Here is a 107,332-nt window from a genome sequence, read left to right as displayed (position 1 = left end):
CCGCATCACGTGCGCCGATCGGCGCACGTGATGCGGGCCTCCCGTCCGCTACCCTCGCGACGTGAAGCGTCTCTCCCCCGGCCAGCGCTGGGTCATCGGTCTCGGCGCGTTCGCGCTCGTCTGTCTCGTCGTCGGCATCATCGCGATCGCCGTCGGCGCCGGTTGGGGGATCCTCCTCGTCGTCGCCGGGCTGCTCCACCTCGGCCTCACCGGAGTCACCGGAGCACTCGTGTGGACGTCGACCCCGACGATCGGTCCGAAGCCGATCCGACGCTCCGCAGCGTGGCCCGGCACCACGCACCGGGTGTTCTCGTACGGCACGCTGCGGCAGCCGCTCGTGCAGGAGTCGCTGTTCGGCGAACACGTCCCCACCACCCCGGACACGCTGCCCGGCTGGCGACTCGACTGGGTGACGATCACCGACCCCGAGGTCATCCGGGCGAGTGGCTCGGACCGCCACCCGATCCTCCGCCGGGGCGCAGCGGGCGACGTCGTCGACGGCGTGGCCCTGACCCTGGGCCACGAGTGGCACCTGCGTGCCGTCGACGCCTACGAGGTGTCGGACTACCAGCGCATCCGGGTCGAGCTCACCTCGGGTCTGTCGGCCTGGGTCTACGTGGCGGCCGACGAGGTCTGAGCCGCTGCCGAGACTCGTTCGCGTGTGCGCGAGACTCGGGCTGAGCGACACTCCTCAGGGCGCAGCGTCCGAGAACTGTCGCTCAGCGCGAGACTCGGGTGCCGTCCGCCGCCGCCAAGCGCGCGAGGCCCTCGTCGATCGACACCGACGGGGACCACTGCAGGTCGGCTCGGGTGCGGCGCTGGTCGAACCAGTGCGCCGTCGACAGCTGCTCGGCGAGGAACCGCGTCATCGGCGGCTCGTCCTGCCCCGGACGCACCCGCCACACGGCCTCGACGAGCGACCCCGCCGCCCGCGCGACGGCAGCCGGCACGTGCCACCGCGGTGCTGCGACCCCCGAGGCCGCGCAGATCCCGGCGAGCAGGTCCGCGACGGGCCGGGGTTCGCCGTTCGTGACGACGTAGGCGTTGCCGTGCACGTCGTCGTCGGCCGCGTGCTCGAGCGCCGCGACCATGGCCGACGCGGCGTTGTCGACGTACAGGGTGTCGATCAGGGCGGCACCGGAGTCGAGCAGCGGCAGGCGCCCGGCCCGTGCCCGCTCGACGATCCGGCCGATCAGCTGCGTGTCCCCCGGCCCCCACACCAGGTGCGGCCGGACGGCGACGACGGCGAACCCAGGAGCGTCGGCGTCGAGCGCGAGGAGTTCGGCCGCGGCCTTCGTGCGGGCGTAGTAGCCACGAGCACGATCGGGTTCGGCGACACCGGCTCCGGCGCCGACGAGCGACGATCCGGTATGCGCGACCGACGGCGACGAGACGAACACGAACCGCCGGGCGCCGGCACGGCGTGCGGCGTCGACGAGTGCTCGGGTGCCGTCGACGTTCACACGGACGAAGTCGGCCGGGTCACCCGCCAGGGAGACCTTCGCGGCGAGGTGCACGACGGCGTCGACCCCGTCGACCGCGCGTGCCACCGCGGCGGCATCGGTCATCGAACCGGCGACGTCCTGCACGCCCGCGACCCCGGACGGCCGTCGCTGGAACGTGCGGACCTCGTGTCCGGCGTCCCGCACGGCTGCGGCGGTCGCCTGTCCGAGGAACCCGCTGGCGCCGGTGACCAGGACCGTCACGGGCGGGCCATCCGTCCACCCGACAGCACCGCGGTCGCCCAGCGGGACAGCCGGGCGCGGTCGACCTTCGAGTTGTGCCGGATGTCGGTCGGCAGCACGGGCACGGTCAGCACCGCTGCGAGCGGGACCCCGGCCGCGGCCCGGACCGACGCGGCCAACGCCGGCGGAGCCAGGGCGGGCCGTCGGGCACGTCGCCCTCCGGTGGTCTCGACGACGGCCACGACCTGCTGCGTCCCGCGCGGGCCGATCCCCGCCACGCCGGCACGGCCGACCCCGGGAACGCCCTCGATGCGCTGCTCCGGTCCGACCGGGGTGACGACACCGTCGGGGGTGGTGAGCACGTGCTGCATCCGCCCCTCGACCCAGAGGCGCCCGGAGGCGTCCAGGTGTCCGACGTCACCGGTGCGGTGTCCGCGCGGGTCCTGGACGCCGAGCCGCGCGACGCGGTTCGTCCGCCAGAGCCGGTCGTAGTGGTCGCGCACGTGCGGTGCCACGACGACGATCTCGCCCGTGACGCCCGCCGCGTCGGTCAGCGCACCGGTCGCAGCACCCGCGGTGTCGAGCGGCGCGATCCGCACCCGCACGTTCGCCGCCGGGAGTCCGACGCAGATGCCCTCGTCGTCCGAGGCCGCTGCCGAACGGACGCCGTCCAGGTCGACGTCGGTCATGAGCAGCCCCTCGGTCATGCCGTAGGGGGTGTGCGCACTCGCGTTCGGCATCAGCTCGGTCGCCGCGGTCAGCAGCGCGGCCGACACCGGGGCGCCCGCCGACAGGAACAACCGGACGCGCGCGAGTGCCGCACGGTCGGCGTCGGTCAGCACCGATGCCGTCGCCACGACGTTCGCCAGCGCCGCCGGCGACAGGAACACGACGGTCGCGTCGGCAGCGGCCACCGAGGCCGCGACGGCGCGCGCCGTCAGGGTCCGGGGCGCGGTGACGTCCATGTCCGGCGCCACCGACCGGGCCCCGAGGGCCGGGCCGAGCAGCGCGAAGGGTGCGAAGCCCGCGACGAGGCCGGTGCCGACACCGATGTCGTACTGGGTCGCCAGGACGTCGCGGACGGCACCGAGCTGTCCGTGCGTGTAGACGACGCCCTTCGCCGGGCCGGTCGAACCGGACGTGAACAGGATCGCGGCCGGAGCATCGGACGCCGGCACCGTGGGCAGCACGGAACCGTGCGCGAGCCGACGGGCACCCCGCCGGGCGACGTCGACGAGCGTGTGCTCGACGCGCAGCGCACGCCGTGCGGGTGCGGGCAGCGGGACGGTCGCGATGCGCCGACCCGGCCAGCCGAGTGCACGAGCGGCTCCGAGGCCGGGCAGCGCGCCGATGATCCAGTCGGGCCGGGCTCCGCGGACCGCACGGGTCAGACCGCGCAGCCCCAGTCCGGCATCGGCCACCACGACGACCGCGCCGATCCGCACGCAGGCGTACAGGACGGCCGTCAGGTCGGCTCCCGGGGTGACGAGCAGCGAGACACGGTCACCGCTCCGGACACCGAGGTCGTCCAGCCCGGCGGCGATCTCGTCCACCCGACGGGCGAGCAGGCGCCACGTGATCGTCCGGGGGCCGCCGGCCGCGGCCATCTCGACGAGGGCGGGTTCGTCGCTGTCGCGCAGGTCCTCGAGCGCGGCGCCGAGCGGGCGGCTCACGTCGGTCGACTGGTCGACGTCGACCGGGAGGCCCTTCTCGGCTGGAGCGGGCACGTGTCCGCCCGGCAGACGGTCGCCGATCCAGTCGAACACCGCGCCCGCCACGTCGGCGTCGTCGGGCAGCAGGTGGCCAGCACCCTCGAAGCGGTGGACGTCGGCGTGTGGCAGCCGCTCGGACAGGTCGTCGAGGTAGCGCTCCAGGAACACCGGGTCGCGCGGACCCCACAGCAGCAGCGCCGGGACCTCGAGCGCAGCGACCCCGGCGGCGATCCGGTCGAGCTCGGGCGCACTCCGGTGCCGGGCGTCGACGGGGATGTCCGCCACGAAGCCGCCGATGCCGCCACGACGCGCGGCACCGCGGTAGGGGGCACGGTAGCCGTCGGCCACGGCACGGTCGAGCTTCGGGTGCGCGATGCCGAGCGTCGTCTCGAGGAACGCAGGCGTCACGACGGTCGCACGGCCGAGCAGCCCCGGCCCCAGGGCGAGCCGCAGCGGCGCCGGGATCGGGGCGTCGTCGGGCTGGTGCACGGCGGTGTTGCACGTCATCACGGCAGCCAGGACGTCGGGGTGGTCGACCGCCCAGCCGAGCGACACCACTCCGCCCCAGTCGTGGCCGAGGGTGACGACCGGGCCGGTCAGCCCGAGTTCTTCGGTCAGGGCACCGAGGTCCGCGACGCGCTGCGGCAGCCCCCGTTCCACCCCGGTGCGCTCCGAGAAGCCCATGTCGAGCTGGTCGACGGCGACCACGCGCCAGGCCGGGCCACCGGCCTGGGCGACCTCGAGCGAGGTGCGGAGCACCGACCGCCACAGGTACGACCACGTGGGGTTGCCGTGCACGCAGAGGATGGTGCCGACCGGTTCCACGCCGAGCGCGGCCAGGGACCCGGCCGTGTCGAGGAGGTGCCAGGTGCGCGCGGCGCGATCCGTGCCTCCTGACCGGCTCTCGGACCATTCCGGCACCGTGACCAGGCGCGACCAGGCCGGGTCGAGTCCGGGCAGGGAGGGCGGCTGCGTCGCCGGAGCCGTGCTCGCGGCGACGCGGGGCAGCCGGGACCTCACCAGTGGAGTTCCATCATCGCCGTGTTGATGCCGGAACCGACGCCGCCCAGGAACACGCGGTCACCGCGGCGGATGCCGCCGGACTCGACCTCGTCGGCCAGGGTGATCGGGATCGACGCCGGGCCGACGTTGCCGAAGCGCTGGTAGGTGGTGGGGACCTTGTCGCGCGGGATGCCGATGGCCTCGACGAACGCGTTGGTGTGCACGTCGGAGACCTGGTGCAGGACGTAGCGGTCCATGTCGGCCCAGTCGAAGTGGGCGCGGGCCTCGGTCCAGGCCGCGACGACGAGCTCCATGCCGCCCTTGAGCAGCATCTTGGCGTCCGTGAACATGCCGTCCACGCTGCCGACGCACAGGTCGTACCACTGGGTCGCCGCGCGGGTGACGCCGCCGACGATCCGGTGTCCCTCGGGGTGCAGGTCCGCCGGGCCCAGCACGGCGGCCGCGGCACCGGACCCGAGGGTCAGGCTCGCGAACTCGCTCATGAAGTCCTTGCGGTTCCGGCCGCCCTGGTTCAGGCGGTCGATGGTGTTCAGCTGCACCTGGTCGGCGTCCTCGCCGTCGACGACGAGCGCGTACTTGATCTGACCGGAGTCGATCATGCCCGCGGCGACGCTCATGGCGTTGACGAACCCCAGGCAGGCGTTCGCGATGTCGAAGTTGATCGCGGACGACGGCAGACCGAGCCCGTGGTGCAGGCGCACGGCGACCGACGGCTCGAGGTGCGGACGGGTCACCGAGGTGTTGATCAGCAGGCCGATCTCGTCCGGGCGCACCCCCGCCTCTGCCATGGCACGACGGCCGGCGTCGATGGCGGCGTCCTGGAAGGTCTGGCCCTCGCCCCAGTTGCGGCGCTCGATCACACCGGCGACCCGCTCGAGCAGTCCCATCGGCAGGCGGAGGCGGCGGAGCACGCCGCGCAGCCGCGCTTCGATGTCCGCAGAGGTCGTCACGCGTTCGGCGGTCGTCGTCGCCACGGAGAGCAACGAGACGTTGTGGTGCTTCGCCGTGGCGTTGCCGGGCTGCTCGGGTTCACTGCTCGGCGCCCGGTCACTGCTCGCTGCCCGGTCGACCGGCCGTTCCGTCATGATCGTCACCGACACATACTTCCTCATTTCACCTGTGTGTGCAGTCCGGCTCGGCTGGACGCGCGGTGTCAGGCGTCCTTCGGGAGCTTCCGGATCTTGCTGCGACGGCGTCGACGGTCCGGCACCATCGAGCGCATCTCCTCGAGCTTGCCGAAGCAGAGCAGCCGGTCACTGGCCTGCAGCTCGACGCCACTGCGCGGGTTCGGGATGACGGTCGCGCCCCGGTGCAGGGTCAGCACGGTGATGTCCCGGTCCCACAGTCCGGACTCCTTGATCGTCTTCCCGACCAGGTCGGCGTTGGTGTGGACGAGCAGCTCGGCGACGCCGTAGCCGGTCGAGACACTGAGCCGCTGGCGCACGTCGATCTCGGGGAAGGCGACCTGGTTGCCGATGAAGTCGATGATCGCGCCCGCGACGTCGAGGCCCGTCGCGCGCTCGATCCCCTCGAGCCCCGGTGACGAGTTGACCTCCATCACGAGCGGACCGTCGTTGCCCTCGAGCATGTCGACACCGGCGACCTTGAGCCCCATGATCTGCGCCGACCGGACCGCGACCGCCTCGTACTCCGGCGACAGCGTGACCTTCTCGACCGTGCCGCCACGGTGCACGTTGGAGCGGAACTCGTCCCCCGACGCCGTCCTGCGCATCGCGGCCACCACCCGGTCGCCGACGACGAGCGCGCGGATGTCACGGCCACGGCTCTCCGAGATGAACGACTGGATCAGGACGTTCTGCTTCGTCGAGTGCAGGGTCTCGACGATCGACTCGGCGACCTTCTCCTCCGGCGCCAGGATCACGCCGATCCCCTGCGTGCCCTCGAGCAGCTTGATCACGACCGGAGCCCCGCCGACGCGTTCGATCGCGCCGCGGACGTCGGCCCGGCTGTTCACGAACGTCGTCGCCGGCATGCCGATGTGGTGGCGGGACAGGATCTGGTTCGCCCGGAGCTTGTCGCGGGAGTTCGTGATGCCCGTCGCGGTGTTCGGCGTGTACACGTCCATCTGCTCGAACTGTCGCACCACCGCGGTGCCGTAGTAGGTGATCGAGTTGCCGATCCGGGGCAGCACCGCGTCGTAGTCGGACAGGAGCTTGCCGCGGTACAGCAGGTCCGGGTCCTCGCCGGACAGGTCGATCGCGAACCGCAGGGTGTTCAGGACCTTGACGTCGTGGCCGCGGTCGAGCGCCGCAGCACGGAGGCGCTGGGTCGAGTACGCCTGCGGGGCGCGGGACAGGATGGCGAGTTTCATCGAGGGGTTCTCCGCGGGGTGGGATCGACGGCGACGGTCCATCCAAGCACGCCCGCGCCGCGATGCCGCCGACCGCCTTGGAGAGCGAGCGCGTTGTACTCTTTTGACGCACGTGCGGTACGCTGGATTGACTGATCGGACGGTGTGCGATGACGAAGAACCAGCACGGTCTCCGGGCGACCCGGAGCAACCGGACCCCTCGACTCGCAGGGTCCGGACGGTCGACGTCGCGGCGACCCGCGTCGTCCGAGTGGCGTGTCCGATCGCGCAGACCGTCCTCGACCGAGGCGGTCGCGCCACCGACCACGACCTCCACCGGTCCGGCCGACGACCTCAGGGATCGCCTCGTGGCCGCACTCCTGCGGCACGTCGACCTGATCGACCTCGCCGAGGTCGAGCGGGTGAACGGATCGATGGACGCCGTAGCGGAGCGGATGCTCGCCAGCATCCCCGGCGCCGATGTGCTCGACGACCGCGTCGGACCGTTCTACGACACTGCCGGCCTGCGGAAGTGGTTCCAGATGAGCCGCCAGACCCTCGACGCGCAGGCCAAGGTCGGCGACGTGCTCTGCGTGCTGTCGGCCGACGGCTTCCGGCTCTACCCGTCGTTCCAGTTCGATGCACGGGGCATCCTGCTGCCACGGTTGCGCGATGTCCTGGCCGGCCTGGACCCCGACCGGGTCGACCCCTGGGGCGATGCCGTGTGGTTGAACGCGCCGGCGGACGAACTCGACGGACTCACGCCGGCCCAGGCGCTCCGGACGGACCGCGCGGACGAAGCGGTCCGTCTCGCCGCACTCGCCGGAGCGTTCCGACTCGGATGACCGCCGTCGCACGCACCGACGTCGTCCAGACCGCGCCACAGGCCGGTCTCGACCTGACCGGCTTCCCCGACGGGGGCAGACTCCCCGCCGAGGTGTTCCGCGCGCACCTCGCCGAGTTCGCGCCCTGGTACTTCGCCAGCCACCCCCACGGCCGCTTCAACCTCCGGGAACCGAACGGCACGTGCTGCTTCGCAGCCGCGGCCTCGACCGCTGTCCGAGAGTTCTTCGGCCCGAAGGTCCGCCGCAACGAAGTGAGCGCTGCCGACGCTGCCGTCCTCCGCGTCTCGACGATCACCCCGCCGTCCGATGCGAGCTCCGCCCACGTCAGCGGCGCGGGCGCTGCACGCTTCGGGGTCACGAGCGAACTCACGACAATGGGCGACTACGCCGTGACGCAGGCATGGGCCGAGCTGTTCAAGGACCGGGTCGATGCACTCCGCTACGACTCGAGGTTCGACCCGGGGGGCGAGGCGTGGGCACTGTTCGGGACCGCGGGGCCGGCACCGTCGCTCGGCGGCGCGACCGCGGTCATCGACGGAGCACGTGCGGCCGAGGCAGCCGGCGTTTCGGTGCTGCCCGGGCCGCCGCGGAAGAGCGCCGTCCGGATGGTGCCGAACCCGCCCGCCTGACCGGCACAGTCGCGCATGGGACAGGATGGGCACATGGCCCGTGCTCCGAAGTCCCCCGACGGCGGGCTCGTCGTCGCCGGCTGGCGCGAGTGGGCCGGCCTGCCGGACCTCGGGCTGCCGTGGATCAAGGTCAAGCTCGACACCGGTGCGCGCAGCTCGGCACTGCACGCGTTCGACCTCGAAGAACTCCCGGGCGACCGGGTGCGGTTCTCGGTGCACCCGTGGCAGGACACCGATGCCGACGCCGTCACGATCGAGTGCGCCGTGCACGACCGGCGCATCATCCGCAGCTCGACCGGGCACACCCAGGAGCGCATCGTCGTGCTCACCACGATCACCCTGGCCGGGCGCGCCGTCGTGTCCGAGGTCACCCTGAGCAACCGCGACCAGATGGGGTTCCGGATGCTCGTCGGGCGCGAGGCCCTGCGACAGGGCTTCCTCGTCGACCCTGCGAGGTCCTTCATGGCTGGTCGGGCGCCGAAGGAGATCCGGCGCCGCAACCGCGGGCGAGCCTGAGCGCTGCTCGCCACGCGGCACGGGCCGTGGGCGCGACCGGTCGACCGCCTGGAGGCGCGGTGCGGGGCCGCCACGGGCCTCCCGTCCGCCTCGGCGACCGCCCAGGGCGCGGGCTGGGTCAGCGACCGAGGTGACGGCCGAGGAAGGCGAGTTGCTGCGGTGCCAGGCGGCGCCAGTAGCCGTGCGTGTGGGCGCCGGGCTCGAAGCCCCCGGCGGGCGGCGTCGCGAAACCGTCGACGTAGGCGTGCGCCGCCGGAGCGAACCCGTCACCGTTGCCGCAGTCGACACGGACGGCGACCCCGTCGAGCGCGCGCTGCCGACCGAGGACCGTGTTCGCACGGAAGTCGGCCGCGTCGTCGAAGGCTCCGCGGGCGGTGTCCGCTGCTGACGTCCAGAGCGCCGGACTGATCGCCGACACGGCGCGGACGCGGGACGCACCGAGCACCCCGCCGAGCCGGAGGGCGCCGAACCCGCCCATCGAGTACCCGGTCAGCGCGAGCCGGTCGGTGTCGAACCCGCGCCGCGCGATCCGGGGCAGGAACTCGTCGACGACCATCGCCGCGGGGTCGTCCCCGTCGGAACGGTGGTGCCAGTAGCGGTTGCCGCCGTCGATCGAGGCGATCGCGAACGGAGCGCCGCCACCCGTGATGTGCGCCGCGAGGAACCGGTCCCAGCCGAGCTCCCGCCCGAAGAACGCCGCGTGGTCGTCGCCGTAGCCGTGCAACGCGACGGCCACCGGCAGCGGGGTGTCCGACGCCGGAGCGGCGATGGTCCACCCGACGGTCCGCCCCTTCCGCGCGGTCGACATGAAGGTGCCGGAGACCGAGGGGACCGGGTCGACGTCGGGGATCGTACCGTCGGCACCGTTGAGCCCGAGCACGCGGTACATCGTCGACCGACCCGGCAGCAGGTCGAGGTTCACCGCCTCGGCGGCTGCACCCGCGGCGACGATGCCGGCTCCCCCGATCAGCAGCGACCGACGGGTGATCGTCGACGCACGCGAACGGGTCATCCGAGGGGCACCGTTCCGTCAGAGGTCACGCGCTGCATCACGAGGGTCGAGGAGAGTCGCTGCACACCGAGCAAGGTACCCAGCGCAGCGTCGGAGAACCCCGGGGCGCTGACGAGCGGTCAGGATGCCGCGACGAGCGCCGCGGCGACCGCACGCGCCGTCGCCGTGCCGACCGACGGATCGCGCAGGCGCATCGCGAGGTACCCGGAGACGACGAGCAGCAGCTGGTCGGCCAGGGCCCCGGCGCGCTCGCCGACGACGGGCGCGGCACATTCGGTCAGCCGGGTCCGGAGCGCCCCGGTCTCGCGGTCGAGCACCTCGTGCACCTCGGCTGGGGCGTCCGCGTACTCGGCAGCGGTCCCGAGGAACGCGCACCAGCGCGAGCCGGCGGCGGTCGACCGGTACTCGTCGAGCGCGTCGAACACCGCGAGCAGGCGGCCGCGGTCGTCCGGAGCAGCCTCGACCGCGCGGTCCCACGTGGCGAGCCAGTCGTCGTGCCGGCGATCGAGGGCCGCGGCGACCAGGGCTTCCTTGCTCGCGTACCCGCGGTAGAGCGTGGCGCTCGAGATCCCGGCGCGGTCGAGCACGGCGTCGATCGGGGTGGCGGCGATTCCCCGCGTGAAGAAGAGCTCCTCGGCCGCGTCGAGCAGCCGCTGCTCGGTTCCTGGACGCATCGCCATGCAAGCACCCTAGGCTCTCAAAAGTGAAACGATCGTTTTCGTTACGACAGTGGGTGTTCCTCGGCAGCGGGCTGGCCCTGATCGCCGCGACGTACGGGCTGGTCCGCCTGGCGTTCGGGCTCTTCCTGCCCGACGTCCAACGCGACCTCGGCCTGCGCCCGGACGCCGCCGGGTGGGTCTCCTCGGGGGCCTCTGCGATGTACTGCGTCGGCGCGGTGGTCGGGTTCCTGGTCGCCGCACGCGTCCCCCGGGTGCTCGTCGCCGCAGCCGCCGGAGTCGCCGGGGTCGGTGCGCTCGCGATGGCGGCGGCGCCGGGGCCGTGGTCCTTCGGGATCGCCGCGGTGGTCGCCTCGACCGGGGCCGGGCTCGCCTCACCGGCCCTCGTGCAGCTCGTGTCGCGCGCGGTACCGGGGCCCGTGCAGGGAACTGCGCAGGCGGTCGTCAACTCGGGGACCGGTCCGGGGCTGGTCGCCGCGGGGGCGCTCGCACTCGTGCTCCTGCCCGACTGGCGGACGGCCTGGGCGTGGTCCGGGGTCTTCGCACTCGTCGTCGGCGTCGTGCTGCTGGTGGTGTCCCGTCGGAGCGGGTCCGGCGGTGGCCGACCAGCCGCACCGGGGACGGCGTGGTTCGCGGCGCACCGACGGGTCATCGCGCTCGCGCTGCTCTTCGGTGCCGGATCGGCGGTCGTGTGGACCTACGGCCGCTCCGCGCTGGTCGACGCGGGCGCGCCCGTCGTGGTGTCGGTGTCGGCGTGGATCGCGCTCGGGGTCGGCGGTGCTGCGGTCGCCGTGACAGCTCGGTGGACGAGCGGACTCCGCGCGCGGACGCTCTGGGCGGTGACCGCGGGCGCCGTGGGGGTGGCCGTCGTCACACTCGGTGTCGCGCCGCAGTCCACGGCGGTGGCGATGCTGGCGTGTGCGGTGTTCGGCTGGGGCTACACGGCGGCGACCGGCGCGTTGATCGCCTGGACGACCGAACTCGACGCTGCGCGGTCGTCGGCCGGGACGTCGGCGCTCTTCGTCGCGCTCGTGCTCGGTCAGGCCGTGGGAGCGGAGGCGTCGGGCGCACTCGTCGGCACGGCGGGCTCCGCGGCGACGTTCATGGTCGGGGCGCTCGTCACGGCGGCGAGCGCCGTGCTCGCCGTGGTCGGGAAGCGGAGCGGGCCGGGGAGCGGTGCCCGCGTCACAGCAGCGGACGCAGCTCGATCTTCCGGTTGCACGCCTGCGACGCCTCGTGCGCCACACGGAGCGCCGTCGCGGCATCCGGCAGCTCCATGACCCAGAAGCCCGCGACGAACTCGGCGCTGTCGGCCACCAGTCCGGGCGTGGTGTCCGAACCGCCGCCACGGGCGTCGACGACCGTGCCGTCGGCGGGGGCGGACACCCCGGCGGCGAACACGACGGCGGTGCCCAGGCGTTCGTTCAGGGCATCGACCGCAGTGGCCTCGGCCTGGGTGGCGGACTCCGTGCGACCGGCGGCGTCGGCCTGCCCGTCGTCGATGACGTTGACGAGGAACTGCATGGTGACTCCCCTGCTCGTTGGCGGGAGGATACTCCCCGACCACCCGGTTCCGTGACGCTCCGTGACGAGCGACGGGACCGCGAGCCCCGGGACGTGCCTACGCTCCCTCCGACGGCGACCCGGCCGCCCACGACCACGGAGTACCCGATGCCCCACGACACCATCGCTCGTCGAGTCGACGAGTTCAACGACGGCTTCACCGCGCAGATCGGCCCCGAGCTCAGCGCCGTGTTCGATCGGGAACAGGCCGACCTGCGTGCCGACGGCGTCCCCGACGGTGTCCTCGCCGTCGGGGACGACGCCCCGGACGCTCCACTGCTGGACGCGACGGGCGCCGCCACGTCACTGGGCGCCGCGCGTGGTGACACGCCGACCGTGATCGTGTTCTACCGCGGCGCCTGGTGCCCGTACTGCAACCTCACGCTCCGCACCTACCAGCAGGAGTTGCTCCCCGCGCTGCAGGGACGCGGGGCCCGACTCGTCGCCGTCTCGCCGCAGACCCCCGAGGGCACCGAGCAGTCGATCGCGAACGGCGAGCTGGCATTCCCGGTCCTGTCCGACCCGGAGAACGTGCTCGCCGGTCGGTTCGGCGTCGTCACGGCGCCGAGCACTGAGGCACGAGCAGCCCACACGGAGCTCGGGTTCGACGTCGCCGACAGCAACGCCGACGGAACCGCCGCGATCCCGTTCCCGTCGGTCTTCGTCATCGACGAGCACGGTGTCGTCCGGTTCGTGGACGTGCACGTCGACTACACGACGCGCACCGAGGTCACGACGGTCCTCGCGGCCCTCGACGGCCTGGACGGGGGCGGCACCCGCTAGCGTTTGCTGCATGGGGACGACAGCGGAGTGGTCACGGCTGCCCGTGGGGCGCCGCGAGCACCGCCAGGACGCCGTGCTCGCCCTGGTGCTCGCCGCCGGCCTGACGATCACCACCGTCCTGTACGGGGCGTCCGGCATCTACGGCGACGACCAGGCGGCCTGGTGGGTCTCGGCCCTGATGATCGTCGCGAACGCGGTCCCGATCGCGTTCCGTCGCCGGTTCCCGATGTCCGCTGCAGTGTTGTCCGCGCTGGCGTTCGCGGCCACGCAGCTCCTGCACGTGCCCGAGGTGTTCCTGGTCAACTTCACCCTGTTCATCTCGCTGTACTCCGTCGGTGCATGGTGCGCCGACCGGGTGCGGGCCGAGGTGGTCCGGTGGGTCGTCATCGGCGGGATGTTCGCGTGGCTGTTCCTCGCGATCTCGTTCGGCTGGGCGGTACCGAACGCACTGCCCAACGACGACGGCGCCCTCATCCCGCCGTACATCGCGTACTCGCTGCTGAACATCGTGATCAACGTCATCTACTTCGGCGCCGCCTGGTACGCGGGCAACCGGGCCTGGGCCTCGGCCGTCGCCCGACACCAGCTCGACGAGCGCACCGCGGAGCTGGCAGCCGAACGGGAGCGCAGTGCTGCCCAGGCCGTGACGATCGAGCGGGTCCGGATCGCCCGCGAACTGCACGACGTCGTCGCGCACCACGTGTCCCTGATGGGCGTGCAGGCCGGCGCTGCCCGACGGGTCATCGACCGTGATCCCGCGCAGGCGACGGCATCGCTCGGCGTGGTGGAGGAGAGCGCGCGCACGGCTGTCGAGGAACTCCGGCGGATGCTCGGCACCCTGCGGTCGGCGGACGAACCGGGCACCGGTGACCGCGGTGTCGGGGACGCTCCGAGCACCGAGGGCATCGCACGCATCGTCGAGCTCGCCGAGTCCGCTCGGGTCGCCGGTCACCCGACCGAGTACGTGGTCGTGGGCAACGAGCGTCCCGTGCCGCCGACGGTCGCCGCCGTCGCGTACCGGATCGTGCAGGAGGCCGTGACGAACGTCCTGAAGCACGCTGGGCCCACCGCCCGCGCCGACGTCCGGCTCAGGTACCTCGACGACGGGCTCGAGGTCGAGGTCACCGACGACGGGCACGGCGACCGTGCTGCGCGGAACCCGTCGGGCAGCGGCCTCGGGCACATCGGCATGCGGGAGCGGGTCGCAGCCGTGGACGGACGGATCGAGATCGGGCCACGCGCCCGGGGAGGCTACCTGGTGCGGGCATGGCTGCCGACGACGTGAACGAGACGAACGACCCGAACGGCGCGACCGACCTGACGATCGTGCTCGCAGACGATCAGGAGCTGGTGCGGGCCGGGTTCCGCGTGATCCTGGAGTCCGAGCCGGGGTTCCGGGTGATCGGCGAGGCCCCCGACGGCGCCCGTGCGGTCGAGGCCGTCCGGGCCCTGCGCCCCGACGTGGTCTGCCTCGACGTGCAGATGCCCGGCGTCGACGGACTCGAGGCCGCTCGGCGGATCGCAGCGTTGCCGGACCCGCCGGCGGTGCTCATCCTGACGACGTTCGACAGCGACGACGCACTGTTCCAGGCACTCGAGGCGGGTGCCAGCGGCTTCCTGCTGAAGAACGCCTCCCCCGAACGGCTGATCGACGCCGTCCGGACCGTCGCCGCCGGGGACGCCCTGCTCGCGCCCGACGTCACGCGCCGGGTGATCAGCCGTGCGACCGCCGCACCGGTGGCGAGCGCGCGGACCGCGGACGGCGCGCTGGCAGCCGCCGGACTCACCGAGCGCGAGACCGAAGTGCTCCGGCTGCTCGCCCGGGGCCTCAGCAACGCCGAGATCGCCGCCGAGCTGTACGTCGGTGACGCCACCGTGAAGACCCACGTGTCGAACGTGCTGCAGAAGCTCGCGCTGCGCGACCGCATCCAGGCGGTCGTCTGGGCGTTCGAGCACGGCGTCGCCGGCTGACCGAGGCCGACCGATCCGGCACCGGCAGGACAAGTCCGCACGGTGCCGCGCTCGCACCACGCCCGCACCGTGCGCCCTCGCTCACCCCGTGCGGCGTTGACCGCACCGTGCCCCGCCACGACGACGCACCGAGCAACCAGAGCCCCACCGGCCGAACAACCCAGCACCGTGCCCGCCGCCCGCCGGCCGAACAACCCAGCACCGTGCCCGCCGCCCACCCGCCCCCTCCCCCGCGCGGTGGAGCCGACCACCCGCCCAAGTCCCGCCGGATGGCGGAGGCGCCCCGTGCCTCCCGGCCAATAGCGTCGACGCAGGCGGCGCAGGCCGTCGCGAGAGGGGTACGACATGCTCACCATCGAAGGGGTGACCAAGCACTTCGGCGACCGCCGGGTGCTCGACGACGTGGGGTTCACGGTCGGCAACGGCCGCCTCACCGGGTTCGTCGGCGGCAACGGCGCCGGCAAGACGACCACCATGCGCATCATGCTCGGCGTGCTGCAGGCCGACGCGGGATCCGTCTCGATCGACGGCACCGCGGTCCGGCCCGCCGACCGCCGCCGTTTCGGCTACATGCCCGAGGAACGCGGGCTGTACCCGAAGATGCCGGTGGCCGAGCAGATCACCTACATGGCCCGGTTGCACGGCGTCGACAAGCGCGCGGCGACCACGCGGACCACCGAGCTGCTCGAACGGCTCGAGCTGACCGGCCACGCCGACGACGCCGTCGAGAAGCTGTCGCTCGGCAACCAGCAGCGGGTGCAGATCGCCGCGGCCCTGGCTCACGACCCCGAGGTGCTGGTGCTCGACGAGCCGTTCTCGGGCCTCGACCCGATGGCCGTCGACACGGTGCTGGGCGTCCTGCGCGAGACCGCGGCGCGCGGGGTCCCGGTGCTGTTCTCGAGCCACCAGCTCGACGTCGTCGAACGGCTCTGCGACGACGTCGTCGTGATCGCGGGCGGCACCATCCGCGCCGCCGGCCCGCAGGACGAACTCCGCAAGCAGGCGGGGCCCGCCGCCTGGGAGCTGCTGGTCGACGGCGACGTCGCCTGGCTCCGCGACGAGCCCGGTGTGACGGTCCGCGAGTTCGACGGCGGCTACGCCGTCTTCGAGGCCGACCCGTCCACCGCCCAACACGTCCTGCAGCGGGCCGTCCAGCAGGGCACCGTCGGGTCGTTCGCCCCGCGGGTCCCGCGGCTCAGCGAGGTCTTCCGGGAGGTCATCCGATGAACGACTCCTTCGTGCAGGCCGTGCGGCTCGTCTCCGCACGCGAGATCCAGGCACGCATCCGCAGCAAGGCCTTCGTGGTCTCCGCCCTCATCCTGATCGGCATGGTCGTCGCGTCCATCGTGGTCGGCGGCATCGTCGGCAAGGCCACCGCCGACGACACCACGCCGGTCGCCGTGGTCGACGGTGTCTCGCTGCCCACCACCGCGGGCCTCGACGTCACGGACTCCACCTCGGTGGCGGACGCCGAACGGCTCGTGCAGAACGGCGACGTCGACGCGGCGATCGTGCCGTCCGACGACCCGCTCGGCTACAAGGTCGTCGGCCTCGACGAGGCCCCGACCGACGTCGTCTCCGCGCTGAGCGTCACACCGCGGATCGAACTGCTCGACCCGGACGCGCTGCCCGGCGGACTCGTCTACCTCATCGCCATCGCGTTCGGCGTCGTGTACTTCGCCTCGGCCGTGACCTTCGGCCAGTCCATCGCGCAGAGCGTGGTCGAGGAGAAGTCGACCAGGGTCGTGGAGATCCTGATGTCCGCGATCTCGGCCAGGGCGCTGCTCGCCGGCAAGGTCCTCGGCAACAGCGTGATGGCGTTCGCGCAGATCGTCGCCGTGGCGATCGCCGCGATCGTCACCCTGGCGGTGACCGGACAGGACAACATGTTCTCGATGCTCGGCCCGAGCATCCTGTGGTTCGTCGGGTTCTTCGCCGTCGGCTTCGTGCTCATCGCGTCGCTCTTCGCCGCGGCGGCCGTGCTGGTGTCGCGTCAGGAGGACGTCGGCAGCGTCACCACGCCGGTGATGATGCTCGTGATGATCCCGTACATCCTGATCATCGTCGCGTACAACAACCCGACGGTGCTCGGCATCATGTCGTACGTGCCGTTCAGTGCACCGATCGGCATGCCGATGCGGATCTTCCTCGGCACGGCCGAGTGGTGGGAGCCGATCCTGTCGCTCCTGATCGTGGTCGCCGCGGTGGTCGTGGTCGTCCTGGTGGGCGCCCGCGTCTACGAGAACGCGCTGCTGCGGACGGGCAGTCGCGTGAAGCTGACGGAGGCGCTGCGCGGCTGACGCCGCCGGCCCGGCAGATCGGACGGGAGGCCCGGATCACGTGAGCAGATCGGCTCACGTGATCCGGGCCTCCCGTCGTCAGTCCGCGCGCACCGAGAAAACGTCGCCCGGCTGGCACCCGAGCTCCTGGCAGAGCCGGGTGAGCGTGGAGAACCGGATCGCGCGTGCCCGGTTGTTCTTCAGCACCGACAGGTTCACCACGGTCACCCCGACCCGGTCGGCGAGCTCGGTCAGCGTCATGCCCCGAGCGGCGAGCAGCTCGTCGAGGTGGCAGACGACCGCGTGACCGTCCTCCTGTTCCGGGGGCATCAGACCAGCCCGGACTGGTCGCGCACCATCCGCTGCGAGGCGGTCAGGGCGAACCGGAAGCAGATGACGACGAGCAGGCCGAGGTACACCGGCACGAACTGGTGGTCGACGTCGGGCGTCGGCAGGCGCCCGTCCCAGCCGAGCCCCGACACCACCCAGTTCCACCCCATCCGGCGGACGAACTGGGGCACGAACCCGGCCACCAGCACCGCAGCCGCGAGCCAGTCGAGGATGCGGGTCGTCGACCGGTCGAACAGCCCGCCGCGCGAGATCTTCCACGCCACCGCGGCGACGAGGGCGATGAGCGCACTGACGAACAGGACCTCGAGCGCGTCACCGACCCGGATGTACCCGATCGCCCCGGCCGGCACGTCCGCGATCGGGGCCCGGAGCACGAGGTGTTCGGCGGTGACGGTCGCACCACCGGGCGGCTGCGGGACCTCGCTCGTCGCGGTCATCCGGACGGGCACCGACACCGTCCCGGAGCTGACCGAGCGGACGAGCAGGTCGACGTACCGCCAGACGACGAGCGCGATGCCGATCACGCAGCAGGCGACGTAGGCGAGGTAGGAGTTCCGCCCGCGGGGCGGTTCGTACACGGGTGCGGTCATGGCGTCTTCCCCTGTCGATCATCGATACCATCGAATTTCGATACAACGATAAACGATGGGTCGGATCGGTGCAAGCCCCCGCCCGGCTCCGACCTACAGCAGGCCGAAGACCGCCTGCGCGCCGAGGCTCGTGCCCGCCACGAGCCCCCAGAGCGCGATGCCGAGCAGCATCGGACGGAACCCGGCACGTCGCAGCGCCGCGAAGTCCGTCGAGCAGCCGATCGCCGCGAGCGCCACCGTGATGAGGAACGACGCCGCGGTCGCGAACCCCGGTGCGGCATCAGCCGGCAGCACCCCGACGGTCCGGAGCAGCACCACCACGAGGAACCCGATCAGGAACCACGGGACCAACCGGAACACGCGGAACCCGCTGCGCGACCCCGTGTCGAGCGCGAGCTGCTCGCGGGAAGTGCGTCGGGCCTCCAGTCCGGCCAGCCCGATGACGATCGGGATGATCATCAGGGTCCGCACCAGCTTCACGACGACCGCCGTGTCGGTCGCCTGGCGACCGTAGACCGTCGCGGTGGCGACGACGGACGACGTGTCGTTCACCGCAGTGCCCGCGAACACGCCGAAGGCGTGCTGGCTGAGGCCGAGGGCGTGGCCGAGCAGGGGGAAGGCGAACACCGCGGCGATGTTGCAGAGGAAGATCGTCGACATCGCGTAGGCGACGTCCGCGCTGACCGCACCGATGACGGGCGTGACGGCCGCGATCGCGGACGCACCGCAGATGCCGGTCCCCACGCCGATCAGGGTACGGAGGGCGCTCGACACCCGGAGCAGACGGCCGATCCCCCAGGCGGCACCGAGGCACACCACGAGGGTCGTCAGCATGACCGGCAGGGTCTCGCCGCCGATGCGCAGGACCTCGCCGATCGACAGCTGCGCGCCGAGCAGGACCACCGCGAACTGCAGCACACGACTCGACGAGAACTTCACGCCGGGAGCGAGCACGGCGAGGGTGCCGCCGGTGCGCCGACGGACGAGCCAACCGAGCACCGCGCCGATCAGGACGGCGGGGACGGGTCCGCCCACGACCGGGACGACCGATCCGATCAGGGTCGCGACGAGGCCGATCGCGACGGCGACGGCGACACCGGGTGCGGCGGTGCGGGCGAACTGCATGGGAACAGCATCTCGTGCTCGCGGCCGTCGTGCGGTCCAGCCGGGCAGGATGGTGCGGTGGAGTACTCGGGCGAGCGGTGGGTGCAGCGGCTGCGCGACGGGGAGACCCCGAAGCGGTGGCCGTTCCTCGTCGGCCTCGCGATCGTCACGGTGGCCGGCGGGATCGGGGTGTACTTCTCGGCGACCCACCTCGACGGCATCCTGCACTCGGACGCCCGACGCCCGTTCGCCGTGCCGTTGTTCTCGGTGCTGCTGCTCGGGTTCGGGCCCGTGGCCGCGGTGCTGTCCTGGTTGCGCGGGCGGCGCGACCGCCTGGTGCTGGACCGGATCCGCCGGAACGGGACCACGACGCGCTTCCACCTGCCCGTCCTCCGCTCGGGCCCGTACGCCGCCGACGACTTCCCGGACCCGAGGCCGGAGCTGTGGACGGTCGACGCGGCGGGCCTCCACGCGTGGTCACCCGAGCGCGACGATCCCGTGTTCGACCTGGTGTGGGACGACGTCAGGACGATCGAGCTGGCCTCGACGGACGTCCGCGGACAACGCACCGACACCGGGATCTGGATCGTCACCGAGGCGGTGGGCCGGTTCGTGCTGCTGCCGCGCGCAGTCATCGGGCGGCCGTTCGGCGCGAGCGTGACGAAGATCCACATCCTGATGCAGGTGCTCCGGTCGCTGCGGCGGGAGTTCGATCCGCACCACGACACCGGGCGCTCCGGTCGAGCCCCGGCCGATCGATGACGACACCCGACGAGCAGTGGGTGCAGCGGCTGCGTGACGGCGAGATGCCGAAGCGGTGGCCGGTCCTGCTCGTGGCCGCGGTGACGACGGCCTCGGGGCTCGGCGTGCTCGTCGCCGAGTTCGCGTCGCCGGACTTCCTGCGCGGTCTCGACAGCGCCCGCACACAGGCCAACTTCGTCCTGTGGCCGCTGTTCGTCGCCGGGTTCGGCCTACTGCTGGCGGTGGTGACCTGGAGCGCCGGTCGGACCGATCGCCGCACCCTGGCACGGATCCGGGAACGCCGCGCGCCCCGGTTCCACCTGCCGGTCTCCGCATCGGGGTTGCGGGCGACCGACGACCTGCCGGGCCCCCGACCCGAGATCTGGACCGTCGACGCGTCCGGTCTGCACGCGTGGGCGCCGTCGCGGGCGGAGCCGGTGTTCGACCTGCCCTGGACCCACATCCGGAGGTTCTCCGTCGCCACGAAGGACGCACGCGGACAACGGGTCGACTTCGGCGTCTGGATCAGCACGACGGTCGGCGAGGACGTCGTGGTGGAGCCACGACCAGCGCTCGGACGCGGGTTCGAGGGCGGTCCGGACGAGCTCGCGACGATCGTGCGGGTCCTCCGCGCACTGCGACGCGAGCTCGACCCGCGGGGCGTTGCCGCCGATCAGCCCTGAGCGGGCGGCACCTCGCCGGTCATGTCGACGCGCTCGGTGCCGTCGTTCCAGATGTACGTCGCGGTGGTGCGACCGGAGGCGTCAGCGTTCGCCTCGTTCGCCTTCGCGTACGTGTAGGTGACCTTGATCGAGGCGTCGGCCAACCGCTCGATGGCCGGCTCGAACGCGTACTGCTCGGAGGTCGCGGTGCCGAGGTACCGGCCCTGGTGGAAGAGCAGGATCGCGTACGGCGAGCCAGCGGTGCCGAACTCGGGCGCGACGACGGACCAGGACAGTGAGGCGCAGGCGTCGTAGCCGGTGTAGTCGGCGTTCGCGGCGTCCCACTTGGTGTCCTCGAGGCCGGCGGGCGACGGCAGCGCAGCGATCCCGGCGGCTGCTGCCTCGGAGCCGGTCTCGGGACCACAGGTCGGGGTGGGCGTCGGTGTCTGGCTCGGCGTGCTCGTCGGCGTCGGGGTGGCTGCCGTGTCCGTCGGCGCCGCGGTCACGGTCTCGGTGACGGTCGGGGTCGCGTCGCCACCGTCCCCGCCACCGGAGCAGCCGGTCAGCAGGGCGACCACGGCGGCGCCGGTCAGGATCAGGGCAGTCTTCGAGGTACGCACCACTCCACGGTGCACCGGCGGCGGTGTCGGCGCTCGCATCGTTACCGGCCCGTAGTCTGCTGGCATGCGGGGAGAGGGCATCGGGGCATCGGTGGGGACGGTCGACGTCATGGACGACGTGCTCCCCGGCCCGCACGGACCGGTCCCGATCCGGCGCTACCGACCGAAGGCCCCGGCAGCCGCTCCGACCCTGGTCTGGCTGCACGGGGGCGGGTTCTTCCGGGGCGACCTGGACCTGCCCGAGTCGGACGCCGTGGCCCGGGCACTCAGCGCCCGCGGCATCCCGGTGGTCACCGTCGACTACCGCCTCGGTCCGCTGCCCGGCATGCCCTGGATCGGGCGGACGGGCCCCCGAGCACGCCGACGTGCACCGCATGCACGCGACGAGGTCGTGGCGGTGCTCCACTCGCTCGCAGAAGAGGGTCCGGCCGGTCTGGTGCTGGGTGGCGCGAGCGCTGGAGCGTGTCTCGCCACCACCGTGATCCCGTCCGGCCCCGCGCTGGCCGGCACCGTGCTCGCGTACGGGTTCTTCCACACGCGGATCCCCCGCGACCCAGCGGTGCAGCGTCTCGTGCGCGGGCACCGGCGGATCACGCACGCTCCGCTGTTGCTCGACGCCGCGAACCGCACCTACGCCGGGCCGCTCGGCGCCGGAGCGTTCCCGGCACCGGAGGGCCTCAGCACGTTCCCGCGGACTCTGATGCTCGACGCCGAGCGGGACACGATGCGCGCATCCGGCGACCGGTTCGCACGGCAACTCGGTGCCGCGGGGGTCGATCTCGAACGGCACGTCCTGCCCGACAGCCGGCACGCGTTCCTCAACCGACCGGGCAGCATCGACTTCACGGCTGCCGTCGACCTGATCGCTTCGTGGATGGTCCGTCGGCCCGTATGAACGTTCGAGCGTGTGCGACCGTCGGACATTCCGGTGACGCCACGACGAACCGGACGTATTCTGCTGTCGGAAGCAACGGCGGTTCCGAACACCCTTCGCCACGTTCACCGTCGTGGCGTCCCGCCTCTGTGACGAAGAGTCCTACTGTGACCGAACACCTCATCGAGTACGTCGCCCGTGACCGCACGGGCATCACCGCCGTCGTGACGACCACCAGCGTCATCGACGTCGACACCGTGATCCAGCACATCCGCTCCGGCCACACCGGCTACTACGTGGCTGCCGACTCCTGGAAGCGCACACCGGTCCGGAGCATGTCGTTCATCGGCGGCACCTACCTGTTCGCGAACTGGGACGGCTCGAAGCGGAACATGCTGCACGACCTGGCGTTCCGGTCGCCGACGCGCGCGGTCCCGACCGCGCCGCCGTCCGAGTCCCGCTTCGCGCGGTTCCTCGACGCCGTGTTCGGCCGCCGGCTCCCACTGCGCTGAACTGCCGGTACCGCCGCTGCCCCTGCCCGTTCGCGGGCCCGTGAGAGCATGACGGGCATGCAGAAGGGGGAGCAGATGCTCGCGAAGGACGTGTCCGACAAGCGGTTCCGACCGACGAAGTGGCGGGAGGGCTACGACCAGGGCGAGGTCGATGCGTTCCTCGACCGGATCCAGACCACCCTCGCCGGGTACGAGCAGGGGCGGCCGGTGGATCCGCTCACACCGGAGCAGGTGTCCGCCGCCCGGTTCCAGCCCACGAAGTTCCGCGAGGGCTACGACCAGGACCAGGTCGACGACTTCCTCGACGAGGTCGTCGTCGCCCTCCGCCAACACGCGGTGCGCTGAGACCGACACCGACGCAGAACGACATCCCCGTCGTCGTGCGACAACGGGGATGTCGTTCCGGGTCGATCCCGGCAGTCGATCCAGCCCTCAGACCTGCGCGCCCTCCAGCGTCGCCGCGAGCGGGTCGAAGCCCTCGGGCAGCGACGCGATCGGCGCGACGGTCGACTCGACCTCGATGAACGAGCGGGCGGCGATGGACTCCTCGACCGCGACCATGGTGTCGAGCACGTGGTAGCCGACCTCGCCGGTCGCGATGTGCGAGCCGCCGCCACGGATGGCCCGCGCCATGTCGAGCACGCCGAGGCCTCGTCCGACGGTGGGCTCCTCGTCGAGCAGCACGTCCCACTCCTGCGAGAAGGGGAACGTCGCGTCCGCGGTCAGCGGTCGCGCGACCCGGATCGGGTGCCCGCCACCGAACGTGTTCGGGTCGGGCAGGACGATCGTGCCCTCGGTCCCGTTGACCTCGAACACGCCGTGCCGGAACAGCGGGGTGTCGAACGACAGCAGCGACTGTGCGTTGCCGCCCTGCTCGAACGAGGTCAGGACGGAGACGTGGGTCGGCACCTCGACGGGGAACGAGTCGCCCGCGTTCGGTCCGACGACCAGCTGCCGCGTCGACCGCGACTGAGAACCCGTCGCGACGACGGAGTCGATCGGTCCGAGCAGGTGCACGAGCGCCGTGAAGTAGTACGGGCCGATGTCGAACAGCGGGCCCGCGCCCTTGGCGTAGAGGAACGACGCGTTCGGGTGGAACACGTCCGGCCCCTGCCACTGCATGCTCGTGACCGCGGTGAGCGGGGTACCGATCGCACCGGCCTCGATCGCACGCTTGGCGGTCTGCCACCCCGGACCGAGCACGGTGTCCGGCGCGATGCCGAGCTTCAGCCCGAGGGAGTCGGCGAGTTCGACGAGCGACGCGGCCGAGGCACGGTCCACGCCGATCGGCTTCTCGCTCCACACGTGCTTGCCGGCACGCAGTGCGTCCATCGAGACGGCGACGTGCGTGGCGGGGAGCGTCAGGTTGATGACGATCTCGACGTCGGGATCGGCGAGCACGGATGCGCCGTCGCCCGAGGCCGCAACACCCCACTTCGAAGCCGACGCCGCGGCGCGCTCCGTGTCGATGTCGCCGATCCGGACGACCTCGACGTCGGGGAACGTCGTGAGGTTCGCCAGGTACTGCTCGCTGATCATGCCGGCGCCGATGAAGCCGATGCCGACGCGTCCGGTGCGGGTCATGCGGACACCTCCGATGCGGACGACGAACCGGCCGGCGCGAGCTGCGCCGCGAGCCACTCGTACGACTGCTGCACACCGTCGAAGACGTCCCCGTCGAACCCGTCGAACTCGATCACGGCGTACTCGAGCGCCGTCGCCGCACGGAGGGCCTCGGCGAGCCGGACGTCGCCCTGGCCGGCCGGGGTCTGGTCGGTGGGGATCGTCGCGGTGGAGATGTCGTCGCGCATCGGACCGTCCTTGACGTGCACGGCGACGATGCGGTCGCCGAGCTCCTCGATGAACGCGACGACGTCGATGCCCGCAGCCGATGCCCAGTACAGGTCGAGCTCGAGCACCACGGCCGGGTCGAGCAGCGACGCGAGCACCTGCAGCGCGGGCTGCCCGTCGATCTGCGGCCGGAGCTCGTGGTCGTGGTTGTGGTATCCGACGCGCAGACCGTGCTCGGCGGCCTCGACGGCGGCGGCGTTCAGTCGTGCGGCGACACGCTCGACGCCCTCGCGGGTCGTCCACGCGTCTGGCCCGACGAACGGGTCGATGACGATCTCGAGGCCGAGTTCCTTCGCCGCGGCGAAGGTGTCGGCATGCGACGGAGCGGTCATCACGGTGCCGTCGGGCAGCGGGATGGTCTCCTCGACCAGGAACGCGTGGCCGGTCTTCGCGGTGATGCCGTGGGCGTCGAACGCGGACTTGAGCTGCGCTGCTCGGTCCACGAACGCGAACGCTTCGACGGTGTCGAAGCCGATCTCGGCCAGGCGGTGGACGCCGCCGTCGAGGTCGGGCTCCAGCGCGGCGTTCACCGTGTAGAGCTGCAGGGAGATGGCGGGAGCCATGTCGGGTCCTTTCCGGGGGTGGTACAGGTGACTGCCTGGAGGCGCGACTCGCGTTGCGGACGCGAGTCGCGCCTCCAGGCCGCTGGTTTGGTGCGGTGCCTACCGGACCGACTTGATCGGCAGGATGACGAGGGCGCCGAGGATGACGGCGACGCCGGCACCCCAGAGCATGAGCGTGTAGTTCTGACCACCGCCGATGCCGAGCAGGAACAGGCCGACGGCCGGAGCGAGCGACTGCGGCAGCGCGTTCGCGATGTTGATGACGCCGAGGTCCTTGCCGGGGCGTTCCGGGTCGGGCAGCACGTCGACGATCAGGGCGGTGTCGATGGCAGCGTAGATGCCGAAGGCGAAGCCGAGGACGATCTCGGCGAAGTAGAAGCCGCCGACGGTGTCGACGTGGGCCAGGATCACGAGGCCGACCGCGGTCAGCGCAGTGGAGCCCCAGACGAACACCTTGCGGCGCTGGACGCGGTCCGACACCCAGCCGGAGACGGCGGCGCTGACGAGCAGGGCGACCGTGTACAGCAGGACACCGAACGCGACGACCCCGACGGCCTCGGCCTGCGGCAGACCGATGCGGTCCTGCATGTAGAGCAGGCGGTACGTCGTGAACATGAACGTGCCGAAGGTGATGAGGAAGCGACCCCACCAGGCGAGTCCGAAGTCCGGGTGCTTGATCGGGTTGGTCCAGAACGAGCTGATCAGGTTGATCCAGCTGAACGGCTTGACCGGCGTCGTCGGCAGGTCGTCGCGGGCCACGAAGCAGTAGACGAGGATCGCGATGATCGCCAGGACGCCCGGGGCGATGAAGAGGACCGGCAGGTTCCCGACCAGGTAAACGGCCAGGTACAGGCCGGCGAGGATGGCGATGTTCTGCGCGAGGGCGATGACGCTCGAGGCCTTGCCGCGCTGGAACTCCGGCACGTTGTCGGCGAAGCTCGCGGTCAGCGTCGCGAGGACGGCGTTCGCCGTGACCTGCGCGAGGACCCAGGCCAGCGTGAGCTGCAGGACGTTCGGCGAGAAGGCGAGCCAGGCGAGCGAACCGACGAAGACGATGACGCCGCCGAGCATCCACGGGCGTCGGCGTCCCCACCGGCTGCGCGTGCGGTCGGAGATCGCGCCGAACAGCGGGTTGGCGAACAGCGCGCCGAGGGCGCCGAACGGCAGGACGGAGCCGACCACGGTCTCGGGGCTCGAGGGGTTGAGCTCGGTCGCCTTGATCGACATGCTCACGAAGACCGGCGTGAGCAGGGCGACGAACAGGCCGAACTGGGCGAAGCTGAGGCCCCAGAGGTAGCCGCGGCCCACACGCATCGTGCTGACGGACTGCGTGATCCCCTCGACCGAGAACGCTCGGGGCGCCGCGGCGTCCGAGGCGGTGGCACCGGCGGCTGCGGTGACCGCTGGTGATGCGGTCCCGGCGATGCCGCGGGTGGGTTCTTCCTTCGACGTCGGTGTCGACATGACTCCTCCTCGAGTCATAGGGGGCTTCGGGGCCCTCGAATACCTAGTGCTGCTAGGTGATCGGGACTGTAGCACCGGAAACCTCCGACCGGAAGTTTTTGTCCCGATTGTTGCGCCGGTACATTGGCACGCGTGACCTCCAACGATGGAATCGGCACCAGGGGCCCCTACGCCAAGGGCGTGCAGCGTCGGCGGGAGATCCTCGACCAGACGCTCGACGTCGTCGCCTCGCGCGGGATCGACGGCACCTCGCTGCGCGCCATCGGCGATGCGATCGGGGTCTCGCACGCGGCACTGAAGCACTACTTCTCATCACGCGAAGCGCTGCTGGTCGAGGTCCTGCGGGAGCGCGATGCCGCCTCGGACCGGGCACTCGGCGACACGGCCGGGGTCTTCACCCGACTGGCCTTCGTCGCCGACCGGAACGTCAGCGAGCCGGCACTCGTGACGCTCTACACGACCCTCCTCGGGGCGTCGGTGGAGTCCGGCAACGAGACGGCGCGGGAGTTCTTCGCCGCACGGTTCGACGAGGCACGGGGGAACCTGGTCGCCCAGCTGCACGACGAGCTCGTGGCGTCGGGGCGGCACTCGGACGCCGACCTCGAGCAGGTGGCGTCGCTCATCATCGCGGCGTTCGACGGGCTGCAGGTGCAGTGGCTGCTGGACCGGAACGTGGACATCGCGGGGACGCTGCGGTTGCTGGAGCGGGTGTTGTAGGGGGCTTTCGGGCGGTCGCGGGTCGACTCGGAACGACACCGGGTCGACTCTGAACGACACCGGGTCGACTCGGAACGACGTCCCCGTCGTCGTGCGACAACGAGGACGTCGTTCCGAGTCGACGAACGACCCCTACTCCTCGCCGTCCTCTTCCGGGTTGAAGTGCGAGTCGTCCCCGACGTGCCCAGCGGCGAGGCCGTCCGGGTCGTTGGGGATGGTGTTGTCGTCGCCGAGCCCGCCCGGCTTCTCGATGCCCTCGGAGTCGTTCACGGGGGCCTTGGCGTCGTCGTCGTGCGTGTTGCTGCTGTCGGTCATGGTCTGCTCCAGTGCAGTGGTCGAACCGAGGGCGACGCCCCCGGCAGGTGCTGACCTCGGACGCTACGTGCCGCTGCTCGGAATCCACCCACCAGCCGCGTGCCCCGATCGGTCGACAGCGGAGTCGCCGCTCGGTAGATTGTTCAACAACCCGCGACGACAGGGAGTCCCCGTGACGACGATCGACCTGAACAGCGACCTCGGCGAGGGGTTCGGCGCCTGGACGATGGGCGACGACGCCGCGATGCTCGACGTCGTGTCGAGCGCCAACATCGCCTGCGGATTCCACGCCGGCGACCCGACGATCATGCTCGCCACCGCCCGCGCTGCGGCCGAGCGCGGGGTCGCCGTCGGTGCGCACGTCGCCTACCGCGACCTCGCCGGCTTCGGCCGCCGTCCGGTGCACGTCACGCCGGACGAACTCCACGCCGACGTCGTGCACCAGCTCGGTGCGATGACCGCCACCGCCCGGGTCGCCGGCACCGCCGTCACCTACGTCAAGCCCCACGGCACCCTGTACAACACGGCGTGCGCCGACCCGGTCCAGGCCGAGGCCGTGGTCCGGGCGATCGCCGACGTCGACAGCTCGCTCGCGGTGCTCGCGCTGCCGGGTTCCGAACTCCTGCTCGCTGCCGAACGCCACGGGCTGCGCGCGGTCGCGGAGTCCTTCGCCGACCGCGCCTACGAACCCGACGGCTCCCTGGTATCCCGCAGCACGCCGGGTTCGGTGCTGCACGATCCGGACGAGGTCGCGGCTCGCGTCCTCCGTATGGTCACCGACGGGGTCGCGACCGCCGTCGACGGCTCCGAGCTGCGGGTCAGTGCCGACTCGGTCTGCGTCCACGGCGACTCCCCCGGTGCCGTCGCGATGGCCCGCGCGATCCGATCACTGCTGACCGAGCACGGCGTCGCGATCGCGCCGTTCGCACCGTGACCGTCCTCGACCTCCGGCCCGCTGGGCGCACCGCCTTGCTCGCCACCTTCGACTCCCTGCCGCAGGTCGTCGCGTTCCGCGCCGGGCTGACCGCGGCTCGACTGCCCGGCCTCACCGAGGTCGTGTCCGGCGCGCGGACACTGCTGCTCCGCTACGACCCGGCGACGACCGACGCCGCGAGACTCCGCAGTGCACTCGAACGGGTCGTCCCGTCCGCCGACGCCGATGCGGCGAGCGCCACGGACCCGCTCGTCATCCCGGTGGTCTACGACGGCGAGGACCTCGACCAGGTCGTCGCCCTGACGGGCATGCGCCGCGACCGCGTGATCGCGTGGCACACCGGCCAGCTCTGGACGAGCGCGTTCTGCGGCTTCGCCCCGGGCTTCAGCTACCTCACCGGCACCGAGCCGTCACTCGACCTGCCTCGCCGGAGCACGTCGCGCACCGCCGTGCCGAGCGGTGCCGTCGCACTGGCGGGCGAGTTCAGTGCCGTCTACCCCCGCGCCTCCCCTGGCGGCTGGCAGCTCATCGGCCGCACCGACGTGCCGATGTGGTCGCTCGACCGGGAACCGCCGGCGCTGGCACCCGCTGGCACACGGGTCCGGTTCGTCGACGCGGGTGTGGCATGAGCGCGCTGACCGTCCTGCAGGTCGGCTACGGCGCGGCAACGCAGGACCTGGGCCGCCCCGGCTTCAGTGACATGGGCCTCGGCGCGGCGGGCGCCGCCGACCGCGGGTCCGCAGCGCTGGCCAACCGGCTGGTCGGCAACCGTCCCGATGCGGCCGTCCTGGAGGCCCTGCTCGGCTCCGTCACGCTGCGGACCGACGCGTACGTGGCCGTCGCCACCGCCGGGGCCGCCTGCCCGGTCGAGATCGAGCGAGCGGACGGCCGGGTCCGCGGTGCGGCCTCGCACGAGGTCCTGATGCTCGCACCGGGTGACACGCTCCGGATCGGTACGGCCACCGCCGGGCTGCGCTCCTACATCGCGGTCCTCGGCGGGTTCGCGGTCGAGCCCGTACTGGGCAGTCGCTCGTGGGACTCGCTCGCACGCCTCGGGCCTCCGCCGTCGTCGCCGGGTGACGTCCTGCCGATCGGCGACGCGCGCGCTTCGTGGCCGATCGTCGACGCCGTGCCGCAACCCGACGAGCACTGGCCGGACGACCCGGTCGTCCTCGACGTCACCGCGGGCCCCCGCGACGACTGGTTCACGCCGGACTGGCGCGACACCCTGACCCGTCAGGACTTCACCGTCGGGTCGGACAGCGACCGCGTGGGGGTCCGCACCACGGCTCCGCAGCCACTCGTCCGCGCCGTGACGCACGAGCTGCCGAGCGAAGGGGTGGAGACCGGTTCGCTGCAGGTCCCGCCGGAGGGCTTCCCGGTGCTGTTCCTCGCCGACCACCCGGTGACCGGTGGCTACCCCGTCGTGGCGGTCCTCACGCCGGAGTCGGTCGACCGTGCCGCGCAGCTCCGCCCGGGCGACACCATCCGCTTCCGGTTCGTCCACTGACGACCGGCTCGCTGACCGATCCGGAACAGGTCGGCGCCGCTGCGGGTTGAGTCGGACACTGCCGACGAAAGGTGCACCACATGTCGATCACCGTCCTGCTCGAGGTCCAGTTCCGGAGCGACGTCCCCGCCGACACCGTCGAGGCGGCGATCCGCGAGACGCTCGCGCAGACCCGCGCGTTCGACGGCTGCGAGTCCCTCGAGGTGCTGGTCGACGACGCCGACCCGACGCGCATGGTCGTCGTCGAGTCCTGGACGAGCGGGGCCACCCACGACGCCTACGAGGCATGGCGGGCGACCCCGGACGGTGCCGCAGCGATCGGACCGATCGTCGCCGCTCCGCCCGTCGCGCGGACGTTCGCACGGACGATCGCGATCAGCTGACCTGCTGTGGGTCAGCCCGTGTACTCGTAGGTGCTGACCCAGTCGATGTCGAGGTGCCCGGCGGCACCCCAGTTGCCGACCTGGAACATGTACCGGTGCGCGGTCTTCGGCACGTTCGACGTGACCGTCTTGATGACCTTGCCGTCGAGCAGGTACTGCACCGACTTGCCGGGGATCCACTCGACCGAGTAGACGTGCCAGCTACGCCAGGTCACCCCGGTGCTCATGCTCGTCGAGTTCGCTTCCTGTCCGGCGACCATCGAGTGGTGGTGGAGCATCGGCGACCCCTCGAAGTTCGCCTCCGGGTAGTCGATCTCGCCGTCCGACCAGACGTTCGACGACGGCCACAGCATGAACGCTGCACCGTTCCCGTCGCCGCCGGTGGCCTTCGCTCGGACGCTGAACTTGCCGCCCACGTGCGACCACGCGCCGTTCGGGGTCCCGAAGGTCCCCGCGGCTCCGTGCTTGCCGTCGAGCGTGACGTCCATGTAGCCGTTGCGGGCACTGACCTGCGAGCCCGAGTAGTACGTGCTGCCCGTCCCGTCCGGGTAGGGCTGCCACGAGTTCGCGTAGGTCTTCGCGAACTGGCCGTTCGCCGAGGCCGTCGTGCTGAAGTTCTCGACGAAGGTCTGCTTGAACTTGCCGACGTTGCCGACCGGGGCGGTGACCCCCGCGTAGGCAACGGTTCCCGCTCCGAGCGGTGCCGCCACGACGACGGCTCCGATGAGTGCGGCGATGAGTGCTGTCCGCCTGATCCTGCGGTGCTGCATGTGTCACTCCCTGGTGTGACTGGTGGCACCCGTTCCCCTCGGGCACCCAGCCGGATCTCGGCTGCGCACCGAGGGTAGGTGCATTCTGCAACCGATGCAGGGGGTTGACAGCAGCACGCCGGACCGGCGACCATGCCCCTCGTTCGAGGGTCAGCGTGCGGCGTGCTCGCGTGCTTCCATGGCGTCCCAGGCGAAGCTCGCGAGCCAGTGCGTGGAGTAGTACTCCTCGCCGACGCTGGCGGCCAGACCCGAGGCCAGCAGCCGGTCCGCCGCCTCGTCGAGCAGGCTCGCGAGCCCGTCGTCGTCGAGCTCACCGGCGCGCAGGGCGTCCGCGATGCGCCGGGCCGATCCCGCTCGCGACAGGTCGAGCCCGAACAGGTGCACCTGCTGCGGGTCGTTCTCGTCACGGACCGCCGTCGACTGCAGGATCGCGTCGCCCGACCGCACCTGGGCGAAGAAGCCGTCCGACCACGTCGCGAACTCGGCCGGGGTCAGCACGGCCCGCATCAGGTCGGCCTCGGCCAGACCGGCGGACAGGAAGTCGTGTCCGCTGCGCTCCCAGGCGAACGGCCACCCGGCGTCCTCGCCGAACCACTCGCGCGCCGCCTGCTCCACCGTCGCGGCGAGCTCGTCGCGGCCGAGCGACCGTGCGGCCTCGAGCACGAGCAGCAGCCCGAACGCCGAGTTCGAGTGCACCCCGTGCCGCACCGGGTGGGCAGCGCCGTCGACCCAGCGGGTGACGAGGTCCTCGAGCACGTCGACGACGGGCGCGAACCCGGGGGCGAGCTGCCGGATGGCCGGCACCTCGGACGCGGAGACCTCGGCGGCGAGCTTCGCGAGCCAGGCCCACCCGTAGGGGCGCTCGTAGTGCGGCGTCGTGTGGAAGTAGGCGGCTTCCGTGGCCAGGTGATCCGCACTCAGGTGGGCCTGCAGGATCGTGGTGAGCCGGGCCTCCAGGTCGGCCGGCAGGCTGTGCGCGACCAGACGCGCTGCGAGCCAGTGCATGTGCACGGACGAGTGCCAGTCGTACGACGTGGCGAAGGCGGGGTGCAGCTCGACCGGCAGCGCCCGGTCGTCCGGGCCGGACGTCGTGTGGTGCGCCGCGTACGGGTACTCGCGGGTGGTGTTCTCGGCGACGACGGACGCGAAGCGGTCGGCCCACGCGGCGCGGGTCAGGTCGAGCGGGGCAGCATCAGAAAGCGACAAGGTACATGACTCCCATGTTGACGACGAGCAGGATGGCGGCGGTCGGGATCTGCGCCTTGATCGGACCGTACTTGTCCCGCATCTCGAGCAGGGCAGCCGGCACCAGGTTGAAGTTCGCGGCCATCGGCGTGACGAGCGTGCCGCAGAACCCGGCGAGCATGCCGATGGCGAAGATCGCGGCGGGGTTGCCGTCGAAGCCCTGCACCAGGACGGGCCAGCCGATCGCGGCCGTCATGATCGGGAAGGCGGCGAACGCGTTGCCCATGATGATCGTGAAGAGCGCCATGCCGAGGCAGTAGACGACCACCGCGGCGATCAGCGACCCGCCGGGCAGGATCGACTTGATGATCGTGCCGACGGCGTCGCCGACCCCGGCCTGGGTGAAGACGATGCCGAGGGTGGAGAGCATCTGCGGCAGCAGCGCCGCCCACCCGATGGCCTGCAGCAGACGGCCGCCCTCACGGATGGGCGTGGCGATCCTCGGCGGGCGCAGGACGAACACCGCGACGACCACGGCCAGCACCGAGCCGATGCCCAGGCCGGTCAGGGTCGCGCTGCCCTCGGCGAGCAGGGGCGTACCGCCGATCGAGACGAGTGGACCGAGCGTCGCCACGAGGACGGCGACCACGGGCACGACGAGCGCCGGGATGAAGAGCTTGTTGCCGAACCGGGTGGCGAACGCCGCACGCTCGTCCGGGCTGGTCGTCGCGAGGACGCTCGTGCTGGCGGACGGCTTCGTGGCCGCAGCGGTGGGTTCGGCCGGGCCGGTCTCCGCCCCCGTTCCGGCACCCGGGATGCTGGCGACGCGCGTGCGACTGGTGGTCCCGGTGAACCCGAGTCCGGCGAGCGCGACCATCACGAGGACGGCGATGCCGAGCACCCACGACGGCGCGGTCTTCGCGGCGACGAAGGTGCCGTAGAAGAACGAGACCCCGAGGATCCCCCAGAACGCCGCGTTGCCGAGTCGCTTCGCGTGCGAGGTGTCCGTGACGATGAGGACCGCGACCGCGATGAAGAACGCACCGATGAGCCAGTAGAGCCATTCGCTGGTGATCACGCTGCGGCTCCCTGCGTCGGGGCGTCGACGCGTGCGTCGGCGGCCATCTTGTCGAGCGTGCGGTCGAACAGCAGCAGCCGCGTGCCGTGGACCAGGAGCGCGGCGATGCCGGTCGGGATCGCCCACAGCGCCAGGTCGATGGGTTCGAGCGACAGACCGTAGGTGGCGTCGACGAAGGTCGTGATGAGCAGGATCGAGCCGACGGCGACGAAGACGTCCTCGCCGAAGAAGACCCCGACGGTGTCCGACGACGCCGAGTAGCCCTTGATCTTCTCGCGCATCCGCTCGTCGATCCGGCCGTACTTCTTGATCGCCGCCCCTTCGGCCATCGGGTGCACGAGGGGCCGCACGGTCTGCGCCGGCCCGCCGATGCTGGTGAGGCCGACCGCGGCCGTGACCTGCCGGATGACCAGGTACCCGGCCAGCAGACGACCCGTCGTGAGCTTGTCGAGCTTCGCGATCAGGCGCTTGGCCTGGTCCTGCAGCCCGTAGCGCTCGATCAGGCCGATGACCGGCAGGACGAGCGCGAAGGTCGTGACGGACCGGCTCGACGCGAAGCCGTCGCCGAAGGCGGTGAGGATGCCGACGGGACCGATCCCGCCGATGGCCGCGGTGACGATGCCCGCGACGGTCACGACGAGCAGCGCGTTGATGCGCAACGCGAACCCGATGATGACGACGGCGACGCCGATGAGGACGAACATGCGGGACAGTCTGGACCGCATTGTTCAACAATCGCAAGGGGGTGTTCTGCTCTGTAACACGACGGTCACACGGCGCGGAGTTCGCACCTGCGATGCCCGAGGCCGTGTCAGGATCGGGACATGACCCGAACCGTCAGCGGTGCCGACTCGACGGCCGACCGGCTGCGCACCATGATCGCGGCGGGCGAGTTCTCCCCCGGGACGCAGCTGTCCGAGGAGCGGTTGAGCGACCAGCTCGGGGTGTCACGGAACACCCTGCGCGAGGCCTTCCGGCTGCTCGCGCGCGACCGGCTCGTCGAGCACGTGTTCAACCGCGGGGTCTTCGTACGACGCCTCTCCGCCGAGGACGTCGCCGACCTGTACGCCGCCCGGCGGGTGCTCGAGGAAGCCGCGGTGCGCGCGTGCTCGCCGACGTCACCCGCGCTCGACGCAGCCGCTGCGGCCGTCACGGCTGCACGGGACGCTGCCGCCGCGGGCGACTGGGGCGCCGTGGGCACCGCGGACATCCGGTTCCACTCCGAGCTCGTACGCGCGGTCCCGAGCGCGCGGATCCACGGACTGATGGACGGGCTGCTCGCCGAGATGCGGCTGGCGTTCCTGACGACCGACGACCCGGGGTCGTTCCACGCCGAGTTCGTGGACCGGAACGACGCGATCGTCGCGGCGTTGCGCGCCGGCGACCAGGCACGAGCGTCGGCGCTGTTGGCGGACTACCTCGACGATGCGGAGCGGACGCTGCGGGTGGCCGCGGACGCGGCAGGCTGACGGGAGGCCCGGTGCGGGTCCTGCCTGCGCGCTCGGATCGCCTCGACTAGCGCTGGTACCGGCCGAGGCCGCGCTTCCTGTCGCGGAGCGCGACGGCGAGCATGCTGCCGCCGAGCACGAGCCAGAGGACGGCCATGATCGCGCGGAACGTGCCCGGCTCGATGATCGCCAGGACGCTCCAGAGCACCCCGACCGCGAGCCACACGACGCCGACCCAGACCAGCGGACGTCCGAAGGTCGCGCGGAGGAACCGGTTGTCGCTGCTCATGGGCCGAACCCTACGCCCGGCCGTGCGCCACGTCAGCCCCCGACGAGTGCCTTCACCGCGTCGATCACGATCTGCCGACGCCGCGCAGGTGCGACCGCCGCGACCAACGAGCCGTACTCGGGAGAACTCGAGCTCCAGAACGCGGCGAGGTGCATCACCAGACCGAGCAGCACCGCCGGCCGGTAGCTGCGCGGCAGGACCCCGGCGCGCTGGGCGTGCTCGACCGCGGCGACGGCCTCGGCGTTGCTCACGACGACGGCTTCGAGCGCACCGTCGCTCCCCCGCTCGAGGCGGTGCCACGTCGCGATCCGTTCGGCCCACGGACGCCGGACGTACGAGTCGTGCAGCCGGGCAGCCCACTCGGCGAGGTCATCGGTGTCGACCGGGACCTCGTCGAACGTCTCGGCGACGGTCTGGGCGAGGAGGGCGTCGAACAGCCCCTCCTTGCTGCCGAAGTAGTGGAAGACCTGCGCCTTGTTGCTCGACGCCGCCGCGGCGATCCGCTCGATCTTGGCGCCGACGAGCCCAGCCGCGGCGAACTCGTCGCGTGCTGCGAGCAGGAGTCGTGCGCGCATCGCGTCGGCGGCTGGGGGCGTGAAGCGTGCCATGCAGACAACCGTACTGACGCAATGGCAACTCGTGGCAACATTTCAGTGTGACACCGGTGATACTGAAACTTTGCTAGCGTCGACTGTGTACGAACGGGCGCCGGACCAGGCACGGTCCGACGCCCTTGTTGATCGCGAAGGAGCAATCATGCATCACCGTAAGCGGCGAAACTGGACCTCGACCGGGGTCGTAGCCTGCATCACGGCGGCGGCCGTCTTCGGAACCGCGGTGCCAGCCAACGCCACGGCACCCCTTACGTCCGCGCTGACATCCGAGTCCGCGTCCGCGACCGCGTCGAGCACCACGGTCCGAACTGTTCAGACTGACGTCCGCGCCGCGACGGGAGCCGTTGCGCCCTCCGGGCCAGGGGCCGTTGGCGCGACGACTTCTGGTCACGACGGTGACAGTGCGCGGAGTTGGTCAACGATCATCCGGACCGCGGTCAACGCCTTGAAGAAGATCCCCGCGCTCTGGAAGAAGCTCTCCGACGGCGTCAAGAAGTCCTACGCAACCTTCCAGCGGACGGCGTGGCCGGCGATCAAGACGGTCGTGAAGACCATCAGCGCCCTCATCACTGCCTGGGACATCTGGAAGTTCTTCAACTGATCCATCGCCGGAAGGGGTAGCCTCCGCCGCCCCTTCCGGCGCACGAAGAAGGAGGGTCCGTGCCCGTCAAACACTCTCGTCTGCGCCACATGGTCAGCACCGGGCTCGCAGTTAGTGCAGTCCTGCTCGGGACAACCTGTGTCGTGCTCGTCGCCAGCGGCTGGCCGCTGTCGGTCGCAGCCGGAGCAGCCGGGCTGACCGCCTCAGGCTTTGCAGGCACCGTCGATCCGAAGAGCAAGGCCGCCCCGGCCGCCTTCCTGATCTGCGTTGCAGCAATCGGCACGGCGTTGGTTGTCCATCAGGTGGTCTCGTGAGCGACCCGATCGAACTGCGCGGGGTCCGCAAGGCCTACGGAAAGCACGTCGCCCTCAACGATGTGTCCTTCACCTGCCCGCAGGGGACGATCACAGCGTTCTGCGGACCGAACGGCGCCGGCAAGTCCACCGCGCTTCGGATCCTGACCGGGATCACCCGAGCGGACGTCGGCACTGCGATGGTGAACGGTCAGGAACTCCAGGAGCTGCCCGCTCCGGCCAGGTTCCTCGGTTCCCTTCTCGACGCGTCAGCGTTTCACCCAGGTCGGTCGGTTCGCGAGACGCTCCGACTCACCGCCTTCACCATCGGTGAGCCCAGGCAACGAGTCGACGAGTGCCTCGAGACCGTCGGGTTGCAGTCGGTGGCCGCGAGGCGAGTCGGCAAGCTCTCCCTCGGCATGCGGCAACGACTCGGGCTTGCGCACGCACTACTCGGACGCCCTCGGGTGCTCGTCCTGGATGAGCCCTCCAACGGTCTGGATCCCGAAGGAATGCAGTGGCTCGACAGGATGCTTCGCCAATTCGCTGATCAGGGCGGGACGGTGTTGGTCTCCACACATCAGCTCGCGGCGGTGGAGCGGACTGCGGATCGCATCGTTGCGATCTCGCGCGGACGGGTCGTCGACCAGGTTCGGCTTGAGGAGCTGCGCGCACGAACCGGGCGGAGTTTCCTCGTGGCCGAGGATCAACCGCGCTTCGCGCATGCTCTGCGGCTCGTCGGGGCGCACCCATCTCCGATGGCAGAAGGCTTGCTCGTGGACCTCGAGCCCGTGGAAGTCGGGCGGCTTGCCAGAGATTCGGGCATCGCGCTCTCCGCACTCCGCGCAGAGGACGTCCGGCTTGATTCCTACTTGTCCTCCATCACTGAGACCGAATACGAGGGGAAGTCGACGTGATCCGATTAGTTTTCGTCGAACTGCGACGCGCGGTCGATACGCGCGGGCCGCGCTGGGCCTTCGCGGCGGCGGCCGTCAGCGGTGTCCTGCTGTCCTTTGTCGTTGCGCGAGATGCGACGACGTTCGCGGCGTTCGTCGCCGGACTCAGCCTTGCGCTTCCGCTGCTCATGGGCCTCCTGGCTGTCATGGCGTTCACGGCGGAATGGAGCACGCGCGCTGCTTTGACGACGTTCGCTGTCACGCCTCGCCGACAACGAATACTCGGTGCCCGTTACGCCGCAATCCTGCTCCTCGCTGCCTCGACTCTCGTTGCCATCCATCTCCTCGCAGCCGTCGGCTTCGTTGTCAGCAGGCCCGGTTCTGTCGGTTCCGTTTTTGACGTTGCCGTTCTGGCGCAGTTCTGGCAGATGCTTGCGACAACGGTCGCGGCAACCCTCACGGCAATCGCCGTTGCGAGCCTCGTGCTGCGAACGGCGCTCGCCCTGCTCATCGCCGTGTTCGGACCTTTTCTCCTGACCATCGGGCTCGCGTTCACACCCGGCCTGGTCGACTGGCTGAACCCGTACGGCTTCGCGTCTTGGCTCGCGGAGCCGCAACTGTCCTGGACCATCACGTCGGAGACCACTGTCGGACTCGGGCCCGCGGTGACGTCATTCGCGGTCTGGACCGCACTCCCGCTCGCGCTCGGGTGGGTCCGACAACTCCGCGCGGAGCCTCGCTGATGCTTGGTCCGACCGCGGGCAAGGCAAGCGGGCGCCCTACGAGACATCGCGTACCGACGCTCGACCTCGTCGGCGGGGTGGTCGTGACCTGCGGCGCCTGGCTGGTTCTCGACCTGCTCTCCGCCTGCGTTGCTGCGCTGGCCACGCTCGCCTGGGCGGCGTCTGCGCCGAGCGTCATCGGGACCACGCCGATCCCCCAGGGAGCATCGCCGGACCCTGCGGCAGTGCGGCGATGGCGCGCAGAGCACCCGAGCTCGACCATGAGCGAGGCGATCGCCGCCGTCACGAAGTCGTAGCTGCTGACGCTCCCCCGAGCCCGCGCCGGCGAAACGTTGCGCGCCGAACGGCATCGCGTGCGCGGAGAATGCCCCGGCGCACGATTCCCCCGCGGATGGGCAAGAATGCGTCCCCCGATCCTCCCTAGGCTCATGACAAGCGCACCACCACGCCGCAGATCCGCGGCCGGCCCAATGACGGGAGGTTCGACATGTCACAGTTCGTCCAGGAGTTCACGCAGGGCGCCATCGTCGGAGAACCCGAGGTCGTCGAGGACCGCCCGTCGGTGCGCAAGGTCGCAGAGCATCCCGCGTGGACGCGGCTGAAAGCCGCTGTCGTGTCGTTCCGTGCGCTGCAGACGGCCGACGGCTCTGTACCCGACCACGCGGACCACGCGACCGCTTCCGAGCACCTGGCCACGATCCTCCCGGCCATTGCCGAACTGGCCCCGTTCTTTCCGCACGATGCGGCGTACCTCGCTGCACTGCAGCGCGATTTCGCACGCTGGGAACGCGACGGTTTCGGCGTTCCCGACTTCCTCGACGCACTGAACGCATTCCAGCCGCAACAGCACCGCATCGACGGACTCGGCCACCTGGTCGTCTTCCCGATGGTGACGCAGAACGGCAGTTCCTCGCGGTTCGTCGAAGCCGTCCTGGTCGAGGTCATCTGGCCGGAGTTCATCGCGGAACTCGAAGCGGGCGACTACAGCAACACGCTCTTCGTCGCGTTGCGGTTCGTCGACTTCACGCCCGGGTACGACACGAATTCTGCGGTGCTGTTCCCCGAGACGGTCGCGATGCGCGAGATCCCGACGTTCACGTGGGGCGCGATCTTCCAGGACCGCGAAGCCGCTCGCTACCGCCGAGTCGTCCGTGCCGCTGCGGAGATCACCAAACTGGAGTTGCCGGACGACGCTGCAGCAATGCTCGACGACCAGGAGCTGACGGAACAGGTCTTCGTGATGTGGGACATCATCCACGACCGATCGCACATGCGCGGGGACCTGCCGTTCGACCCGTTCATGATCAAGCAACGGATGCCGTTCTTCCTCTACTCGCTGGAAGAACTCCGCTGCGACCTGACGGCGTTCCGGGAATCCGTGCGGCTCGAACGCGCGCTCTCCGCGGTGCCGGATGCAGATCTCGACGAGGCGCAACGCGCAATCCGCGACCACGCCCACCTGGTGCAGTACGCCGTCGTCTTCGACCGCATCTTCCGGTTCGCGATCACCGGCAGCCGCGTCCGGAACTACGACGGGCTCGGCGGGCAGTTGTTGTTCGCGTGGATGCACCAGCACGATGTCCTCCACTGGACGGACACGCAGCTCACCATCGATTGGGATGCGGTGCCGGACGTGATCATCGCGCTCAGTGATCAGATCAACGAGTTGTACCGGCGCTCCATCGACCGACCGAAATCGGCGCACTGGCTCGCCGCGTACGAGATGCTGACCCGGACGCTCACGCCGCACCCGGCCTCGAGATGGGCGCGGGGACTGCCGGAGGAAACGCTCGCCGGAATGCCCAAGGGCTACACCGACGCGGTGCTCGACGACGAATTCCCCCTGTCGATGTTCTACGAGGCGCTGAACAAGAAGATGGCTGCGGTCATCGCTTCGACGGCCGGCATCACCGGCTCGTCGTCGGTTGCTCCGTCCGCTGTTCCGTCCGTTCCGGACGTCGCCGCGTGAGCGCTGGCTCCCTGTCCGGTCGCACGGTGCTGGTCGCGGGCGCGACCAGCACCAGCGGCGCGGCGGTCGCGCGCGCACTCACCTCCGCCGGGGCGGCCGTCGTCGCGGTCGGCACCAGACCAGACGCACTGGAGGCCCTTCTCGCTTCCGTCCCGGGCGTCACGACCCACACGTGCGACCTCGCAGACCTCGGCGCGGTCACCGCGCTCGCGGCTGCGGTCCACGAGACGGCGGGTTCGGTCGACGGGCTGGTCCACCTGGTCGGTGGGTGGCGCGGGGGCGGCGGCATCGCCGGCCAGTCGGACGACGACTGGGACTTCTTCGACCGGGCGTTCCGCACCCTGCGGAACACCACACGCGTGTTCTACGACGATCTGGTGGCGTCCCCGGCCGGACGGCTCGCGTTCGTCTCGTCCACCGCCGTCGACTCCCCCACCGCGGGTGCCGCGAACTACGCGGCCGCCAAGGCCGCCTCGGACGCGTGGGTCCGTGCCGTGGCCCAGGGCTTCCGGAAGGACGCACCGGACTCGGCGGCAGCCACCGTGTTCGTCGTCGGCGCCCTCGCCGGTCTCGAGGAGCGGCTCGGCGACGAGGTCGTGCGGCTCTGGACGGCACCGCCGGCCGACGTGAACGGCGCCCGTCTCCCGCTCTCGGCCGCTCCAGCTGCGGCCTCGAACCTAGGATGAACCAGTGACCCTTCGACTCCACGACCTGGACCTGCGGGGCTTCGCCTCGGACAACTACGCCGGTGTCCACCCCGAGATCCTCGACGCCATCGCCGCGGCCAACGACGGCCACCAGATCGCCTACGGCGAGGACGTCTACACGGCCCGTCTCAACGAGGTGATCGGCGACCACTTCGGTTCACAGGCGCAGGCGTTCCCGGTGTTCAACGGGACCGGCGCGAACGTCGTCGGGCTGCAGTCGATGCTGCCGCGGTGGGGCGCCGTCGTGTGCACCACGACCGCGCACATCCACACCGACGAAGCAGGCGCTCCCGAGCGCATCGGCGGGATCAAGCTGCTGCCGGTCGAGACCCCCGACGGCAAGCTCACCCCCGAGCTCATCGACAAGGAGGCCTGGGGCTGGGGCGACGAGCACCGCGCCCAGCCGCTCGTCGTCTCGATCACGCAGACCACCGAGCTCGGCACCGCCTACACGGTGGACGAGATCCGGGCGATCGCGGACCACGTCCACCCGCTCGGCATGACGCTGCACATGGACGGCGCTCGCATCTCCAACGCCGCTGCGACCCTCGGCCTGCCCCTGCGCGACTTCACCACCGATGCCGGCGTGGACGTGCTGAGCTTCGGCGGCACGAAGAACGGCATGCTCTACGGCGAGGCGATCGTCGTGCTCAATCCCGCGGCGTCAGAGGGGCTGCACTACCTGCGCAAGATGAACATGCAGCTGTCGTCGAAGATGCGGTTCGTCTCCGCGCAGCTCATCGCGCTGCTGTCCGACGACCTGTACCTGCGCTCCGCCGGGCACGCCAACGCCATGGCCGCCCGACTCCGCGGCGCACTCGAGGCCCGGATCGCCGACGGCAGCATCCAGGGCGTCGCGTTCAGCCAGGAGACCCAGGCGAACGGGGTGTTCGCGACGCTGCCCGCGGGGGTGGCCGAGCGGCTGCGCAAGCACTTCCGGTTCTACGACTGGGACGCCAGCCGCAACGAGGTGCGGTGGATGTGCGCCTACGACACGTCGGAGCAGGACATCGACGACTTCGTGGCGGCGTTGACGCGGGAGCTCGACGCGGCCTGATCCAACGTAGAATCCCGTGTGATCTCCGAGCAGCCCGAACCCAGCGGCATCCTCCCCGAGGACCTCGACGCCACACTCCGGGTGCTCGAGCAGATGAGCGACATCGACGAGACGCACCCCGACTTCGTGCGGGTGCGTCAGGCCACGGCGAAGATGTTCAAGGCCGTGAAGCGTGCGCACCGACTCGAGAAGCGCGCGGTCATCGCCGAGGCCGACCGCCTCGTCATCGCCGCCACCGCGACCGGAGCCGCCGACCGGATCGACGACGAGACCCGCGGGGTCCCGATCAGCACCTCGACGACGGCGTCCACCGCCGGCACCCTGCTGAAGTCCCGCCCCTGCTACATGTGCAAGCAGCAGTACACGGTCGTGGACGCGTTCTACCACCAGCTGTGCCCCTCGTGCGCGGCGATGAGCCACGCGAAGCGTGATGCCCGGACGGACCTGAGCGGCAAGCGGGCCCTGCTGACCGGTGGCCGCGCGAAGATCGGCATGTACATCGCGCTCCGCCTGCTGCGCGACGGCGCCCACACGACCATCACGACGCGGTTCCCCCGCGACGCCGTGCGCCGGTTCACGAGCCTGCCGGACTCGGCCGACTGGATCTCGCGCCTCAAGGTCGTCGGCATCGACCTGCGTGACCCGGCCCAGGTCATCGGTCTCGCCGAGGACGTCGCCGCTGCTGGCCCGCTCGACATCCTGATCAACAACGCGACGCAGACCGTCCGCCGGTCGCCCGGCGCGTACCAACCCCTCGTCGACGCCGAACTCGCGCCGCTGCCGGACGGCGCGCTGCCCGAGCTCGTGACCTTCGGGCACACGAACGACCAGCACCCGCAGGCGCTCGCCCGGTCGGTGACGGCGCACCCGATCCTCGCGGCCGCCGCAGCCCGGGCCGACGAACTGACCGAGCAGGCCATGGCTCCGGGATCGAGCTCGCTCGAGCGTCTGGCCATGGGCACCGCCATCGACGCCGGTGGCCTCGTGCCCGACCTGCACGACGTGAACTCGTGGACGCAGGCCGTCGACGAGGTCGACCCGCTCGAGATGCTCGAGGTCCAGCTCGCGAACACCACCGCGCCGTTCATCCTGATCTCGAAGCTCCGCCTCGCGATGGCGGCGAGCGAGGCGCACCGCACCTACGTGGTGAACGTCAGCGCGATGGAAGGTGTGTTCGGCCGCGCCTACAAGGGACCGGGGCACCCGCACACGAACATGGCGAAGGCTGCCGTGAACATGCTCACCCGCACGAGTGCGCAGGAGATGTTCGAGACCGACCGCATCCTGATGACGAGCGTCGACACCGGGTGGATCACCGACGAGCGACCGCACCCGACGAAGGTTCGGCTGGCGGAGGAGGGCTTCCACGCGCCGCTCGACCTCGTCGACGGGGCTGCACGCGTGTACGACCCGATCGTGCGAGGCGAGGCGGGCGAGGACGTGTTCGGCGTGTTCCTGAAGGACTACAAGCCGAGCTCCTGGTGAGCCCCGCGGCCCGTCCGCCGCTCAGTCACCCTCGTGCGCAGCCAGGGTGGCGAGTACGAGCTTCGTGATCCGACGCTGCCCTTCGTCGTTGGGGTGGATGCCGTCCGTCGAGTAGATCCCCGTCCCGGAAGTGTCGGCCTCGGGGAAGGTGTCAGCCATGCTGACGTACGCGGCTCCGCTCTTCGCTGCGGCACGCTTGATCTCGGCGAGGTAGCTCGACCACTCGCTCGACATGCCGTCCGTCATGCTCGAGGCCGGGGTGAACTCGCCGATCACGAGCAGCGAGGGCTTCGAGGGGAGCGCTGCGAGCGTCTCGAGGAACGCCACGTACTGGGCGCCGAGCTCGTCGGGTGTGAGATTCGCCGCGTCGTTGCCACCCAGCGTGATGGTGATGAGGTCCGGCGCAGCACGACGCATCGCCGTCAGGAAGCCCTCTTGGTTCTTCGTGAACGTCGCGATCGTCGAGCCCGAGTGCGCGGAGTCGTAGCGGTGGATCCCCTTGTCCCGGTCACCGTCGTAGATCGTGAACCCCAGCAAGGAGAACGGCGCGACGGCGGTGACGGTCACCGTGTGCTCCCCGCTCGACAGTCCGTCCACCTTCGTGATCGTCCCGGTACTGGCAGTCCCGGTCGTGGCGACGGTCGTCGGTGCGGCTCCGTCGACGCTGTAGGTGAAGTCGCCGGACCCGGGGTAGCGCGCCCACCAGATGTCGATCCCGGTGCCCGTGAAGCCGTAGCTCCGCGAGGCACCCGCCTGCATGCCGACCGATCGGTAGCCGAGGTCGGGGGTGGTGATGTCGAACTGGCTCTCCCCCGTGCGCGCCGTCGCCCAGTCACCCCAGGTCGAGTCCGGTGCGTACACGGCGAACTGCGCCGGGAGGTACCCGGCCCCTCCGGTGACCCCGTCCGTCGGGTGCTCCGTGCGCAGCTGGTCGAGCGTGAGGTCCATCCACCGGGTGGAGCGTGACGAGGCGCCCTGCCCCTCGGTGATCGAGTCCCCCAGGGCGACCCAGTTCGCGGGCGCCTCGGTCCGGTCGGCCACGGCGGCGTTCCAGGTCGCGAGCGGCTCGGCGACCTCCGGGGGCTTTTCTGCGGAGCACCCCGTCGCGACGATCGACACGAGGGCGACGACCAGGCCGGCGACGAGCCGGGGTGCCCCGCGACGCCGACCGCGATCGGTGGTGCGCTCGTGGCCGTTCACGTTGTCTCCCCTGGGTGGGATGTGGTCCGCGACCGGGCGCCGGGTCGGGCAATGCTAACCGCGCAACCCTGGTGAACTACCGTCGTCTCCGTGCCCTCCTCCACCGGGACTCCGGACCCGACTGCCGGTCCAGCGACCGCGCCGCACTCCGTCAGACGGACCATCGCGGTCGGTCTGGTGATCGCCGTGTCGGCAGCAGCGCTGGTGGGCATCGATGCGGTCGTCGGATCAGCGGACACCGCAGCGTCGCCGGTGACGGTCACCAGGGTCACCGCGGCGTCCACCGTCACCTCGACCGGCAGCGCCGTCCGGACCACCCTGAAGGTCACGAACACCACTTCGGTGCGGAAGCCGGCTTCGTCCGCCTGGCTCTCCCTGTCCGCCGGCACCAAGAAGTACTCGGTCGGCTCGGTCGCTGTGCCGACTCTCGCTGCGGGCGCGAGCACGACGGTGCACGCCACCCAGAAGACGCCGCCCCGTGCACGAGCCGGGAAGTACTCGGTCCTCGCTTGCGTGGGTGCGTACTCCGGGCAGCACTGCCGCACGTCCGCTTCGACCGTCACCACCAAACCGTCACCCCGCCCACGACCCGAGACCGGCGTGATGCTCGACGTCGCTCGCGCCTACTACCCCGTGGCACTGATCAAGCGGTACATCGACCTGCTCGCCGGCAACGGCGGCCGCTTCCTGCACCTGCACCTCACCGATGACCAGAACGTCGGGATCGAGAGCACGGTCCTCGGCCAGACCCTCGCGAACGCGGACCTCGACCACGACGTCTACACGAGCCGCGTGACCGGCCGTCGGTTCCTCAGCGCCGCACAGGCACGCACGATCGCCGAGTACGCGGCGAAGCGGGGCGTGGCGATCGTGCCCGAGGTCGACACTCCCGGCCACATGGCGGCCGCCTTCGCCCTGCTCGAGGCGGAGCACGGCACGAAGTGGGTCGACCGCATCCGTTCGGGCGAGAGCGAGCTCGACCCGTCGGCGCCGCGCAGTCTCGCGCTGGCGACCAAGCTGTACGCCGAGGTGCAGCGGACGTTCCCGTCCAGCCGCACCGTGCACATCGGTGGGGACGAATGGGGCGGCGACGTCACTGCCGCCCAACGCGTCGCGTGGATGAACGCGATGGCGGCCGCGCTCGGCAACCGCGAGGTGTGGGCCTGGAACGACGGGATCGACCGGGCCGCGGTCGGGCGACTGGACCCGCGCATCCACGTCACGTACTGGAGCTTCGACGGTGACACCGAGGACGCAGCCGAGCGCCGCGAACGCCGAGCGCGACGGGCGAGTGCGGTCGACCTGCAGCAGGCCGGGATCGACCTGCTCAACTACAACTCGTACTACCTGTACGAGGTACCGACCGACCTCGACCCGGCCGACAGCGAGTACACCGTCGCCGATCTCCGCGAGCACTGGTCGCTCCGGACGTGGGACGGCGATTCCGGAGCACGTCTCGCTGATCCGATGTCGGGCGCGGCCGTCGCGATCTGGGGCGAGGACCTCGAGAGTCCACCTGCTGACGCGCTCCTGCGGTGGAGCGCGCCGCACGTGAAGGCGATGATCGAGACCGCAGCCTCCTGACGGACGCGTGACGGGCCTCCAGGCCGACCGCCGGAACCGCCGCCTGCCTACCCCAGCGGCTCCACGCCGTAACTGGTGACCACCGCGCGCAACTCGTCCAGGTAGGTCTGCGCCTGCACGGTGAGGGGAACCGAGGCGTGCGCGATCCAGCCGATCTCGATGCGTTCGTCGACATCGAGGGGGATGGCGACGATCTCGGGGTCGAGGTCGTCGCTGATGAGCCCGGTGGAGATCGTGTACCCGCCGAGGCCGATCATGAGGTTGAAGATCGTCGCCCGGTCCGACACACGGATCTCCCGCTTGCTCGACATCGTCGACAGGATCTCCTCCGCAAGGTAGAAGGAGTTGTTCGCACCCTGGTCGAACGTCAGCCGAGGCAGGTCGGCGAGGTCGTCGAGGGTCGCACGCTCCCGTGACGCGATGGGGTTCCGGCGGGCCACGAAGATGTGCGGCTCGGCGACGAACAGGGGCGTGAAGACGACCCCGGCGTCCCGCAGCAGCTTGCCGAGCACCTGCTTGTTGAAGTCGTTGCGGTAGAGGATCCCCACCTCGCTCCGCAGGGTGCGGACGTCCTCGATGATGTCCCACGTGCGCGTCTCTCGGAGCGAGAACTCGTACTCGTCCGCGGCCGCGCCCTCGACCATGCGGACGAAGGCCTCCACGGCGAAGGAGTAGTGCTGGGAGGACACCCCGAGGAGCCGACGCGACCGCTGCCGGCCGACGTACCGCTGCTCGAGCAGGGAGACCTGCTCGATGACCTGCCGGGCGTACCCCAGGAACTCGACGCCGTCGACCGTGAGCACGACCCCCCTGGCCGATCGGACGAAGAGCGGGCGACCGATCCGCGTCTCGAGGTCCTTCATCGCCGCGGACATCGTCGGTTGCGACACGTAGAGCAGATCGGCAGCGGCACTGATCGAGCCCTCGGTCGCGACCTCGATGAAGTACCGGAGCTGCTGGAGGGTGATGTCGTTCGGGACCCGAGCCATAGGCTGAGCCTATACCGCCGCATAGCGTCTCGGTATTACCTGATGGCCTGCGGTTCCCGTCATGATCAAGGAACCCCTTCCCCAGCGCCCTCGGGCGCTCGACGAACAGATTGCCGACCATGGCGAACGACCTCACCTTCAGCATCACCCGGACCCGCTTCGACGAGGACTACTCCCCCGCCGACAGCTCCCGGCTGACCACGAACTTCGCCAACCTGGCGCGCGGCGAGCACCGTCAGCAGAACCTCCGTGCTGCGCTGGCGATGATCGACGGGCGCGCGAACGACCTCTTGGCTGCCGGGGACCGCTACCGCCTGGAGCTCGACATCGTCTCGGCCGCACTGGCGTTCTCCGATGGTGGAGCGGACGCCGAGTTCCCGCTGCTCGAGATGCTCGACGTCACGATCGTCGACCAGCACACCGGCGAGCACCACCACGGCATCCTCGGCAACAACTTCTCGTCGTACCTGCGCGACTACGACTTCTCCGTGCTGCTGCCGTCGTCAGAGGGCCTGCCGTCCGACTTCGGTGTGCTCCACGGGGCGCTCTTCCAGCGGTTCCTTTCGTCGCCGGCATTCCGCGACGGGTTCGGTAGCGAGCCCGTCGTCTGCATCAGCGTCTCGACGAGCCAGACCTACCGCCAGACCGGGTACGTCCACCCCGTCCTCGGCGCCGAGTACGAGCACGAGCACTCATCGCTCACCGACGACTACTTCGGTCGGATGGGCATGCGGGTCCGGTACTTCCAGCCCGCCGGAGCGTCGGCCCCGCTCGCGTTCTACACGCGCGGCGACCTGACCGGGGACTACACGAACCTCCAGCTCATCGGCACGATCGCCACCATGGAGACGTTCCAGAAGATCTACCGCCCGGAGATCTACGCGGCGAACACCTCGGCCGGCAGCACCTACCGCCCTACGCTCGACCACACCGACTTCACGCCCACCCCGGTCACCTACGACCGCGAGGAGCGCAGCCGCCTCGGGATCACCCAGGGTCGGTGGACCGAGGAGCACCTCGTGACGCCGCACCACGCGCTCCTCTCGCGTTTCGCTGCCGGCGCCGCCGTTTCCCTCTGACCTCGTTCCCTCCTGACAGGACCCGCACCCGTATGACGTCCCTCCTCCCCACCTCGATCGTCGGCAGCCTGCCGAAGCCGTCCTGGCTCGCCGAGCCCGAAAAGCTCTGGTCCCCCTGGAACCTGCAGGGCGCAGCACTCACCGAGGGCAAGCAGGACGCACTCCGCTCCGCCGTGCACGAGCAGGAGCGCCGCGGCATCGACATCGTCAGCGACGGCGAGCAGACCCGCCAGCACTTCGTCACGACGTTCATCGAGCACCTGGACGGTGTCGACCTGGAGCGCAAGGAGACCGTCCGGATCCGTGACCGGTACGACGCAGCCGTGCCGACCGTCGTCGGCGCCGTGAGCCGACGGGCGCCCGTGTTCGTGGACGACGCTCGCTTCCTGCGCGCGCAGACCGACCGGCCGATCAAGTGGGCGCTCCCCGGCCCGATGACCATGATCGACACGCTCTCCGACCAGCACTACAGGAGCCGCGAGAAGCTGGCATGGGAGTTCGCCACGATCCTCAACCAGGAAGCCCGCGAGCTCCAGGACGCTGGCGTCGACATCATCCAGTTCGACGAGCCCGCCTTCACCGTCTTCCACGACGAGGTGCAGGACTGGGGCGTCGCCGCACTCGAACGCGCAACCGAGGGCCTGCGCGCCGAGACCGCCGTGCACATCTGTTACGGCTACGGCATCGAGGCGAACAACAAGTGGAAGGAGACGCTCGGGGCCGAATGGCGGCAGTACGAGCAGTCGTTCCCGCTCCTGCAGCAGTCGTCGATCGACATCGTCTCGCTGGAGTGCATCCACTCGCACGTGCCGCTTGAACTCGTCGAGCTGATCCGTGGGAAGAAGGTCATGCTCGGGGCGATCGACGTCGCGACCGAGACCGTGGAGACCCCGGAAGAGGTCGCGGAGGTCCTGCGTCGGGCGCTCGAGTTCGTCGATGCGGACAAGCTCATCCCCAGCTCCAACTGCGGGATGGCGCCGCTGGCGCGGGGTGCTGCGCTGGACAAGCTCGGTGCGTTGTCCGCTGGAGCGGACATCGTCCGAGCGGAGCTCGTCGGCGCGGCGGTCCCGTCGGCGCGTTAGCCGTCACCATCTGCAGGGCGGCTGCCCTCCGGAAGGAGGAGGGCCGCTCTGTTCGTTGCGTCCTCCCAGTGGCCGGCTCGCGATCCGGTCTGGAGGCGCGGCTTCCGTCCGGCCGACAGGTCGCCTTGATAAAGGGGTGGCGGGCGCATTACTCGATGCGCTTGAGGAGGCCCGGGCGTCCGCTGAGTGCGATTCGGAGTTCCTCATCCCAGGCTGTCGCGGCTCATCTCGTCGAAGTCACCCGGAGCGCAGAGCGACGTGCTGTCGATGGTGTACCCCCGAGGATCCGCTCGGAAGTCGGAGGAACTCACGGGACCACCACGGCCTCGGACTCCGAGGATGGGGTCCGCACCGCCGCTCTGGTACCGCTCGGTCGTGACCCCGAGCTCCTTCCAGTGGCGTTCCACTGCGACGACATCGGCCTTCGGGTCGGCGCTCGCCGAGCGAACCATGGCGTAGACGTACGACACGCCCTCCTGGCCAAGGCTGCGACCGCATTTTCCGAGGCCCGGGCCGTCGCTGACTTCCCAGCCGTCACCCACGACGCTGGTCGACCCCTCGACGAACGTGACAACGGACTGCTTTGCTTCTTTCGTGTTCATCCCAGACCCTTCGCTGCAACCACTGAGAACGGCGACAGCGAGCAGTGCCGCTCCTGCCGTCCGGAGGACGATGACGGCTTTCCGTCGAGTTACTTTCATCTGGGAACTCCACTCAGATCGCGCTGTTTCTGCGACGTTCGCATGATCATCTCGTGAGCCGTTCGGGCTGGCCGGTCGTGGCATAGCCCACATTCTGGAGCGACTGCGTGTCCTCGTCGAGGTAACCGCCGCCGTACCAGGTGTGGACTCCGTGGTCGCGGACGGGGTTGAGACCTGGCGCTCCGTCGGCGCCGAAACTCGTGGCACCAAATCCTGGGGCGGTCGGATCCTGGTGGTGATCCGAACTGAAGTCCCGCCCGACTGCGGCCCATTCGTCGCCGCCCCAGTGTTCGATGAGCGGCTTGGCCACCTCTGCTTGCCCCGCGTACACCGCATCCGCATGGATTTCGTCCGCCCCATCGATGCTGTCCGGTATCCCCGCCGAAGCGATGGTGGTGAACGAATCGACGTGCACGCCCTCGGCGGTGAGCGCGTAGGACGCAGTCGTGGTGCCGTAGGAGTGTCCGAGAACGTTGACCGTGGGCATGGTGTCGGCCCTGGTCGCATCGAGGCCCTTGATCGATGCGGCTAGCTTCTCGCCACCCGCCTTCGCATACTCGCTACCGAACACGGCGCTGCTGGCCGGAGGGACTGGTGGTGCTTCGTAACCCATCCAAGCGACGACGGCATTCGTGCTACCACGCCCCTTGGGGACGGCCTTTGCCTGCTCGCTGAAGACGTTCTGAGCTGCATCCGTCCAGTCGGTCATGCTGCCCGTGCTCGACCCCATGCCAGGCACCGCCCATGTGACGTTGGTGGCTTCATCGAGATCTCCGATGGACACCGCAGCTAAAGGCGGATGATCTGCGCTGAGCACCGTGAGCGTGCGGGGTGCACTACGACCGCCGGAACCGAGAGCAGCCTTGATGGATTCGAGTGCGGAGAGGTCTTCTGCGTTCTTGCGCCCTTCAGCGCTGTAGATGCGGTCCGGACGATCGAGGTCGTCGAGGAACCGTTCCGCCGACGCGATCCGGCGATCGAGTACGGAGACATTCGCGGCGCTGCGCGCCCAGTACGGCGCTCCTTCGAGATTCCCAAGGGCAGTCAGCACCGAGGTCGGCAAGAGCGCGATGTCCGCAGCATCCTTCCTCGTCAGGCCCAGGTCCGCCCACACCGCCGCAACCTCGGACGGGGTCAATCCCTCTGCGAAGAGCCGCTGAACATCGCGGACGAGCCTGTCGTCGGTCGCCTTGTCGATCGAGGCGTTCGTCAGCGATCCATCGCCCCCGGCACGTTCGAACGCGTCGGCGATGCGGTCGATCCACGCAGCATCAGCTCGGTTCTCCTCGAGGAACCGGTCGAATCCCGTCACGAAGGTGCACCCGTCGATGACCACCCACGAGCAGGAAGCGAGGAAGCCCTTCCACGCACCGGCCAGACTCGTGGCCTTCGCATCCGCCGCCGCGTCGTTCGCCCGGCTGACGATACTGAAGTCGCGCAGTCGTGCCGGGTCCGCCGAGCTCCGCCCCAGACCGGTGCCGCCCCCGGATCGGCTTCGTTCGCGAGGTGTGAATGCCGCGTGGATCGACGGCGGTCGCACCGCGACCTCCGACGGCTTCGGTGCCCGGATCGCGATCGGGGGCAGCGTAGTTGTAGCTATCAGCGATGTCGCCGCAGCGTACTGGCGGCTGCGCTCGGCTTCGTTCCACGCATCGAGGGCGTCCAACCGGTCTTCCTCGGCCTCCGCGGACGTTTTTGCGTCCCGCACCTGACTGACCAGGTCGTTCAGGACCGACGCCAGCTTGCCCCGGTCGGTCGACTCAGCTGAGGCGGACTCGTTGAACCGGTTCGCGTAGGTTCCGGAGAATTCCGCCGCTGCATCCTCGACAGCAGACCGGCGAGCACCTGCCTGAGCGCGGAGCTCGTCCTCGGCCGACGTAGCCGCGTTGATGACGGCATCCGCGGCTGCCGCGTCGAACTCGATCTTCCCCATGATTTCCCCCTACGACCCGCCCCGGTTCGGACTCCGACCCTACTGGAAGAGGGCGAAGGGAACCGGTTTCTGCACAGGACAGCGGGGCATCAGAAGGCCCCGCTCTATCGAGATCCGTGCCTGCGATTACAGACTCCACGTCGGTCACCGTGGACGGTCGCCCCGAGCGACGTCCGCGAGGCGGCCCATCAACGACGGCCCACACGAGCGGAACCACCTGGTCGGTCCGCGGAACGCCGGAAACACGGGCCTCCATCGGTCGCGGTCCAGTCTTCGTCGAGGATGCTGCATTCCTGCGTGTAGACGGACCGGCCGAGGACGAGCAGTCGTTCCCGCTCCTGCAGCAGTCGTCGATCGACATCGTCTCGCTGGAGTGCATCCACTCCCACGTGCCGCTCGAGCTCGTCGAACTCATCCGTGGGAAGAAGGTCATGCTCGGGGCGATCGACGTCGCCACCGAGACCGTCGAGACGCCGGAAGAGGTCGCGGAGGTGCTGCGGCGGGCGCTCGAGTTCGTTGATGCCGACAGGCTCATCCCCAGCTCCAACTGCGGGATGGCTCCCCTCGCTCGTGGGGCCGCGCTGGACAAGCTCGGGGCGCTGTCCGCTGGGGCGGACATCGTGCGGGCCGAGCTCGTCGGAACGGCGGTCCCGTCGGCGCGCTGACGACTGCGAGACACCGAGGCGGCTTCCTTCCGGAAGGAGGAGAGCCGCCGTTCGTGTTGCGTCCGCCGCGTGCGCGGCTCTCGATCCGGCCTGGAGGCGCGGCTTCCGTCCGGTCGACGGGTCGCGTTGGTACTGGCGTCACCTTTCACCGCCCCTCGACCGCGGTCGCTGTCTCAGCAATCCGCTTTCAGTCCCTCGCGGGGGAGAGCAGCCAGTACGGAACAACGGCCCACACGGGCGCCGCCGCGAGAAGCCACCAAGCCGTCGGACTCAACGTCGAAGACGCCAATCCAACGACGATCAGCCAGCTCATCGCGAGCGCCGCGACGAACCCTGCGGTGACCGCGCATGAGATGCGCCCTCTGCGCCGGTCTCGAGCGAAGGCGGACCCGACAGCCGCCACGAGGAACAGCGCCTGTATCGCCGCGAGCAGGATCGCAGTTCCCAACGGTGTTCCGTACCCGCTCGGGCTCCCGTCCGGACCGAACGACGTCGCGATCCGGTCGGGTAACCGATCCCACCAGGCGCTGGTGAGCACAACCTCGACGACGACGGGGAACGCAGCAGCGATGGCTGCGGAGAGTCCCTCGCGCTTGCGCCGACCGCGGGCGCTGGGCCCCGTTGCAATCATCAGCCGTTGCATGTCTCCCGCACTTCCCGCTCGATGAGCGCCGTGGCGATCATGTCTGCCGCATGCGGAGCCTTCGCGAGCGCGTGGACCGCGGCGGTGACTCCTGCCGCGATGGCGATGACCGCACCTGCCGCTCGCACCTCTCCATTGATCCAGATTGATGCCCGCTCCCGCTGCCAGCTCCCCGTGCGGGACTGTCCAGCGCTGGGTTCGACCGCCCAGTCGGCGTAGCGACAGAGATCGTCGAACGTGGACCAGACGCCACCGGCCGCCGCGAACGACGATTCTCCGAGCGCCCACGGCTGGATCGCGCGGCCGAAGAGCTTCGGCACCACCCGGTCTGCGTGCGCCGGTACGAGGGCCGCTGAGCTGATCCCCGCCGGCTCGAGGATGTGCTGGCGTACAGCAGCGAACCAGTCGCCGTGCACCTCGTCGAGTACCGCGCCGAGCAGCGCGTATCCCAGGTTCGAGTACACGAACCGGCCTCGGGGCGTGGCCGGCACCGCGACTGCGTGATCGAGGGGGACGCCGACGGCCTCTCGGTACGGGTCACCGAACAGTTGGTCGCGCATCGTGGCCGGAAGCCGTGGCAAACCCGAGGTGTGGTGGACGAGGTCAGCAACCGTCATCTCGGCATCGGGCACACCGGGGAGGTAGTGCACGACCGGCCGCGCGGCCTCGAGTGTGAGCCAGGCCGTCGTGCCGACGAGTCCCTTCGTGATGCTCCCCCATTCGAGCATCGAAGCGGTGGCGTAGGGCCCGCGGGGCTCCCGGACGGTTCGCCAGCCGTCAGCCGTGCGAAGACTCGCACGCCAGAGCCCTTGAAGTTGACGCGGGGTCCGCACCTGATCTCTCCCTCCGCAGAAGCGTCGTCAGGGGGTCTGCAGGGCCGTTCCGCCGCGACCAGAATCGGCACTGGCGGCTCGGGACATCACCGCTCGCCATCCGGTGAGAATCAGGCGTCGTCATCAAGGTTCTGGAACCTCTGTCGCCTCCTACGGAACCGAACGGCGAACCACGACACCGGACCGACGAAGGGGACGAAGAGGACGACGAGAGCCCAGGCGAGCAGATGCCACCCCGTCGGTGAAGCGGCCCTGATCAGCGACGCTAGGGCTGCTAAGGCAAGCAACAGCCCGAAGATGCAGACGCTCATCGCGGCGCCATCCAGCGCTGTCGGGACCAGAGGGTTCACGACCAGTCCTCCGTCGGATTCGACATGCCGTCCGCTCCGCTCCTCGGTGACGACGACGAGGCTATCGAAACATTGCCGTTCATACGTCAGCACACTAGCGTCGAACTCATGGATGGAGCAATGGTGTTCGCGCTGGCTCTCGAGGTCGGTGCCGCGGTACTCGTGACCTGGCTCACCTGGAGAGCCGCGAAGGGTTCGCTGGCTCGGAACGATCTCGCCGGCATCCGAACCCGGATCACCATGTCCAGCGATGCGGCCTGGCGGATCGGGCATCGCGCGGCACTGCGTCCCACGATCATCAGCGGGACGATCACCGCGGCGTGGTGCCTGACCAGCATCGGCCTTGCTCCGCTCCGCCATCCGGTCTCGGTCCTCGTGGCCGCAGGAATGCTCGTCGCCGGCGCACTCCTGCCGATTCCGGTGGCGCATCGTGCCATCCGTCGCGCCTCCCTCGAGGACTGACTGCGAAGTCGTCTCTTCCGGGTCTGCGGGGCACACGCCGGACGGGAGGCACGGTGCCAGCTGGCACCGTGCCTCCTGTCCAAACACGCGTTGCCGCAAAGCGTCAGGCGCACGGCGTTGACTACGCCCATGATCTCCAAGAGCCTCATCCATCAGGTCGAGAGCGCGACGGTCCGGGATCGCGACGGCGCGACGGTCGGCAAGGTGACGCAAGTGTTCCCCTCCGACGAGGACGGAAGCGCGGCGTACGTCAGCGTCGCGACGGGAATGCTCGGGAGACACCAGGCGCTCGTCCCGGTCGAAGACGCCACCTTCGACGGTACGGATCTGCACGTCGGGTACACAAAGGACGCAATCAAGGGCGCGCCGTCCCTCGGGCCCGGACACACCTTGTCCCTCGCTGAGGCGAACGCCGTCCGAAAACACTTCGGACTGTCTGTCGCTGGGGCGGCGACCGGGGACATGGGCGACCCGCACGAGAATCTCGACCAAGCCGGAACAGGGCCGGCAGGCGCGGACGACACCGAGGGCGCAGGGACGACGCCGGCGGCCTGACTGTGCCCGGGGGCGGCATTCGCTGAGATCACACCTGCGAGCGCCCCGTGCCAAAAGAAGTGTTCGGCGAGCGTGCGCCGGCGTCTCAACAGACGATGGGGAACCGGGCGACGCGCTTTTCTACCTCGTCGCCGTTCTCGTCCTCCTCGGTCACCTTCTTGGCGCTGTAACCGAAGATCCGTACGGCCTTCTCACCCTTGCGGACCTGGCGGCCGAGGCCCTGCCACTTGCGGAACCCGGCGACGCGCGACGCGTCGGGGCGCTGACCGAGGATCAACAACACGTTGCCCAGGCTGTAGGCGTGAAACGCGGATGCGAACGCGAGGAACGCCGTCCAGCGGTCCGAGTCGCGCAAGCTCTCAACCTGCGTCGCGATCGACTCGTGGAGGGCGGCGGCCTGCGCCTTCTTCTCCTCGATGCTCTTGCGGGGCGCGGCGGCCTTCTTGGCGGGGCGGCGGGTCTTGGTCGTGGTGGTCATGGTCTGTGCCTCCGGGGCTGGTGTCGGTGATGATGGGAGGCGCGGGAGGGGGCGATTACGGTTCGTCCCCTCCCGCGCTGGGTCGCTCCGCGGGGGGCGTGTAGGTCACGGTGTCCACGAAGGTCACGTAGGCCTCCCCCTCGATCACGACCGCCGACGCGAGGACGTACCCGCTCTCGGCTGCTCGTGCGAGTTCCGTTGCCCGCGCGTTGAGAACTGCCCCGCGCGTCTCGGCGGCGTTGTCAGCCTTGGGGACCACGTACCGCAGGACCTCGATCTGGTTTCGCATGTGCTCTTCCTCTCCCTCTCGTTTTTTGCCGTGAAGGCGACTTGTCGCCGCCAGGACGAGCGGGTGGTGTGCAACCCGAAGGGCGGCGGGGGAGAGAATTTCGGCGCGAAATAAGCGAAGCGCGCGCCGAAAATCTCGGAGGAGACGGCGGCTTGCCGCTTGAACAGCGCCCGATCGTCCGTATGCTGCCGAAGGCTTCACGGCAAAGAAACGGGCCCCGGAACGGGGCCTAACAGCGCCGGCTTGCCGGCTCCCTTGGCCGCTTGCGGCTCCCGGCCTCCGACCGCAAGCTCTGGACGCTTCCTTGCGCACACGACCAGGCTCGAGAACTGCCGGCGGGCACAGAGAAGCCCCCGGGCGGTTCGGGGGGAGAACCAGCGCCGGGGACTGTCAACGTCAACCGAGGAGTCTCGATCGACGGTCCCTGTCGACTCGGGGGAAGCCGACTCCTTCACGGTACGCCGGGGGTCTGACGCCGCCGACACGAGCCAGCTCAGGCCGCGTCGATCGCGGCCGGCGTCGCCCGGTGCCGGACGGCGGCGCGCCACACCCACGCCTGGAACGGCCGGCCCTCGTCGAGCCACCGGACGCACACGGCGTCCGGTGTCGACGACACCGCCACGGCGTCGACGCGGGACTGGGTACCGTCGAGTGCCGGCACCCACGCACGCACTGGACGGAGGCCGCTGCCCTCGATCGGGGCTCCGATCGCCTCGGGCGAGAGCGAGTACCGCGCCTCCTCGGGCGCGGTGTACCTGTCCCGTCGACGATCACCCACGCTCGGAGCGTAAAAGCGGTCGCCGACACCGGACGCGCGAATGGGCTGTTTCCTAGCGGCGGCCGCACTGCGCCTGTTCGATGGCGTCAGCCTCAGCCCAAAGCGCAGAAACGTGTTGCGGTCCGGGTGGGAGCTGCGTAACTCACGGTCGTAGTCCCGCACGAGGGCGCGTCAAAGGGCCGCCAGCTCGTCGACGGTGAGCCTTTGCAGGGCCTCGCAGTCGGCAACGTTCACGACGGGAGCTGTAGGCCTTCGGCCTACACGGACTAGATGCTCGTTGCGCGGCCTGTGGATGCGTCTGCTCGTCTACAGGCCGCGCGCGACGAGTACCCCCCGCCCATTGGTGTTCAACTCATGAGCTGGTGGATGAAGCGGCGAAGCCGAGCCGCCGAGCTCCTGCGTCACGCCAACACGGGCGAGGCACCGCCCGAAAGTGAGCCGAACCTAGGTCTTCTCACTGATCCGACAACACAACACCTCAAGTAGCTCGTGTCGCTTCGATCATTGGGACTTGCCGATACGGGCCGCCACCCCGACGCACGGGGTGGCGGCCGACGAGCGACGGATGACCCGAACACCCATCGCTGCACCAGGCGAACCAACAACCCAACAGCTGTTCCTCGCCCGCAACTATGGTGCTACCAATGGGTCAGATCGATTCTGCTGCACTAGCACATGGAGTAGTTAGCCACCGACATTAGGTGTCAAGCACCCAAAGACGAGAATGCCCTGAGTAGACTACTGAGTGATACAATCGAGCCCCCTCAACTGAATACGCATTTGACAACAAAGAAGGTCGTGCACCTGCACATCCTCCAACTCCCCATCCCAACCCCACAACGACGTGAATGATTCAGATATGCCTCATTGCATCTCTATCCGGACCAACGTACTACCACACTCTAGTTCATTCCATCATTTCACTCAAAAACAGATTGAACTCCGATGCCCTATCAGTTAGATGACGCCACAGACTCCGTACGGCGGTGGCTACGGATTGGCATCAACGTAATGATCAACGGCGACCGCGGTTCCGGAAAATCGACAGTGATGAAACAACTAATTCACCATCTAGAGCGGCAGTTTCCAGTCATACATTTGCAAGGACGGCTAACAGAAGAAAAGAGGCCATTACTTCCATTCCTCAGTCACGACTTGATCACTAGTGCGGAAACGAACGGAAAAGCCATTGATTTGGGCCGTATCGAAGCAACTTTCACGCAAGCACTGCGCCAAGCGCGGTCATTCATTTTAGTCGACGATCTGGACAAAATGGAGGAATCAAGCCTGTCGACACTCAGTCGCATAATCGACAAGAGTGGTGCCATCGTCATAGCAAGCGTCACTGATACCGCGGCGAGCGATAAACTGGCCGACTTTATCGTTCAGCGCGTTTTTGCTGAGGTGGGCATACAGCCTTTGGGCTATGCCGGTCTTGGCCATATATTAACGGAGCACCTCGGCGGACCTCCTGATGCCTCGCTACTGGCACACTTGGTGCAGGAATCTGGCGGCAACCCACGCATCGCTATCGCCCAGGCGGATTCCGCCCGTTGGGCGGGCGCCATTGCGCAGGATGGACAATTTTGGGTTGCGCAGACCACTAATCAAAATATTCCTCTCCACGCCGTGGCGCACTCGCTCATGTCTGGCCTTTCCCAAAAGGAACGTGCCGTCCTCGAACTGATCGCTTGGTCGGGTCCACTAAGATTAGCGGAACTTGAACTTCTGACTACCACAGACACGATAACGAGCCTTGTGCGGGCGAGAAGACTAAACATTTATGACAACGAGCAGACGTTGATCAACATCAGTCCTCCAGCTCTAGCGGAGGCGCTGCGGCAAAAACTTGACCCGTACACCAAAATCCGATTGAAGCAGCAGCTGCATTCAGTAGTACTTCGAAACGAGATGCATGAACCTGCAATTGACAACAACTCAGTTCAGGAGTCAATTCGACTCGATGACACAGACTCTAATCTGACAGATACCGTCGGAACAATGTTAGATCGCGCAGATATTCGAGAGCGGCTTGCTTGGCGTAGATGGGAGGAGCGTGCAGATATTTTGAATGCGATAGCACTTTTAGAGGCCTCGATCGGGCATCAACCGACTCGTGATATTTCCATAGTCTTCAGCAAAACAGATCACGCCCTGGAGACTCGACCGCAATCGCAGGCACGCTTCCACGTGCTACAGGCCCAGTACCTGGCGAGCCAGGGTCAGCGCGAGCAGGCGCTTAATCTCCTAAGATCAGCAATGGAAGGCAACATCGCTTGGACCAAATTCCTGCACATCTTCAGCAACAGCCTCGAGGATAGCACTTCTGATCCGCTTCGACTTGAAGACCTACAGATTGCCGCGTCGCAGCTAGGGCCGTCTGAGAAAGCCTGGGCGGCAATGGAGCATGCACGCGATCTCCTTGTGCGCGCACGTGGTTCCGACGCTATCCAAATCTGCGCTGAGCACCAAGCGCACGAACTTAATCCTCAGGTAGAGTTTGCACTGCAGGCCACACACAGTGACGCCCTCCTTGTGGTCGGGGACTTGGGCGCCCTCATCGACTTTTCGCGGCAACGCCTACAGCAAGCGGTAGAGAAACAAAACATTTCGGCGATCCGGATTCATGCGCTAGGACTAGCGGAAGGTTTGTTCTTCCAGGGCGACACGCATGGCGCGTGGCAAACTATTAGTTATGCGCTTCGATTTGGCCCCCCCGGACCGTTTGACTTCAGCCGCTACTCCCGGATGCTCGCTCTCGCCGTAGAGTTGTGTAGCCGTTTAGGTGATAGTGATCTGACGCGAGTTCTTATGCGCGAGCTCGATCAATACCAGTATCCACTTGACTCCCCGTTTGGCAACGCTCGAGAGTGGGTGGAGTCGGCCACTATGCTTCGATTGAGCAGGGACGAAGAGGTCGCAAGAGCGCTTTGGCAACGCGGCTTGCAGGCGTACAGCGCTGGCCATTTGGCGTCAGCAGCACTTGCGTGGGCAAGCATCATAGCTGTGCTTGATAAAGATCAGCTCACTCTTCTGGAGGACCTGATTGACAAAATTCCAGCAAACCTTTTGTCGCCTGTGCTCGGACTACACGCGGCGCAAGCTGGCAATGATCCGAAGCAATTGTTGCTTGCAATGACGAAAGTTCGCTTGCACCCCTTCCGTCGCAATGTCGCGTTCGCCTTGAAGCGCCTCCAGGTCTTGCGCGCCAAGGAGGGGCTGCCTCCAGCAACGTCAGCCGAGTTGGTTGACCTTCTCATATCTGACGATTCTGCGCGGCCGACAACGGCTGCTATCAATTACTCACATGCAAGAGAACAATTGTTGACCGATCGCGAACGAGAAGTTGTTTCACTCGCGCGAGCAAGCAAAACGAATAAAGAAATTTCTAGTCTTTTGTCGGTTAGCGTTCGGACTGTCGAGAATCACCTGTATCGCGCACTGCGCAAGCTAAATTTGCGTAGCCGAGCCCAACTGATCACGGAGTGGCAGCAACAGGATTGATCCTGAGTAGCGATACCCAGATCGCGACCTCGGTCTGAGTAACTGTCACCGACTCTTACTCCAAAGAGAGCCTAGACCACGCACTTTGGTACTCTGATACGCCATTTGCTGCGCCAACTAGAGCACCAGGTTCTAGTCTGGCTGCGGCACTGCGGGTCGGTAGGCTCCGAATTAAAGTATCGAACTCGAAAACCACTTCAATGTCGAGGGCAGTGCGATCACGTCGCTTCGACATTAGAATTGATTATGCATTTCTTTCAGAAATTTGTTTGGTTAGCCGTTTTCGTTGGTGGGGCCACGCTCGTTGCCACGCCCGCAGTAGCTGTTGAAGGTCCCGATATTCTCCAGATAGAACAAACCGGCGGGCGAATTTATCCGTACGCCGGCCTCGGAGGGACCACCTCCGTGCGGGTTACCTCCCCCGCAAAAGCGGCCTCCAATGACGTGTTCGTTCATTACACGCCTCTCAACGATGATTCGGGTATGACTCCCGATGGAGAGTCGACGTGCGCACAGCCTGGTGGCCCGGGAAGCACGGTTGACTGCGGTCCATACAAGCTGGAAGCTAATAAGTCAGTCTTGCTGAATTTTAGGTACATGTTGCCCGCCGACTACCTGCTGCGTCATGGGCAAAAACCTTTCGACATGCATCTCACCGCGTCTTCCGCGGCCCTCGACTACACATCCAAGGCAACTATCGCAACCACCAAGGGCGTGATGTCGGCAGTCTCAATTCAAACAGGCCTGCGCATCGAAGAACCCGGTTCACCCGCACCCAGTCGGCCATCGGTTTCTCCGGCGGGAGATTACGACATCTTCTCTCCTGGCCGGAAAGATTTGCAGCTTATCACCGCCTATGGCGGGTATAGCGATATCCGCAACATCCAAATTAAACTGCTACTCCCGGAACATGTTCACACCCTGACCCTTCCGGAAACCTGCGAACGAATTGGTTCGATAATTACATGTACTCGACCCCTCACGAAAGCGGCTACTTTCTCGGTTATTTCTCTGCCAATTGAAGTAGACAATTCACTCTCCCCCGGCACGCACATTCCCCTGTCTCTTCCAACAGCATCCGTGAGCAGCCCTAATGAACCCAAGGGCGAAGTGAATAGTTGGGATGGCATTGCAAAGGGCGGGCCGTACGCTCTGGTTGTAAACCCGTCGGTAGATGTCTGGCTCGGCTCTGATTCTTCTGTTTCAACAGTGGAAGGACGGGATGTTCAGTTCGAACTTCAGGTTGGTAATGCCGATAACTTCACAGCAGCTGATGAGGTCTCCGCAATGTTCTCCCTGTCGGGGGCGACAGCGAGCAACACTCGAGTAGATCTCGAAGGTTGCACAGTGGTAGATAGCGCGCATATCGCATGCGACATTGGACCCCTGGGGCCAGGTGAGTCTCTTCGCGGTACGGTAACGACGTTCGTGCCGACGGGCACGGCTGGTAATCGGCTCGTACTCGAAGGGCAATCTAAGTCAGGAGCAGTTGAACGCGATGGCTCGAATAACGCCTCCCTCTCGGTAGTTCGCATCGAGGCCGAACCAGCAGAACCGACCGAACCGACCGAACCAGCAGAACCGACCGAACCGGCCGAGCCAGCAGAACCGACCGAACCGGCCGAACCAGCAGGGCCCGCCGGTAGTACATCACCTGTGCTTATCCCGGATACTGGTTCGTCAGCGCCGAGGGACGGGATCCGGGTCCAGCGGGCTGCGTCGCCAGATGAACTGGCGTTCACGGGTGCATCATTGGACGTAGTTGTTGTTGGCTCCCTGATGCTGCTGCTTGGCGGAGTGTCCGCTTGGTTCATGGGTCGCAAACTTGGCAAGGAGGACGTCCAGGAGAATCAGGAACCGATGTAAAGATTGGCAGCGCTGGGCTGGCTTCTCGAGCGATCCCAGCGCTGCAAATCGAGCGCTGGTTCGAGCCGTCCAGCGGTTCACGACCGCGACGGGCACGTATACATGGCACCTCGACGGCCGACGTCGAGAAAGGGCAGGAGGACTCTGCTCGGTGCCGGTGTACGGAACCTGGTTCCTCGTGGCGGTGGTCCTCTACGGTTCCAGCCGGCGCGCGGTGCGGGCACTCCACGCGCTGGCAGCACTCTCCGGCCGCATCTATCGGTGACCCGAAGAGGTGACGAGCCCGGTGACATCGCGCACGCCACCCGGCCAGTTCAGTCTCGGGACGGGGCAAGAGCGTCATGGGTACTAGATACGTTGAAGTCATGGAAGCCCCCTCCGACCGGATCGCTCGCGCCATCGAGGACGCGCTGTCAGCCGTTGCCTCGAACGCGCAAGCCAGCGTCATCACGCGAGCGGCCCTCCGCGTCGCGATTCTGCGACGAGACGTCGTCGCTGAGTTCTGGCTCCGGATGGAGGTGCAGGGCATCAACGACGCCAGCCGGCCCCGCAATCGGGAGTTGCTTGCACGCCTGACGGCGCAGATCGGCGAGGATGACGCAACGAGGCAATGGGAGTCCGCCGGCAAGGCCCTGACTGCGCGGCGGACCACGACCGTTGACGGGACGAAGATCATGCTGGCGCCGTTCGTTGCGGAGCTCGAGTCACTACTCGCCTCCATGGAAGCGATCCACGACGACGAGATCCCGGCTGGGATGACACCGCTCGACACCGGCATGGCGTTCCTCGAGCGGCAGAAGGCCCGTTCGACGCTCTCGATGCCCCTCGCCGAGCGCCGCGGAGTCCTCGAACGGGTCAAGGACGCCGCGTACACCTATGTCCTCGATGCGGAGGCCCAGATCCTCGCCGGCGAGACGGTGCCCGACTCGGTCGCGCGAGGACGCGAGTTCGTGGCACGCAGTCTCCAACGCTGATGGGCCGTTGTCGCTCTCCGCTCTCGAAGAATGCTGAGCCATCACGCATGAGAAGGACGGTCACGCAGTCGTAGGCCGACTGATTGACCGGGAGCCGTGAGGTGCGCGCGTGTGCCACGAGTGGCATGGCAACGCTTCTCCCGGTCATACTGCTGCACCTACATTGGCTCGACGTTCTCTGCATCGAGGGTTGCCAGTGAGCGAGTGAAGCTTGGGGCATCGTCGCCGAGGCCAGCGAAGTATGAGTGGTCTGCGTGCTCGACGGCGGCGTTCGCGCGGTTTACGAGATTGACTCCTGCGGGGGTCGGGGCGAGGGTTCGCGCTCTCCCATCGGTCGGATGCGCGAGGCGTTCGATCAGGCCCTTGCTCTCTAAGGCGCGGAGCACTTGTGAGGTCATCATGGGGTCGGTCGCGGCGCGTGCTGCGAGGTCGCGCTGCGTGACCGGGGCCCCGCGATCCATAGAGGTGAGCACGGCCAGGAGCACGAACTGCACATGGGTCAGGTCGAACGGGGCGAGTACGGCCCGGATGGTGCGCTGCCACGAGTTCGTGACACGCCACAGCATGAGCCCGGTACTGGCCTGCGGGTCGGGGTAGGCGGTATCGAGTGCACCGGTCATGCGCGCATCGCCTCTCTGATGATCTGCACATCGTGGGCGTCGAGGGGTACGAGTCCGTAGCGAAGCTGGTAGCCCCAGTTTGGTTCCCCGGTCAGATGCAGGCGGGGTCGGAGGTCGGCGAGGGGTACGGGGGTCGCCGTGAGGTAGTCGATGCGTCTCCGGTAGGGAGTGAAGTCACCCTCGTTGGCCTGCCAGATGTCATCGTCGGCGACGGTGCCGATCGCGGTGAAGCACTGGTACGGGATGCGGTCGCCTCGCTGCCGTGTTGGGGAATAGTAGACGAGGGTGTCGCCGGGCTGCATCCGTGCCAGAGGTGCGCGTTTGCCGTGGTTGATCTGCGCGATGCCGAGTTCGACACCGCGACGTACATGCGCGGCGGAGACGACGCCGAGCCAGCCGCGACTCATGCGGCGTCCAAGTGTGCGAGCAGGCCGGTGACGCTCGACCGTGCGGCGTTCCCCAGGCGGCGTCCGAGAACGCGCTTCCACAGGGGCGCGAGCAGGCCCTCGACGCGCACGACAACCTCGACCGATGCTCCGTCCGATGCCGGGGTGACGAGGTGTTCGAAGACGAGCTTCGCTCCCGGCAGAGATGAGGCGTTCGTGAACACCCGGCCAGGCTCGAACGCCGTCACCGAGAACGACGCGGCAGGGCCGGAGGCCGGACGCATCCGCCCCCGCGCACCGATCCTCGCTGGCCCGGCGAACGTCACATCCCGAACCTCCGCATCCCACTCCGGCCAGCCCTCAGGATCAGCCCACCGCGAGAACACCGCCTCCGCCTCATGAACCGTCCGAGCAGCATACGAATCGAGAACCATCACCCATCTAGTATGCACGCTTATAAACTGCTCTGCAAGCTCACGCGCGCCATTAGCCCGCGTTCACCGACCCAAGGCTGGCCCGCCTTGGTACTGGCCGCTGTCGCCAGTACAGTCGGCGCACGCCGAAGACCAGCCAAATTACTAGGTAGCCGATCCCTACAACGATGAGAACGACTGCCGTGATCTGCATGGTGTCTCCTTTCCCTCGCCAGGCCTACGCTGCGGGCTTCATATCGGGGTAAGTAGCACTGCGAGTAGCGGGGCTACTCGGGCTTCGATAGGGGACTGCCGCAGGTTTGGTTGACTCGTTCGTTTAGGCCGCGAGTGCGACCTGTGGATTGATGATCGTCTCGTACTCGATTGGGGTCAACTTCCCGAGACCACGTTGGCGTCGTTTCCGGTGGTAGGTGCCCTCGATCCAGGTGATGATCGCCAGCCGGAGTTCCTCCCGGGTGGACCATCGCTTCCGGTTGAGGACGTTCTTCTGCAGCAGGGCGAAGAACGATTCCATCGCCGCGTTGTCCGCGCACGCGCCGACTCGGCCCATCGATCCGAGCAGCCCGGCGTCGCTGAGCGCGCGGACGAACTTCTTCGAACGGAACTGGCCGTATTCAACCGGTCGTCGCAACAGTGGTTTGTTGGCTCGAGCGTAGTTGGTCGGCGAAGACCTCAGCAGGAGTGCGCCAGCCAAGGATGCCCCGTGGTCGGTTGTTGATCGCATCGGCAATGGCGGCGATTTCCGCAGCGCTCCAGCGAGACAGGTCGGTGCCTTTCGGGAAGTACTGCCGCAGCAGACCGTTGAGGTGCTCGTTGCTGCCGCGCTGCCAGGGGCTCTTCGCGTCGGCGAAGTAGACCGGCATCCCGATCTGTGCGGTCAGAAGTGTGTGCGCGGACATCTCTTTCCCGCGGTCCCAGGTCAACGAGCGACGCAATGATGCGGGCAGTGCGTCGAAAGTGGCGACGAGCGCGTTCTTCATGGTCACAGCCCCGTAGCCAGCCAAGGCCGGCCCGTTCTTCCGCGGCGGTATGAGCCCGTAGCCGACCTGTCTCGGCAGGTGCACCAGCATCGCGAACCGTGTGCTCCGATCGATCAGCGTTCCGATCGCGGATCGCTTGAGCCCGATGATGAGGTCCCTTTCCCAGTGCCCAGCGACGTCACGGCCGTCCGCTTCCGCGGGCCGCTGCTTCAGCGTCGTGCTGGCCGTGACGTGCGCCCACGCCTGCATCCGGGTCCGTGCTCGAGGTTTGCGCTTCGTCCGCCCGCGCCGCAGATGCCACGACTGCTCCCTCGTCAGGCCGCCTCGATCAGGGATGTAGAGGGCTTGGTAGATCGCTTCGTGCGAGATCCGCATGGACGGGTCGTACGGGAACTCGACCGGGAGTCGTCTCGCGATCTGCTGCGGACTCCACGCAGCAACCCACTCTCGGTCCTCGCGGTGCGGCTTGTTCTTCCCGTCCCACGCCGGTCCTTCCGGACCGATCCGGTTCCCAGCACTGTCGTGGAGGCGGCCGCTGAGCTTATCGGCGACATAGTCGCGAAGCCGCTGGTTCGTGCGTAGCTTCGCCACCTTCGGTCGGCGCGCTCGACGTTCCGCGTGCCACTGCGCCGTCGAGGCCTTGTAGTTCAGCCGGTAGGTGCGTGTTGATGCGTTTCGTCGCAGCTCGCGGGAGATCGTCGACGGCGCACGGCCAAGGCTGGCCGCGATCTCGCGCACGCCGTCACCGCGCGCACGCATCAACGCGATGTCCTCACGCTCGTGCGACGACAGATACCTTCCTGACAGCGTCGGAGCGAGGTTGGGGTTCACGCCGCCAGCGTGCCGGAACCATCGATGCGCGACGGGCTCGGACACGCCCGCGGCGACACCGGCCTCTCGCGTCTTCACACCCGCCGCGATCGCAGCCCAGAACGCGACCCGATCCTCCCGCCACGCCACCGCCGGTCTGCCCGGCGACGGAATCTGCCCCCGATACGCCTGGACTTGTCGCTGACGATCTCGAACCCGCATCGAACACCTCCGGTATCAGGTGTTGCGACGACCGGTTGAATACGGCCTGGCTCCCTCGATCTGAGTGGACAACCGTCCCGGCTGGGTTCCGGCGATGTACCGCCATCTGCAGGGCCGCGACGGCAAGCGAGGACCGCATCCGGTCACTGATCGAGTAACCCACGATCCGGCGGGAGCAGGCGTCCTTCACCGCACAGAGGTAGAGCTTGCCCTCACCTGTCGGGTGCTCGGTGATGTCCGTCAGCCACAGCCGGTCCAGGTCTGGCGCCGTGAACGCTCGTCGGACCCGGTCGTCGTGCACCGGCGGCCCAGCCTTGCGATTCAGGCCACGCTTCTTCGCGTGCAGCGACCAGAGCCGCTGCTGCGAGCACAACCGCCACACCCGCCGTTCCGATGCTCGATGGCCGGCAGCATGAAGGTCATCGGCGATGAACCGGTACCCGAACGTCGGATCGTCCCGATGCGCATCGATCGCTGCGTTGGTGAGGTGCGCATCCTCCCAGTCCCGCTGAGAAACCGGGTCGGCGCGCCACCGATAGAACGCCTGCTTCGAGAAGCCCAGCACCCGGCAGGCCACCGCGACCGGGATCCGGTCGGCGGCGAGTTCGAGGACCAGCGGGTAGATCATTTTGGGAGTTGCGACTGGGCGAAGTACGCGGCCGCCCGGCGGAGGATCTCGTTCTCCTGCTCGAGCAGCCGGATCCGCTTTTGCGCTTCCCGCAGGTCGGCTTGCTCAATCGCTTTCGCCGACGGCGACGCTGCGACACTGGTGCCGTCGTCGCGGTCCGCGAGCCGCAACCAGCGGGCCAGGCAAGACTCGGACACGCCGAAGTCCTTCGCGACCTGCCGCACCGACGTCTCGCCCTTCCGGGCGACCGCGATCACATCACGGCGGAACTCTTCCGGATACGCCTTCACCATGGCGCACATCCTTCCAGCAGGAGCCAACGCCCCTACCTGTCAGGAGTCAACCGAACCTGCAGCAGTCCCATTTCGTTGACGGGACGATATACGGACACAGAAACGCCCCGCCAGCCGAAGCCAGCGGGGCGTCCCCACGAGTCAGACCAAGATCAGAAGTCCCAGTCCTCGTCCTCAGTCTTCTCCGCCTTGCCGATGACGTACGACGACCCGGATCCCGAGAAGAAGTCGTGGTTCTCGTCCGCGTTCGGCGACAGGGCCGACAGGATCGCCGGGTTCACGTCCGTCGTCTCCTTGGGGAACATCGGCTCGTAGCCCAGGTTCATCAGCGCCTTGTTGGCGTTGTAGTGCAGGAACTTCTTGACGTCCTCGGTCAGCCCGACCTGGTCGTAGAGGTCCTGCGTGTACTGCACCTCGTTCTCGTACAGCTCGAAGAGCAGGTTGAACGTGTAGTCCTTGATCTCCTGCTTGCGCTCTTCGGAAGCGCCTTCGAGGCCCTTCTGGAACTTGTACCCGATGTAGTACCCGTGGACGGCTTCGTCGCGGATGATCAGGCGGATCAGGTCGGCGGTGTTGGTGAGCTTGGCGCGGGACGACCAGTACATCGGCAGGTAGAAGCCGGAGTAGAACAGGAACGACTCGAGCAGCGTCGAGGCGACCTTGCGCTTCAGGGGGTCGTCACCGGTGTAGTAGTCGAGGACGATCTGGGCCTTCTTCTGCAGGTTCACGTTCTCGGTGGACCAGCGGAAGGCGTCGTCGATCTCGGGCGTCGACGCCAGGGTCGAGAAGATCGACGAGTAGCTCTTCGCGTGGACCGATTCCATGAACGCGATGTTCGTGTAGACGGCTTCTTCGTGGGGGGTGATCGCGTCGGGGATCAGGCTGATCGCGCCGACGGTGCCCTGGATGGTGTCGAGCAGCGTCAGGCCGGTGAAGACCCGCATGGTGAGCTGCTGCTCTGCCGGCGTCAGCGTGTTCCACGACTGCACGTCGTTCGACAGCGGCACCTTCTCGGGCAGCCAGAAGTTGTTGACCAGCCGGTTCCAGACCTCGACGTCCTTGTCGTCCTGGATGCGGTTCCAGTTGATGGCACTGACCGCGCTGATCAGCGGGATGGACTTGCCCGTGGCGTGGACCGGGTCGGTGAGGGTCATGGGATTGTCTTCCGGATTCGAGATGGTGATCTGATGACGGACTGGAGGCGCGGGGCGGGGCCCGCCCCGCGCCTCCAGGAAGAGAGCGGCAGCTCTACAGCATGCAGCTGACGCAGCCCTCGACCTCGGTGCCCTCGAGGGCGAGCTGGCGCAGACGGATGTAGTAGATCGTCTTGATGCCCTTGCGCCATGCGTAGATCTGGGCCTTGTTGATGTCACGCGTGGTGGCGGTGTCCTTGAAGAACAGCGTCAGGGACAGGCCCTGGTCCACGTGCTGCGTCGCCGCGGCGTACGTGTCGATGATCTTCTCGGCACCGATCTCGTACGCGTCCTGGTAGTAGTCCAGGTTGTCGTTCGTCATGAACGGCGCCGGGTAGTAGACGCGGCCGAGCTTGCCTTCCTTGCGGATCTCGATCTTCGACGCGATCGGGTGGATCGACGACGTCGAGTGGTTGATGTACGAGATCGAACCGGTCGGCGGGACGGCCTGCAGGTTCTGGTTGTAGATGCCGTGCTCCTGGACGGACGCCTTCAGCGCCCTCCAGTCGTCCTGCGTCGGGATGGTGATGTTCGCGTTGTCGAACAGCGAGGCGACACGAGCGGTCGCGGGGGTCCACGCCTGGTCGGTGTACTTGTCGAAGAACTCACCCGACGCGTACTTCGAGTCGCGGAACCCGTCGAAGGTCTCGCCGGTCTCGATGGCGATGTTGTTCGAGGCGCGCAGGGCGTGGAACAGCACCGTGTAGAAGTAGATGTTCGTGAAGTCGATGCCCTCTTCGGAGCCGTAGTAGACGCGCTCCCGAGCGAGGTAGCCGTGCAGGTTCATCTGGCCGAGGCCGATGGCGTGCGACTTGTCGTTGCCGTCCTCGACGGAACGCACCGAGGCGATGTGCGACATCTGCGACACGGACGTCAGGCCACGGATCGCGGTCTCGATGGTCTTGCCGAAGTCCGGCGAGTCCATCGTCAGCGCGATGTTCAGCGACCCGAGGTTGCAGGAGATGTCCTTGCCGATCTCCTTGTAGGACAGGTCCTCGTTGAAGGTCGTCGGGGTGTTGACCTGCAGGATCTCCGAGCACAGGTTGGACATGTTGATCCGACCCTTGATCGGGTTGGCCTTGTTCACCGTGTCCTCGAACACGATGTACGGGTAGCCGGACTCGAACTGGATCTCGGCGATGGTCGTGAAGAAGTCACGCGCCTTGATCTTCGTCTTCTTGATGCGCGAGTCGTCGACCATCGCGCGGTAGTTCTCGGAGATCGGGACGTCGCCGAACGGGACGCCGTAGACCTTCTCGACGTCGTACGGCGAGAACAGGTACATGTCCTCGTTGTTCTTCGCGAGCTCGAACGTGATGTCCGGCACGACGACGCCGAGGGACAGCGTCTTGATGCGGATCTTCTCGTCGGCGTTCTCGCGCTTGGTGTCGAGGAACTTCATGATGTCCGGGTGGTGGGCGCTGAGGTAGACCGCGCCGGCACCCTGACGCGCACCGAGCTGGTTCGCGTAGGAGAAGGAGTCTTCCAGCAGCTTCATCACGGGGATGATGCCCGAGGACTGGTTCTCGATCTGCTTGATCGGGGCGCCGGCCTCGCGGATGTTGGAGAGGAGCAGGGCCACGCCGCCGCCGCGCTTCGAGAGCTGCAGGGAGGAGTTGATCCCGCGCGAGATCGACTCCATGTTGTCTTCGATGCGCAGCAGGAAGCAGGAGACGAGCTCGCCGCGCTGGGCCTTCGCCGTGTTGAGGAACGTCGGGGTGGCGGGCTGGAAGCGGCCGGCGACGATCTCTTCGACCAGGTCGATGGCGAGCTGCTCGTTGCCCTGTGCCAGGCCGAGGGCGGTCATGACGACGCGGTCCTCGAAGCGCTCGAGGTAGCGCTTGCCGTCGAATGTCTTGAGCGTGTAGCTCGTGTAGTACTTGAACGCGCCGAGGAACGTCTGGAACCGGAACTTCTTCGAGTACGCCAGGTCGTTGAGTCGCTGGATGAAGTCCAGCGAGTACATGTCGATCGTGGCTTTTTCGTAGTACTCGTTCTCGACCAGGTAGTCGAGCCGCTCCTTCAGGTTGTGGAAGAAGACGGTGTTCTGGTTGACGTGCTGCAGGAAGAACTGCTTGGCGGCCTCACGATCCTTGTCGAACTGGATGTTCCCGTCCGCGTCGTAGAGGTTGAGCATCGCGTTGAGGGAGTGGTAGTCCATCCCCGTCTGCGGCGACGTCAGATCGACGTCTGCAACTGCTGCGTCCAAAATGCATCCAATCCTGTGTTGACCGCCGACACGTCGTCAGGGGTCCCGAAGAGTTCGAATCTGTAGAGAAGGGGGACGTTGCACTTCCGCGCGATGACGTCCCCGGCCAGGCCGTAGGCCTCGCCGAAGTTCGTGTTGCCGCCGACGACCACACCGCGGATGAGCGAGCGGTTGTGCGCGTCGTTGAGGAACTTGATGACCTGCTTGGGGACCGCACCCTCGCCGTTGCCGCCACCGTAGGTGGGCAGGAACAGGACGTAGGGCTCGTCCACGTGGAGGAAGGGTTCGCTCGGGTAGAGCGGGATCCGGTCCGCGTCGCGGCCGAGCTTCTCGACGAAGCGCGCGGTGTACCCGGACACGCTCGAGAAGTAGACCAATCGGCTCATGGCGCGCTCCTCGGTGGAAGGTGCGGACAGACGGACCGGGGGTGTCCTGTGGGCGGTGATCCGGGCCTCCTGAGCGGGTCCGGGGTGACCGTCCACAGGACGGGAGGCGACTACGCCAGTTCGGCGCTGAGCGTCGCGATCTTGTCGGGGCGGAAGCCCGACCAGTGGTCGTCGTCCGTGACGACGACGGGGGCCTGCATGTAGCCCAGGCTCTTGACGTGCTCGAGGGCTGCCTCGTCGGTGGAGACGTCGTGCACTTCGTACTCGATGCCCTTGTTGTCGAGGGCCCGGTACGTCGCTGTGCACTGGACGCAGGACGGCTTGGTGTAGACGGTGACGGCCATGTTCTCCCCTGGTTTCTGGGCCTGATTCCAGGTCCGAAGTTCGTGTGCGGTGCTGAGGACGACGCTACTACATGTTGTGCCCGGCGGACCCGTCGACCACAAGAGAAAGTGTTACACGCCTGTAGTTTCCACAACCCGATCCACAGACTGTGGATTCCCGGAGGCCCGGTTTTCCGCCACTCTCGCACCCACCACCGACACTCTCCACAAGCTGTGGACGGAAGTTCTCGACACCTCCCGTCGGCGTGTCTGAGAACGGTGTCGACGAGGACCTCCTCCACACCTCCCCCGGACGGGTGACACCCCGATCCGTCCGGTCCGTACACTCGTCTCGTGAGCACGTACGGCCCCCTCCTGAAGACCCCCGGCGTGGGTCGTGTCATCGCTGCACAGCTCACCGCGCGCTTCCCGTTCGGGATGCTCTCGCTGGCCTACCTGCTGCACGTCGAACACGTCTTCCACTCCTACGGCGCCGCCGGCCTGGTGCTCGCGACGACGAGTGTCGGGCAGGCGCTGGCGGGCCCACTCACCAGCCGCTGGATGGGCAGCTGGGGCATGCGCCCCGTCCTCATCCTGACGAGCATCGTCGCGCTCGTGAGCATGGGGGTCATCGGCTTCGTGCTCATGCCGCTCTGGGGCTACGTGGTGGTCGGGTTCCTCGGCGGCCTCGCGGTCCCGCCCGTGCAGCCGGCGGTCCGCACCATCTACCCCAAGATGGTGACCTCGTCGCAGCTCACCCCCTTGTTCTCGCTCGACGCCAGCGCCCAAGAACTGATCTGGGTCGCCGGCCCGGTCATCACCACCTTCGTCGCGACCCAGGTCGGCACAGTCGAGGCGATCGTCGTCGCCATGGTCTTCCTGGTGGTCGGCGGCATCTGGTTCATCGCCTCCCCCGAGCTCGGTCGCGTCCGCATCCCCCGCTCGAAGCGCGCGTTCGGCGTGGTGCTGAAGCGGCCGTCGGTCGTCGTCGCCACCCTGACCGGTCTGCTGCTCATCGGGGCGTGCGCGGCGGTCGAGGCCAGCGTCACCAGCGTCTTCGGCGAGGGCAGCCCGAACGCCGGCATCGTCTTGGCCGTCTTCGCGGTCGGGTCCCTGTTCGGTGGCCTGGCCTTCGGCCACCGTCCGATCTCCCCCAACACCCTGTGGACGCGCATGGCGATCGTCTTCGTCGGTCTCGCGCTCGCCCTGGGCGGCACGAACTTCTGGTGGCTCTGCATCGCCCTCGTGATCGCGGGCATCGGCATCGCGCCGGCACTCGCGGTGATGTTCGGTTCGGTCTCCGCCACCGTGAAGTTCTCCGACACCGCCGAGGCCTACGGCTGGATGGGCACCGGCCAGCTCATCGGCGCAGCGGGCGGTTCCGCGGTCGCCGGCTTCCTGATCGACAGCAGTGGCCCGGTGGGCGGCTTCACGGTCGGTGCGGTCATGGCCGGGGTGGGCGTCGTCGTCGCGCTCGGGGCGAAGCGCTGGCTGCCCGACCTGCGCGGCCGTGACGCCAGCCCCATCCCCGACACCGAGCCGGTGGTCCTGCCGACCTGAGCGGGGGGGGGGGGGGCGGGCGCGGCGCGGGCTTTCGGCGGCGTACCTGGTCGAATCGGGCGTACCTGGTCGAAAGTTCTGACCAGGTACGCCCGTTTGCGTTTGCGATCGCGGCCGGTGTGGGAAGGAACGTGCGTCCGGCAGACGGGTCGCGTTCTCCACAGATGGCCGGGAGGCCCGGCGCGCGCCCGCCACGCACCGGCAGGATGGGTGCATGGTCAGTTCACTTCCCCTGCGTGACGGCGCCGCGATCCCCGCGATCGGGTTCGGCGTCTACAAGGTCGACGACACCGAGGCCGAGACGGCGGTCGGTCTCGCGTTCGACGCCGGCTACCGGCACGTCGACACGGCCGAGATGTACGGCAACGAGACCGGCGTCGGGAACGCGATCCGGGCCTCCGGGCTCGACCGTGACGACGTCTTCGTGACGACCAAGGTGTGGAACGACCACCAGGGGCGCGACGCGACCCTGCGTGCGTTCGACGGCAGCCTCGAGCGGCTGGGGCTCGACGCGGTCGACCTCTACCTGATCCACTGGCCGGCCGCGGCGAACGACCGCTACGTCGACACCTGGCGCGCGCTCGTCGAGCTGCGCGACTCCGGCCGGGCGCGGAGCATCGGGGTCTCGAACTTCCAGGTGCCGCACCTGCAGCGGCTCGTCGACGAAACCGGTGAGGCGCCGGTGCTCAACCAGGTCGAGCGGCACCCGTGGCTCCCGCAGCGCGAGCTCATGGAGTTCCACCAGCAGCACGACATCGTCACCGGAGCCTGGTCGCCGCTCGGTCGCGGTCGGCTGATCGACGAACCGATCCTCACCGGCATCGCTGACGCACACGGGGTGAGCGTCGCGCAGATCCTCGTCCGGTGGAACGTGCAGCAGGGGGTCGTGGTGCTGCCGAAGTCGGTGACGCCGTCGCGGATCCGGTCGAACCTCGACGTCGACGGCTTCGTGCTCAGCGACGACGAGCTCGCGGCGATCGCCACGCTCGAGTCCGGGCAGCGGACGGGCTCGCACCCCGACTCGGTGTCGTGACGGTAGCGCCGTCGTGACGTGGTGCTCGCGTGACGGCGTAGGTTCTTCGGGGTGAACGATCCTCAGCAGACCGCCCGCGAGCACCTCGGGCCCGACGAGCACCTGTACTGGGCCGGCACGAGCGACCCGGCGAAGCTCTTCACGGGGCGGGACGGCTTCCTCATCCCGTTCTCCCTGCTGTGGACCGGCTTCGTCGCGTTCGCGGTCCTCGACGTCGTGCGGAACGGGTACCTCGGCGTGGGAGCGATCATCCCGATCGTGTTCTCGATCGTCGGCGTGCACCTGGTGGTCGGCCGCTTCTTCGTGAAGGCACACCGCAAGCGCACGACCGTGTACGCCGTCACCGACCGCCGCGCACTGATCATCACGCCGAACACCACCCGCGAGGTTCCGGTGGGACGCACCGATCGCACCATCACCTGGACCAGCGGCCGACGACACTGTTCGGTGGAGTGGAACACCGGCGATCCGAGCGGAGTGGCGGCGTTCTTCGCCGGCGGAGCGACCGCCAAGATCTACGCGAACACCGGACTCGACGGGCTGTTCGGACCGCAGCTGTTCGCCTTCTGGGACGTCCGCGACGGCGAGGAACTCGTCCGCGAACTCGACCGCGTGGCGCGCTAGCCCCGGCGGTCCTCCTCCGACTGCCACGGCAGGTGCAGATCGCCCGGTGCGGGTTCCACGTCGCCGGCGTCGTCCGCGCCTCCCGTTCCCGGTGCGGCGGTGATCTTGGACGTGTCGATGCCGTCCGCCTCGAGTTCGGCGTCGCTGCGCTGGTCGGTCTGCGACGCCTCGGTCTCCCGCTCGCTCGACGGGCTGTACGCAGTGTCGGTCGAGTCGGGATCCGGCGTCTCCGGGATGCTGTCGATCATGACCCGGACGGTAGTCCGTGTGCCCCGAGTACCAGTTCGGTCACGGCGGTCGAACGCGCCCGGCCCCGGCGATACGCTCGCTGCCGTGGGGGAGATCGAACGACGACGACGAACACGAGCGCGGACCGCGGCGAGCGCAGTGGCCGGCGGCACCGCACTGGTGGGGTTGCTGCTCACGGGCTGCACGGCGTTCGGCGGGGACGACCCCTTGCCGAAGCCAACCAGACAAGCTGCCGAGCGGACGGCGGAGCCGATCCCCGACCCGACGCTCATGACCGAACAGATCGGCGGCGACCCGGACGAGGTCGAGCAGGTCCTGCCCACCGGCACGGTCGCGGCGGAGACCGACGTCACCTCTCCGAGCGGTGACACGAGCATCCACGTTCGGATCGTCGCGAACGACCAGGGCACCTTCGACGCACAGTTGTCCGGCTACCGCACGACCAACCCGCAGCAGATGAGCCTGCAGTTCCGGCACCGGACCGCCAGCCCGCTCGATGGCGGTGACGCCTCGGCGCGGGACACGACCGAGTGGACCGCCGCCTCCGGGCCGCCGAAGACCGTGGTCATGAACGACGCCGGTGCACGACCGGACTACTTGCGCAGCGTCGTCCTCGTCCCCGCCTCAGTGCCGGACGAAGACCCGTCGAAACGCCCGTGGGTCGGATCGGTGCTGGCCGTCGGTGCTCTGGACTGGAAGATCCCGAACCCCTACCCGGACTTGCGCATCACCGTGGGCAAGGACCGACCGGGGGCGTACGGCATCGTCACGGACGCCGACGGACGACCGGCCGACTACCTGGTGGCGCACGGCGACGAGCTGACCACGGTCGCTCAGCGGTTCGGCATCACGCCGGCCGAGGTGCAGTGGCTCAACCCGTACATGGAGACCCGCGCCGACGACTGGTTGCTCGAGGGCAGCACGCTGAACCTCGATCCCGCACGCCGCTGACCTCGGCGCGGACGGCACTCGACCGTCCGTTACGCTCGACGGGCACCAGCCCCGACCAGGAGGTCCCCTCGTGACGATCGTCGCCGCAGCAGACGGCTCAGCCCTCGGCAACCCCGGCCCCGCTGGCTGGGCCTGGTACGTCGACGACGACCGCTGGGCCGCCGGTGGCTGGCCCCGGGCAACGAACAACATCGGCGAACTCACGGCCGTCCTGCAGTTGCTCCGCGCGACGAAGGACACCGGCGAGCCGCTGCACATCCTGTGCGACAGCCAGTACGCCATCAAGGCCTGCACCGAGTGGCTCGCTGGGTGGAAGCGGAAGAACTGGCGCAAGGCCGACGGCAAGCCGGTCATGAACGTCGAGATCATCAAGGAGCTCGACGCCGAACTGCAGGGCCGCAAGGTCACGTTCGAGTGGGTCCGCGGGCACGTCGGCCACGAGATGAACGAGGCCGCCGACGTCCGCGCCCGTGGTGCCGCCACCGCGTACCAGAACCACACCGACGTGCCGCACGGTCCGGGCTGGCCCGGCGTCGAGGTCACCGAGCCGTCCGCACTGCCCCAGGCGACCCCGCCGGCCACGCTCTTCTGACCGACGAGCTCGGTCAGCCTGGGTCTCGGAGACCCAGGAACACCGAGGCACTGGTCCGCATCCGACCCCGAGACGATGCTGGGCGCATGGAGAACACCGATCACGTCCTGGTCACCGGCGGCTCCGGCTTCATCGCCGGCCACCTGATCCTGCAGCTGCTCGACGCCGGGCACCGCGTCCGCACCACGATCCGGTCCCTCGACCGGGAACCCGCGGTCCGTGCGGTCCTCGCCGAAGCCGGCCTGAGCGCTGACGACCGGCTGGAGTTCGTCGCCGCTGACCTGACGTCCGATGACGGATGGGCTCAGGCGGTCGCGGACATCCACGTCGTGCACCACGTCGCCTCGCCGGTGATGCCCGGCCACGTCGAGGACGAGGACACCGTGATCCGTCCGGCGGTGGAGGGGACGCTGCGGGTGCTGCGCGCCGCACACGCGGCCGGAGTCGATCGCGTCGTGCTGACCTCAGCCTTCCACGCGGTCAGCTGGGGCCACCCGCACTCCGACCACGTGTTCACCGAGGCCGACTGGACGGTGCTCGACGGGCCCGGAGTCGACGCCTACGGGAAGAGCAAGACCCTCGCCGAACGCGCCGCGTGGGACTTCGTCGCGTCCGAGCCCGGTGCGCCGGAGCTCGTCACGACGATGCCGGTCGCGGTGATGGGTCCAGCGATGGGGCACGCGGTGTCGGGCGCGAACCACATCCTGCAGTCCATGCTCTCCGGAGCGATGCCCGCGACCCCGCGGCTGTTCATCCCCATCGTCGACGTGCGTGACGTCGCCGCGGCGCACGTCACCGCGACGACCGCCCCGGATGCAGCGGGCAAGCGGTTCCTCTTGTCGAACGGCCCGGCGCTCGAGATGGCCGAGATCGCCGCCACCCTGCGCGAGCACCTCGGTGACGACGCCCGGGCAGTCCCGACGCAGACGCTGCCCGACGACGTCGTACGGACCGCGGCCGAGACCCAGCCGCAGTTCCGTGCGATGGTGCCCGACCTCGGCTACGCCAAGCGCACCTCGAACGAGCGAGCCCGCACCGTGCTCGGCTGGACCCCTCGTGATCCGCACGAGGCGATCGTGGCGGCGGCCCGGAGCCTGGTGGCGAAGGGCCTGGTCCACCCCTGACCAGCCCTGGTCCACCCCTGACCCACGAGGATCAGACCGCCCGATCCCACAGCGCCACCGTGCTCTCGAGCCCGTCGTACCGGTACGGCTTCTGCTCCCCCGTCGGTGCGTACCCGAGCGCCCGCCAGAACGGCTCGGCACCGACCGCGTTCGTCGCCACGATCCCCAGTCGAAGTCGGTCGGCGCGGGCGTCGGCCGCCAGGGACACGACGGCCTCGTGCAGGACCCGTCCGAGGCCGGAACCCTGCCGATCGCCACGGACGACGAGCAGCCCGATGTACGCCGTGGTCGGCGCTGGGTAGCCGAGCAGCACGTCCGCGAACGCCACGAGCGAGTCGCCGTCCCACAGCCCGATCCCGTGCTTGCCCGCCGGGTCGAAGCCGTCCGGCACCGACACGAGTGCGCTCAACCCGTCGGACGGACCCGGCGGGTACCCGGTGATCCGCTCGGCGTAGTCCGGCACGGTCTCGAGCAGCACCTGCAGCGCGTCGACGTCGTCCGCACCGAGCGCTCGCACGACGAACGAACCAGCACCGGCCGGCATCAGTCCACGTCCACGTCGGCCCACCCGTCGAACCGACCGATCTCGGTGACCCGGACCACGGCCTCACCGGCTTCGTCCGAGGCGTCGAGGTCGATCGTCGCCGAGAACCCGAAGTCCTTGTCGCCTGACGGGTCCGCGAAGATCTGCCGGGCACGCCACACACGCGCCGAGCCTGCAGCCCCAGAGCCGGACGCCCCCACACCCGTCGCCCCGGCACCCGTCGCCCCCGCCTGGTCGAGCACCAGGTAGGACATCGACCGCGCCTCGGCATCGGTGCCGATGGTGTCGTGCTCCTCGTAGTACTCCTCGAGCACCGCGTCCCACGCGTCACCGTCGAAACCGGCTGCGGCGTCGAGCGCCCCGAGTCCGTCGACGTCGTCGCGCGCGGCGAGCAGCACCCGCTGGAACAGTGCGTTCCGCACGAGCACGGTGAAGGCCCGCACGTTGCCGGTGAGCCGTGCCGGCTGCGGCGGCGCGATCTCCTGCTCTTCGGCGAGGGCGAGCAGCACGTCGCCGTTGAGCAGCGCCTCCCACTCGTCGACGAGCGAGGAGTCGGTCTGCCGGACGACCTCGCCGAGCCACTCGATCAGGTCGTCGAGCTCCTGGTTCCGCTGTTCCTCGGTGATGGTCTGCCGCATGGTCCGGTAGGCGTCGGACAGGTACCGGAGTACGAGCCCCTCGGACCGGGTGAGCTGGTAGAACCGCACGAAGTCGCCGAAGGTCATCGCGCGCTCGTACATGTCACGGACGACGGCCTTGGGCGAGAGCTGGAAGTCGAGGACCCAGGGCTGTTCCGCCGCGTACGTCTCGTACGCCGCCTCCAACAGCTCGGACAGCGGGCGAGGCCAGGTGACCTCCTCGAGCAGCTCCATGCGCTCCTCGTACTCGATGCCCTCGCGCTTCATGCGGGCGACCTCTTCGCCGCGCTCCTTGAACTGCTGCTGCGACAGGATCGCTCGCGGGTCGTCCAGTGTCGCCTCGACGATCGAGACCATGTCCAGCGCGTAGGTCGGAGAAGCAGGATCGAGCAGCTCGAACGCGGCGAGCGCGAACGGGGACAGGGGCTGGTTGAGGGCGAAGTTCGATTGCAGGTCGACGGTGAGCCGGTAGGAGACCGGAGGCCCCGGCACCCGCTCGATGACCTGCGCGTTGATGAGGGTCCGGGCGATGACGAGCGCACGCCGGGCCATCGCGAGCTGGCGGGCGCGCGGTTCGTGGTTGTCGAACACCAGCGAGCGCACCTCGTCGAACGCCGAACCGCCGCGGGCCACCACCGACAGCACCATCGCGTGCGTGATGCGCATGCGCGACACCATGGGTTCCGGTTCGGCACCGATGAGCCGGTCGAACGATGCCTGCCCCCAGGACACGAACCCCTCCGGTGCCTTCTTCCGCTTGATCTTGCTCTTCTTCTTCTGGTCGTCCCCGGCCTTGGCGACCGCACGGGCGTTCTCGATGTCGTGCTCGGGGGCTTCGGCGACGACGTCACCCTCGGTGTCGTACCCGGCGCGTCCGGCACGGCCGGCGATCTGGTGGAACTCGCGTGCGGACAGCTGCCGCATCTTCGTGCCGTCGAACTTCGTCAGCCCGGTGAACAGCACGGAGCGGATCGGCACGTTGATGCCGACGCCCAGGGTGTCGGTGCCGCAGATGACGGGCAGCAGTCCGCGCTGTGCGAGCTGCTCGACGAGCCGTCGGTACTTGGGCAGCATGCCGGCGTGGTGCACGCCGATGCCGGCGCGGATCAGACGGGACAGGGTCTGCCCGAAGCCGGCGCTGAAGCGGAAGCCCGCGATCGCTTCCGCGATCTGGTCCCGACGCGCCCGATCAGCGACCTTCGCCGACATGAGCGACTGCGCCCGTTCGAGCGCAGCCGCCTGGGCGAAGTGCACGATGTAGATCGGCGCCTTGCCCTCCTCCAGCAGCCGTTCGACGGTCTCCTGCACGGGCGTCATCACGTACTCGTACGCGAGCGGCACCGGTCGGCTGACCCCGGTCACGCGGGCGGTGGGTCGGCCGGTGCGTCGGGACAGGTCGTCGGCGATGGTGGTGACGTCCCCGAGGGTGGCCGACATCAGCAGGAACTGCGCACGTTCGAGCACGAGCAGCGGCACCTGCCAGGCCCAGCCGCGGTCGGGGTCGCCGTAGAAGTGGAACTCGTCCATCACCACGACGTCGACGTCGGCGTCGGGTCCTTCGCGCAGGGCGAGGTTCGCCAGGATCTCGGCCGTGCAGCAGACGATCGGGGCGTCGCCGTTCACGCTGGAGTCGCCGGTGACCATGCCGACGTTCTGCGCGCCGAACAGCTCGACGAGCTGGAAGAACTTCTCGGAGACGAGCGCCTTGATCGGTGCCGTGTAGTAGCTCCGCTTGCCCTCGGCGAGCGCGGCGAAGTGCGCGCCGGCCGCGACGAGCGACTTGCCGGTGCCGGTCGGGGTGCTCAGCACGACGTTCGCGCCGGAGACGAGCTCGATGACCGCTTCGTCCTGTGCCGGGTACAGCGGCCGGCCGCCTTCCTCGGCCCAGGCCGCGAAGGCCTCGTAGACCTCGTCGGCGTCGACGACGCCGTCCACCGCCGCCGGGATCGCGGCGACGAGCGGGGGCACGGTGGTGACGTCGGTCATGTCCCCATCCTCCCAGGCTGCGGTGACGAGGTGGTCGGTACGGACGACCGGGAGGCCCGGCTCCATACGCGCGCATAGACTCGCGTCATGCGCGAACTCGGCTTCCTCACCTTCGTCCCGAACCACGGCGGCACTGCGGGTGCGGCAAGCGCCCTGCAGGACGGTCTGCGGCTGTTCGAGACGGCCGAGACCCTCGGCTACGGCACGGGGTGGGTCCGTGGCCGACACTTCGAACCCTTCCTGACGAGCCCGATGACGTTCTTCGCCGCCGCGGCCCAGCGCACGAGCACCATCGCGTTCGGCACCGCGGTGCTCGGCATGCGCTACGAGGACCCGGTGCGCCTCGCCGAGGACGCCAGCACGGTCGACCTGCTGAGCGGCGGGCGGGTGCAGCTCGGCATCAGCACGGGCATCGCCGGGTACGGGCCGATCCTCGACCCGGTGTTCGGCTCCGTGGACCGCTCGTTCCGCGACGAAGCCGAGGCCCGGGCTGCCCGACTGCTCGAGGTGCTCGACGGCGACGCACTCGGCAGCGCGGGCTCTGGCTACGAGAGCATCCCGGCCGGTGCGGACCTGACCCTGCAGCCGCTCAGCGCCGGCCTGCGCGACCGCGTCTGGTGGGGCGGCGGCAGCATGGGCACGGCGGTGCGCACGGCCGAGAAGGGGCTGCTCCTGCACTGCTCGACCCTGAACACCGAGGACACCGGTGCACCCTTCGCCCAGGCGCAGGCCGACCAGATCGCCGCGTACCGGGAGCGGTTCACCGAGCTGCACGGCGGGACCGGCCGCACGTCGAAGGTCGCGGTGGGCCGCATCGTCGTGCCGCTGCTCGACGACCACGACCGCGCGGTCCACGAGGAGTTCCTGACCGGGTACTCCTCGGGCATGGACGACGAGGGTCGACCGCTCTCCGGTCCGCCGTTCCGGTTCAGCAAGGTGCTGTCCGGCGAGCCGGCCGCCATCGTCGACGCGCTGCTCGCCGACCCCGCCGTCACCGCGACGGACGAGCTCGTGATCACCCTGCCCGCGAACGGGGACGTGGCCGCCCACGAGCGGATCCTGCGCATCGTCGCCGAGGAGATCGCGCCGGCACTCCGCGCCTGAGAACGGATCAGGACATCCGGCGGGGCTCAGATCGAGTCGGTGATGCTCGAGAGCCCTGCCGGATGACCATCTCGTCCCTGATCCGCACGGGATGGTGGGACCATCGTTCCACCTACCGAGCGGTTTGTCACACTCAGATGCGCCCTCAGGACGAGAAAGTTGATCATCCGTCACCCGTTTTGCCCGGATCGCACGAAGTCCGTCAACCGGTTCGCCGAAGCCCTTCCGGACCGGAAACACTCGTGACGAACGAATGCGCCCCCGCGCGGACGCGGGGACGCATTCTGGACGCACCGGGGAAGCTGGGGCATCGTCAGCCGGATCAGGAGGCTGAGTCGCACACCCAGCGACCCCGTAGTCGGTGCGTGCGCCGACGGTAACCAGCCGACTGGCGCACATCGATGTTACTCAACAGGCGTCGTCCGTGCGCGGAAACCGGACGAAATGGTCACTCCAGTTCGAGGGCCGCGGTCCCGGACTCGTCGGTGACCGAGGCTCCGACGTGCAGCGTGAAGGCGCCGGACTCGTACTGCCAGGCTCCGTCCCAGTGCGCGAACGCCCGGGCCGGCACCTCGATCGAGACCTCGGTCGACTCCCCCGCGCCGAGGCGGACCGGGGCGAACCCGACCAGCCAGCGCGCCGGACGGTCCACCGCCGAGGACTCCCGCGAGGCGTACACCTGCACGACGTGCTTGCCGGCGCGCGGTCCGGTGTTCACGACCGTCGCCGTGACGATGACCGCGTCACCCTCGGACACGGTCGGCGTCGCGACCACGCCGTCGATGGTCCACGAGGTGTAGCCGAGGCCGTGCCCGAACGGGTACGCCGGCGTGGTACCGGCACGGAGCCAGGCGCGGTACCCGATGTGGACGCCCTCGGCGTACGACACCTTGCCGTCGACGGGGGTGACGTCCAGCACGGGCACGTCGGCCATCGCGACCGGCCAGGTGGTGGGCAGACGACCGCCGGGCTCCTGCGCGCCGGTCAGGACGTCGGCGAGCGCGTTGCCGTACTCCTGCCCACCGAACCAGGTGAGCAGGACCGCGGCGACGTCGTTCCGCCACGGCATCTCCACGGGCGAGCCGGCGTTCACGACGACGACCGTGTTCGGGTTCGCCGCCACGACCGCACGCACCAGGTCGTCCTGGTGCCCGGGCAGTGCGAGCGACGAGCGGTCGTACCCCTCGGACTCGACCTTCGAGTTCGTGCCGACGACCACCACGGCGACGTCAGCCGTGCGGGCAGCCTCGACCGCGGCATCGATGAGCACCGACGGGTCCTCGTCGGAAGGCTCGGTGCCGAACTGGTACGCGAGCACGCCGCCGAGGGTCTCGTCCTGGATGACGTCGTACTCGATGCGGATCGCGACCTGCTGCCCCGAGGTCACCGACACGGGCACCGAGCGGGCCGGCGGGTTGAGGAACGCCGCGCCGAGCTGGTCGCCCTCGAACGGCACGTCCTCGTCGAGCACGAGCTCCCCGTCGATCCACATCCGCGACCGGCCGGCCGCCCCGATGCCGATCCGCACGGTGCCGGAGGACGGCGCGGTGTAGGTCGTGGTGATGTCGAGCCGGTCGGCCTCCCGCGTGGGGGCGTCGCCGCCGAACCAGAACAGTGCCGTGGCGCGGCGGTCCTCGACGTACAGTTCCTGGTCGTCCTTGACGAAGGCGACGCGGGCGCCGGGCTCGCCGGTACCGGGGTTCGTGATGGTGGACAGCGGGAACTCCGCGATGCCCTCCTGCACGACGGCACCGATCGCGTAGTCGACCGTGGCGCCCGGGAACGCCGAGCGGATCCCGTCGAGCGGCGAGACGACCTGCGACGGCACGACCGTGGCCGAGCCACCACCCTGCGTGCGGGCCTGGTCGGCGTTGTGGCCGATGACGGCGATGCGGGACACGGCGGGCGCGTCGAGCGGCAGCACGCCGGTGTTGCGGACGAGGACGGTGCCCTCGGCCTCGGCTTCGCGGACGAAGGCGACGCCGTCCTCGACGTGCACCGGCCGCGCGGCCACGGGTTCGAAGCCCTCGAGCGCGCCGACGCGGGCGGCCAGGGTCAGGATGCGACGGACCTTGCGGTCGATCGCCTCGATCGGCACGGCACCGGACTGCACCGCGGCGAGCAGCGGACCCTCGCTCCACCACTGGTTCGGGCCGGGCATCGCGACGTCCTGCGACACCTTCGCCGAGTCGACCGAGCGCACGCCGGTCCAGTCGGACACGACGATGCCGTCGAAGCCCCACTCCGAGCTCAGCGGCGTCTCGAGCAGGTCGTGCTCCGACGCGGTGACGCCGTTGATGGAGTTGTACGACGACATGATCGCCCAGGCGTGCGCCTCGGTCACGGCCTTCTCGAACGCGAGCAGGTACAGCTCGCGCAGGGCCCGGTCGGAGACCTCGGTCGACGCGGTGAAGCGGTCGGTCTCGTAGTCGTTCGCGATGTAGTGCTTCGGGGTCGCGGCCACGCCGTTCTCCTGCACACCGTCGACGTACGACGCAGCCAGGTCACCGGTCAGGACCGGGTCCTCGCTGAACGCCTCGAAGTGCCGGCCGCCGAGCGGCGAGCGGTGCAGGTTGATGGTCGGGCCGAGGACGACGTCGACGCCCTTGCGGCGTGCCTCGACGGCTGCTGCGGCGCCGTAGCGCTTCGCGATCGCGCGGTCCCAGGACGCCGACAGCGCGGTCGCCGAGGGCAGGTTCAGCGACGGGTCGCGTTCGTCCCAGACCTCACCACGGACGCCCGACGGGCCGTCCGACATCAGGATCCGGCGCAGCCCGATCTTCTCGATGGGCCAGGTGGTCCAGAAGTCGCGCCCGGTCAGGAGCTGCACCTTCTCGTCGGTGGTCAGCTGGTCGACGAGCGCGTCGATGCGCTCGGCCGTACTGGAGGCAGTGGTCACGTCGTTCACGGTAGTCACGGTGGTCGGTCCTTTCGTTCAGAGCCTGGGGAAGCGTGGTCAGCGCACGCCGCGGATGCGGGACACCGAGACGATGCCGAGCAGTCCGACGACGGCACCGGTGATGAAGAAGCCGCTGTACCCGCCGGTCAGGGCGATGACGCCCGGGGCCGCCGCGGGCACGATCGACTGGGGCAGGGCCTGCGCGATGTTGACGACGCCGAGGTCCTTCGCGTTGTCCTCGTCGGACGGCAGCACGTCGGTGATGAGCGCCAGGTCGACGGCGTAGAAGACGCCCATGCCGGCACCCATCACGAACTCGCCGACCAGGACCATGCCGAGCGACGGCGCGAGCGCGATGATCACGAGCCCGACCACGCCGACGATGCCCGCGATCGCGACGAACAGCTTGCGGCGGCCGAGCTTGTCCGACAGCCAGCCGGCGATGAGCGACGTGAGCACGATGCCGACGACGTTCCACAGCGTGCCCTGGAACACCGCGTTCGCGACGTGGTCCGGGTCCACGCCGATGTCGTCCCGCAGGAAGTACGTCAGGTAGCTCACCGCGGTGTACTGCGCGGCGACCATCAGGAACCGGGTGAGCCAGGCCCAGCCGAGGTCCGGGTGCTTCACGGGGTTGAAGACGAACGAGCCGAAGACCTGCCCGATGCCGAGCTTCGACGTGGGCCGGTTGGTGAGCACGCGGTCGCGGAACACGAGCGCGTAGAGCACGACGACGATCGACCCGATCGCGCCGGGGATGATCATCTGCGTCGCCGAGGTCGAGAAGAGCTGCACGAGGAACGTGCCGCCGACGAGCGCGAGGTTCTGGGAGAGCCCGAGCAGCGCCGCGACCCGGCCGCGCTGGGACCGCGTGACGTGGTCCGGCAGGACCGCGGTCATGGCGGCGATCGTGGCGTTGTAGGCGATCTGCGTGACGCCCCACGCGAGGACGAGCACGACGGTCGAGGTGGTCGTCGCGACGACCACGAGGCCCGCGAAGCCGACCACGGTGCCGCCGATGATCCACGGACGACGCATGCCGAGCCTCCCGGCAGTCCGATCGCTGAAGCGACCGGCCAGGGGGTTGGCGACCATCGCGGCGAACGCGCCGACACCGAGTGCCAGGCCGAGCACACCCGCTTGGTTGTCCGGCGCGATCTCGGCGACCTTGAGCGCCATGGCGACCAGCACCGGCGGCAGCAGCGCGATGTACAGGCCGAGCATCGCGATCGGCATGCCGAGCGTGTACATGAGCGGGGCACCTCGGCCGCGCGTGGGTGCGACTGCGGTCGGGGTGTCGTTGACGGTCAGGGCGTCGTTGGCCACTGCAACCTCTTCTCGGGTACGCCACCTGCACCGGTGACTCGCACGCCTTCGTCGGCGGCTCCGCCCACGGTAACACCAAAACCAAGTGCGGCTAGGTTTTCTGTGTGCACTCCGAGCGGTACAGTCCTGCCATGGCACGACGGGGTTCGTACGCGAAGGGCATCGCGAAGCGCGAGGAGATCCTCACGGTCGCGCTCGACCTCGTCGCTTCGCAGGGGTTCCGCCGCACCAGCATCAAGGACATCGCCGACGCCGTCGGGCTGACCCAGGCCGGCCTGCTGCACTACTTCGACTCCAAGGACGAGCTCTGGGTCGAGATCCTGCGGCGACGCGACGAGATGGACCTGCAGCACGACTGGCAGGCGCCGGACCCGGCCGCCCTGCTCGCCGCGATCGTCCGGCACAACGCCGAGGTCCCCGGCCTGGTGCAGATGTTCGTCAACCTCTCCGCCGCAGCTGCGACCGACCCCGAGCACCCCGCGCACGCGTACTTCCAAGAGCGCTACGAGCGCAGCCGTCGCGACCTGTCCGCCGACTTCCGCACCATGCAGCAGGACGGACGGCTCCGCGCCGACGTCGATGCCGAGGAACTGACGAGCGTGCTGCTCGCGGTGTCCGACGGCATGCAGATCCAGTGGCTGTTCGACCCGTCGCGGGACATGGCGCAGCACGTCGAGCTCGTCGCCCGGCTCGCGATCGCCCAGGTCGCCCCCACCGCCTGACGCTCCCCCGCCGGACAGCGGGGTACGGACAGGGCCTGGTCGGGTCAGGCGGCGCCGGGCAGGATGGGGCGTGCCCGGAGGGCGACCCGACGACGATGTGGAGTGACGCGATGACGCGTGTAGTGGTGACCGGCGGCAGCGGCAAGCTCGGACGAGCGGTGGTGCGCGACCTCGATGCGCACGGGTACGACGTGGTGCTGCTCGACCGCGTGCCCTCGGCCGACCAGCCCGAGGGCGTGCAGTTCGTCCGGATCGACCTGACCGACTACGGCCAGGTCCTGAACGCCCTGCTCGGCATCGACGACCGGTACGACCACGTGGACGCCGTCGTGCACCTCGCGGCCGTGCCCGCTCCGGGGCAGGTCCCCGACGTGGCGCTCATCACGAACAACGTGACGGCGTCGATCAACGTCTTCCACGCCGCACGCGCCGCGAAGATCAAGAACCTGGTGTGGGCGTCGAGCGAGACCCTGCTCGGCATCCCGATGGGCGAGCACCACCCGCCCTACCTGCCCGTCGACGAGGAGTTCGCGGTCCGCCCGCAGTCGTCGTACTCGCTCGGCAAGGCGGTCGAAGAGGAGATGGCCCGCCACTTCACCCGCTGGGACCCGGAGCTGAAGATGATCGGCCTGCGGTTCTCGAACGTGATGGACGAGACCGACTACCCGGCGTTCCCGTGGGACGCCACCCCCGAGGCGAAGACCTTCAACCTGTGGTCCTACATCGACTCGCGTGACGGCGCCCAGGCGGTCCGCAAGGCCGTCGAGGCCGAGCTCACCGGGTTCGAGGCGTTCGTCATCGCGAGCCCCGACACCGTGATGGACACCCCGACGATCGAGCTCGTCGAGCGCTACGTGCCCGACATCGAGCGTCGCGCGGACATCGACGGCGTCAGCTCGCTGCTGTCGTCCGAGAAGGCCCGCGAGCTGCTCGGCTACGCCCCCGAGCACAGCTGGCGCGACGGCCGCTAGCAGCGCCCGCGTCCGCCGCTGAGCCGCCCCTTCGCTAGGCCGGCAGCAGCAGCCCGTCGAGCACCAGGTCGCGCGCCGCCGGCAACAGGTCGGCGGCGAGCACCTGCTCGTCGACACCCGTGATCTGAGCCAGTGCGCCGACGATCGCTGCGACGGACAAGTCCCCGTCGCAGGCTCCGACGAACGCAGCGAGCGCCGTGTCCGCGTCCACCCGCCGTCCGAGTCCGCCGCCCTGCACGAGCGTCATCACCGTGGGGTCGTCGTTGCCCGGCCAGTAGTAGCGCTCCTCGGTGACGTCACCCGCCACCGTCAGGTGCGCCGTGGCGAGCGCCACGTCGTCGTGCGCGGCGAGCCACGCGGCCGCGTCGAGGACGCGAGCGACCGTGGCGCCGAGCCCGGCGGGGTTGGAGCCGAGCGTCTCGGGGACGCGCTCGAACCGGCGGAGGCTCGCCGTTCCTCCTGGCAGGGCTCGACGCACCACGACGTACCCGAAGCCGACGCCGGTGACGCGGCGGTCCGCGAAGTCGTCGAGCCAGGCGCCCATGAGCGTGTCGAACTCGGGCGTCCCGGGCTTCGTGCCGCCGTCGCGGATCCAGGTCTCGGCGTACGACGTGGGGTCCTGGCGCTCGCGCTCGATGACCCACACGTCGAGGTCGGTGTCCGCGAACCAGCTGCGCACACGGTCGAGCCCGTCGACGCCCCAGTGGTACTCCCAGTTGCCGAGCAGCTGCGCGGTCCCACCGGGCTCGAGGTGCTCGGACAGGCCACGGAGCACGGTCTCGACCAGCGCATCGCCGACCATGCCGCCGTCGCGGTACTCGTACGAGGGGACGCCCGGCCGGCGGGGTGTGATGACGAACGGCGGGTTCGACACGATGCGGTCGAACCGCTCCCCCGCGACGGGCTCGAAGAGGGAGCCGTACCGGAAGTCGATCCCGTCGATGCCGTTGAGCTGCGCGTTGAACCGGGCGATGTCGAGGGCGCGGCGCGAGATGTCGGTGGCGACCACGTGCTCGGCGAAGCGTCGGGCGTGCATGGCCTGGATCCCGCAGCCGGTGCCGAGGTCGAGGACCGTGCGGACGGGGACGGGCAGCTGCAGACCGCTCAGCGTGGTGGTGGCGCCGCCGATGCCGAGGACGTGCTCCTCGCTGATCGCGTGGCCGAGGGCGAGTTCGCCGAGGTCCGAGACGATCCACCAGCTGCCGGCGCCGAGGTCGTCGACGAAGGCGTAGGGGCGCAGGTCGACCGTCGGGCGGACGTCGTCTCCGACGCCCGTCAGCAGCCCGGCCGTGATCACGGCGTCGAGCCCGGCGGTCGGGAACGCGGCTGCGGCGTCCGCGCGGGACGTCGGCAGTCCGAGCACGAACAGGGTGGCGAGGGTGCCGAGCGGGGATGTCTCTCGAGCAGCCAGGGCACGGAGGGCCGCCACTCGCGACCCCCGGTGCAGCGATGCGGCCGCTTCGGTCCCCCAGAGTGCGTCGACCCGGTCGACGGTGAAGCCGGCGGCGTCGAGGTCCGCGGCGAGCGCCGTCGTCACGGCGGGCGCGGCCCCGATGTCGGGGAGCGTGTGCACGGAGTCCCCGGCGCCGGCACCCGCGCCGGGTACCGTGCTCACGACTCGATCCCGTCGCGGAGCAGCGCCGCGGGCACCTGCCAGTCGAGCACCAGGTCGAGCAGCCCCGGGAACCGCTGCTGCACGTCCTCGATCCGGACCCGGCTGATGCGGGTCAGGCCCTCGAGGTGCTGTTCGAGCAGTCCGGCCTCGCGCAGGACCCGGAAGTGGTGGGTGAGCGTGGACTTCGGTCGGTCGATCCCGACCCAGCCGCAGCTCCGTTCACCACCGGCGGCGTCGACGAGGTAGCGGTGCAGGATCGCCAACCGGATCGGGTCGCTCAGGGCGTCCAGGACGACGGGGAGGTCCATCTCGACCGCGGACGGCTGGGGCAGCCGCTCGGGGGCATCGACGTGCGCGGGCATGGACGGGACGCTACCACCGTTCGGCTTGCTGTACGACTTGCGTCGTACTGCGGACTGCGGTACGAATGCAGTCGTACAACGGACCATCGGAAGGATGCTCATGCAGCAGTCAGCTCGCTCGGTCGCCGGGTTCTGGATCCTCGCGGCGATGCTCCTGGTGTCGGTCGCGTCGTCCGCGGTCCCCTCGCCGATCTACCCGGTCTACGCCGCTGAGTGGCACCTCACGCCACTGATGCTGACCGGCGTCTTCGCCATCTACGTCGCCGGGCTGCTCGCGAGTCTGCTGATCGCCGGCCGACTGTCCGACCACGTCGGCCGCAAACCCGTGCTCGTCGCCGGAGGCCTGGGCGTCGCCCTGTCGCTCGGACTGTTCGCGATCGCGGACGGCGTCGGCGCGCTCATCGTCGACCGCATCGTGCAGGGCGTCTCCGTCGGGCTCCTGATCGGTGCGCTCGGAGCGGCCCTCATCGACAACTCACTCGAGCGGCACCCGACCCTGGCCGGCGTGCTGAACGGTGTCATCCCGCCGATCGCACTCGCCACCGGTGCGATGTCGAGCGGTGCACTCGTGCAGTGGGGTCCGGCGCCGGAGCAGCTCGTCTACCTGGTCTTCGGCGCACTGCTCGTGCTCCTCGTGCTGGCACTGTTCGTGGTCCCCGAGCAGGTCCAGCGGCGCCCCGGAGCGCTCCGTTCGCTGCGCCCGACGATCAGCGTGCCGCGGAGCTCGCGTCGGCTCTTCCGCGGGGTCGTCGGTTCCCTCGTCGCCAGCTGGGCCCTCGGCGGCATGTTCCTCTCGCTCGTCCCCTCGGCCCTCGGTGCGGTGTTCGGCATCACGAACCACTTCGCGGCCGGCGCACTCATCGCCGTCGTCACGGGCGTCGGTGCACTGACCGGGCTCGCGACGCAGCGGATGGACGCTCGTCGCGCCGTGCTCGTCGGGCTCGTCGCCCTGGTGCTCGGCCCGATCGTGACCGTGGCGTTCGTGATGGCCCACTCCCTGCCCGGCCTCGTCGTCGGCAGTGCGATCGCCGGTGTCGGCTTCGGTGCCGGGTTCCAGGCACCGCTGCGGATGCTGCTCGCGACCGCGGCACCGACCCACCGCGCCGGACTGCTCTCGACGATCTACGTCGTCAGCTACCTGGCGTTCGGGGTCCCCGCCGTCATCGGTGGGCTGCTCGAACCGTCGATCGGACTCGTCCCCGTCATCGCCGGGTACGGCGGGTTCATCGTCCTCGCGGCCGTCGTCGCGCTCGTGCTGCAGCTGACGTCGAAGGACGCGGCCGCCGTCGAGGAGCAGGCCGCCGAGGTCATCGAGCGCACCGCCACCGGCTCGATCCGCGTCGCGGCGGAGTAGCGGGCCGTCCGCTCGGCGGGCGGCGCGCGCCAGGCGCACGGTGCGAGGTTGGTCATCCCGTGCAAGGTTGCTCGCTCAGTGCGCGCGTACAGCGCCGCACGGAGCCATCAACCTCGCACGCAGTGACCAACACGGCACGGTGCCGGACGCGCCGGGCCGACTCAGCGCCCCGGGTGCGCCGAGTTCGCGCCGCGCGCCCGTCCACGAGCGCGCACCCCGACCGTCCGCGCAGCACCCGTGTGGGCGGCGTCGACGTCGGCCTTGCCCCGGTCGGCAGCATCACGCAGCCGCTTCGGTCCGTGCCGCTTGGCCCAGTCCCAGAAGCGGTGCAGCTGCGCCTTGAGCCACACGATGATCTTGTGGAAGAAGTGGAACTCGCTCGCCAGCACCGTGAGTCCGATGAACACCACGAGCCATCCCGGCCCGGGCAGCGGCACCAGGATGAGTCCGATGATGACGACCAGCCCGCCGACGATGCCGACGAGGACCTTGTAGAACAGGTGCAGGTGCGGCCTGGCGTGGATCCAGGTCCGCATGTCGTGGAACCACTGGAAGCGCTGACGCGGCGCACCGTCGGTCCGGCTCTCGCCGGGTCCGTCGTTCGCGTCGCCGTCCATGCCGAAAACGTAGGGCGTGCGGCTGGGAATCCGCGGCGCACGCGGTGGACGCGCGGTGCGCGTGACGGAGGACGTGTGGCGGGGATGCGCCGCGCCTCCCGTCCGTCAGCGGGTGTCCGCCGGGAGGCCCGTCACGCGTGGGCGACGCACGTCGCGGCCCACGGGACGGCGGCCAGTCGGGCCGCTGGGATCGGTTCGCCGCCGACCGCGCAGGTTCCGTAGGTGCCGGCGTCGAGCCGCGCGAGCGCGGCGTCCACCTGCTCGATCCGCTGCCGGGCCGCGTCGCGGACGGCGCCGAGCGAGCCGCGCTCCCACGCGAGGGTCGCGCCCTCGGGGTCGTGCTCGTCGTCGGAGTTGGCGTCCTGGCGGGCGTCACTGACGTCGCGCATGCTCCGCTCGACGTCGACGAGCAGCCGTACGTTGCGGGCGCGTTCCGTGTCGAGCGCGGTGCGGGGGTCGTCCATGGCGGACACCGTAGTCGTGACGGAATGCCCGACTCTCCGGATGCGTTTGCATCGACATGACGAAGATCGGGTTCCTGTCGTTCGGACACTGGCGCGATGTGCCGGGGTCGAAGGTGCGCAGCGGGCGTGAGTCCCTGGTGCAGGCGATCGACCTCGCGGTCGCTGCCGAAGAGGCCGGCGTCGACGGCGCCTACTTCCGCGTGCACCACTTCGCACCGCAGCAGGCGGCACCGTTCCCCCTGCTGTCCGCGATCGCCGCGAAGACCAGCCGCATCGAGATCGGGACCGGCGTGATCGACATGCGCTACGAGAACCCGCTCTACATGGCCGAGGAGGCCGCGGCGACCGACCTGATCTCCGGCGGACGACTGCAGCTCGGCGTCTCCCGTGGCTCACCCGAGACCGCCCTCGCCGGTTACCAGCAGTTCGGCTACGTGCCGGACGCGTCCGACGAGAACGGCGCCGACATGGCCCGCGCGCACACCAGCGTGTTCCGTCGCGCCATCGCCGGCGAACCGATGGCGAACGCCAACCCGCAGATGACCGGCTCGGTCGGATCGTTGCCGATCTCCCCGCTCTCCGACTCGCTCGGCGACCGCATCTGGTGGGGCGCCGGCACACGAGCCACCGCCGAGTGGACCGCCGAGCAGGGCATGAACCTGATGTCGTCGACCCTGCTCACCGAGGACACCGGCGTGCCGTTCGATGAACTGCAGGCCGAGCAGATCGAACGCTTCCGCCGGGTATGGGCGGAGTCAGGCTGGGAGCGGACCCCGCGCGTCTCCGTCTCCCGCAGCATCATCCCGATCATCGACGACGAGTCGCGGCACTACTTCGGCGTCCGCGCGCAGGTCGAGGGGCAGGACCAGGTCGGACACCTCGACGGCGGGCTCGCCCGCTTCGGCCGCTCGTACATCGGCTCACCCGAGGACCTCGTCGCGAAGCTCGCGGCCGACCAGGCCGTCCGCGCTGCCGACACCGTGCTCGTCACGGTGCCGAACCAGCTCGGCGTCGACTTCAACGCGCGGCTGCTCGCCGCCGTCAAGGACGTGTTCACCGAGGTCGACGCGGCACCCGTCCCGGCCTGATCTGCTCGGTCAGGCGCTGACGGTCGGCGGCTGCGTCTACGGCGTCGGCCAGATCAGCCGGAAGCGTTCACAGACCACCGGCATGTCCGGTTCGAAGCCGCGCGGGTCCTCGGAGTGCTCACGCCAGTACGCCTCGTGCACCGTCCGCCAGTGCTCGAGAGTCCGGTCTCCTTCGCCTTCGGCGCGCGCGTGCTCGGCCCCGACCGCGTCGAACGGGACGATCCGGACGTCCGTCGTCTCGATGACGGCCCGGGGCACACCGGCACCGTCGGTCACGATGCTGCACTCCCCGGTCGCGGGGAGCGGGTCCCCCGTCGCCTCGTAGTCCCAGAGCGCTGACGCTGTGCCGTCCTTGACCCCGCGGAGCACCAGGCCGAGCAGCTCGTCTGCCTGCTCCGGAGCGGCACCGAACGACCACGCCTCCGGCACCTCGGCCGGCAGTTCCGGAGCCTCGTCGCGCCGTTCGTTCCAGAAGTCGTCCAGGCTCGCGGTCACCAGCCGACCGTAGCGCACCGCCGGGTGTCCGCACTTGTGCCGACACCCGCCTTGGGACTGTGGCGGCGGGGCGGCGTCCCCTACCGTCGAGGAGCACCATCCGCCGCACCTCGAGGAGTCCCCGTGACACTGCCGGCCGCAGGCTGGTTCCCGGACCCGCAGGACGCCAGTCGTCTCCGCTGGTGGGACGGTCACGCCTGGGGTGCCGCGACCCGTGTCCTGCCGAGTGCTCCGGAACCGGTCCTGCCGATCGTCGTCGTACCTGTCGGCCCCTCGTTCTCCGTGCACACGGCATCGATCCGGACCCACGCGTGGGCGTCCGGCGGCGGTCGCGACCGCCGGCTGTGCGTGTTCACGGTGCTCGCGGTGCTGCTGGCCCTGACGTCGATCCTCATCAACCCGCTTGGTGTCAGCAGCGCGCTCGCTCTCGTGTGCGGGCTCGTCGGTGTCGTCCGCCCCGGTGCGACCGGCGGGTGGGCGGTCGCGGCGAGGAGCGCGTCCTCGAGCGCCTTGGTGGTCGCGGTCGCGACGGGCGCGGTGGCGGCGTCGACGCAGTTCCACCTCTTCTGACCGGGGCGTCGATCAGTCTCACCGATGGCAAAGGATTGCCAGGGGTTGAGGACTCTTAGATCCATCATGCAGTATTCCAGTACGGCACTGACGCCGTACTGGAGGGAGAACCATGAACAAGCTCGGGACGCGCGGGGCATCTGCTCTCGCGGCCATGTCGTCGGTCGTGCTGGGGTGTGCGCTCCTGTCCGCAACACCAGCCGCAGCGGCTCCCCTCGGAGAGGATCAAACGATCCGGGCCGTCGAGGCTGCGGAGCGCGCGCTTGGCCTCGCCGACGATTTCCTTCCGGACAGCCCTGCGGTGCTCGCATCGGGTGCCCCCTCAGCGGCCCCGGGCACATCATCGGGTACCACCATCACCCCCGGCCCGAACTCGGACCACGAGGCCGGCGTCCAGTACACAGCGGACCGGCTCGATGAGAACTCGACACGGTACGCAGCGGTGATGAGCGCTCCGGCATCGTCCAGTGCGAGCTGGGCGTTCAACGACGATGTCGAACTGGTGCTCCTCGAGGACGGGCGGGTGAGTGTGAGCGACGGCAACGGTGGTCTGATCGCCGGAATCGACGCACCGTGGGCGGTCGATGCGAGCGGACGAGCTCTGCCGACGAGCTACCGGGTCGACGGGGCAACGTTGGTCCAGAACATCCAAGTCGATTCGCGGACGGCCTATCCGGTCGTCGCCGATCCGCGCTACAGCACGTTCCCCGGTTACTGGACCGTCACCTTCAACCGAGCAGAGAGCGCCACGGTCGTCGGGACGGTCGCGAGCTGCGCCGCGCTCTTCTCCAAGTCACCCGTACCGATACTGCGGGCACTAACGGTCACCTGCGGTGTGCTCGCCGCGTTCAGCACGGCACAGCTCGCAGGGGGCAAGTGCGTGAAACTCCACCTGGCGGGGCTCCCCGGCGTCATCGCCCAGTGGTGGCCGACGTTCCCGAAGTGCTGAGCCGATGATCGCGCCCATGTTGGTCGGACTCTTCGTCGGGTTCGCCTTGTCCACGGCCGGGGAATTCACCGATCGCTGGACCTCGAGGCTCCTGCGTGTCCTGCCGATCGTCCTCTGGTTCGGATGGCTGGTCAGCGTGATGCCGGACGGGATCTCCGACGTCGAGCTGCGCCTCCTCGGTGTCGGGATGTTCGGTCTCCTGACCGGGATGTTCCTCGCCTGGGCCTCGTTCGGCCATCGGACGCGTCGCCGCCGGGGGCACTCGAACTGATGCGTGGCGGAAGGGTCTCGCCTTCGTGGGCGAGACCCTTCCGCCGCGACGAGACCTACCGCCGCGCCCGCGGATGCGCCGTCTGGTACACGTCCCGCAGCATGTCCGCCGTGACCATCGTGTAGATCTGGGTCGTCGCGACGCTCGCGTGCCCGAGCAACTCCTGCACCACGCGCACATCGGCACCGCCCTCGAGCAGGTGCGTCGCGAACGAGTGCCGGAACGTGTGCGGCGACACATGCGCCTCGAGTCCCGCCGCCTCGGCCGCCGACTGGATCACGAGCCACGCGCTCTGCCGCGACAGCCGGGCACCCCGCGCGCCGAGGAACAGCGCCGGCGTCGAGGCCCCTCGTGCCGCGAACACCGGCCGGGCCCGCACCAGGTAGGCGTCGATCGCCGCCCGGGCGAAGCTGCCGAGCGGCACGACCCGCTGCTTGTTCCCCTTGCCGGTGACCTTCACGACGGCGAGACCGTCGGCGTCCGGAGCCGAGTCGTCGGACAGCGTGGTCACGTCGTCCACCGACAACCCCACCGCCTCGGAGATCCGCGCGCCGGTGGCGTAGAGCAGTTCGAGCAACGCCTTGTCCCGCAGCCGCACGGGGTCGTCCACACCGGAAGCGCCGTCTGCGGAACCATCCGCAGAGCCGTCCGTCGACACCGCTCCGAGCAGCCGCTCCATGTCCTCCACCGAGATCGCCTTCGGCAGCCGCATCGGGGCCTTCGGCGGCCGGACGGCGGTGCCGGGGTCGAGCGGCAGCCAGCCCTCCCCCGCCGCGAAGGCCGTGAACGAGCGCACCGAGCTGAGCATCCGGGCGATCGACCTCGGCGCCAGCGGACCGTCCGGCTTCGTCGCCAGGTAGGTCACGAACTCCGACACGTCTGCCCGAGCGAGCCGCCCGACGTCGTCGATCGCAGACGCCCCGCCGGCGCGGTCGGCACCGTCGGACTCGACGACCGGAGCCGTCGCCAACCACGAGGTGAACACCGCCAGGTCACGCCGGTACGCCGACAGCGTGTGCTGTGACAGTCCCCGCTCGATCGCGACGTGCCGCAGGTACGTCTCCGTGGCACGGTCGAGGGGCATCACCTGAGCAGGCTAGCGGGCAGCACACCGAACGCCGGACGACGGACCGCGCGACGACAGCCCGTCAGTGCAGTGCCTCGTCGGGGGCCCCGACCCGGTACCCGGTGAACGTCACGGTCAGGCCGGCTCGCGTCGGAGCTGCACACAACAGTCCGGCCGACACGGCAGCATCGGGATCGAGGTACGCAACCCGCACCAGCCGGGGTTCCTCGTCGTCGGCCCACGCCCGGACGGTCACGGCATCACCGTCGCGGCTGGCCCGGACGGTCACCACACGTCCCACCCACTCCGGCACGGGCGCGACCGACCAGTCCGAGAAGTCACGGGTCACCACGGCGCCGAGCTGCGGCGTCCCGTCGGAGAACTCGACACCGGCCTTGATCCAGTTCCGCTCGTCGACGCGCAGGAAGAGACCGGCCTGGTCGAACTGCTCCGTGTAGTCGAGGACGAACGATGCCTCGACCGAGAACGACCCGTCGAGGGGCTGCACCAGCGCGTGCTCGGAGTCGTGGACGAACCCGTACGACGTGGTCCGCCAGGCGTCGCTGCCCTCGACCGCGGTCACGCGCAGCACGTCGCCGTCGAACTCCACGGCCTCGGGCTCGTGCGTCCACGTCGCCGCGTCGACCAGTTCTCGCAGGCTCATGCGCGGCCTCGCTCGAGCGCATCCACCGCGAGCACGGCCACGACCAGCCCGGAGTTGTGCAGCCGACCGTCGAGGATCGCCTCCACCAGCTCGGCCCGCGGCACCCACCGCTTCACGATGTCGGCCTCCTCGGCCTCGCGCTCGAACGCCGTCGTCGTGGGCCGCACGCCCCGGGCGCGGTAGACCTGCAGGAACTCGTTGCTCCCGCCGGACGACGTGTTGTACCGGACCAGCGGCTCCCACGTGTCCGCTTCGAGGTCGGCCTCTTCAGCGAGTTCGCGAGCGGCAGCGACCTGGAGGTCCTCGCCCTCGACGTCCAGCAGCCCGGCCGGCAGCTCCCAGTCGCGCACCCGAACCGGGTGTCGGTACTGCTGGATCACGAGGACACGGCCCTCGTCGTCCTCGGCGTAGACCGCGACTGCACCGGTGTGGTCGATGTACTCCCGCACCATCGTCTCGTCGTGGTATGCGATCGCGTCGCGGCGCACGTCCCAGACGGCGCCCTCGTACACGACGGTGGACTCGGTGACCTCGAACGAGGCGGCTTCGTCAGCGATGGGTGCGTCAGTCACGCAACCATCCAAGCACGCGCCCCTCGCGGAACCAGGTTCCGGACACAGCACCGCGTCGTTCCGTGGTTCCGTGTCCGGAACCAGGTTCCGTGGGCGCGACCACAGACGGACGGGAGGCGCGGTGCCAGCTGGCACCGCGCCTCCCGTCATCGACAACGCGCGTTACGCGACCTGCTCCTCGTTCTGCGGGTCGAACAGGCTGGACGCCTCGTGGCGCTCGATCGCGGCCGCGACGAGCCCCGCGAACAGCGGGTGCGCGTTCGTCGGACGCGAGCGCAGCTCCGGGTGCGCCTGCGTCGCGATGTAGAACGGGTGCACGTCACGCGGCAGCTCGACGTACTCGACCAGGGTTCCGTCGGGCGACGTGCCCGAGAACACCAGGCCGGCGTCCGCGATCTGCTGCCGGTACGTGTTGTTGACCTCGTAGCGGTGACGGTGGCGCTCGGACGCCTCGGGCGCACCGTAGAGCGACTCGGCCAACGACCCGGAGCTGAACGTCGCCGGGTACAGGCCGAGGCGCATGGTGCCGCCCAGGTCGCCACCGGCGATGATGTCCACCTGCTCCGCCATGGTCGCGATGACCGGCGTCGAGGTCTCCGGGTCGAACTCGGTGCTCGACGCGTCGGTCAGGCCGGCCTCGTGGCGGGCGTACTCGATGACCATGCACTGCAGGCCGAGGCACAGGCCGAGCGTCGGGATGCCCTGCTCACGGGCGAAGCGCAGCGCGCCGAGCTTGCCCTCGATGCCGCGCACGCCGAACCCGCCGGGGATGCAGATGCCGTCGACGTCGCCGAGCTGCTTCGCAGCGCCCTCGGGAGTGGTGCAGTCGTCGGAGACGACCCACTTCAGCGTCACCTTCGCGTCGTGCGCGAAGCCGCCGGCACGGAGCGCCTCGGTGACCGACAGGTAGGCGTCCGGCAGGTCGATGTACTTGCCGACGAGGGCGATCGTGACGTCCTTCTTCGGCTCGTGCACGGCACGGAGCACCGGGGTCCACGCGGTCCAGTCGACCGGGCCGGCCTCGAGCTTGAGCGCGTCGACGATGACCTGGTCGAGGCCCTGGTTGTTCAGCAGCGTCGGCAGGTCGTAGATCGACGGGACGTCCACGGCGTTCACCACGGCGTCCTCGTCGACGTCGCACATCAGCGCGATCTTCTTCTTGTTCGAGTCCGACACCGGGCGGTCCGACCGCAGCACGAGGGCGTCGGGCTGGATGCCGATCGAGCGGAGCGCGGCGACCGAGTGCTGCGTCGGCTTCGTCTTCTGCTCACCCGAGGCGTTCATGAACGGCACGAGCGACACGTGCACGAAGAACACGTTGTTGCGGCCGAGCTCGTGGCGCACCTGGCGCGCCGACTCGATGAACGGCTGCGACTCGATGTCGCCGACGGTGCCGCCGACCTCGGTGATGATGACGTCGGGCTGCGGGTCGTTCTCCGCCTGCTCGCGCATCCGACGCTTGATCTCGTCGGTGATGTGCGGGATGACCTGCACGGTGTCACCGAGGTACTCGCCGCGACGCTCCTTGGCGATCACCGTCGAGTACACCTGGCCGGTCGTGACGTTCGCCGACTGCGCCAGGTTGATGTCGAGGAAGCGCTCGTAGTGTCCGATGTCGAGGTCCGTCTCCGCACCGTCGTCGGTCACGAAGACCTCGCCGTGCTGGAACGGGTTCATGGTGCCCGGGTCCACGTTGAGGTACGGGTCGAGCTTCTGCATGACGACCTTGAGGCCGCGAGCCGTCAGGAGATTGCCGAGGCTGGCTGCCGTCAGGCCCTTGCCGAGAGACGAGACGACCCCGCCGGTCACGAAGATCTGCTTCGTCACCTTCGGGGTCGGGGTGTTTGCCTGGGTACCGCTGCTGAGAGTGTCCGCCACGGGATTCCATCGTACGTCAGAACTGCCGGGAGGCGCGACCCGGGTTCGCCGTGGGCGTTGCGCGGGGTGGGTGGCCGGGTGTTCGGGCCGTGCGCGCGTGGGCGCGCGTGCTTGCCTGCGTGCTTGCCTGCGCGCTTGCCTGCGTGCTTGCCTGCGTGCTTGCGTGCGCGCGTGCTTGCTTGCGGCCGTGTGGCAGGTCAGGCCGTCTGGCCGGCCACGTCGAGCAGTTCGCGGGCGTGTTCCACGCCGCTCGCGCTGTCGCCGAGCCCCGAGAGCAACCGCGCCATCTCCTGCAGGCGGTCGTCGCCCTCGAGCCGTCGCACACTCGACGAGGTCACGGCGCCGCTGGCGTCCTTCACCACGTTGAGGTGGTTGTTCGCGAACGCCGCGACCTGCGCCAGGTGGGTGACGACGATGACCTGCGTGCGCTCGGCGAGCTTCGCCAGCCGACGGCCGATCTCGATCGCCGCGGCACCGCCCACGCCCGCGTCGACCTCGTCGAAGACGAACGTCGGCACGGTCGTGCTGCCGGCCATCACGACCTCGATCGCGAGCATCACGCGCGACAGCTCGCCGCCCGATGCCCCCCTGCCGATCGGTCGGGGGTCGGTGCCGGAGTGCGGCTGCAGCAGGATCGACACCTGGTCGCGTCCGTGTCGGCGGTACTCCCCCGCATCGGTGACCTCGACCACCAGGGTGGCGCCGGCCATCGCGAGCGTCTTCAGCTCGGTCGTGACGCGCTTCGCGAGGTCCGCTGCCGCCTTCGTGCGGGCAGCGGTCAACGCGGCCGCGGCCACCCCGAGTGCCTGTTCGTCCTGTTCGACGGACTGCTGGAGGGCGGCGATGCGGTCGTCGTCGCCGTCCAGCTCGAGCAGGCGGTCGCTCGCCCGCTGCCCGTAGTCGATGACGTCGTCGACGGTCTCGCCGTACTTGCGGGTGAGGCCGGCGAGCAGGGCGCGCCGTTCGTTGATGAGCTCGAGGTCGTGACCGGCCTCGGGCTCGAGCGAGCCGAGGTAGCTGGAGATGCTCGCCGAGGCCTCGGCCGCCTGGATGCCGAGCTCCGTGAGCTGTTCGAGCACGGGCTGCAGGGCGGCGTCGGAGTCGGCGACCCGCTCGACGGCGCGTCGGGCGGACTCGACCAGGCCGACGACGTCGGAGACGCCGTCGAGGGACTCGCTGGACAGGGCCTCGTGCGCCAGGGCCGCGGACAGCCGGAGTTCCTCGAGGTTGCCGAGCCGGTCGGCGCGCTCGGCGAGCTCGACGTCCTCGCCGGGCTGCGGGTCGGCCGCTTCGATCTCGTCCGAGGCAGCGCGGATCCGGTCGGCTTCGGCCACCCGCTCGTCGCGGTCGCGCGTCAGTGTCTCGAGTTCGCCCGTGTGCTGCTGCCACGCGTCGTACGCGGCGACGTACCGGTTCAGGGCCTTCTCGAGGGCCGCCCCGCCGAAGCCGTCGAGCGCCGCACGCTGCGCGGTCGACGAGGTCAGTCGGATCTGGTCGGACTGGCCGTGCACCGTCACGAGCTGGTCCGCGAGTTCACCGAGCACGGCGACGGGAGCGCTGCGGCCCCCGACGGTCGCACGGCTGCGCCCCTCGGCCGAGACCGTGCGCGTGAGGATCAGTTCGCCGTCCTCCACCGCGCCGCCGGCGTCCTCGACGCGTTCGGCGACGGCAGCGTGCTCGGGGACGTTCCACCGGCCCTCGACCACGGCGCTCGAGGCACCACGGCGGACAGAACCGGCGTCCGCCCGAGCACCGAGCAACAGCCCGAGGGCCGTGACGATCATGGTCTTGCCGGCACCGGTCTCGCCCGTGACGACGGTGAACCCCGGACCGAGTTCGAGCGTGGTCTCGCCGATGACCCCGAGGTCACGGATCGCGATCTCCTCGATCATCGGTGGTGCTCCTCGCCTCGGCCGGTCACAGGTGGTCCTCGTCCTCGTCGGTCTGCGGCCCGCGCCACCCGGTGACCGGGAGCCGGAACTTCGCGACCAACCGGTCGGTGAAGGGAGCGTCCTTGAGGCGCGCGACCCGCACGGGGTCCGGCGACCGTCGGACCTCGACGCGAGCGCCCGGCGGCAGGTCGTGCGTCCGGCGGCCGTCGCACCACAGCACCCCGACACCGCTCGTGCGCCGCAGGACCTCGATCGCGAGCGTGCAGTCCGGGCCCACCACGATCGGGCGGGCGAACAGGGCGTGCGCGCTGAGCGGCACCATCAGCAGGGCGTCGACGTCGGGCCAGACGATGGGACCGCCGCCGGAGAACGAGTACGCCGTGGACCCGGTGGGGGTCGACACGACGACGCCGTCGCACCCGAACGAGGACAGCGGGCGACCGTCGACCTCGGTCACCACTTCGAGCATGCGCTCGCGCGAGGCCTTCTCGATGGTGGCCTCGTTGAGCGCCCAACTCGAGTAGACGATCTGGTTGCCGACGACCACGTCGACCTGCAGGGTGACGCGCTCCTCGACGTGGTACTCACCCGACAGCGCACGCTCGACGGTCTCGGCGAGGGCGTCCCGCTCGCTCTCCGCCAGGAAGCCCACGTGCCCGAGGTTCACGCCGACGATCGGCGCCCGCGTCTCGCGCACGAGTTCGGCCGCACGCAGGATCGTGCCGTCGCCGCCGAGCACGATGACGATCTCGAGCTGGTCCGCCTGGACGTCGACGCCCAGGATGTCGACCTGCCCCACCGAAGCTTCGGCCCGCCGGATGTCGGCGTACTCGTCGAACGGCATCACCGGGATCAGACCGGCGGCGTGCAGGAGGTCGCAGACCTCGACCGCAGCGTCGATCGAGTCACGGCGACCCGTGTGGGAGACGAGCAGGATGTGCCGGTCGTCGCTCATGCGGTCCCCTCTGTGAGTTCGGTTGCCCGGACTCTCCATTCTGTCGGATTGCCACCGACACCACGCTGGAAGCGCGCGAGGTACTCGTGGTTCCCGTGCGTCCCGATGATGGGCGACGCCGCGAGCCCGGTGGTCCCGAAGCCCAGGTCCCATGCGGCCCACAGGACGTTCATCAGGGCGTCGTCTCGGAGTGCTGGATCGTGCACGATGCCCTCGCGCACCCCGCCGCGACCGACCTCGAACTGCGGCTTCACCAACAGGACGAAGTCGTCGGCGGGGACGGCGTCGGCCAGGGCGGGCAGCACGAGCCGGAGCGAGATGAAGGACAGGTCGCCGACCACCAGGGTCGTCTCGGCTGCGGCGCCGTCGAGCGCGAGGTAGTCCGACCGGGTCAGGCTGCGGGCGTTGGTGCCCTCGACCACGGCGACACGCTCGTCGACGGCGATCGTCGGGTGCAGTTGCCCGTGCCCGACGTCGAGCGCGATGACCCGGCGAGCACCACGGGCCAGGAGCACCTGCGTGAAGCCACCCGTGCTCGCACCGACGTCGAGCACCACACGGCCGGACGGGTCGACGCCGAACGCATCGAGCGCTCCGACCAGCTTCTGGGCAGCGCGGGAGACCCACTCGTCGGCCGCGTCGACCACGATGCCGGCAGCCGGCGAGGTCGGGGTGGAGGGCTTCACGACAGGACGACCGTCGACCGTCACCCGGCCGTCCTGGATGAGCTTGGTGGCAGCGGTGCGCGAACGCGCGAGGCCACGTGTCGCGAGCAGGGCGTCGAGGCGGACCGGGGTCGCGTCGGGCACGGCTCCGTCCGGTTCAGGCACTCGCGGTGCCGCCGCTCTCGAGCCGCGTGCGCAGCTCGTCGTGGAGTGCCGAGAACGCGTCTGCACGTTCGACGAGCGGCAGGGTCTCGGCCGCCGAGGTGCGCGCGGCGAACTCGTCCTGCGGTTCCAGGTCGGCGGACGGCTGCTCGGGGTTCGGCACGTCCGACACGCTACTCGCCGCCGTACAGCTGCGGGTCCACGTCGAGGCCGTAGATGGCCAGACCGGACTCCCAGATCAGCGCAGCGCCGGCGCGGAGCCGATCGATGTCGCTGCCCGCGTCGAGCACCCGCACCACGTGTCCCCGCATCGCCACGGTGGCGCTGCCGACGTTGACGTACCGCGTGCCGTCCTCGTCCTGCCGCCGGACGGTCACCGGGTAGGGCTCGGACAGACCACGGAGGTCCTCGAGCACGAACACCGGACGCGAGCGCTGATCGGCCGCGAGCACCTGCTTCGCCTGGTCGATGCCCGTGAGCACGAGGACGCTCGGGATCCCGACGTCGTTCGCTCCCTTGATGTCGGTGTCGAGACGGTCGCCGATGAAAAGTGTCTTCCCGCCGCCGAACCGCTCGACCGCGGCGTCGAAGATCGGGCGCTCCGGCTTACCGGCGACCACGGGCATCCTCCCCACGGCCTGGTGGACCGCGGACACGAGCGTGCCGTTGCCGGGGGCGATGCCGCGCTCGACCGGGATCGACCAGTCCATGTTCGTGGCGACCCACGGGATCGCCGGGTCGGCCAACGCGAACGACGCCTCGGCCAGTTCCTTCCACCCGAGGTCCGGGGAGAAGCCCTGGATGACCGCGGCCGGGGAGTCCTCGGCACTGGTCGTCACCGTGAAGCCGGCGGCCTCGACGATGCTCGACAGTCCCAGCCCACCGGTGACGAGCACCGTCGCGCCGGCGGGCACCAGCGTCGACAGGAGCTGCACGCCCGCCTGCGACGACGTGACGACGTCGTCCTCGGACACCTCGAGCCCGTAGCGCTCGAGGTGCTCGGCGACGTCGATCGGTCGTCGGGACGCGTTGTTGGTGATGTACCCGACCCGTGCGGTCAGCGAGGCCCGTGTGAGCGCCTCGACCGCGTGCGGGATCGCGTTCCGCCCCCGGTAGACGACGCCGTCGAGGTCCGTGAGCACCACGTCGACGCCGTCCGTCGGCGCGGTCGGGACGTCAGTCGGCTGCGGAGCCGTCGACGTCGCGGGGGTTGTCGTCGTCGAGCTCGCCGGGCTCGTCGGCGTCGCCGGGTTCGCCGACGACGTCGGGCTCGGCGAGGGCTGGCTCGTCGTCGTCGTCGAGGTCGGCGTCGTCGTCGAGCTGGTCGGTGTCGTCGAGCTCGCCGGCGTCTCCGTGTTCTTCGACTTCGAGCGTTTCCTCGACCACATCAACTGTCTCCCAAGCGTTCTCGTCGGCGGCTTCGGCGAGAGCCGTTGCCGCACGGTCGACACGGGCCCACCACTCGTCGGCCTCGTCCTGGCGGCCGAGCTCTTCGAGCGTGGCCGCGTAAGCACTGTAGAGCGCCGGTGACCACGTGTAGGCCGTGGACGGGTCCAGCTGTGGAATCTCCAGCTCGCCCAGGGCAGCTGTGGGGTTCCCGAGGTCGATGCGTGCGCCGGACATCGCGATCGCGAGTTCGACCTGTACGGCGGCGTCGAGCGCGGCACGCTCCACCGAACGGCCGAGTTCGAGCGCGCGCTCCGGGCGGCCGAGGCCTCGTTCGCAGTCCACCATCATCGGGAGCTGGTCGTTGCGGCCGGAGATGCGCCGGTAGGTGCGGAGCTCGCGCAGCGCGGTCGCGAAGTCCCCCAGGCGGTACGCCGTGATCGCAGCGGTCTCGCGGACGACACCGACGCGACCGGCACGGCGAGCGGCGCTCAGAGCGTGCTCGTTCGCCAGAGCGGGGTCCTCGTCGACGAACAGCGCCGCGGCCACGAGGTGCCGGGCGACCCAGTCAGCGTTGTCCTTGCTGAGCGTCTTCAGCTCCATGCGCGCTGCGGGGTCGAGGTCGCGCGCATCGATCTCGTCGGGGATGTCCGGGTCGTCGTGGCGCGGGCGGATCGACTTCGTGCCGTACGGGTCGCGGTCTTCCCAGTCGTCGCGGGCTGCCTCGCCGAACCGTGCGCCGGCGTGACGCGTCCCGTCGCCGAAGCGGCGTCGGTCGTCGCCACCGTCCTGACGCGGGCGGTCGCCACCACGGGCCGGACGGTCCGAAGCACCCCGGAAGGACGGACGGTCGCCGTCACGAGGCGGACGGTCGCCGTCGCGGGCCGGACGGTCGCCGTCGCGGGCCGGACGGTCGGAGCCACCGCGGTACGCGGGACGGTCAGAGCCGCCGCGGTACGCGGGACGGTCGCCGTCACGACGCGGACGGTCCGATGAACCGCCACGGTACGACGGACGGTCGCCATCACGAGCCGGGCGGTCAGAGCCGCCGCGGTACGGGCGGTCTCCATCGCGAGCAGGACGGTCGGACCCACCGCGGTACGCGGGGCGGTCACCATCACGACGCGGACGATCCGAACCACCCTGGTACGGGCGGTCACCATCACGACGCGGACGATCCGAACCACCACGGTGAGCAGGACGATCGCCATCGCGGGCGGGACGGGCGGGACGGTCGGGTCGGTCCGACCCACCGCGGTACGCGGGGCGGTCACCATCACGACGCGGACGATCCGAACCACCACGGTAGGCGGGACGGTCGCCGTCCCGCGCGGGGCGGTCTGACCGGAACGGACGGTCCCCGTCGCGGCTCGGACGCTCAGCGCCGCGGGGGCCGTCGCCGCGCGGCGGACGGCCGGAATCGCTGCGATCGCTCCGCCACGACGGACGATCGTCACGGTCTCCGGAGCGGAACGGACGGTCGCCACCGCTCCGCGGCGCACTGTCGCGACGTGCAGCGCCGTCGCGGAACGGACGGTCGGAGCGCTCAGGACGGTCACGGCGGTCGCCCTCACGGCGTTCGAAGTCCCGTGGACCGGACGACCAACGGCCTCCGCTCGCAGCGTCTCCACGCGGACCTCCGTCGCGTCGAGGGGCTCGGTCGTCCCGTCGGGGTCGGTCTCCCCGGTCGCCGTCGTTCCGCCGCTCGTCGTCGTTCGCCACCGTTGCTCCTCATCGCGTGCCCGAGCCGAAGGCCGGGCGTTCGTCCGCTGTGTCGTTGTGTTGGGTGCCGCGTCGGTCGGACCGACGTTCGAGCTCCAGTCCATCACGAACCGGAGCCGACGTCGAGCGACGAGCGGCAAAACAGAAATGGCCACCGGCCACCACCGTGAACGAGGGTCTCCCCTGCGAATTCACGATGGAGGGCCGATGGCCACATCTTCTTACGTTAAGTCCGGCGGCGTCCTACTCTCCCACAAGGTCCCCCTTGCAGTACCATCGGCGCTGAGAGGCTTAGCTTCCGGGTTCGGAATGTGACCGGGCGTTTCCCTCTCGCTATGACCACCGGAACACTCTCGACCATCAATCTGGTCTCAAACATGTTCCGGCTGCTGCCCACGAATGGGCAGAGCGGTGTATTCAGTTTGATTCCCGATCGTCTGTCGGGAACCACAAAGTGGACGCGAGCCCGTGCAACAAGTGC

General features: G+C 69.3%; 110 protein-coding genes, 1 rRNA gene and 5 pseudogenes. 53 read left to right on the top strand and 63 right to left on the bottom strand.

The window, feature by feature from the left end:
- The first annotated feature begins 61 nt into the window (after positions 1-61).
- On the top strand, positions 62-637 hold the full coding sequence (locus tag ITJ69_RS15145; protein ID WP_323743123.1) for a gamma-glutamylcyclotransferase family protein: 576 nt from the start codon (positions 62-64) through the stop codon (positions 635-637).
- 82 nt (positions 638-719) lie between these two features.
- On the opposite strand, the gene ITJ69_RS15140 is transcribed toward ITJ69_RS15145, so the two are convergent.
- Genes ITJ69_RS15140 through rimK form a run of 4 tightly spaced genes read right to left on the bottom strand, consistent with a single transcriptional unit; the run spans position 720 to position 6,752 of the window.
- The gene (locus ITJ69_RS15140) at positions 720-1,706 is read right to left on the bottom strand and encodes an NAD-dependent epimerase/dehydratase family protein (protein WP_194673192.1); all 987 of its coding nucleotides are present in this window, start codon (positions 1,704-1,706) and stop codon (positions 720-722) included.
- Entirely contained in the window at positions 1,703-4,417 is a 2,715-nt protein-coding gene (locus ITJ69_RS15135) for an alpha/beta fold hydrolase (RefSeq protein ID WP_323743122.1), read from the bottom strand. The genes ITJ69_RS15140 and ITJ69_RS15135 overlap by 4 nt, the downstream gene beginning before the upstream one ends.
- Positions 4,414-5,532, bottom strand: coding sequence for a 3-oxoacyl-ACP synthase III (locus ITJ69_RS15130; protein ID WP_228505810.1), 1,119 nt, complete (start codon positions 5,530-5,532; stop codon positions 4,414-4,416). The genes ITJ69_RS15135 and ITJ69_RS15130 overlap by 4 nt, the downstream gene beginning before the upstream one ends.
- Positions 5,533-5,573: 41 nt before the next feature.
- A complete protein-coding gene (gene rimK, locus ITJ69_RS15125) occupies positions 5,574-6,752 on the bottom strand; it encodes a 30S ribosomal protein S6--L-glutamate ligase (protein ID WP_123291758.1) in 1,179 nt (392 codons plus the stop codon).
- Positions 6,753-7,099: 347 nt separating this feature from the next.
- On the opposite strand from rimK, the gene ITJ69_RS15120 reads away from it, so the two are divergent.
- The 3 genes from ITJ69_RS15120 to ITJ69_RS15110 are packed head-to-tail and all read left to right on the top strand — an operon-like array spanning position 7,100 to position 8,721.
- Positions 7,100-7,576: a hypothetical protein gene (locus ITJ69_RS15120; protein ID WP_194673191.1), complete on the top strand. Its 477-nt coding sequence runs from the start codon at positions 7,100-7,102 to the stop codon at positions 7,574-7,576.
- Positions 7,573-8,205 carry an RES family NAD+ phosphorylase gene (locus ITJ69_RS15115; protein ID WP_123939326.1) on the top strand — a complete coding sequence of 211 codons (633 nt, stop codon included), beginning with the start codon at positions 7,573-7,575 and terminating at the stop codon, positions 8,203-8,205. The genes ITJ69_RS15120 and ITJ69_RS15115 overlap by 4 nt, the downstream gene beginning before the upstream one ends.
- A 33-nt stretch (positions 8,206-8,238) precedes the next feature.
- Positions 8,239-8,721, top strand: a complete 483-nt coding sequence (locus tag ITJ69_RS15110; RefSeq protein WP_159573400.1) for an ATP-dependent zinc protease — start codon at positions 8,239-8,241, stop codon at positions 8,719-8,721.
- A gap of 118 nt (positions 8,722-8,839) precedes the next feature.
- On the opposite strand, the gene ITJ69_RS15105 is transcribed toward ITJ69_RS15110, so the two are convergent.
- Together ITJ69_RS15105 and ITJ69_RS15100 are read right to left on the bottom strand one after the other, a co-directional pair.
- Positions 8,840-9,733, bottom strand: a complete 894-nt coding sequence (locus tag ITJ69_RS15105; RefSeq protein WP_200849229.1) for an alpha/beta hydrolase — start codon at positions 9,731-9,733, stop codon at positions 8,840-8,842.
- Between the two features lie 119 nt (positions 9,734-9,852).
- The gene (locus tag ITJ69_RS15100) at positions 9,853-10,413 is read right to left on the bottom strand and encodes a TetR/AcrR family transcriptional regulator (protein ID WP_194673190.1); all 561 of its coding nucleotides are present in this window, start codon (positions 10,411-10,413) and stop codon (positions 9,853-9,855) included.
- Between the two features lie 23 nt (positions 10,414-10,436).
- On the opposite strand from ITJ69_RS15100, the gene ITJ69_RS15095 reads away from it, so the two are divergent.
- Positions 10,437-11,690 (top strand): MFS transporter, encoded by a 1,254-nt coding sequence (locus ITJ69_RS15095; RefSeq protein ID WP_194673189.1) that lies wholly within the window; start codon positions 10,437-10,439, stop codon positions 11,688-11,690.
- Here the strand turns inward: ITJ69_RS15095 and ITJ69_RS15090 are convergent.
- Positions 11,596-11,934: a YciI family protein gene (locus ITJ69_RS15090; RefSeq protein WP_194673188.1), complete on the bottom strand. Its 339-nt coding sequence runs from the start codon at positions 11,932-11,934 to the stop codon at positions 11,596-11,598. The two genes, ITJ69_RS15095 and ITJ69_RS15090, sit on opposite strands and share 95 nt — an antisense overlap.
- Positions 11,935-12,081: 147 nt before the next feature.
- On the opposite strand from ITJ69_RS15090, the gene ITJ69_RS15085 reads away from it, so the two are divergent.
- The 5 genes from ITJ69_RS15085 to ITJ69_RS15065 all read left to right on the top strand — a co-directional run bounded on the left by ITJ69_RS15085 (position 12,082) and on the right by ITJ69_RS15065 (position 17,027).
- On the top strand, positions 12,082-12,756 hold the full coding sequence (locus ITJ69_RS15085; protein ID WP_123939331.1) for a peroxiredoxin-like family protein: 675 nt from the start codon (positions 12,082-12,084) through the stop codon (positions 12,754-12,756).
- Positions 12,757-12,766: 10 nt separating this feature from the next.
- Positions 12,767-14,041: a sensor histidine kinase gene (locus ITJ69_RS15080; RefSeq protein ID WP_228505808.1), complete on the top strand. Its 1,275-nt coding sequence runs from the start codon at positions 12,767-12,769 to the stop codon at positions 14,039-14,041.
- Positions 14,023-14,727 carry a response regulator gene (locus tag ITJ69_RS15075; protein ID WP_123291748.1) on the top strand — a complete coding sequence of 235 codons (705 nt, stop codon included), beginning with the start codon at positions 14,023-14,025 and terminating at the stop codon, positions 14,725-14,727. Before ITJ69_RS15080 ends, ITJ69_RS15075 begins: the two co-directional genes overlap by 19 nt.
- Positions 14,728-15,072: 345 nt before the next feature.
- A complete protein-coding gene (locus ITJ69_RS15070; protein WP_123341174.1) occupies positions 15,073-15,954 on the top strand; it encodes an ABC transporter ATP-binding protein in 882 nt (293 codons plus the stop codon).
- Positions 15,951-17,027, top strand: coding sequence for an ABC transporter permease (locus tag ITJ69_RS15065; RefSeq protein WP_194673187.1), 1,077 nt, complete (start codon positions 15,951-15,953; stop codon positions 17,025-17,027). Before ITJ69_RS15070 ends, ITJ69_RS15065 begins: the two co-directional genes overlap by 4 nt.
- 78 nt (positions 17,028-17,105) lie before the next feature.
- Here ITJ69_RS15065 and ITJ69_RS15060 read toward each other — a convergent pair whose 3' ends face one another.
- The 3 genes from ITJ69_RS15060 to ITJ69_RS15050 form a co-directional block, all read right to left on the bottom strand.
- On the bottom strand, positions 17,106-17,336 hold the full coding sequence (locus tag ITJ69_RS15060; protein ID WP_123291745.1) for a helix-turn-helix domain-containing protein: 231 nt from the start codon (positions 17,334-17,336) through the stop codon (positions 17,106-17,108).
- Positions 17,336-17,947, bottom strand: a complete 612-nt coding sequence (locus ITJ69_RS15055; RefSeq protein WP_134194715.1) for a hypothetical protein — start codon at positions 17,945-17,947, stop codon at positions 17,336-17,338. Before ITJ69_RS15055 ends, ITJ69_RS15060 begins: the two co-directional genes overlap by 1 nt.
- A 93-nt stretch (positions 17,948-18,040) precedes the next feature.
- Complete coding sequence (locus ITJ69_RS15050; protein WP_194673186.1) at positions 18,041-19,072, bottom strand: YeiH family protein; 1,032 nt, start codon at positions 19,070-19,072, stop codon at positions 18,041-18,043.
- A gap of 57 nt (positions 19,073-19,129) precedes the next feature.
- Between ITJ69_RS15050 and ITJ69_RS15045 the strand changes: the two genes are divergently transcribed.
- Positions 19,130-19,813 carry a hypothetical protein gene (locus ITJ69_RS15045; protein WP_194673185.1) on the top strand — a complete coding sequence of 228 codons (684 nt, stop codon included), beginning with the start codon at positions 19,130-19,132 and terminating at the stop codon, positions 19,811-19,813.
- A complete protein-coding gene (locus ITJ69_RS15040) occupies positions 19,810-20,475 on the top strand; it encodes a hypothetical protein (RefSeq protein ID WP_194673184.1) in 666 nt (221 codons plus the stop codon). Before ITJ69_RS15045 ends, ITJ69_RS15040 begins: the two co-directional genes overlap by 4 nt.
- Here ITJ69_RS15040 and ITJ69_RS15035 read toward each other — a convergent pair.
- Entirely contained in the window at positions 20,466-21,074 is a 609-nt protein-coding gene (locus ITJ69_RS15035; RefSeq protein WP_194673183.1) for an LppP/LprE family lipoprotein, read from the bottom strand. The genes ITJ69_RS15040 and ITJ69_RS15035 overlap by 10 nt on opposite strands.
- A gap of 64 nt (positions 21,075-21,138) precedes the next feature.
- Between ITJ69_RS15035 and ITJ69_RS15030 the strand changes: the two genes are divergently transcribed.
- The 4 genes and pseudogenes from ITJ69_RS15030 to ITJ69_RS20535 all read left to right on the top strand — a co-directional run.
- Complete coding sequence (locus ITJ69_RS15030; RefSeq protein ID WP_194673182.1) at positions 21,139-21,969, top strand: alpha/beta hydrolase; 831 nt, start codon at positions 21,139-21,141, stop codon at positions 21,967-21,969.
- 146 nt (positions 21,970-22,115) lie between these two features.
- The gene (locus ITJ69_RS15025) at positions 22,116-22,460 is read left to right on the top strand and encodes a hypothetical protein (protein ID WP_131846583.1); all 345 of its coding nucleotides are present in this window, start codon (positions 22,116-22,118) and stop codon (positions 22,458-22,460) included.
- Positions 22,461-22,508: 48 nt separating this feature from the next.
- A pseudogene (locus ITJ69_RS20540) lies at positions 22,509-22,628 on the top strand (DivIVA domain-containing protein); the annotation flags it as partial.
- A gap of 39 nt (positions 22,629-22,667) precedes the next feature.
- Positions 22,668-22,790: pseudogene (locus tag ITJ69_RS20535) on the top strand (DivIVA domain-containing protein); the annotation flags it as partial.
- Between the two features lie 102 nt (positions 22,791-22,892).
- On the opposite strand, the gene ITJ69_RS15015 reads toward ITJ69_RS20535, so the two are convergent.
- The 3 genes from ITJ69_RS15015 to ITJ69_RS15005 all read right to left on the bottom strand — a co-directional run bounded on the left by ITJ69_RS15015 (position 22,893) and on the right by ITJ69_RS15005 (position 26,338).
- The gene (locus ITJ69_RS15015) at positions 22,893-24,044 is read right to left on the bottom strand and encodes a Gfo/Idh/MocA family protein (RefSeq protein ID WP_194673181.1); all 1,152 of its coding nucleotides are present in this window, start codon (positions 24,042-24,044) and stop codon (positions 22,893-22,895) included.
- Entirely contained in the window at positions 24,041-24,874 is an 834-nt protein-coding gene (locus ITJ69_RS15010) for a sugar phosphate isomerase/epimerase family protein (RefSeq protein WP_194673180.1), read from the bottom strand. Before ITJ69_RS15010 ends, ITJ69_RS15015 begins: the two co-directional genes overlap by 4 nt.
- Before the next feature lie 99 nt (positions 24,875-24,973).
- Positions 24,974-26,338, bottom strand: a complete 1,365-nt coding sequence (locus ITJ69_RS15005) for an MFS transporter (protein ID WP_194673179.1) — start codon at positions 26,336-26,338, stop codon at positions 24,974-24,976.
- Between the two features lie 132 nt (positions 26,339-26,470).
- On the opposite strand from ITJ69_RS15005, the gene ITJ69_RS15000 reads away from it, so the two are divergent.
- Positions 26,471-27,055 (top strand): TetR/AcrR family transcriptional regulator, encoded by a 585-nt coding sequence (locus ITJ69_RS15000; RefSeq protein WP_131880330.1) that lies wholly within the window; start codon positions 26,471-26,473, stop codon positions 27,053-27,055.
- Positions 27,056-27,187: 132 nt separating this feature from the next.
- Here ITJ69_RS15000 and ITJ69_RS14995 read toward each other — a convergent pair whose 3' ends face one another.
- Complete coding sequence (locus ITJ69_RS14995) at positions 27,188-27,370, bottom strand: hypothetical protein (protein WP_123291734.1); 183 nt, start codon at positions 27,368-27,370, stop codon at positions 27,188-27,190.
- A gap of 172 nt (positions 27,371-27,542) precedes the next feature.
- On the opposite strand from ITJ69_RS14995, the gene ITJ69_RS14990 reads away from it, so the two are divergent.
- The 4 genes from ITJ69_RS14990 (at position 27,543) to ITJ69_RS14975 (ending at position 30,197) form a co-directional block, all read left to right on the top strand.
- Positions 27,543-28,304 (top strand): LamB/YcsF family protein, encoded by a 762-nt coding sequence (locus ITJ69_RS14990; protein WP_194673178.1) that lies wholly within the window; start codon positions 27,543-27,545, stop codon positions 28,302-28,304.
- A complete protein-coding gene (locus ITJ69_RS14985) occupies positions 28,301-28,933 on the top strand; it encodes a 5-oxoprolinase subunit B family protein (RefSeq protein WP_194673177.1) in 633 nt (210 codons plus the stop codon). The genes ITJ69_RS14990 and ITJ69_RS14985 overlap by 4 nt, the downstream gene beginning before the upstream one ends.
- Entirely contained in the window at positions 28,930-29,814 is an 885-nt protein-coding gene (locus tag ITJ69_RS14980; protein ID WP_194673176.1) for a biotin-dependent carboxyltransferase family protein, read from the top strand. The genes ITJ69_RS14985 and ITJ69_RS14980 overlap by 4 nt, the downstream gene beginning before the upstream one ends.
- A gap of 80 nt (positions 29,815-29,894) precedes the next feature.
- Positions 29,895-30,197 (top strand): putative quinol monooxygenase, encoded by a 303-nt coding sequence (locus ITJ69_RS14975; RefSeq protein ID WP_194673175.1) that lies wholly within the window; start codon positions 29,895-29,897, stop codon positions 30,195-30,197.
- 11 nt (positions 30,198-30,208) lie between these two features.
- On the opposite strand, the gene ITJ69_RS14970 is transcribed toward ITJ69_RS14975, so the two are convergent.
- The 4 genes from ITJ69_RS14970 to ITJ69_RS14955 all read right to left on the bottom strand — a co-directional run bounded on the left by ITJ69_RS14970 (position 30,209) and on the right by ITJ69_RS14955 (position 33,934).
- Complete coding sequence (locus tag ITJ69_RS14970) at positions 30,209-30,967, bottom strand: glycoside hydrolase family 16 protein (RefSeq protein WP_194673174.1); 759 nt, start codon at positions 30,965-30,967, stop codon at positions 30,209-30,211.
- A gap of 150 nt (positions 30,968-31,117) precedes the next feature.
- A complete protein-coding gene (locus ITJ69_RS14965) occupies positions 31,118-32,173 on the bottom strand; it encodes a DUF2891 family protein (RefSeq protein ID WP_228505802.1) in 1,056 nt (351 codons plus the stop codon).
- Positions 32,160-33,230: a DUF979 domain-containing protein gene (locus ITJ69_RS14960; protein ID WP_133937774.1), complete on the bottom strand. Its 1,071-nt coding sequence runs from the start codon at positions 33,228-33,230 to the stop codon at positions 32,160-32,162. The genes ITJ69_RS14965 and ITJ69_RS14960 overlap by 14 nt, the downstream gene beginning before the upstream one ends.
- Positions 33,227-33,934: a DUF969 domain-containing protein gene (locus tag ITJ69_RS14955; protein ID WP_194673173.1), complete on the bottom strand. Its 708-nt coding sequence runs from the start codon at positions 33,932-33,934 to the stop codon at positions 33,227-33,229. Before ITJ69_RS14955 ends, ITJ69_RS14960 begins: the two co-directional genes overlap by 4 nt.
- A gap of 120 nt (positions 33,935-34,054) precedes the next feature.
- Between ITJ69_RS14955 and ITJ69_RS14950 the strand changes: the two genes are divergently transcribed.
- Positions 34,055-34,699, top strand: coding sequence for a GntR family transcriptional regulator (locus tag ITJ69_RS14950; RefSeq protein WP_194673172.1), 645 nt, complete (start codon positions 34,055-34,057; stop codon positions 34,697-34,699).
- Between the two features lie 46 nt (positions 34,700-34,745).
- Here the strand turns inward: ITJ69_RS14950 and ITJ69_RS14945 are convergent, their stop codons facing one another.
- Entirely contained in the window at positions 34,746-34,967 is a 222-nt protein-coding gene (locus ITJ69_RS14945; RefSeq protein WP_194673171.1) for a hypothetical protein, read from the bottom strand.
- A 32-nt stretch (positions 34,968-34,999) separates the two neighbouring features.
- Positions 35,000-35,575: a TetR family transcriptional regulator gene (locus ITJ69_RS14940; protein ID WP_194673170.1), complete on the bottom strand. Its 576-nt coding sequence runs from the start codon at positions 35,573-35,575 to the stop codon at positions 35,000-35,002.
- Positions 35,576-36,026: 451 nt separating this feature from the next.
- On the opposite strand from ITJ69_RS14940, the gene ITJ69_RS14935 reads away from it, so the two are divergent.
- From ITJ69_RS14935 to ITJ69_RS14900, 8 genes are all read left to right on the top strand, one after another.
- Positions 36,027-36,182 carry a hypothetical protein gene (locus ITJ69_RS14935; RefSeq protein WP_194673169.1) on the top strand — a complete coding sequence of 52 codons (156 nt, stop codon included), beginning with the start codon at positions 36,027-36,029 and terminating at the stop codon, positions 36,180-36,182.
- Between the two features lie 59 nt (positions 36,183-36,241).
- Entirely contained in the window at positions 36,242-36,496 is a 255-nt protein-coding gene (locus ITJ69_RS14930) for a hypothetical protein (RefSeq protein ID WP_131921396.1), read from the top strand.
- The gene (locus ITJ69_RS14925) at positions 36,493-37,392 is read left to right on the top strand and encodes an ABC transporter ATP-binding protein (protein ID WP_323743121.1); all 900 of its coding nucleotides are present in this window, start codon (positions 36,493-36,495) and stop codon (positions 37,390-37,392) included. The genes ITJ69_RS14930 and ITJ69_RS14925 overlap by 4 nt, the downstream gene beginning before the upstream one ends.
- On the top strand, positions 37,389-38,114 hold the full coding sequence (locus ITJ69_RS14920) for a hypothetical protein (protein ID WP_194673168.1): 726 nt from the start codon (positions 37,389-37,391) through the stop codon (positions 38,112-38,114). The genes ITJ69_RS14925 and ITJ69_RS14920 overlap by 4 nt, the downstream gene beginning before the upstream one ends.
- 487 nt (positions 38,115-38,601) lie before the next feature.
- Positions 38,602-40,083 (top strand): DUF6421 family protein, encoded by a 1,482-nt coding sequence (locus ITJ69_RS14915; RefSeq protein WP_194673167.1) that lies wholly within the window; start codon positions 38,602-38,604, stop codon positions 40,081-40,083.
- Complete coding sequence (locus ITJ69_RS14910; protein ID WP_323743120.1) at positions 40,080-40,769, top strand: SDR family oxidoreductase; 690 nt, start codon at positions 40,080-40,082, stop codon at positions 40,767-40,769. The genes ITJ69_RS14915 and ITJ69_RS14910 overlap by 4 nt, the downstream gene beginning before the upstream one ends.
- A gap of 4 nt (positions 40,770-40,773) precedes the next feature.
- The gene (locus ITJ69_RS14905; RefSeq protein ID WP_159572656.1) at positions 40,774-41,847 is read left to right on the top strand and encodes a threonine aldolase family protein; all 1,074 of its coding nucleotides are present in this window, start codon (positions 40,774-40,776) and stop codon (positions 41,845-41,847) included.
- Between the two features lie 18 nt (positions 41,848-41,865).
- Positions 41,866-43,332: an SDR family NAD(P)-dependent oxidoreductase gene (locus ITJ69_RS14900; RefSeq protein ID WP_194673166.1), complete on the top strand. Its 1,467-nt coding sequence runs from the start codon at positions 41,866-41,868 to the stop codon at positions 43,330-43,332.
- Positions 43,333-43,353: 21 nt separating this feature from the next.
- Here ITJ69_RS14900 and ITJ69_RS21010 read toward each other — a convergent pair whose 3' ends face one another.
- A complete protein-coding gene (locus ITJ69_RS21010) occupies positions 43,354-44,532 on the bottom strand; it encodes a GDSL-type esterase/lipase family protein (protein ID WP_194673165.1) in 1,179 nt (392 codons plus the stop codon).
- A 90-nt stretch (positions 44,533-44,622) separates the two neighbouring features.
- Here ITJ69_RS21010 and ITJ69_RS14890 point away from each other — a divergent pair, with 90 nt between their 5' ends.
- Positions 44,623-46,116, top strand: coding sequence for a family 20 glycosylhydrolase (locus ITJ69_RS14890; protein ID WP_194673164.1), 1,494 nt, complete (start codon positions 44,623-44,625; stop codon positions 46,114-46,116).
- 47 nt (positions 46,117-46,163) lie between these two features.
- Here ITJ69_RS14890 and ITJ69_RS14885 read toward each other — a convergent pair whose 3' ends face one another.
- Complete coding sequence (locus ITJ69_RS14885) at positions 46,164-47,105, bottom strand: LysR family transcriptional regulator (protein WP_123939363.1); 942 nt, start codon at positions 47,103-47,105, stop codon at positions 46,164-46,166.
- Between the two features lie 119 nt (positions 47,106-47,224).
- On the opposite strand from ITJ69_RS14885, the gene ITJ69_RS14880 reads away from it, so the two are divergent.
- A complete protein-coding gene (locus tag ITJ69_RS14880; RefSeq protein WP_194673163.1) occupies positions 47,225-48,184 on the top strand; it encodes a putative oxygenase MesX in 960 nt (319 codons plus the stop codon).
- 32 nt (positions 48,185-48,216) lie between these two features.
- Positions 48,217-49,266, top strand: coding sequence for a methionine synthase (locus ITJ69_RS14875; RefSeq protein ID WP_194673162.1), 1,050 nt, complete (start codon positions 48,217-48,219; stop codon positions 49,264-49,266).
- Positions 49,267-49,469: 203 nt separating this feature from the next.
- Here the strand turns inward: ITJ69_RS14875 and ITJ69_RS14870 are convergent, their stop codons facing one another.
- Both ITJ69_RS14870 and ITJ69_RS14865 read right to left on the bottom strand, forming a co-directional pair.
- Positions 49,470-49,868 carry a hypothetical protein gene (locus tag ITJ69_RS14870; RefSeq protein WP_194673161.1) on the bottom strand — a complete coding sequence of 133 codons (399 nt, stop codon included), beginning with the start codon at positions 49,866-49,868 and terminating at the stop codon, positions 49,470-49,472.
- A 145-nt stretch (positions 49,869-50,013) separates the two neighbouring features.
- Entirely contained in the window at positions 50,014-51,900 is a 1,887-nt protein-coding gene (locus ITJ69_RS14865) for an alpha/beta hydrolase (protein WP_194673160.1), read from the bottom strand.
- A gap of 320 nt (positions 51,901-52,220) precedes the next feature.
- On the opposite strand from ITJ69_RS14865, the pseudogene ITJ69_RS14860 reads away from it, so the two are divergent.
- A pseudogene (locus ITJ69_RS14860) lies at positions 52,221-52,565 on the top strand (methionine synthase); the annotation flags it as partial.
- A 187-nt stretch (positions 52,566-52,752) separates the two neighbouring features.
- Here the strand turns inward: ITJ69_RS14860 and ITJ69_RS14855 are convergent.
- The 3 genes from ITJ69_RS14855 to ITJ69_RS14845 form a co-directional block, all read right to left on the bottom strand.
- A complete protein-coding gene (locus tag ITJ69_RS14855; RefSeq protein ID WP_194673159.1) occupies positions 52,753-53,208 on the bottom strand; it encodes a DUF1648 domain-containing protein in 456 nt (151 codons plus the stop codon).
- Entirely contained in the window at positions 53,196-54,041 is an 846-nt protein-coding gene (locus ITJ69_RS14850) for a serine hydrolase domain-containing protein (protein WP_323743119.1), read from the bottom strand. The genes ITJ69_RS14855 and ITJ69_RS14850 overlap by 13 nt, the downstream gene beginning before the upstream one ends.
- Before the next feature lie 110 nt (positions 54,042-54,151).
- A complete protein-coding gene (locus tag ITJ69_RS14845) occupies positions 54,152-54,391 on the bottom strand; it encodes a PLDc N-terminal domain-containing protein (RefSeq protein ID WP_194673157.1) in 240 nt (79 codons plus the stop codon).
- A gap of 120 nt (positions 54,392-54,511) precedes the next feature.
- On the opposite strand from ITJ69_RS14845, the gene ITJ69_RS14840 reads away from it, so the two are divergent.
- A complete protein-coding gene (locus ITJ69_RS14840) occupies positions 54,512-54,853 on the top strand; it encodes an SdpI family protein (protein WP_194673156.1) in 342 nt (113 codons plus the stop codon).
- A 129-nt stretch (positions 54,854-54,982) separates the two neighbouring features.
- Positions 54,983-55,408, top strand: a complete 426-nt coding sequence (locus ITJ69_RS14835) for a hypothetical protein (RefSeq protein WP_131880285.1) — start codon at positions 54,983-54,985, stop codon at positions 55,406-55,408.
- A gap of 85 nt (positions 55,409-55,493) precedes the next feature.
- Here the strand turns inward: ITJ69_RS14835 and ITJ69_RS14830 are convergent, their stop codons facing one another.
- The 3 genes from ITJ69_RS14830 to ITJ69_RS14820 all read right to left on the bottom strand — a co-directional run bounded on the left by ITJ69_RS14830 (position 55,494) and on the right by ITJ69_RS14820 (position 56,953).
- The gene (locus ITJ69_RS14830) at positions 55,494-55,886 is read right to left on the bottom strand and encodes an ArdC family protein (RefSeq protein ID WP_194673155.1); all 393 of its coding nucleotides are present in this window, start codon (positions 55,884-55,886) and stop codon (positions 55,494-55,496) included.
- Between the two features lie 55 nt (positions 55,887-55,941).
- Positions 55,942-56,175, bottom strand: coding sequence for a hypothetical protein (locus tag ITJ69_RS14825; RefSeq protein ID WP_194673154.1), 234 nt, complete (start codon positions 56,173-56,175; stop codon positions 55,942-55,944).
- 493 nt (positions 56,176-56,668) lie between these two features.
- Positions 56,669-56,953 (bottom strand): hypothetical protein, encoded by a 285-nt coding sequence (locus ITJ69_RS14820; RefSeq protein ID WP_131880279.1) that lies wholly within the window; start codon positions 56,951-56,953, stop codon positions 56,669-56,671.
- A gap of 1,011 nt (positions 56,954-57,964) precedes the next feature.
- On the opposite strand from ITJ69_RS14820, the gene ITJ69_RS14815 reads away from it, so the two are divergent.
- The 3 genes from ITJ69_RS14815 (at position 57,965) to ITJ69_RS14805 (ending at position 63,297) form a co-directional block, all read left to right on the top strand.
- Complete coding sequence (locus ITJ69_RS14815; RefSeq protein ID WP_194673153.1) at positions 57,965-60,457, top strand: LuxR C-terminal-related transcriptional regulator; 2,493 nt, start codon at positions 57,965-57,967, stop codon at positions 60,455-60,457.
- 246 nt (positions 60,458-60,703) lie between these two features.
- A complete protein-coding gene (locus ITJ69_RS14810; protein WP_194673152.1) occupies positions 60,704-62,323 on the top strand; it encodes a hypothetical protein in 1,620 nt (539 codons plus the stop codon).
- A 365-nt stretch (positions 62,324-62,688) separates the two neighbouring features.
- Positions 62,689-63,297: a hypothetical protein gene (locus ITJ69_RS14805; RefSeq protein WP_194673151.1), complete on the top strand. Its 609-nt coding sequence runs from the start codon at positions 62,689-62,691 to the stop codon at positions 63,295-63,297.
- A 158-nt stretch (positions 63,298-63,455) separates the two neighbouring features.
- Here the strand turns inward: ITJ69_RS14805 and ITJ69_RS14800 are convergent, their stop codons facing one another.
- From ITJ69_RS14800 to nrdH, 10 genes and pseudogenes are all read right to left on the bottom strand, one after another.
- Complete coding sequence (locus ITJ69_RS14800) at positions 63,456-63,917, bottom strand: MarR family winged helix-turn-helix transcriptional regulator (RefSeq protein WP_194673150.1); 462 nt, start codon at positions 63,915-63,917, stop codon at positions 63,456-63,458.
- Positions 63,914-64,324, bottom strand: coding sequence for an EVE domain-containing protein (locus ITJ69_RS14795; protein WP_194673149.1), 411 nt, complete (start codon positions 64,322-64,324; stop codon positions 63,914-63,916). Before ITJ69_RS14795 ends, ITJ69_RS14800 begins: the two co-directional genes overlap by 4 nt.
- Positions 64,321-64,737 (bottom strand): SRPBCC family protein, encoded by a 417-nt coding sequence (locus tag ITJ69_RS14790; protein ID WP_228505800.1) that lies wholly within the window; start codon positions 64,735-64,737, stop codon positions 64,321-64,323. The genes ITJ69_RS14795 and ITJ69_RS14790 overlap by 4 nt, the downstream gene beginning before the upstream one ends.
- Before the next feature lie 316 nt (positions 64,738-65,053).
- A pseudogene (locus ITJ69_RS14785) lies at positions 65,054-65,344 on the bottom strand (integrase core domain-containing protein); the annotation flags it as partial.
- A 7-nt stretch (positions 65,345-65,351) separates the two neighbouring features.
- Positions 65,352-66,749 (bottom strand): IS30 family transposase, encoded by a 1,398-nt coding sequence (locus ITJ69_RS14780; RefSeq protein WP_194673147.1) that lies wholly within the window; start codon positions 66,747-66,749, stop codon positions 65,352-65,354.
- 46 nt (positions 66,750-66,795) lie between these two features.
- Positions 66,796-67,670, bottom strand: a pseudogene (locus ITJ69_RS20520) (IS3 family transposase); the annotation flags it as partial.
- 152 nt (positions 67,671-67,822) lie between these two features.
- Positions 67,823-68,824 carry a class 1b ribonucleoside-diphosphate reductase subunit beta gene (nrdF, locus tag ITJ69_RS14770; protein WP_110892181.1) on the bottom strand — a complete coding sequence of 334 codons (1,002 nt, stop codon included), beginning with the start codon at positions 68,822-68,824 and terminating at the stop codon, positions 67,823-67,825.
- A 94-nt stretch (positions 68,825-68,918) separates the two neighbouring features.
- Entirely contained in the window at positions 68,919-71,024 is a 2,106-nt protein-coding gene (gene nrdE, locus ITJ69_RS14765; RefSeq protein ID WP_194673145.1) for a class 1b ribonucleoside-diphosphate reductase subunit alpha, read from the bottom strand.
- Positions 71,025-71,041: 17 nt separating this feature from the next.
- The gene (gene nrdI / locus ITJ69_RS14760; RefSeq protein ID WP_194673144.1) at positions 71,042-71,458 is read right to left on the bottom strand and encodes a class Ib ribonucleoside-diphosphate reductase assembly flavoprotein NrdI; all 417 of its coding nucleotides are present in this window, start codon (positions 71,456-71,458) and stop codon (positions 71,042-71,044) included.
- Between the two features lie 110 nt (positions 71,459-71,568).
- A complete protein-coding gene (gene nrdH, locus ITJ69_RS14755; RefSeq protein WP_017886897.1) occupies positions 71,569-71,802 on the bottom strand; it encodes a glutaredoxin-like protein NrdH in 234 nt (77 codons plus the stop codon).
- Positions 71,803-72,135: 333 nt separating this feature from the next.
- Between nrdH and ITJ69_RS14750 the strand changes: the two genes are divergently transcribed.
- The 3 genes from ITJ69_RS14750 to ITJ69_RS14740 all read left to right on the top strand — a co-directional run bounded on the left by ITJ69_RS14750 (position 72,136) and on the right by ITJ69_RS14740 (position 74,998).
- Positions 72,136-73,341: an MFS transporter gene (locus tag ITJ69_RS14750; protein ID WP_123673613.1), complete on the top strand. Its 1,206-nt coding sequence runs from the start codon at positions 72,136-72,138 to the stop codon at positions 73,339-73,341.
- Positions 73,342-73,555: 214 nt separating this feature from the next.
- The gene (locus ITJ69_RS14745; RefSeq protein ID WP_194673143.1) at positions 73,556-74,374 is read left to right on the top strand and encodes an aldo/keto reductase; all 819 of its coding nucleotides are present in this window, start codon (positions 73,556-73,558) and stop codon (positions 74,372-74,374) included.
- Between the two features lie 51 nt (positions 74,375-74,425).
- The gene (locus ITJ69_RS14740) at positions 74,426-74,998 is read left to right on the top strand and encodes a hypothetical protein (protein ID WP_194673142.1); all 573 of its coding nucleotides are present in this window, start codon (positions 74,426-74,428) and stop codon (positions 74,996-74,998) included.
- Here the strand turns inward: ITJ69_RS14740 and ITJ69_RS14735 are convergent.
- Positions 74,995-75,246 (bottom strand): hypothetical protein, encoded by a 252-nt coding sequence (locus ITJ69_RS14735; RefSeq protein ID WP_194673141.1) that lies wholly within the window; start codon positions 75,244-75,246, stop codon positions 74,995-74,997. The genes ITJ69_RS14740 and ITJ69_RS14735 overlap by 4 nt on opposite strands.
- 85 nt (positions 75,247-75,331) lie before the next feature.
- On the opposite strand from ITJ69_RS14735, the gene ITJ69_RS14730 reads away from it, so the two are divergent.
- The 3 genes from ITJ69_RS14730 (at position 75,332) to ITJ69_RS14720 (ending at position 77,914) form a co-directional block, all read left to right on the top strand.
- Positions 75,332-76,198, top strand: coding sequence for a LysM peptidoglycan-binding domain-containing protein (locus ITJ69_RS14730; RefSeq protein WP_194673140.1), 867 nt, complete (start codon positions 75,332-75,334; stop codon positions 76,196-76,198).
- A gap of 70 nt (positions 76,199-76,268) precedes the next feature.
- Positions 76,269-76,790, top strand: a complete 522-nt coding sequence (locus ITJ69_RS14725; RefSeq protein ID WP_194673139.1) for a ribonuclease H family protein — start codon at positions 76,269-76,271, stop codon at positions 76,788-76,790.
- An 86-nt stretch (positions 76,791-76,876) separates the two neighbouring features.
- On the top strand, positions 76,877-77,914 hold the full coding sequence (locus ITJ69_RS14720) for an NAD-dependent epimerase/dehydratase family protein (RefSeq protein WP_194673138.1): 1,038 nt from the start codon (positions 76,877-76,879) through the stop codon (positions 77,912-77,914).
- Between the two features lie 31 nt (positions 77,915-77,945).
- Here the strand turns inward: ITJ69_RS14720 and ITJ69_RS14715 are convergent, their stop codons facing one another.
- Entirely contained in the window at positions 77,946-78,458 is a 513-nt protein-coding gene (locus ITJ69_RS14715; protein ID WP_194673137.1) for a GNAT family N-acetyltransferase, read from the bottom strand.
- Positions 78,458-81,082, bottom strand: coding sequence for a DEAD/DEAH box helicase (locus ITJ69_RS14710; protein ID WP_194673136.1), 2,625 nt, complete (start codon positions 81,080-81,082; stop codon positions 78,458-78,460). Before ITJ69_RS14710 ends, ITJ69_RS14715 begins: the two co-directional genes overlap by 1 nt.
- An 87-nt stretch (positions 81,083-81,169) precedes the next feature.
- Between ITJ69_RS14710 and ITJ69_RS14705 the strand changes: the two genes are divergently transcribed.
- Positions 81,170-82,186: an LLM class flavin-dependent oxidoreductase gene (locus tag ITJ69_RS14705; protein WP_194673135.1), complete on the top strand. Its 1,017-nt coding sequence runs from the start codon at positions 81,170-81,172 to the stop codon at positions 82,184-82,186.
- A gap of 448 nt (positions 82,187-82,634) precedes the next feature.
- On the opposite strand, the gene ITJ69_RS14700 is transcribed toward ITJ69_RS14705, so the two are convergent.
- Complete coding sequence (locus ITJ69_RS14700) at positions 82,635-85,094, bottom strand: glycoside hydrolase family 3 protein (protein ID WP_323743125.1); 2,460 nt, start codon at positions 85,092-85,094, stop codon at positions 82,635-82,637.
- 48 nt (positions 85,095-85,142) lie between these two features.
- Complete coding sequence (locus ITJ69_RS14695; RefSeq protein WP_323743118.1) at positions 85,143-86,411, bottom strand: MFS transporter; 1,269 nt, start codon at positions 86,409-86,411, stop codon at positions 85,143-85,145.
- 131 nt (positions 86,412-86,542) lie between these two features.
- Here ITJ69_RS14695 and ITJ69_RS14690 point away from each other — a divergent pair, with 131 nt between their 5' ends.
- Both ITJ69_RS14690 and ITJ69_RS14685 read left to right on the top strand, forming a co-directional pair.
- Positions 86,543-87,133, top strand: a complete 591-nt coding sequence (locus ITJ69_RS14690) for a TetR/AcrR family transcriptional regulator (RefSeq protein ID WP_123294964.1) — start codon at positions 86,543-86,545, stop codon at positions 87,131-87,133.
- A 110-nt stretch (positions 87,134-87,243) separates the two neighbouring features.
- Positions 87,244-88,104, top strand: coding sequence for an NAD-dependent epimerase/dehydratase family protein (locus tag ITJ69_RS14685; RefSeq protein ID WP_131921376.1), 861 nt, complete (start codon positions 87,244-87,246; stop codon positions 88,102-88,104).
- 34 nt (positions 88,105-88,138) lie between these two features.
- Here the strand turns inward: ITJ69_RS14685 and ITJ69_RS14680 are convergent, their stop codons facing one another.
- Positions 88,139-89,719: a methyltransferase gene (locus tag ITJ69_RS14680; protein WP_416354938.1), complete on the bottom strand. Its 1,581-nt coding sequence runs from the start codon at positions 89,717-89,719 to the stop codon at positions 88,139-88,141.
- Positions 89,716-90,081 carry an ArsR/SmtB family transcription factor gene (locus ITJ69_RS14675; protein WP_194673133.1) on the bottom strand — a complete coding sequence of 122 codons (366 nt, stop codon included), beginning with the start codon at positions 90,079-90,081 and terminating at the stop codon, positions 89,716-89,718. The genes ITJ69_RS14680 and ITJ69_RS14675 overlap by 4 nt, the downstream gene beginning before the upstream one ends.
- Positions 90,082-90,181: 100 nt before the next feature.
- Between ITJ69_RS14675 and ITJ69_RS14670 the strand changes: the two genes are divergently transcribed.
- Entirely contained in the window at positions 90,182-91,435 is a 1,254-nt protein-coding gene (locus tag ITJ69_RS14670) for an MFS transporter (RefSeq protein ID WP_123673782.1), read from the top strand.
- A 161-nt stretch (positions 91,436-91,596) separates the two neighbouring features.
- On the opposite strand, the gene ITJ69_RS14665 is transcribed toward ITJ69_RS14670, so the two are convergent.
- A complete protein-coding gene (locus tag ITJ69_RS14665) occupies positions 91,597-92,052 on the bottom strand; it encodes a TIGR02611 family protein (protein ID WP_228505798.1) in 456 nt (151 codons plus the stop codon).
- Between the two features lie 131 nt (positions 92,053-92,183).
- Positions 92,184-92,516: a TraR/DksA family transcriptional regulator gene (locus ITJ69_RS14660; RefSeq protein WP_194673132.1), complete on the bottom strand. Its 333-nt coding sequence runs from the start codon at positions 92,514-92,516 to the stop codon at positions 92,184-92,186.
- Between the two features lie 56 nt (positions 92,517-92,572).
- Here ITJ69_RS14660 and ITJ69_RS14655 point away from each other — a divergent pair, with 56 nt between their 5' ends.
- Complete coding sequence (locus ITJ69_RS14655; protein WP_228505796.1) at positions 92,573-93,604, top strand: LLM class flavin-dependent oxidoreductase; 1,032 nt, start codon at positions 92,573-92,575, stop codon at positions 93,602-93,604.
- A 36-nt stretch (positions 93,605-93,640) separates the two neighbouring features.
- Here ITJ69_RS14655 and ITJ69_RS14650 read toward each other — a convergent pair whose 3' ends face one another.
- Positions 93,641-94,102 carry an ASCH domain-containing protein gene (locus ITJ69_RS14650; protein WP_416354939.1) on the bottom strand — a complete coding sequence of 154 codons (462 nt, stop codon included), beginning with the start codon at positions 94,100-94,102 and terminating at the stop codon, positions 93,641-93,643.
- Between the two features lie 120 nt (positions 94,103-94,222).
- Between ITJ69_RS14650 and ITJ69_RS14645 the strand changes: the two genes are divergently transcribed.
- The 3 genes from ITJ69_RS14645 (at position 94,223) to ITJ69_RS14635 (ending at position 95,889) form a co-directional block, all read left to right on the top strand.
- Positions 94,223-94,669 (top strand): DUF2510 domain-containing protein, encoded by a 447-nt coding sequence (locus ITJ69_RS14645; RefSeq protein WP_194673130.1) that lies wholly within the window; start codon positions 94,223-94,225, stop codon positions 94,667-94,669.
- A gap of 112 nt (positions 94,670-94,781) precedes the next feature.
- A complete protein-coding gene (locus ITJ69_RS14640; RefSeq protein ID WP_194673129.1) occupies positions 94,782-95,618 on the top strand; it encodes a hypothetical protein in 837 nt (278 codons plus the stop codon).
- Positions 95,619-95,634: 16 nt separating this feature from the next.
- On the top strand, positions 95,635-95,889 hold the full coding sequence (locus ITJ69_RS14635; protein ID WP_194673128.1) for a hypothetical protein: 255 nt from the start codon (positions 95,635-95,637) through the stop codon (positions 95,887-95,889).
- A 55-nt stretch (positions 95,890-95,944) separates the two neighbouring features.
- Here ITJ69_RS14635 and ITJ69_RS14630 read toward each other — a convergent pair whose 3' ends face one another.
- The 12 genes from ITJ69_RS14630 to rrf all read right to left on the bottom strand — a co-directional run bounded on the left by ITJ69_RS14630 (position 95,945) and on the right by rrf (position 107,198).
- Positions 95,945-96,973: a site-specific tyrosine recombinase XerD gene (locus ITJ69_RS14630; protein ID WP_131921372.1), complete on the bottom strand. Its 1,029-nt coding sequence runs from the start codon at positions 96,971-96,973 to the stop codon at positions 95,945-95,947.
- 64 nt (positions 96,974-97,037) lie between these two features.
- Entirely contained in the window at positions 97,038-97,619 is a 582-nt protein-coding gene (locus tag ITJ69_RS14625) for a DUF1349 domain-containing protein (protein ID WP_194673127.1), read from the bottom strand.
- Positions 97,616-98,191, bottom strand: a complete 576-nt coding sequence (locus ITJ69_RS14620; protein ID WP_194673126.1) for an NUDIX domain-containing protein — start codon at positions 98,189-98,191, stop codon at positions 97,616-97,618. Before ITJ69_RS14620 ends, ITJ69_RS14625 begins: the two co-directional genes overlap by 4 nt.
- Positions 98,192-98,353: 162 nt before the next feature.
- Positions 98,354-100,069 carry a CTP synthase gene (locus ITJ69_RS14615; protein ID WP_185094304.1) on the bottom strand — a complete coding sequence of 572 codons (1,716 nt, stop codon included), beginning with the start codon at positions 100,067-100,069 and terminating at the stop codon, positions 98,354-98,356.
- A gap of 197 nt (positions 100,070-100,266) precedes the next feature.
- A complete protein-coding gene (recN, locus tag ITJ69_RS14610) occupies positions 100,267-101,961 on the bottom strand; it encodes a DNA repair protein RecN (protein ID WP_194673125.1) in 1,695 nt (564 codons plus the stop codon).
- Between the two features lie 25 nt (positions 101,962-101,986).
- Positions 101,987-102,916: an NAD kinase gene (locus ITJ69_RS14605; RefSeq protein WP_111086586.1), complete on the bottom strand. Its 930-nt coding sequence runs from the start codon at positions 102,914-102,916 to the stop codon at positions 101,987-101,989.
- Positions 102,913-103,725, bottom strand: a complete 813-nt coding sequence (locus ITJ69_RS14600) for a TlyA family RNA methyltransferase (protein WP_243648996.1) — start codon at positions 103,723-103,725, stop codon at positions 102,913-102,915. Before ITJ69_RS14600 ends, ITJ69_RS14605 begins: the two co-directional genes overlap by 4 nt.
- A gap of 13 nt (positions 103,726-103,738) precedes the next feature.
- Positions 103,739-103,906, bottom strand: a complete 168-nt coding sequence (locus tag ITJ69_RS14595; protein ID WP_159572718.1) for a hypothetical protein — start codon at positions 103,904-103,906, stop codon at positions 103,739-103,741.
- Positions 103,907-103,916: 10 nt separating this feature from the next.
- Entirely contained in the window at positions 103,917-104,888 is a 972-nt protein-coding gene (locus tag ITJ69_RS14590; protein WP_194673124.1) for an HAD-IIA family hydrolase, read from the bottom strand.
- Between the two features lie 31 nt (positions 104,889-104,919).
- Complete coding sequence (locus ITJ69_RS14585) at positions 104,920-105,732, bottom strand: hypothetical protein (protein WP_194673123.1); 813 nt, start codon at positions 105,730-105,732, stop codon at positions 104,920-104,922.
- On the bottom strand, positions 105,723-106,688 hold the full coding sequence (locus tag ITJ69_RS14580; RefSeq protein ID WP_194673122.1) for a hypothetical protein: 966 nt from the start codon (positions 106,686-106,688) through the stop codon (positions 105,723-105,725). Before ITJ69_RS14580 ends, ITJ69_RS14585 begins: the two co-directional genes overlap by 10 nt.
- Before the next feature lie 393 nt (positions 106,689-107,081).
- Positions 107,082-107,198, bottom strand: a 5S ribosomal RNA gene (gene rrf, locus ITJ69_RS14575).
- Positions 107,199-107,332 lie beyond the last annotated feature (134 nt).

It is taken from the genome of Curtobacterium sp. VKM Ac-2887, assembly GCF_015350935.1.
Taxonomy (GTDB): Bacteria; Actinomycetota; Actinomycetes; order Actinomycetales; family Microbacteriaceae; genus Curtobacterium.
The sequence above is the reverse complement of the archived record's forward strand: the minus strand, read 5'-3'. Positions and strand labels throughout refer to the sequence as shown.

Bases quoted from the DNA above. Each gene is read 5' to 3' on its own strand.
- ITJ69_RS14805 (WP_194673151.1), top strand. From the start codon at position 62,689: ATGGAAGCCCCCTCCGACCGGATCGCTCGCGCCATCGAGGACGCGCTG.
- ITJ69_RS14710 (WP_194673136.1), bottom strand. From the start codon at position 81,082: ATGACCGACGTCACCACCGTGCCCCCGCTCGTCGCCGCGATCCCGGCG.
- ITJ69_RS14970 (WP_194673174.1), bottom strand. From the start codon at position 30,967: ATGCAGCACCGCAGGATCAGGCGGACAGCACTCATCGCCGCACTCATC.
- ITJ69_RS14830 (WP_194673155.1), bottom strand. From the start codon at position 55,886: ATGACCACCACGACCAAGACCCGCCGCCCCGCCAAGAAGGCCGCCGCG.
- ITJ69_RS15105 (WP_200849229.1), bottom strand. From the start codon at position 9,733: ATGACCCGTTCGCGTGCGTCGACGATCACCCGTCGGTCGCTGCTGATC.
- ITJ69_RS15130 (WP_228505810.1), bottom strand. From the start codon at position 5,532: ATGAGGAAGTATGTGTCGGTGACGATCATGACGGAACGGCCGGTCGAC.
- ITJ69_RS14690 (WP_123294964.1), top strand. From the start codon at position 86,543: ATGGCACGACGGGGTTCGTACGCGAAGGGCATCGCGAAGCGCGAGGAG.
- ITJ69_RS14655 (WP_228505796.1), top strand. From the start codon at position 92,573: ATGACGAAGATCGGGTTCCTGTCGTTCGGACACTGGCGCGATGTGCCG.
- ITJ69_RS15060 (WP_123291745.1), bottom strand. From the start codon at position 17,336: ATGCCCCCGGAACAGGAGGACGGTCACGCGGTCGTCTGCCACCTCGAC.
- ITJ69_RS14625 (WP_194673127.1), bottom strand. From the start codon at position 97,619: ATGAGCCTGCGAGAACTGGTCGACGCGGCGACGTGGACGCACGAGCCC.
- ITJ69_RS15010 (WP_194673180.1), bottom strand. From the start codon at position 24,874: ATGGCTCCCGCCATCTCCCTGCAGCTCTACACGGTGAACGCCGCGCTG.
- ITJ69_RS14825 (WP_194673154.1), bottom strand. From the start codon at position 56,175: ATGCGAAACCAGATCGAGGTCCTGCGGTACGTGGTCCCCAAGGCTGAC.
- ITJ69_RS14670 (WP_123673782.1), top strand. From the start codon at position 90,182: ATGCAGCAGTCAGCTCGCTCGGTCGCCGGGTTCTGGATCCTCGCGGCG.
- ITJ69_RS15110 (WP_159573400.1), top strand. From the start codon at position 8,239: ATGGCCCGTGCTCCGAAGTCCCCCGACGGCGGGCTCGTCGTCGCCGGC.
- ITJ69_RS14870 (WP_194673161.1), bottom strand. From the start codon at position 49,868: ATGAACACGAAAGAAGCAAAGCAGTCCGTTGTCACGTTCGTCGAGGGG.
- ITJ69_RS14735 (WP_194673141.1), bottom strand. From the start codon at position 75,246: ATGATCGACAGCATCCCGGAGACGCCGGATCCCGACTCGACCGACACT.
- ITJ69_RS14660 (WP_194673132.1), bottom strand. From the start codon at position 92,516: ATGGACGACCCCCGCACCGCGCTCGACACGGAACGCGCCCGCAACGTA.
- ITJ69_RS14585 (WP_194673123.1), bottom strand. From the start codon at position 105,732: ATGGAGCTGAAGACGCTCAGCAAGGACAACGCTGACTGGGTCGCCCGG.
- ITJ69_RS14780 (WP_194673147.1), bottom strand. From the start codon at position 66,749: ATGCGGGTTCGAGATCGTCAGCGACAAGTCCAGGCGTATCGGGGGCAG.
- ITJ69_RS15075 (WP_123291748.1), top strand. From the start codon at position 14,023: ATGGCTGCCGACGACGTGAACGAGACGAACGACCCGAACGGCGCGACC.
- ITJ69_RS14605 (WP_111086586.1), bottom strand. From the start codon at position 102,916: ATGAGCGACGACCGGCACATCCTGCTCGTCTCCCACACGGGTCGCCGT.
- ITJ69_RS14995 (WP_123291734.1), bottom strand. From the start codon at position 27,370: ATGACCGACAGCAGCAACACGCACGACGACGACGCCAAGGCCCCCGTG.
- ITJ69_RS15085 (WP_123939331.1), top strand. From the start codon at position 12,082: ATGCCCCACGACACCATCGCTCGTCGAGTCGACGAGTTCAACGACGGC.
- ITJ69_RS14675 (WP_194673133.1), bottom strand. From the start codon at position 90,081: ATGCCCGCGCACGTCGATGCCCCCGAGCGGCTGCCCCAGCCGTCCGCG.
- ITJ69_RS15115 (WP_123939326.1), top strand. From the start codon at position 7,573: ATGACCGCCGTCGCACGCACCGACGTCGTCCAGACCGCGCCACAGGCC.
- ITJ69_RS14875 (WP_194673162.1), top strand. From the start codon at position 48,217: ATGACGTCCCTCCTCCCCACCTCGATCGTCGGCAGCCTGCCGAAGCCG.
- ITJ69_RS15040 (WP_194673184.1), top strand. From the start codon at position 19,810: ATGACGACACCCGACGAGCAGTGGGTGCAGCGGCTGCGTGACGGCGAG.
- ITJ69_RS14630 (WP_131921372.1), bottom strand. From the start codon at position 96,973: ATGCCCCTCGACCGTGCCACGGAGACGTACCTGCGGCACGTCGCGATC.
- ITJ69_RS15090 (WP_194673188.1), bottom strand. From the start codon at position 11,934: ATGCAGTTCCTCGTCAACGTCATCGACGACGGGCAGGCCGACGCCGCC.
- ITJ69_RS14800 (WP_194673150.1), bottom strand. From the start codon at position 63,917: ATGACCGGTGCACTCGATACCGCCTACCCCGACCCGCAGGCCAGTACC.
- ITJ69_RS14840 (WP_194673156.1), top strand. From the start codon at position 54,512: ATGGTGTTCGCGCTGGCTCTCGAGGTCGGTGCCGCGGTACTCGTGACC.
- nrdI (WP_194673144.1), bottom strand. From the start codon at position 71,458: ATGAGCCGATTGGTCTACTTCTCGAGCGTGTCCGGGTACACCGCGCGC.
- ITJ69_RS14835 (WP_131880285.1), top strand. From the start codon at position 54,983: ATGATCTCCAAGAGCCTCATCCATCAGGTCGAGAGCGCGACGGTCCGG.
- ITJ69_RS14975 (WP_194673175.1), top strand. From the start codon at position 29,895: ATGTCGATCACCGTCCTGCTCGAGGTCCAGTTCCGGAGCGACGTCCCC.
- ITJ69_RS15100 (WP_194673190.1), bottom strand. From the start codon at position 10,413: ATGGCGATGCGTCCAGGAACCGAGCAGCGGCTGCTCGACGCGGCCGAG.
- ITJ69_RS14980 (WP_194673176.1), top strand. From the start codon at position 28,930: ATGAGCGCGCTGACCGTCCTGCAGGTCGGCTACGGCGCGGCAACGCAG.
- ITJ69_RS14705 (WP_194673135.1), top strand. From the start codon at position 81,170: ATGCGCGAACTCGGCTTCCTCACCTTCGTCCCGAACCACGGCGGCACT.
- ITJ69_RS14865 (WP_194673160.1), bottom strand. From the start codon at position 51,900: ATGGGGAAGATCGAGTTCGACGCGGCAGCCGCGGATGCCGTCATCAAC.
- recN (WP_194673125.1), bottom strand. From the start codon at position 101,961: ATGATCGAGGAGATCGCGATCCGTGACCTCGGGGTCATCGGCGAGACC.
- ITJ69_RS14665 (WP_228505798.1), bottom strand. From the start codon at position 92,052: ATGGACGGCGACGCGAACGACGGACCCGGCGAGAGCCGGACCGACGGT.
- ITJ69_RS15070 (WP_123341174.1), top strand. From the start codon at position 15,073: ATGCTCACCATCGAAGGGGTGACCAAGCACTTCGGCGACCGCCGGGTG.
- ITJ69_RS15030 (WP_194673182.1), top strand. From the start codon at position 21,139: ATGCGGGGAGAGGGCATCGGGGCATCGGTGGGGACGGTCGACGTCATG.
- ITJ69_RS14940 (WP_194673170.1), bottom strand. From the start codon at position 35,575: ATGGCACGCTTCACGCCCCCAGCCGCCGACGCGATGCGCGCACGACTC.
- ITJ69_RS14635 (WP_194673128.1), top strand. From the start codon at position 95,635: ATGTTGGTCGGACTCTTCGTCGGGTTCGCCTTGTCCACGGCCGGGGAA.
- ITJ69_RS15065 (WP_194673187.1), top strand. From the start codon at position 15,951: ATGAACGACTCCTTCGTGCAGGCCGTGCGGCTCGTCTCCGCACGCGAG.
- ITJ69_RS14790 (WP_228505800.1), bottom strand. From the start codon at position 64,737: ATGGTTCTCGATTCGTATGCTGCTCGGACGGTTCATGAGGCGGAGGCG.
- ITJ69_RS15055 (WP_134194715.1), bottom strand. From the start codon at position 17,947: ATGACCGCACCCGTGTACGAACCGCCCCGCGGGCGGAACTCCTACCTC.
- ITJ69_RS15050 (WP_194673186.1), bottom strand. From the start codon at position 19,072: ATGCAGTTCGCCCGCACCGCCGCACCCGGTGTCGCCGTCGCCGTCGCG.
- ITJ69_RS14955 (WP_194673173.1), bottom strand. From the start codon at position 33,934: ATGTTCGTCCTCATCGGCGTCGCCGTCGTCATCATCGGGTTCGCGTTG.
- ITJ69_RS14715 (WP_194673137.1), bottom strand. From the start codon at position 78,458: ATGCCGGCCGGTGCTGGTTCGTTCGTCGTGCGAGCGCTCGGTGCGGAC.
- ITJ69_RS14815 (WP_194673153.1), top strand. From the start codon at position 57,965: ATGATCAACGGCGACCGCGGTTCCGGAAAATCGACAGTGATGAAACAA.
- nrdF (WP_110892181.1), bottom strand. From the start codon at position 68,824: ATGACCCTCACCGACCCGGTCCACGCCACGGGCAAGTCCATCCCGCTG.
- ITJ69_RS15005 (WP_194673179.1), bottom strand. From the start codon at position 26,338: ATGTCGACACCGACGTCGAAGGAAGAACCCACCCGCGGCATCGCCGGG.
- ITJ69_RS14795 (WP_194673149.1), bottom strand. From the start codon at position 64,324: ATGAGTCGCGGCTGGCTCGGCGTCGTCTCCGCCGCGCATGTACGTCGC.
- ITJ69_RS14810 (WP_194673152.1), top strand. From the start codon at position 60,704: ATGCATTTCTTTCAGAAATTTGTTTGGTTAGCCGTTTTCGTTGGTGGG.
- nrdE (WP_194673145.1), bottom strand. From the start codon at position 71,024: ATGGACTACCACTCCCTCAACGCGATGCTCAACCTCTACGACGCGGAC.
- ITJ69_RS15015 (WP_194673181.1), bottom strand. From the start codon at position 24,044: ATGACCCGCACCGGACGCGTCGGCATCGGCTTCATCGGCGCCGGCATG.
- ITJ69_RS14685 (WP_131921376.1), top strand. From the start codon at position 87,244: ATGACGCGTGTAGTGGTGACCGGCGGCAGCGGCAAGCTCGGACGAGCG.
- ITJ69_RS14720 (WP_194673138.1), top strand. From the start codon at position 76,877: ATGGAGAACACCGATCACGTCCTGGTCACCGGCGGCTCCGGCTTCATC.
- ITJ69_RS14640 (WP_194673129.1), top strand. From the start codon at position 94,782: ATGAACAAGCTCGGGACGCGCGGGGCATCTGCTCTCGCGGCCATGTCG.
- ITJ69_RS15080 (WP_228505808.1), top strand. From the start codon at position 12,767: ATGGGGACGACAGCGGAGTGGTCACGGCTGCCCGTGGGGCGCCGCGAG.
- nrdH (WP_017886897.1), bottom strand. From the start codon at position 71,802: ATGGCCGTCACCGTCTACACCAAGCCGTCCTGCGTCCAGTGCACAGCG.
- ITJ69_RS14950 (WP_194673172.1), top strand. From the start codon at position 34,055: ATGACCCGAACCGTCAGCGGTGCCGACTCGACGGCCGACCGGCTGCGC.
- rimK (WP_123291758.1), bottom strand. From the start codon at position 6,752: ATGAAACTCGCCATCCTGTCCCGCGCCCCGCAGGCGTACTCGACCCAG.
- ITJ69_RS14745 (WP_194673143.1), top strand. From the start codon at position 73,556: ATGGTCAGTTCACTTCCCCTGCGTGACGGCGCCGCGATCCCCGCGATC.
- ITJ69_RS14915 (WP_194673167.1), top strand. From the start codon at position 38,602: ATGTCACAGTTCGTCCAGGAGTTCACGCAGGGCGCCATCGTCGGAGAA.
- ITJ69_RS14945 (WP_194673171.1), bottom strand. From the start codon at position 34,967: ATGAGCAGCGACAACCGGTTCCTCCGCGCGACCTTCGGACGTCCGCTG.
- ITJ69_RS14855 (WP_194673159.1), bottom strand. From the start codon at position 53,208: ATGCAACGGCTGATGATTGCAACGGGGCCCAGCGCCCGCGGTCGGCGC.
- ITJ69_RS14880 (WP_194673163.1), top strand. From the start codon at position 47,225: ATGGCGAACGACCTCACCTTCAGCATCACCCGGACCCGCTTCGACGAG.
- ITJ69_RS14885 (WP_123939363.1), bottom strand. From the start codon at position 47,105: ATGGCTCGGGTCCCGAACGACATCACCCTCCAGCAGCTCCGGTACTTC.